This window comes from Variovorax sp. PDC80 (assembly GCF_900115375.1).
Lineage (GTDB): Bacteria > Pseudomonadota > Gammaproteobacteria > Burkholderiales > Burkholderiaceae_C > Variovorax.
Window position 1 is genome coordinate 618,944 of the sequence record NZ_FOWG01000001.1, and the last position, 112,214, is coordinate 731,157.

At 70.4% G+C, this 112,214-nt stretch carries 103 protein-coding genes (2 of these 103 running past the window's edge); 45 read left to right on the forward strand and 58 right to left on the reverse strand.

From position 1 onward, the window contains the following. A protein-coding gene (locus BM109_RS02740) for a DUF1295 domain-containing protein (RefSeq protein ID WP_093340339.1) crosses the window boundary here: on the reverse strand, positions 1 to 303 show its 5' portion. It extends 504 nt beyond the left edge of the window; only the first 303 of its 807 coding nucleotides appear in the window; the start codon lies at positions 301 to 303; its stop codon lies beyond the left edge, outside the window. Between the two features lie 10 nt (positions 304 to 313). Continuing rightward, entirely contained in the window at positions 314 to 1,357 is a 1,044-nt protein-coding gene (locus BM109_RS02745; protein WP_093341227.1) for an SAM-dependent methyltransferase, read from the reverse strand. A gap of 182 nt (positions 1,358 to 1,539) precedes the next feature. On the opposite strand from BM109_RS02745, the gene BM109_RS02750 reads away from it, so the two are divergent. Then, positions 1,540 to 2,565, forward strand: coding sequence for a LysR family transcriptional regulator (locus tag BM109_RS02750; RefSeq protein ID WP_093340340.1), 1,026 nt, complete (start codon positions 1,540 to 1,542; stop codon positions 2,563 to 2,565). On the opposite strand, the gene BM109_RS02755 is transcribed toward BM109_RS02750, so the two are convergent. The 7 genes from BM109_RS02755 to BM109_RS02790 all read right to left on the reverse strand — a co-directional run bounded on the left by BM109_RS02755 (position 2,483) and on the right by BM109_RS02790 (position 10,496). Then, positions 2,483 to 3,361, reverse strand: a complete 879-nt coding sequence (locus BM109_RS02755) for an ABC transporter permease subunit (protein ID WP_093340342.1) — start codon at positions 3,359 to 3,361, stop codon at positions 2,483 to 2,485. The two genes, BM109_RS02750 and BM109_RS02755, sit on opposite strands and share 83 nt — an antisense overlap. Continuing rightward, a complete protein-coding gene (locus BM109_RS02760) occupies positions 3,354 to 4,142 on the reverse strand; it encodes a taurine ABC transporter ATP-binding protein (RefSeq protein ID WP_093340343.1) in 789 nt (262 codons plus the stop codon). The genes BM109_RS02755 and BM109_RS02760 overlap by 8 nt, the downstream gene beginning before the upstream one ends. Positions 4,143 to 4,168: 26 nt before the next feature. Continuing rightward, positions 4,169 to 5,185: a taurine ABC transporter substrate-binding protein gene (tauA, locus tag BM109_RS02765; protein WP_093340345.1), complete on the reverse strand. Its 1,017-nt coding sequence runs from the start codon at positions 5,183 to 5,185 to the stop codon at positions 4,169 to 4,171. An 823-nt stretch (positions 5,186 to 6,008) separates the two neighbouring features. Continuing rightward, positions 6,009 to 7,658, reverse strand: coding sequence for a rhodanese-related sulfurtransferase (locus BM109_RS02775; protein ID WP_093340347.1), 1,650 nt, complete (start codon positions 7,656 to 7,658; stop codon positions 6,009 to 6,011). Continuing rightward, entirely contained in the window at positions 7,655 to 8,287 is a 633-nt protein-coding gene (locus tag BM109_RS02780; RefSeq protein WP_093340349.1) for a cysteine dioxygenase family protein, read from the reverse strand. Before BM109_RS02780 ends, BM109_RS02775 begins: the two co-directional genes overlap by 4 nt. Next, entirely contained in the window at positions 8,284 to 9,264 is a 981-nt protein-coding gene (locus tag BM109_RS02785; protein WP_093340350.1) for an ABC transporter substrate-binding protein, read from the reverse strand. The genes BM109_RS02780 and BM109_RS02785 overlap by 4 nt, the downstream gene beginning before the upstream one ends. Then, positions 9,261 to 10,496 carry an acyl-CoA dehydrogenase family protein gene (locus BM109_RS02790; protein ID WP_093340352.1) on the reverse strand — a complete coding sequence of 412 codons (1,236 nt, stop codon included), beginning with the start codon at positions 10,494 to 10,496 and terminating at the stop codon, positions 9,261 to 9,263. The genes BM109_RS02785 and BM109_RS02790 overlap by 4 nt, the downstream gene beginning before the upstream one ends. Before the next feature lie 134 nt (positions 10,497 to 10,630). Between BM109_RS02790 and BM109_RS02795 the strand changes: the two genes are divergently transcribed. The 5 genes from BM109_RS02795 (at position 10,631) to BM109_RS02815 (ending at position 15,806) form a co-directional block, all read left to right on the forward strand. Next, positions 10,631 to 11,644: an ABC transporter substrate-binding protein gene (locus BM109_RS02795; RefSeq protein ID WP_093340353.1), complete on the forward strand. Its 1,014-nt coding sequence runs from the start codon at positions 10,631 to 10,633 to the stop codon at positions 11,642 to 11,644. Between the two features lie 47 nt (positions 11,645 to 11,691). Beyond that, a complete protein-coding gene (locus BM109_RS02800; RefSeq protein ID WP_093340355.1) occupies positions 11,692 to 12,816 on the forward strand; it encodes an LLM class flavin-dependent oxidoreductase in 1,125 nt (374 codons plus the stop codon). A 150-nt stretch (positions 12,817 to 12,966) separates the two neighbouring features. After that, on the forward strand, positions 12,967 to 13,788 hold the full coding sequence (locus tag BM109_RS02805) for a class II aldolase/adducin family protein (RefSeq protein WP_093340357.1): 822 nt from the start codon (positions 12,967 to 12,969) through the stop codon (positions 13,786 to 13,788). Positions 13,789 to 13,813: 25 nt separating this feature from the next. Further along, positions 13,814 to 14,815 (forward strand): ABC transporter substrate-binding protein, encoded by a 1,002-nt coding sequence (locus tag BM109_RS02810; RefSeq protein WP_093340358.1) that lies wholly within the window; start codon positions 13,814 to 13,816, stop codon positions 14,813 to 14,815. A 13-nt stretch (positions 14,816 to 14,828) separates the two neighbouring features. Continuing rightward, a complete protein-coding gene (locus tag BM109_RS02815; protein WP_256222302.1) occupies positions 14,829 to 15,806 on the forward strand; it encodes an ABC transporter substrate-binding protein in 978 nt (325 codons plus the stop codon). Positions 15,807 to 15,816: 10 nt separating this feature from the next. Here the strand turns inward: BM109_RS02815 and BM109_RS02820 are convergent, their stop codons facing one another. Together BM109_RS02820 and BM109_RS02825 are read right to left on the reverse strand one after the other, a co-directional pair. After that, positions 15,817 to 17,550 (reverse strand): carboxylesterase/lipase family protein, encoded by a 1,734-nt coding sequence (locus BM109_RS02820; protein ID WP_093340359.1) that lies wholly within the window; start codon positions 17,548 to 17,550, stop codon positions 15,817 to 15,819. A gap of 131 nt (positions 17,551 to 17,681) precedes the next feature. Next, a complete protein-coding gene (locus tag BM109_RS02825; RefSeq protein ID WP_093340361.1) occupies positions 17,682 to 19,175 on the reverse strand; it encodes a MocR-like pyridoxine biosynthesis transcription factor PdxR in 1,494 nt (497 codons plus the stop codon). 103 nt (positions 19,176 to 19,278) lie between these two features. Here BM109_RS02825 and BM109_RS02830 point away from each other — a divergent pair, with 103 nt between their 5' ends. Then, positions 19,279 to 20,016 (forward strand): GNAT family N-acetyltransferase, encoded by a 738-nt coding sequence (locus BM109_RS02830; RefSeq protein ID WP_256222304.1) that lies wholly within the window; start codon positions 19,279 to 19,281, stop codon positions 20,014 to 20,016. 6 nt (positions 20,017 to 20,022) lie between these two features. Here BM109_RS02830 and BM109_RS02835 read toward each other — a convergent pair whose 3' ends face one another. Further along, entirely contained in the window at positions 20,023 to 20,940 is a 918-nt protein-coding gene (locus BM109_RS02835; RefSeq protein ID WP_093340364.1) for a LysR substrate-binding domain-containing protein, read from the reverse strand. Positions 20,941 to 21,081: 141 nt separating this feature from the next. Here BM109_RS02835 and BM109_RS02840 point away from each other — a divergent pair, with 141 nt between their 5' ends. Next, a complete protein-coding gene (locus tag BM109_RS02840; protein WP_093340366.1) occupies positions 21,082 to 22,644 on the forward strand; it encodes a M20/M25/M40 family metallo-hydrolase in 1,563 nt (520 codons plus the stop codon). A 13-nt stretch (positions 22,645 to 22,657) separates the two neighbouring features. Here the strand turns inward: BM109_RS02840 and BM109_RS02845 are convergent, their stop codons facing one another. Beyond that, on the reverse strand, positions 22,658 to 23,521 hold the full coding sequence (locus tag BM109_RS02845) for a symmetrical bis(5'-nucleosyl)-tetraphosphatase (protein ID WP_093340368.1): 864 nt from the start codon (positions 23,519 to 23,521) through the stop codon (positions 22,658 to 22,660). A 23-nt stretch (positions 23,522 to 23,544) separates the two neighbouring features. Between BM109_RS02845 and BM109_RS02850 the strand changes: the two genes are divergently transcribed. The 10 genes from BM109_RS02850 (at position 23,545) to BM109_RS02895 (ending at position 32,990) form a co-directional block, all read left to right on the forward strand. Continuing rightward, positions 23,545 to 24,861: a hemolysin family protein gene (locus BM109_RS02850; protein ID WP_093340370.1), complete on the forward strand. Its 1,317-nt coding sequence runs from the start codon at positions 23,545 to 23,547 to the stop codon at positions 24,859 to 24,861. Between the two features lie 18 nt (positions 24,862 to 24,879). Then, positions 24,880 to 25,851, forward strand: a complete 972-nt coding sequence (locus tag BM109_RS02855) for a serine/threonine-protein kinase (protein ID WP_093340372.1) — start codon at positions 24,880 to 24,882, stop codon at positions 25,849 to 25,851. 39 nt (positions 25,852 to 25,890) lie between these two features. Further along, a complete protein-coding gene (locus BM109_RS02860) occupies positions 25,891 to 26,868 on the forward strand; it encodes a hypothetical protein (RefSeq protein WP_093340374.1) in 978 nt (325 codons plus the stop codon). A gap of 16 nt (positions 26,869 to 26,884) precedes the next feature. After that, entirely contained in the window at positions 26,885 to 28,210 is a 1,326-nt protein-coding gene (locus tag BM109_RS02865; protein WP_256222306.1) for an adenylosuccinate synthetase, read from the forward strand. Positions 28,211 to 28,322: 112 nt separating this feature from the next. After that, entirely contained in the window at positions 28,323 to 29,324 is a 1,002-nt protein-coding gene (gene dctP, locus BM109_RS02870; RefSeq protein ID WP_093340377.1) for a TRAP transporter substrate-binding protein DctP, read from the forward strand. 127 nt (positions 29,325 to 29,451) lie between these two features. Beyond that, positions 29,452 to 30,192, forward strand: coding sequence for a TerC family protein (locus tag BM109_RS02875; protein WP_209544237.1), 741 nt, complete (start codon positions 29,452 to 29,454; stop codon positions 30,190 to 30,192). Positions 30,193 to 30,268: 76 nt separating this feature from the next. Then, positions 30,269 to 30,829, forward strand: coding sequence for a gamma carbonic anhydrase family protein (locus tag BM109_RS02880; protein ID WP_093340380.1), 561 nt, complete (start codon positions 30,269 to 30,271; stop codon positions 30,827 to 30,829). A 108-nt stretch (positions 30,830 to 30,937) separates the two neighbouring features. Next, on the forward strand, positions 30,938 to 31,354 hold the full coding sequence (locus tag BM109_RS02885; protein WP_093340381.1) for an SEL1-like repeat protein: 417 nt from the start codon (positions 30,938 to 30,940) through the stop codon (positions 31,352 to 31,354). Beyond that, positions 31,338 to 31,544: a hypothetical protein gene (locus tag BM109_RS02890; RefSeq protein ID WP_093340383.1), complete on the forward strand. Its 207-nt coding sequence runs from the start codon at positions 31,338 to 31,340 to the stop codon at positions 31,542 to 31,544. Before BM109_RS02885 ends, BM109_RS02890 begins: the two co-directional genes overlap by 17 nt. 57 nt (positions 31,545 to 31,601) lie before the next feature. Continuing rightward, positions 31,602 to 32,990, forward strand: a complete 1,389-nt coding sequence (locus tag BM109_RS02895; protein ID WP_093340385.1) for a glycosyltransferase family protein — start codon at positions 31,602 to 31,604, stop codon at positions 32,988 to 32,990. A 4-nt stretch (positions 32,991 to 32,994) separates the two neighbouring features. Here BM109_RS02895 and BM109_RS02900 read toward each other — a convergent pair whose 3' ends face one another. The 10 genes from BM109_RS02900 to BM109_RS02945 all read right to left on the reverse strand — a co-directional run bounded on the left by BM109_RS02900 (position 32,995) and on the right by BM109_RS02945 (position 43,938). Beyond that, positions 32,995 to 33,456 (reverse strand): GNAT family N-acetyltransferase, encoded by a 462-nt coding sequence (locus tag BM109_RS02900; protein ID WP_093340387.1) that lies wholly within the window; start codon positions 33,454 to 33,456, stop codon positions 32,995 to 32,997. 70 nt (positions 33,457 to 33,526) lie between these two features. Next, entirely contained in the window at positions 33,527 to 34,516 is a 990-nt protein-coding gene (locus tag BM109_RS02905; RefSeq protein ID WP_093340388.1) for a CobW family GTP-binding protein, read from the reverse strand. A gap of 7 nt (positions 34,517 to 34,523) precedes the next feature. Then, complete coding sequence (locus BM109_RS02910; RefSeq protein ID WP_093340390.1) at positions 34,524 to 36,194, reverse strand: amidohydrolase; 1,671 nt, start codon at positions 36,192 to 36,194, stop codon at positions 34,524 to 34,526. Between the two features lie 48 nt (positions 36,195 to 36,242). After that, complete coding sequence (locus tag BM109_RS02915) at positions 36,243 to 37,277, reverse strand: ABC transporter ATP-binding protein (protein WP_093340391.1); 1,035 nt, start codon at positions 37,275 to 37,277, stop codon at positions 36,243 to 36,245. Beyond that, positions 37,274 to 38,305: an ABC transporter ATP-binding protein gene (locus BM109_RS02920; RefSeq protein WP_093340393.1), complete on the reverse strand. Its 1,032-nt coding sequence runs from the start codon at positions 38,303 to 38,305 to the stop codon at positions 37,274 to 37,276. The genes BM109_RS02915 and BM109_RS02920 overlap by 4 nt, the downstream gene beginning before the upstream one ends. A gap of 1 nt (position 38,306) precedes the next feature. Beyond that, on the reverse strand, positions 38,307 to 39,227 hold the full coding sequence (locus BM109_RS02925) for an ABC transporter permease (RefSeq protein WP_093341230.1): 921 nt from the start codon (positions 39,225 to 39,227) through the stop codon (positions 38,307 to 38,309). Positions 39,228 to 39,256: 29 nt separating this feature from the next. Further along, the gene (locus BM109_RS02930) at positions 39,257 to 40,231 is read right to left on the reverse strand and encodes an ABC transporter permease (protein ID WP_093340395.1); all 975 of its coding nucleotides are present in this window, start codon (positions 40,229 to 40,231) and stop codon (positions 39,257 to 39,259) included. Between the two features lie 12 nt (positions 40,232 to 40,243). Then, complete coding sequence (locus BM109_RS02935) at positions 40,244 to 41,845, reverse strand: ABC transporter substrate-binding protein (RefSeq protein WP_093340396.1); 1,602 nt, start codon at positions 41,843 to 41,845, stop codon at positions 40,244 to 40,246. Between the two features lie 211 nt (positions 41,846 to 42,056). Further along, positions 42,057 to 43,508 carry an NAD(P)/FAD-dependent oxidoreductase gene (locus BM109_RS02940; protein WP_093340398.1) on the reverse strand — a complete coding sequence of 484 codons (1,452 nt, stop codon included), beginning with the start codon at positions 43,506 to 43,508 and terminating at the stop codon, positions 42,057 to 42,059. Positions 43,509 to 43,536: 28 nt separating this feature from the next. Next, positions 43,537 to 43,938 (reverse strand): nuclear transport factor 2 family protein, encoded by a 402-nt coding sequence (locus tag BM109_RS02945; RefSeq protein ID WP_057591954.1) that lies wholly within the window; start codon positions 43,936 to 43,938, stop codon positions 43,537 to 43,539. A gap of 149 nt (positions 43,939 to 44,087) precedes the next feature. On the opposite strand from BM109_RS02945, the gene BM109_RS02950 reads away from it, so the two are divergent. Further along, positions 44,088 to 45,626 (forward strand): MocR-like pyridoxine biosynthesis transcription factor PdxR, encoded by a 1,539-nt coding sequence (locus tag BM109_RS02950; protein ID WP_093340400.1) that lies wholly within the window; start codon positions 44,088 to 44,090, stop codon positions 45,624 to 45,626. 63 nt (positions 45,627 to 45,689) lie between these two features. On the opposite strand, the gene BM109_RS02955 is transcribed toward BM109_RS02950, so the two are convergent. The 7 genes from BM109_RS02955 to BM109_RS02985 form a co-directional block, all read right to left on the reverse strand. After that, entirely contained in the window at positions 45,690 to 47,153 is a 1,464-nt protein-coding gene (locus BM109_RS02955; RefSeq protein ID WP_093340402.1) for a DEAD/DEAH box helicase, read from the reverse strand. A 153-nt stretch (positions 47,154 to 47,306) separates the two neighbouring features. After that, positions 47,307 to 48,194 (reverse strand): KPN_02809 family neutral zinc metallopeptidase, encoded by an 888-nt coding sequence (locus BM109_RS02960; protein WP_093340404.1) that lies wholly within the window; start codon positions 48,192 to 48,194, stop codon positions 47,307 to 47,309. Positions 48,195 to 48,329: 135 nt separating this feature from the next. Further along, on the reverse strand, positions 48,330 to 48,896 hold the full coding sequence (gene dcd / locus BM109_RS02965) for a dCTP deaminase (protein ID WP_057591958.1): 567 nt from the start codon (positions 48,894 to 48,896) through the stop codon (positions 48,330 to 48,332). A 68-nt stretch (positions 48,897 to 48,964) separates the two neighbouring features. Further along, complete coding sequence (gene guaD, locus BM109_RS02970) at positions 48,965 to 50,251, reverse strand: guanine deaminase (RefSeq protein ID WP_093340405.1); 1,287 nt, start codon at positions 50,249 to 50,251, stop codon at positions 48,965 to 48,967. Positions 50,252 to 50,416: 165 nt separating this feature from the next. Beyond that, entirely contained in the window at positions 50,417 to 50,953 is a 537-nt protein-coding gene (locus tag BM109_RS02975) for an Rrf2 family transcriptional regulator (RefSeq protein ID WP_093340407.1), read from the reverse strand. 264 nt (positions 50,954 to 51,217) lie between these two features. Continuing rightward, a complete protein-coding gene (locus BM109_RS02980; protein WP_093340409.1) occupies positions 51,218 to 52,327 on the reverse strand; it encodes a BMP family ABC transporter substrate-binding protein in 1,110 nt (369 codons plus the stop codon). A gap of 74 nt (positions 52,328 to 52,401) precedes the next feature. Next, positions 52,402 to 52,794 (reverse strand): carboxymuconolactone decarboxylase family protein, encoded by a 393-nt coding sequence (locus BM109_RS02985; RefSeq protein ID WP_057591963.1) that lies wholly within the window; start codon positions 52,792 to 52,794, stop codon positions 52,402 to 52,404. A 155-nt stretch (positions 52,795 to 52,949) separates the two neighbouring features. Between BM109_RS02985 and BM109_RS02990 the strand changes: the two genes are divergently transcribed. Continuing rightward, positions 52,950 to 54,176: an MFS transporter gene (locus BM109_RS02990; RefSeq protein ID WP_177239229.1), complete on the forward strand. Its 1,227-nt coding sequence runs from the start codon at positions 52,950 to 52,952 to the stop codon at positions 54,174 to 54,176. Positions 54,177 to 54,326: 150 nt separating this feature from the next. Here BM109_RS02990 and BM109_RS02995 read toward each other — a convergent pair whose 3' ends face one another. The 3 genes from BM109_RS02995 to BM109_RS03005 form a co-directional block, all read right to left on the reverse strand. Beyond that, positions 54,327 to 56,876, reverse strand: coding sequence for a penicillin acylase family protein (locus BM109_RS02995; RefSeq protein ID WP_093340410.1), 2,550 nt, complete (start codon positions 56,874 to 56,876; stop codon positions 54,327 to 54,329). A 130-nt stretch (positions 56,877 to 57,006) separates the two neighbouring features. Further along, positions 57,007 to 57,822 (reverse strand): helix-turn-helix domain-containing protein, encoded by an 816-nt coding sequence (locus BM109_RS03000; protein ID WP_093340412.1) that lies wholly within the window; start codon positions 57,820 to 57,822, stop codon positions 57,007 to 57,009. Positions 57,823 to 57,941: 119 nt separating this feature from the next. Next, positions 57,942 to 58,892 carry a LysR substrate-binding domain-containing protein gene (locus BM109_RS03005; RefSeq protein WP_093340414.1) on the reverse strand — a complete coding sequence of 317 codons (951 nt, stop codon included), beginning with the start codon at positions 58,890 to 58,892 and terminating at the stop codon, positions 57,942 to 57,944. Positions 58,893 to 58,976: 84 nt separating this feature from the next. Here BM109_RS03005 and BM109_RS03010 point away from each other — a divergent pair, with 84 nt between their 5' ends. Beyond that, the gene (locus BM109_RS03010; RefSeq protein WP_093340416.1) at positions 58,977 to 60,296 is read left to right on the forward strand and encodes an MFS transporter; all 1,320 of its coding nucleotides are present in this window, start codon (positions 58,977 to 58,979) and stop codon (positions 60,294 to 60,296) included. Here the strand turns inward: BM109_RS03010 and BM109_RS03015 are convergent. After that, entirely contained in the window at positions 60,251 to 61,321 is a 1,071-nt protein-coding gene (locus BM109_RS03015; protein ID WP_093340417.1) for an adenosine deaminase, read from the reverse strand. The two genes, BM109_RS03010 and BM109_RS03015, sit on opposite strands and share 46 nt — an antisense overlap. Before the next feature lie 95 nt (positions 61,322 to 61,416). Further along, positions 61,417 to 62,241, reverse strand: a complete 825-nt coding sequence (locus BM109_RS03020; protein ID WP_093340419.1) for an IclR family transcriptional regulator — start codon at positions 62,239 to 62,241, stop codon at positions 61,417 to 61,419. A gap of 177 nt (positions 62,242 to 62,418) precedes the next feature. Here BM109_RS03020 and BM109_RS03025 point away from each other — a divergent pair, with 177 nt between their 5' ends. The 6 genes from BM109_RS03025 to BM109_RS03050 all read left to right on the forward strand — a co-directional run bounded on the left by BM109_RS03025 (position 62,419) and on the right by BM109_RS03050 (position 66,752). Further along, positions 62,419 to 63,198, forward strand: a complete 780-nt coding sequence (locus BM109_RS03025; RefSeq protein WP_093340421.1) for an ABC transporter substrate-binding protein — start codon at positions 62,419 to 62,421, stop codon at positions 63,196 to 63,198. Between the two features lie 14 nt (positions 63,199 to 63,212). After that, positions 63,213 to 63,881 carry an ectoine/hydroxyectoine ABC transporter permease subunit EhuD gene (gene ehuD / locus BM109_RS03030; RefSeq protein WP_057591978.1) on the forward strand — a complete coding sequence of 223 codons (669 nt, stop codon included), beginning with the start codon at positions 63,213 to 63,215 and terminating at the stop codon, positions 63,879 to 63,881. Continuing rightward, positions 63,878 to 64,624: an amino acid ABC transporter ATP-binding protein gene (locus BM109_RS03035; protein ID WP_093340422.1), complete on the forward strand. Its 747-nt coding sequence runs from the start codon at positions 63,878 to 63,880 to the stop codon at positions 64,622 to 64,624. The genes ehuD and BM109_RS03035 overlap by 4 nt, the downstream gene beginning before the upstream one ends. Next, positions 64,621 to 65,913 carry an NAD(P)/FAD-dependent oxidoreductase gene (locus BM109_RS03040; RefSeq protein WP_093340424.1) on the forward strand — a complete coding sequence of 431 codons (1,293 nt, stop codon included), beginning with the start codon at positions 64,621 to 64,623 and terminating at the stop codon, positions 65,911 to 65,913. Before BM109_RS03035 ends, BM109_RS03040 begins: the two co-directional genes overlap by 4 nt. A 30-nt stretch (positions 65,914 to 65,943) precedes the next feature. Continuing rightward, on the forward strand, positions 65,944 to 66,282 hold the full coding sequence (locus tag BM109_RS03045; protein WP_093340425.1) for a hypothetical protein: 339 nt from the start codon (positions 65,944 to 65,946) through the stop codon (positions 66,280 to 66,282). Positions 66,283 to 66,347: 65 nt separating this feature from the next. Further along, positions 66,348 to 66,752 (forward strand): nuclear transport factor 2 family protein, encoded by a 405-nt coding sequence (locus BM109_RS03050; RefSeq protein WP_093340427.1) that lies wholly within the window; start codon positions 66,348 to 66,350, stop codon positions 66,750 to 66,752. A 4-nt stretch (positions 66,753 to 66,756) separates the two neighbouring features. Here the strand turns inward: BM109_RS03050 and BM109_RS03055 are convergent, their stop codons facing one another. The 19 genes from BM109_RS03055 to BM109_RS03145 form a co-directional block, all read right to left on the reverse strand. Continuing rightward, complete coding sequence (locus BM109_RS03055; protein WP_093340429.1) at positions 66,757 to 67,674, reverse strand: protein NO VEIN domain-containing protein; 918 nt, start codon at positions 67,672 to 67,674, stop codon at positions 66,757 to 66,759. An 86-nt stretch (positions 67,675 to 67,760) separates the two neighbouring features. Continuing rightward, positions 67,761 to 68,951 carry a glycoside hydrolase 100 family protein gene (locus BM109_RS03060; protein ID WP_093340431.1) on the reverse strand — a complete coding sequence of 397 codons (1,191 nt, stop codon included), beginning with the start codon at positions 68,949 to 68,951 and terminating at the stop codon, positions 67,761 to 67,763. Positions 68,952 to 68,988: 37 nt separating this feature from the next. Further along, positions 68,989 to 69,510, reverse strand: a complete 522-nt coding sequence (locus BM109_RS03065) for an SMI1/KNR4 family protein (RefSeq protein WP_093340433.1) — start codon at positions 69,508 to 69,510, stop codon at positions 68,989 to 68,991. A 47-nt stretch (positions 69,511 to 69,557) separates the two neighbouring features. After that, positions 69,558 to 70,313 (reverse strand): hypothetical protein, encoded by a 756-nt coding sequence (locus tag BM109_RS41145; RefSeq protein WP_093340435.1) that lies wholly within the window; start codon positions 70,311 to 70,313, stop codon positions 69,558 to 69,560. 114 nt (positions 70,314 to 70,427) lie between these two features. Further along, the gene (locus tag BM109_RS03075) at positions 70,428 to 71,177 is read right to left on the reverse strand and encodes a 2-phosphosulfolactate phosphatase (protein ID WP_218159343.1); all 750 of its coding nucleotides are present in this window, start codon (positions 71,175 to 71,177) and stop codon (positions 70,428 to 70,430) included. Further along, complete coding sequence (locus BM109_RS03080; RefSeq protein ID WP_093340437.1) at positions 71,168 to 71,560, reverse strand: hypothetical protein; 393 nt, start codon at positions 71,558 to 71,560, stop codon at positions 71,168 to 71,170. Before BM109_RS03080 ends, BM109_RS03075 begins: the two co-directional genes overlap by 10 nt. Before the next feature lie 76 nt (positions 71,561 to 71,636). Beyond that, positions 71,637 to 72,809, reverse strand: coding sequence for a BMP family ABC transporter substrate-binding protein (locus BM109_RS03085; protein WP_057591996.1), 1,173 nt, complete (start codon positions 72,807 to 72,809; stop codon positions 71,637 to 71,639). 50 nt (positions 72,810 to 72,859) lie between these two features. Continuing rightward, positions 72,860 to 73,780 carry an ABC transporter permease gene (locus tag BM109_RS03090; protein ID WP_093340438.1) on the reverse strand — a complete coding sequence of 307 codons (921 nt, stop codon included), beginning with the start codon at positions 73,778 to 73,780 and terminating at the stop codon, positions 72,860 to 72,862. Positions 73,781 to 74,115: 335 nt separating this feature from the next. Continuing rightward, complete coding sequence (locus tag BM109_RS03095; protein WP_057591999.1) at positions 74,116 to 75,261, reverse strand: ABC transporter permease; 1,146 nt, start codon at positions 75,259 to 75,261, stop codon at positions 74,116 to 74,118. Then, on the reverse strand, positions 75,254 to 76,795 hold the full coding sequence (locus BM109_RS03100) for an ABC transporter ATP-binding protein (RefSeq protein ID WP_093340440.1): 1,542 nt from the start codon (positions 76,793 to 76,795) through the stop codon (positions 75,254 to 75,256). The genes BM109_RS03095 and BM109_RS03100 overlap by 8 nt, the downstream gene beginning before the upstream one ends. A gap of 148 nt (positions 76,796 to 76,943) precedes the next feature. Then, positions 76,944 to 78,245 carry an NCS2 family permease gene (locus BM109_RS03105; RefSeq protein ID WP_093340442.1) on the reverse strand — a complete coding sequence of 434 codons (1,302 nt, stop codon included), beginning with the start codon at positions 78,243 to 78,245 and terminating at the stop codon, positions 76,944 to 76,946. A gap of 141 nt (positions 78,246 to 78,386) precedes the next feature. Continuing rightward, a complete protein-coding gene (locus BM109_RS03110; RefSeq protein ID WP_057592004.1) occupies positions 78,387 to 79,364 on the reverse strand; it encodes a LysR family transcriptional regulator in 978 nt (325 codons plus the stop codon). A 193-nt stretch (positions 79,365 to 79,557) separates the two neighbouring features. Beyond that, a complete protein-coding gene (xdhB, locus tag BM109_RS03115) occupies positions 79,558 to 82,008 on the reverse strand; it encodes a xanthine dehydrogenase molybdopterin binding subunit (RefSeq protein WP_093340444.1) in 2,451 nt (816 codons plus the stop codon). Positions 82,009 to 82,012: 4 nt separating this feature from the next. Further along, positions 82,013 to 83,665, reverse strand: coding sequence for a xanthine dehydrogenase small subunit (gene xdhA / locus BM109_RS03120; RefSeq protein WP_093340446.1), 1,653 nt, complete (start codon positions 83,663 to 83,665; stop codon positions 82,013 to 82,015). 202 nt (positions 83,666 to 83,867) lie between these two features. Continuing rightward, positions 83,868 to 85,166, reverse strand: a complete 1,299-nt coding sequence (locus BM109_RS03125) for a four-carbon acid sugar kinase family protein (protein ID WP_093340447.1) — start codon at positions 85,164 to 85,166, stop codon at positions 83,868 to 83,870. Then, positions 85,163 to 86,446: a ribulose-bisphosphate carboxylase large subunit family protein gene (locus tag BM109_RS03130; protein ID WP_371268770.1), complete on the reverse strand. Its 1,284-nt coding sequence runs from the start codon at positions 86,444 to 86,446 to the stop codon at positions 85,163 to 85,165. Before BM109_RS03130 ends, BM109_RS03125 begins: the two co-directional genes overlap by 4 nt. Positions 86,447 to 86,451: 5 nt before the next feature. Then, positions 86,452 to 86,991, reverse strand: coding sequence for a VOC family protein (locus BM109_RS03135; protein WP_093340450.1), 540 nt, complete (start codon positions 86,989 to 86,991; stop codon positions 86,452 to 86,454). A 31-nt stretch (positions 86,992 to 87,022) separates the two neighbouring features. Next, on the reverse strand, positions 87,023 to 88,924 hold the full coding sequence (locus BM109_RS03140) for a TRAP transporter large permease (RefSeq protein WP_093340452.1): 1,902 nt from the start codon (positions 88,922 to 88,924) through the stop codon (positions 87,023 to 87,025). Positions 88,925 to 88,933: 9 nt separating this feature from the next. Continuing rightward, positions 88,934 to 89,971, reverse strand: a complete 1,038-nt coding sequence (locus tag BM109_RS03145; protein ID WP_093340453.1) for a TRAP transporter substrate-binding protein — start codon at positions 89,969 to 89,971, stop codon at positions 88,934 to 88,936. Positions 89,972 to 90,083: 112 nt separating this feature from the next. On the opposite strand from BM109_RS03145, the gene BM109_RS03150 reads away from it, so the two are divergent. Both BM109_RS03150 and BM109_RS03155 read left to right on the forward strand, forming a co-directional pair. Continuing rightward, positions 90,084 to 91,157 (forward strand): LacI family DNA-binding transcriptional regulator, encoded by a 1,074-nt coding sequence (locus BM109_RS03150; RefSeq protein ID WP_093340455.1) that lies wholly within the window; start codon positions 90,084 to 90,086, stop codon positions 91,155 to 91,157. A gap of 38 nt (positions 91,158 to 91,195) precedes the next feature. Continuing rightward, positions 91,196 to 91,633, forward strand: a complete 438-nt coding sequence (locus tag BM109_RS03155; RefSeq protein WP_093340457.1) for a hypothetical protein — start codon at positions 91,196 to 91,198, stop codon at positions 91,631 to 91,633. A gap of 6 nt (positions 91,634 to 91,639) precedes the next feature. On the opposite strand, the gene BM109_RS03160 is transcribed toward BM109_RS03155, so the two are convergent. Continuing rightward, the gene (locus tag BM109_RS03160) at positions 91,640 to 92,569 is read right to left on the reverse strand and encodes a LysR family transcriptional regulator (protein ID WP_093340459.1); all 930 of its coding nucleotides are present in this window, start codon (positions 92,567 to 92,569) and stop codon (positions 91,640 to 91,642) included. 114 nt (positions 92,570 to 92,683) lie between these two features. On the opposite strand from BM109_RS03160, the gene BM109_RS03165 reads away from it, so the two are divergent. From BM109_RS03165 to BM109_RS03210, 10 genes are all read left to right on the forward strand, one after another. After that, a complete protein-coding gene (locus BM109_RS03165) occupies positions 92,684 to 93,901 on the forward strand; it encodes a PQQ-dependent sugar dehydrogenase (RefSeq protein WP_177239230.1) in 1,218 nt (405 codons plus the stop codon). Between the two features lie 10 nt (positions 93,902 to 93,911). Further along, positions 93,912 to 94,580, forward strand: coding sequence for a c-type cytochrome (locus tag BM109_RS03170; RefSeq protein WP_093340460.1), 669 nt, complete (start codon positions 93,912 to 93,914; stop codon positions 94,578 to 94,580). A 105-nt stretch (positions 94,581 to 94,685) separates the two neighbouring features. Next, a complete protein-coding gene (locus tag BM109_RS03175; protein ID WP_093340462.1) occupies positions 94,686 to 96,854 on the forward strand; it encodes a thiamine pyrophosphate-dependent enzyme in 2,169 nt (722 codons plus the stop codon). A 13-nt stretch (positions 96,855 to 96,867) separates the two neighbouring features. Next, entirely contained in the window at positions 96,868 to 98,511 is a 1,644-nt protein-coding gene (locus tag BM109_RS03180) for an indolepyruvate oxidoreductase subunit beta family protein (protein WP_093341236.1), read from the forward strand. A gap of 38 nt (positions 98,512 to 98,549) precedes the next feature. Then, the gene (locus BM109_RS03185; RefSeq protein ID WP_093340464.1) at positions 98,550 to 99,542 is read left to right on the forward strand and encodes a Bug family tripartite tricarboxylate transporter substrate binding protein; all 993 of its coding nucleotides are present in this window, start codon (positions 98,550 to 98,552) and stop codon (positions 99,540 to 99,542) included. A gap of 87 nt (positions 99,543 to 99,629) precedes the next feature. Further along, complete coding sequence (locus BM109_RS03190; RefSeq protein ID WP_093340466.1) at positions 99,630 to 100,667, forward strand: TRAP transporter substrate-binding protein; 1,038 nt, start codon at positions 99,630 to 99,632, stop codon at positions 100,665 to 100,667. Between the two features lie 5 nt (positions 100,668 to 100,672). Further along, a complete protein-coding gene (locus BM109_RS03195) occupies positions 100,673 to 101,197 on the forward strand; it encodes a TRAP transporter small permease (RefSeq protein ID WP_256222312.1) in 525 nt (174 codons plus the stop codon). After that, entirely contained in the window at positions 101,194 to 102,495 is a 1,302-nt protein-coding gene (locus tag BM109_RS03200) for a TRAP transporter large permease (RefSeq protein WP_057592022.1), read from the forward strand. The genes BM109_RS03195 and BM109_RS03200 overlap by 4 nt, the downstream gene beginning before the upstream one ends. Positions 102,496 to 102,518: 23 nt before the next feature. Beyond that, positions 102,519 to 102,935: an acyl-CoA thioesterase gene (locus BM109_RS03205; RefSeq protein WP_093340470.1), complete on the forward strand. Its 417-nt coding sequence runs from the start codon at positions 102,519 to 102,521 to the stop codon at positions 102,933 to 102,935. Positions 102,936 to 103,047: 112 nt separating this feature from the next. Then, on the forward strand, positions 103,048 to 104,898 hold the full coding sequence (locus BM109_RS03210; RefSeq protein WP_093340472.1) for an alkaline phosphatase D family protein: 1,851 nt from the start codon (positions 103,048 to 103,050) through the stop codon (positions 104,896 to 104,898). A 147-nt stretch (positions 104,899 to 105,045) separates the two neighbouring features. Here the strand turns inward: BM109_RS03210 and BM109_RS03215 are convergent, their stop codons facing one another. Both BM109_RS03215 and BM109_RS03220 read right to left on the reverse strand, forming a co-directional pair. After that, positions 105,046 to 105,396 (reverse strand): hypothetical protein, encoded by a 351-nt coding sequence (locus BM109_RS03215; RefSeq protein ID WP_093340474.1) that lies wholly within the window; start codon positions 105,394 to 105,396, stop codon positions 105,046 to 105,048. A 107-nt stretch (positions 105,397 to 105,503) separates the two neighbouring features. Next, positions 105,504 to 105,977, reverse strand: coding sequence for a low molecular weight protein-tyrosine-phosphatase (locus BM109_RS03220; RefSeq protein ID WP_093340476.1), 474 nt, complete (start codon positions 105,975 to 105,977; stop codon positions 105,504 to 105,506). 229 nt (positions 105,978 to 106,206) lie between these two features. Between BM109_RS03220 and BM109_RS03225 the strand changes: the two genes are divergently transcribed. The 6 genes from BM109_RS03225 to BM109_RS03245 all read left to right on the forward strand — a co-directional run bounded on the left by BM109_RS03225 (position 106,207) and on the right by BM109_RS03245 (position 111,794). Then, entirely contained in the window at positions 106,207 to 106,500 is a 294-nt protein-coding gene (locus BM109_RS03225) for a HigA family addiction module antitoxin (RefSeq protein WP_093340478.1), read from the forward strand. 411 nt (positions 106,501 to 106,911) lie between these two features. Next, positions 106,912 to 107,130, forward strand: coding sequence for a hypothetical protein (locus BM109_RS03230; protein WP_093340480.1), 219 nt, complete (start codon positions 106,912 to 106,914; stop codon positions 107,128 to 107,130). 84 nt (positions 107,131 to 107,214) lie between these two features. Next, positions 107,215 to 107,343 carry a hypothetical protein gene (locus tag BM109_RS41565; RefSeq protein ID WP_256222313.1) on the forward strand — a complete coding sequence of 43 codons (129 nt, stop codon included), beginning with the start codon at positions 107,215 to 107,217 and terminating at the stop codon, positions 107,341 to 107,343. A gap of 57 nt (positions 107,344 to 107,400) precedes the next feature. Next, the gene (locus BM109_RS03235) at positions 107,401 to 108,177 is read left to right on the forward strand and encodes a transporter family protein (protein WP_093340482.1); all 777 of its coding nucleotides are present in this window, start codon (positions 107,401 to 107,403) and stop codon (positions 108,175 to 108,177) included. Between the two features lie 89 nt (positions 108,178 to 108,266). After that, the gene (gene mgtA, locus BM109_RS03240; RefSeq protein WP_093340484.1) at positions 108,267 to 110,999 is read left to right on the forward strand and encodes a magnesium-translocating P-type ATPase; all 2,733 of its coding nucleotides are present in this window, start codon (positions 108,267 to 108,269) and stop codon (positions 110,997 to 110,999) included. 78 nt (positions 111,000 to 111,077) lie between these two features. Further along, positions 111,078 to 111,794: an MgtC/SapB family protein gene (locus tag BM109_RS03245; protein ID WP_093340486.1), complete on the forward strand. Its 717-nt coding sequence runs from the start codon at positions 111,078 to 111,080 to the stop codon at positions 111,792 to 111,794. A 79-nt stretch (positions 111,795 to 111,873) separates the two neighbouring features. On the opposite strand, the gene BM109_RS03250 is transcribed toward BM109_RS03245, so the two are convergent. Continuing rightward, a protein-coding gene (locus BM109_RS03250) for an NAD-dependent succinate-semialdehyde dehydrogenase (RefSeq protein ID WP_093340488.1) crosses the window boundary here: on the reverse strand, positions 111,874 to 112,214 show its final stretch. It continues 1,105 nt past the right edge of the window; the window shows 341 of its 1,446 coding nt (coding positions 1,106–1,446); its start codon lies off the right edge, out of view; its stop codon occupies positions 111,874 to 111,876.

Sequence of the window (112,214 nt, forward strand, 5' to 3'; positions counted from 1 at the left end):
CGCGCGGATCGCCTCGTAGCGCCGGTCCTCGCCGTGGCCCCAGTTGCGCGACGCCACATAGAGCGCCAGCCGCAGCCCCCACAGCAGCGCGAGCACGGCCATGGCCAGGCCGCGCGGTTCGTGCAGCGGCGCGTTCGGCAGCAGCACCAGGTAGACCAGGCCCGCGCCCGCGATCAGCACCGGCCAGAAGCGGTCGATCAGGCTCGCGTCGCGCCGTGCCAGGCTCTCGAGCCAGACCACCAGCGCGACCGCGGCGGTGAAGGCGAGGCCGGCGAAGGCGGCTTCCGGGGCGCTGAATCTCATCGTGCCGGCTTCAGGCGCGCCGCTCGAACAGGTAGTGGCTGACCCACCAGCGCTGCCCGTGCTCGTAGCCGAACAGCTCGGCCACCGACATGAAGAACAGGCGCCAGCGCGTCCACCAGACATGGGCCTGGTCGCCGTAGGTGGCCTGGAACAGCGGGCGCAGCGCCTCGCGGCGCTGGTCCATGTTGCGCAGCCAGGCCTCGGCGGTGCGCTGGTAGTGGCGGCCTTCCCAGCGCCAGCGGCGCAGCAGCCGCAGGTCGTCCTGGCAGTGCAGCGCGAGGTCGTCGCTGGGCATCATGCCGCCCGAGAAGAAGTGCTCGCTCATCCAGTCGCTGGCGTCGCGCACCTCGAAGGGATAGGGCGCCTCGCGGTGCACGAACACGTGCATGAAGAAGCGCCCGCCGGGCCGCAGCCAGCGCGCCACGTTGGCGAAGGCCTGCGGCCAGTTGCGCAGGTGCTCGAACATCTCGACCGAGACCACGCGGTCGAAGCGCTCCTCGGTGTCGAACACGTTGATGTCGCGCGTGAGCACCCGCACATTGGCCAGCCCGCGCCGCGCGGCCTCGGCCTCGATGTATTCGCGCTGCGAGGCCGAGTTCGACAGCGCCGTGATCCGGCTGCCCGGGTAGTGGGCGGCCATCCACAGCGTGAGCGAGCCCCAGCCGCAGCCCAGTTCGAGGATGTCCTGCCCGTTGTCCAGCCCGGCGCGCTCGCAGGTGCTGGCCAGCGCGGCCGATTCGGCCTCCTCGAGCGTGCGCGTGCCCTCGGGCCAGTAGCAGCTGCTGTACTTGCGGTGGTTGCCGAGCACCTGGCCGAAGAAGGCGGCCGGCACCTCGTAGTGCTGGGCATTGGCCTTCTCGGGCAGCGGCGCCAGGCTGGCCGAGCGCATGCGCCCGACGAACTCCTGCGTCAGCTCGGCCACGGCCGGGGTGTTGCCGGCATACAACTCCGACAGCCGGTCCTTGAGCAGGCGCCGGATGCCGCGGCGCACCACGGTATCGGGCACCAGGCCCTTCTCGACCCAGCGGATGGCGAACGCGATGTCCTGCGGCATGGCTTCTTCTTCCTTCTCGTGCATGTTGGCGGGCCCCGCCGTCCGGGACCGATCACCCCCTGTACGCAGCCGGCGGCGATCCGGATGCAACCGGATGCGTCCGGCGGGCGCAAACCAAAGTTACGTCATGCCCCTGCGCCGGCGCGGGCCTCTGGCCGAACTGGAACAATGCGCCCACTCTCATGGACGGACTCGATCTCATCAAGACATTTCGCGAAGTCGCGTTCCGGCGCAGCTTCTCGCGCGCGGCCCTGTCGCTGGGCATGTCGAAGGCCACCGTCAGCCGCTACGTGGCCGAGCTCGAGGAGCGCAGCGGCGTGCGGCTGCTCAACCGCTCCACCCGCTCGCTGAGCCTGACCGACGCCGGCGAGGTGCTGCTCGAGCGCAGCACCCAGCTGGTCGACATGGCCGAGAACACCCTCAACGACCTGCAGGCCCACGGCGCCCACCCGCGCGGCCGGCTGCGCATGAGCGCGCCGCACGGGCTGATCGCCGGCTGGCTCTCGGACGTGATCGCCGAGTTCATCAAGCGCTATCCCGACGTCTACGTGAGCCTGGTCTTCACCAACAGCGCCGTCGACCTGATCGGCGAGGGCATCGACATCCACCTGACGGGCGGGCGCATCGACGACATGAACCTGATCGTGCGGCGGCTGGTGCAGTTCGACATGGTGGTCTGCGCCACCCCGGCCTACTGGGCGCTGCGCGGCATGCCGCGCGTGCCGGCCGACCTGAGCCGGCACGACGTGCTCAGCTATTCGGCCGCCTCGACCACCCACCTGCCCTTCGAGACCGAAGGCGAGGCCTACGAGGTGCCGGTGCACAGCCGCATGGAGGCCAACGACGCGGTCGCGCTGATCGAGCTGGCGCTGCGCAGCGTGGGCGTGGCCTACGTGCCCGAGCCGCTGGCCCAGTCGCACCTGGAGCGCGGCGCGCTGGTGCCGGTGCTGCGCGAGCACATGCCGCACGACCACTGGCTCTATGCCGCCTATTCGCAGCGGCGCCACAACAGCGCGGCGATGCGCGCGATGCTCGATTTCCTCGAGCAGTCGATGGGGCCGGGCGGCGCCCTGCCCTCGCCCATGCCGCCGGCGGTGCCGGTCTCGCCGCCCGCCGCGCCTTCCGCTACATGCGCCCTTTCCAGGGAACCAGACGCCGCTCGAGCCAGCGCATCAGCAGGTCGAACAGATATGCCACCACCCCGATGACCACGATCCCCATGATCACGATGTCGGTGCGCAGGAAGTTCGACGCGTTGAGCACCATCTGACCCAGCCCCATGTTGGCCGCCACCATCTCGGCGGCCACCAGCGTGGTCCAGCCGAAGCCGATCGCGATGCGCATGCCGACCAGGATGTCGGGCAGCGCCGAGGGCAGGATCACGTGGCGGATCACCTGCAGGTAGCTCGCGCCCATCGAGTAGGCCGCGTTGATCTGCTCCTGCGAGGCGCTGCGCATGCCCGAGCGCGCGGCCAGCGCCAGCGGCGCGAAGCAGCTCAGGAAGATCAGCAGCACCTTGGGCAGCTCGTCGATGCCGAACCAGATGATGATCAGCGGCAGGTAGGCCAGCGGCGGCAGCGGCCGGTAGAACTCCAGCGGCGGATCGAAGATGCCGCGCCAGAAGCGGCTCATGCCCATCGCGATGCCCACCGGGATGGCCGTGACGCAGGCCAGCAGGAAGGCCGAGAACACACGGAACATGCTCGCGAGGAAGTGCTGCCACAGCGGCTTGTCGTTGGCCTGGCCGGTCAGGTATTCGTAGAACTGCTGGAACACCGCCTGCGGCGTCGGCAGGAACAGCGGCTTGACCCAGCCCATGTTGGTGACCAGGAACCACAGCGCGATCAGCGTCAGCACCGTGACCACGCTGATCGTGAAGCTCGAGCCCTCGCCCGGCACCTTGAAGGCGCTGGTCTTGAGCTTGGTGCCGGGCGCGGGCGGCGGGACGACTGCTGGCTTGGTGGGAGGCGTCATGGCGACCGATGCGATGCTGGCCTCAGGCATGAGTGGCCTCGCGGTGGTGGATGATGGAGAGCACTTCCTCGCGCATGCGGATGAATTCGGGTTCGGACTTCACCTTGCGCGAATCGCCGTGCGAGAGGTACTGGCGCGAGAACGGCACCTCGTCGTAGACGTGCGAGATGCGCCCCGGGCTCGGGCTCATCACGATCAGCCGGGTGGCGAGGAACAGCGCCTCCTCCACCGAGTGGGTGATGAAGAACACCATCTTGTTCGAGGTCGACCAGGCCTGCAGCAGGATCTCCTGCACCTGCTCGCGCGTGAAGGCGTCGAGCGCGCCCATCGGCTCGTCCATCAGCAGCACGGCCGGATCGCTGGCCAGCGCGCGCGCGATGCCCACGCGCTGCTGCATGCCGCCCGAGAGCTCGTACACCGCGCGGTCGGCGTACTTCTGCAGCCCGACCAGCGCGAGTTTCTCTTCCGCCACGCGGTCGCGCGTGGCGCGGTCGACGCCCGCGAGCCGCAGCCCCAGCGCCACGTTGTCGCGCACGTTGAGCCAGGGCATCAGCGCATGCTTCTGGAACACCACGCCGCGGTCGGCACCGGGGCCGGCCACGGGTTGGCCGTCGAGCAGGATCTCGCCGGTGGACGGCGGCAGGAAACCCGCGATGCAGTTCAAGAGCGTGGTCTTGCCGCAGCCCGAGGCGCCGAGCGCGACCACGAAGTCGCCGTCGTGCATGCGCAGGTTGACCGGCGCCAGCGCCTGCAGGGTGCCGCCCTTGACGGCGTAGTTGACCGTGAGGTCGCGGATGTCGAGCGTGGGCATGGGCTTTTTTGCTTACTGCGCCGCGCTCACTTGGCCGCCAGGGCCTTCTCGACGTACGTGGTGGTCACGTAGGCCGAGTAGTCGGGCTTGACTTCCTGCACCCGACCCTGTTCCTTGAGGAAGGCCGCCGTGTTCGCCATCGCCTTGGCCGCGCCGCCGCCGAGCCAGGTCGGCGAGAGCTGCTCGGACAGGGTCGGGAAGCTGTAGAGCGCCATCGCCGCGCCCACGTCCTTCGGATCGGCCTTGGTCCACTTGGCCATCGCCTTGGTCTGCGGCGAGTCGGGCGTCCAGCTCTTGCCCGAGGCCTTGTACTCGTCGTTGGCGCGGTTGAGCGCCTTCACGAACGCGACCATGAAGGCCTCGTTCTCGGCCGCCCACTTGGCGTTGACCACGATGCCCTCGAAGGTCGGCGCGCCGCGCTTGCCGATGCTGCCCGAGGTGGCGATCACCTTGCCGCTGGAGCGGATCTTGGAGAGCACCGGGTCCCAGATGAAGGTGGCGTCGATGTCGCCGCGCTCCCAGGCCGCCGCGATCTCGGGCGGCCGCATGTTCATCACGTTGACCTTCTTCGCGTCCACGCCTTCCATCTTCATCGCGGCCATGAGCTGGTAGTGGGCGGTCGAGACGAAGGGCGTGGCCACCTTCTTGCCCGCGAGGTCCTTGAGGCTCGCGATGCCCGAGGCATTGCGCGCCACCAGCGCCTCGGCGTCGGCGATGTCGGCCGAGATCCAGAACAGCTTGATGTCCTGCCCCTGGCTGGCCGCGGCCGTCAGCGGGCTCGAACCGGTCTCGCCCATCTGCACGTCGCCCGAGGCCATGGCGCGGATCACGTCGCCGCCGCCCGAGAACATGCGCCAGTTGATCTTGTAGCCGGTGGCCTTCTCGACCTCGCCCGACTCCATGACCAGGCGCAGGGGGACGAGCATGTCCTGGTGGGCGAAGGTGAGTTCCTTGGCCTTCTGGGCGAAGGCGGTGCCGGTGGTGGCCAGCACGAGCAGCGCTGTGGCTGCGATTGCACGGTGCAGGGATCGACGCGTGTTCATCCGGGTTCTCCTTGTCTGTTGCGGGCGGCGCTGGCCGAGGCTTCGGTGCGAGGGGTACTGTGCATGGTTGGGGGTGGGGTGCAAAGTGCCAGGGGTGGGAGGGGGGAGGTGCCAGTGGACTGGGACTTACCCTTGTTTGGTGCTTGGGGGCACGGGGGAGGTGCGTTTTTTGTTTTGTGGTTTGTGGTTTGTTTGGGAGGTTGGTTTGTTTGGTGAGGCTGTTGGCCGGGTCTCGCCCCGGCGGGCGACTTACTTTTCTTGTCTCGCCAAGAAAAGTAAGCAAAAGAAGGCGACCCCGCTGTCTGTGTCCCTCCGCTTCGCTACGGGCAACCTGCGGTGCTCGGGGAAAGCGGGGGTCCGCAGAACTCGCTGCACTTCGTTCCGCTCAGACAGCTGCGGCCCTTATCCCGCTTTCCCCTGCGCTCCTCGGCACAGCCAGAGGGGATTAGGGTCAACGCGCCATGGCGCGTCCTTGTGTGGTGAGTGCGTATGCATAGGCCCTGGATCTTTCATTGAGGCCGAGCAACGCGAAGGCCCGAAGGATCTTTGTGGCCGAGCGCAGCGATGGCCCGAACCACCCCCTCTGGCTGCGCCGAGGAGCGCAGCGTTTCGCGGATCAGGGCTCGCAGCTGTTTGAGCGAAGCGAGTTCTGCGAGACCCCGCGAAACGCGAGCACCGCAGGTTGCCCGCAGCGAAGCGGAGGGTCGCAGACAGTGGGGTCGCCTTTTCTTTGCCTACTTTCTTTTGGCGAAGCAAAAGAAAGTAGGTCCGCCGCCGGGCGGAATTCCCGGCCGACAGCCTTTGCAAAAAAACAAACCCAAATTCAGGCCACGACAAACCGATGCGTCCCATCCCGCCCCAACTGCTCAACGAGTCCAAACTCCCAATCCAGATACCCCTGCATAGCCTCCACAGAAGCCGAAGTCCCTTCATAAGGCCTCCGATACCGATCCGTCCTCTCGGTAGCCAGCCGAGTCTCACCAGACTCAGAAGGAAGCCCAGCAGAGAACCAGGCAGCATTCCCCCCAAGCAGCACGAGCACCTCCACATCCAGCTCCCCACGCGAATCGAGCCACTCCCGCAGATCCGAAGCCGCATACCGAGCCAACAAGCTGCTCCCACAAGTCAACACATAGCGCCGAGCCGAAGGAATGACCCCATCAACTGCCTCCAGGAGCTGCGCCCGAACAGCAAACCACGCCCCCGGCACATGCCGCTTCACGTAATTCGCACTGCCCGTCACATCGATCACCGCAGTCGACGAAGCATCCCCGTCGAGCAGCCGAGCCAAGTCCAGCGCCTCGATCTCCCCAACGGCCCGAGCCACCTCCGGATACACAGCGGCCAGAGCACCCCGTTCGCTCAACGCATCGGCAGCAGGCACAGGCTCCACCACATAAACCTCCCACCCCATCTGCGCCAGCCAGGAGCCAGACATCGAAGCCCGCACCCCATCGTCATCCGCCAGCACGATCCGCGCATGCCGCACCGGCACCTGGTGATCCGTCTCCTGCACGAGCTGCCCACCGGGCGCTCCCGCAAAGCCGGGAAGATGACCCGCCGCGTATTCCTCGGGTGTGCGCACATCGAAGCGATAGACCGTCCGCCCCGCCTCCTCGAGCGAGTCCACGGCATCGGCCGCCACCCACCGCACCCCGGCCTTCTCCGCCACGCGCCGCGCATCGGCACGCGCCTGCGAACGATGCGCGTCGCTCACCGCCTCGGGCGCACGCCGCACTGCCCCATGGTCGAGCACCTGCCCCGCGAGCTTCCAACCGATGGTGCCGTTGCGCAGCGCAGCCACGGGATTGGGAATGCCGGCATTCACCAGCGATTGCGTGCCGATGATGCTGCGCGTGCGCCCCGCGCAATTGACGATCACGCGCGTGGCCGGATCGGGCGCGAGCTCGCGCACGCGCAACACGAGTTCGGCACCCGGCACGCTGGTGGCGCCGGGGATGCTCATGGTCTGGTATTCGTCGAAGCGGCGCGCATCGAGCACGACCACGTTGGCGCGCTCGTCGATCAGCGCCTTCACCTCGGGCGCCGAGAGCGAGGGCGTGTGGCGCTCGTGCTCGACCAGTTCGCCGAACGACTTGCTCGGCACGTTGACGTCGCGGAACAGCTCGCCGCCGGCCGCGCGCCAGCCCTCGAGGCCGCCCTCGAGCAGATGCACCTGTGTGTAGCCGAGGCCGACGAGCCGCCGCGCGGCCAGCGGCGCGAGGTCGGTGCCTCGGTGCTCGCCGAACAGCACGATCAAGGTGTCGCGGCGCGGGATGCGGCGCCAGGCCTCGATCTCGATGCGCGACAGCGGCAGGTTCGCGGCCCACAGCGGATGGGCCTGGGCAAAGGGATCCTCCTCGCGCACGTCGAGCAGCGCGATCTCGGCGCCGGGCGTGAGCAGGCGTTCGCGCACGGCGGCGAACGAGAGGACGGGGAAGGCGGAGGTGGCTTGGAGCGTGGCGTCGGTCATGGCGTGGTGGCAGGCGGGACCGCCCGGCGTTCGGCGGACCGGTCCCAGAGATTGGGCAGCAGCGTGTTGGTGTAGCCCGAGACGAAGGGCTTGCGCCCGCCCTCGGCCGGGTAAGTATGCCGCCGCACCGCGCCGATGTTGGCGCCATAGACATGGATGCTGATCGACACGCGGTCCGCGTGCGCGTTGTGCACGCGGTGCAGGTCGCCGACGGTGGGCGAGACGGCCTCGACGTCGCCTTCGTCGAGCCGCACCGCCTGGCCCACGGGCCGCGCCTGGCCGTCGTCGCCGAAGGCATGGGGCTGGCTGTACTCGGCGCCGCGCAGCATGCCGATCAGGCCCCACACGGTGTGGTCGTGCACCGGCGTGGCCTGGCCCGGCCCCCAGACGAAGCTCACGACCGAGAAGCGCTCGGTGCTGTCGGCATGCAGCAGGAACTGCTGGTAGCGCGCGGGGTCGGGCTGCGCGAAGGCCTCGGGCAGCCAGTCGTCGCGCGCCACCAGCCGGCGCAGCAGCGCGCCGCCCTCGGCGAGGATGGCGCGCTCGTCGGGCCGGCCTTCGAGCAGGCGGCCGAAGTCGACCACGAACTCGCGCAGCGGCGCGATCGATGCGGGAACGGCGGCGCTCACGCCGCGCGCCTCCAGAGCTGGGTGTCGGAGATCGCGCGCACGTCGACGCGCACCGGCAGGATGCCGTCGCGCGCGGAGCGGTCGGCCACGGCCTGCAGCGCCACGATGTCGGCCTCGCTCACCGGCCGCGCGGCCACCGAGGCGCGCGCGGTGATGAGCCGCGCCGACTCGATCGGCAGCCGCGTGAGCTGGCTGTAGGCCTGCGCATAGGCCTCGGGATTGGCCAGCGCCCAGTCGCCCGCGCGGCCCAGCCGGTCGAGGAACTGCACGATGGCGGCGCGCTTGGCGGGGTCGGCCAGCGAGGGCTCGCTGGCGGTGATGAAGCCCAGCGCGGTGTTGATGCCGCGGCCGTCGCGCAGGATGCGCCCGCCCTGCTGCAGCGCGATCGTGTAGTAGGGATCGAAGATGGCCCAGGCGTCGATCTGGCGCGAGGCGAAGGCTGCCGCCGCGTCGGTCGGCAGCACGAACTTCACCGTGACTTCGTCGCGCCGCACGCCGGCTTCCTCGAGCGCGCCATAGAGCTGGTACTGCGAGATGCTGCCGCGCGCCGACGAGACGACCACGGTCTGGCCGCGCAGCTCGGCCACGCTGCGCAGCTTCGAATCGGGCTGCACCACGATGCCGAGCGAGTCGGCCTTGCCGACGCGCGTGGCGACGATCTTCAGCGGCGTCCTGCCGACGGCCGCGGCGAGCACCGGCAGGTCGCCGGCCATCGCGGTGTCGACCGCCGCGCTGCGCTGCGCCTCGAACAGCGGCGCGGCGCCCTGGAAGTTGGCCCAGCGGTAGGCGAAGGGCGCGCCCTCGAGTGCCTTCGAGGCCTCGAACAGCGAGCGCAGGCCACCGGCCTGGTCGCCGAGCACGAGCGAGGTCTGCGGCTGCGCCCAGCCGCGCAGCGAGGCCGTGGCCGCGATGGAGAGCGCCGCGCCCTGCTGGAGCCAGCGGCGGCGCGATGCCTTGGAAAACAGCAGGTCGGTCATGCGGCGACTCCCGTCGACAGCAGCGCGCGCTTGCCTGCGCCGACCAGGATCGCATCGTTCTGCGGCGTGTGGATGCGGCTGCACAGCACGTCGCGGTAATGGCGCTCGAGCGGGTTCTGGCGCGCGAGGCCGTGGTTGCCCGTGAGCTGCAACGCGAGCTCAACGGCGCGCACCGCGTTGCCGGTGACGGTGTGCTTGAGCAGCCCGCTGTCGACCGCCGACGGCGTGCGGCCGCCGTCGACGGCCTCGCTGGCCGCGTCGAGCAGCACGCGGTTGGTGCGCAGCAGCGCCTCGATCTCGCCCACCGTCTCCTGCACGCGCGACAGGCTCGAAAGCGGCGCGCCCAGGCTGCCGGGCGCGCGCTGGTTCAGGAAGCCCACGAGCCAGTCGCGTGCCGAACGCGCGACCGCGTCGTAGAGGCTGCCGAGCAGCACCACCATCCAGGCCTGCTGCGAGGCCTGGGCATCGATGTCGGTCTGGCTGCCGGCATCGGGCGCCCAGTCGGCCGGCGCGCGCAGGTCCACCGCATGGTCGAGCGGGATCGCGACGTTCTCGAACACCACCTCGTGGCTGCCCGAGGCGCGCAGGCCCAGGTGGTCCCAGCTCGCGATCACGCGCACGCCCTCGGCATGGCGCGGCACCAGGAACACGCCGGTGCGCGGCGCGGGCTCATCGGTGCGGGCCCACACGGCGAGCCAGCCCAGGCCCTCGATGCCGGTGGTGTAGAGCTTGTGGCCGTCGATGCGCCAGCCCTCGCCGTCGCGGCGCGCCACGGTGGCGGGCAGGCCGCCGCGCGCGGGCGAGCCGAGCGCGGGCTCGACGCGCAGCGCATTGATCAGCGCGCCGTGCTCGACCGCGTCGCGCACCACGCGCTCGCGCAGGTGCGGCGGCCAGCGGCTGTCGCCGCGCGCCAGCCCATGGTGCTGCAGGTAGGTCATGGTGAGGATCAGCGCGGTGGCGGGCTCGCCGCGCGCCACCGCGGCGATCACCTGCCGCGCCGACTCCAGCGTGGCGCCGCCGCCGCCGAAGGCGCTCGGCGCGACCAGGCCGATGAGGCCGTGCGATTGCAGCGCCTCGAAGTTCTGCGCGGGAAAGGCGCCGCTGCGGTCGTGGTCGGCGGCGGTGCTCGCGAAGCGCGCCGTGAGGCTGGCCAGCAGCGCGGCGTCGGGCAGGCCGGAGGAATCGCGGGAATTCGGGCCGGCCGCGGGCCGGCGCAGGGGGATGGCGCTCATGGTCCCGGCACGTTAGCGAGCCGCCGTGCGCGCGAAAACGACGCATCGCGCATATCCAAACTCGTTTTTCTGCGTTCGCATCGGCGGCGCGGCTGGTTACGTTCGCCGTTTCTCCCCGCCCCGCCGACGACCGCATGAGCCCCTTCTTCTCCATGGACCGCCGCCAGGCGCTGCACGCCCTGGCCGCGCTCGGCGCGACGGCCGCCGCCGGCGGCATCGCGCGGGCGGCACCGAGCGCCCCGGCGCGCGACCTCGCGGGCGTGACCCTGCGCGTGGGCACCTACAAGGGCCTGTGGCGGCCGCTGATCCAGGCCTCGGGCCAGGGCAACACGCCCTACCGCATCGACTGGCGCGAGCTCAACAACGGCGTGCTGCACATCGAGGCGATCAACGGCGACGCGCTCGACCTGGGCTCGGGCAGCGAGATCCCGCCGGTGTTCGCGGCGCGGCAGAAGTCGAGCGTGAAGCTGGTGGCGGTGACGCACGAGGACCTCAACAACCAGGCCACGCTGGCACGCAAGGATGCACCGATCCGCGGCATCGCCGACTTCAAGGGCAAGCGCGTGGGCTACGTGCGCGCCACCACCTCGCACTACTACCTCGCCAAGCAGCTGGCCGAGGCCGGCCTGGGCTTCAACGACATCCAGGCCGTGAGCCTGACGCCGGCCGACGGGCTGTCGGCCTTCGCGCGCGGCGACCTCGATGCCTGGGCCATCTACGGCTACAACGGCCAGCTCGCGCGCATCCAGTACGGCGCGCGCACCATCAAGACCGGCGTCGGCTATTTGTCGGGCAACTTCCCGATCTACGCCAACCCGCGCACGCTCGACGACCCGCTGCGCCGCGCCGCGATCGCCGACCTGCTGCAGCGACTGCAGCGCGCCTTCGCCTGGATCAACGGCAACTTCCTCGCCTATGCGCGCGCCCAGTCGGCCGAGACCCGGGTGCCGGTGGGCGACATCGTCGAGCTGTTCAACGGCCGCAGCGGCGACTACAGCCTGGGCCCGGTCAGCGACGCGGTGGTGCGCAGCCACCAGGACGTGGCCGACACCTTCCTGCGCATCGGCGTGCTCGACGGCCCGGCCGACGTGCGACCGCTGTGGGACCGCGGCTTCGACGGCGTGCTGCGCCAGCCGCCCGCGGCCTGATCCCTTCTTCATCCGTTTCCGACAGACACCCACCGAGAGGACACACCATGAGCCAGAACCACAACGACAACAGCGGCGTCGAATTCATCGGCATGATCCAGGGCCAGAAGGTCTCGGAGATCCATGCCGCCCAGGGCCCGGCGATCGACCGCGACTACGTGCGCGCCTTCGCCCAGGCGCACGAGCAGGCCGGCTTCGACCGCGTGCTGGTGCCGCACCACTCGACCGGCCCCGATGCCACGCTGACCGTGGCCTACGCGGCCTCGGTCACCGAGCGCATCCACTTCATGCTCGCGCACCGCCCGGGCTTCGTGGCGCCCACGCTGGCGGCGCGCCAGTTCGCCTCGCTCGACCAGTTCAGCGGCGGGCGGCTCGCGGTGCACTACATCTCGGGCGGCTCCGACGACGAGCAGAAGCGCGACGGCGACTGGCTCGACCACGACCAGCGCTATGCGCGCACCGACGAATACCTCGATGTGCTGCACAAGGTCTGGCAGGCCGACAAGCCCTTCGACCACGAGGGCGCGCACTACCGCGCGCTCAACGCCTTCTCGGAGGTCAAGCCGCTGCAGACGCGCAACGGCCGCCCGCACGTGCCGGTGTATTTCGGCGGCGCCTCGGAAGCCGCGATCCCCGTGGCCGGCAAGTACGCCGACGTCTACGCGCTGTGGGGCGAGTCGCTCGAGCAGGCGCGCGAGCTCACGACCCGCGTGCGCGCCGAAGCCGCCAAGCATGGCCGCGGCGTGCGCTTCTCGGTCTCGTTCCGCCCGATCCTGGCCGAGACCGAAGAGCAGGCCTGGGCCCGCGCCGACCATATCCTGGCCGAGACCAGGCGGCTGCGCGTGGTGCAGGGCTACAACCGCGGCGGCCCGCAGCAGAGCGAGGGCGCCAAGCGCCTGCTGGCCGCGGCCGGGCAGGGCACGCGGCTCGACAAGCGGCTGTGGACCGCGGTCGCGCAGGAGATCGGCGGGCGCTCCAACAGCACCGCGCTGGTCGGCACGCCCGAGCAGGTCGCCGATGCGCTGCTCGACTACTACGACCTCGGCGTCACCACCTTCCTGATCCGCGGCTTCGATCCGCTGGAGGACGCGGCCGACTACGGGCGCGAACTGATCCCGCGCACGCGAGAACTGGTGGCGCAGCGCGCGGCCTCGATCCGCAAGGCGGCCTGATCCCCCTGCCTTCCTCCCTCCCCCGCTGGGGGAGGGCCGGGGTGGGGGCACGCGGCGCATCCACCGCCCCACCCTGCCGCCACCGCCGCGTGCCCCCATCCCGACCTTCCCCCAGAGGCGGAAGGAGCCCATACCCAAGAGGACATCCCCATGAGCGCCGTTCTTTCCATCGACCGCAACGCCTCGGCCCTGAAGCTCAACCCGGTGCCGACGCAGAAGTACTGGTTCGACCCGATCCCGCCGCGCACCAGCGTGCAGGCCGAGCGCCGCCACCGCCAGGAGCGCCTGGCGGGCGCCTTCCGCCTGTTCGCGCGCTTCGGCTTCGCGCAGGGCCTGGCCGGCCACATCACCGCGCGCGATCCCGAGCTGACCGACCACTTCTGGGTCAATCCGCTGGGCATCCACTTCTCGCGCATCAAGGTCTCCGACCTGCTGCTGGTCAATGCCAGGGGCGAGACCGTGATCGGCGACCGCCCGCTCAACAAGGCGGCCTTCGCGATCCACGCGGCGATCCACGAGCACAACCCCAGGATCGTCGCGGCCGCCCACACCCACTCGACCTACGGCAAGGCCTGGTCGACCTTGGGCCGCAAGCTCGACACTCTGACGCAGGACAGCTGCGTGTTCCACGACGACGTGGCGCTGTTCGACGACTTCACCGGCATGGTGGTCGACACCAGCGAAGGCGAGCGCATCGCGCAGGCACTCGGCGACAGGAAGGGCGCGATCCTCAAGAACCACGGCATCCTGACCGCGGGCCCGACGGTGGAGGCCGCGGCCTGGTGGTACATCGCGCTCGACAACGCCTGCCACACGCAGCTGCTGGCCGAGGCCGCCGGCACGCCGCAACCGATCGACGAAGCCACGGCGCGCCACACCCACGGCCAGATCGGCGGGCCCGAGGGCGCGATCCATTCCTTCGACAGCCTCTACCAGGGGCTGGTCGAGGCCGAGCCCGAGCTGCTGGACTGACTCCTTCTTTCTCCTGGAACCGCCGATGAACGCATCCCTCTCCCGCCGCCGCCTCCTGCGCGCCGGCGGCGCCGCCGCCGTGGTCGCCTCGGGCGGCCTGATCGCCTCGCAGGCCTTCTCGCAGTCGACGCGCAAGCTGACCTTCGCCTGGAACGCCGCGGCCTTCTGCCTCTCGCCGGTGGTGGTGGCGCAGGAGCGCGGCTACTTCGAGCGCAACGGCCTGCAGGTCGAGCTGATCAACTACACCGGCTCGACCGACCAGCTGCTCGAATCGCTGGCCACGGCCAAGGCCGACGCGGCGGTGGGCATGATCCACCGCTGGCTCAAGCCGCTGGAGTCGGGCTTCGACGTGAAGATCGTCGGCAGTTCGCACGGCGGCTGCGTGCGCCTGGTGGGCGCGAAGGCCGCGGGCGCCACCAGCCTCGCGAGCCTCAAGGGCAAGATCATCGGCGTGTCGGACATCACGAGCCCGGGCAAGAACTTCTTCTCGATCCTGCTCGCCAAGAACGGCATCGACGCCGAGCGCGACGTGACCTGGCGCCAGTACCCGGCCGACCTGCTCGACCTCGCGGTGCAGAAGGGCGAGATCCACGCCATCGCCGACGGCGACCCGAACGTCTACCTGATCGAGAAGCGCAACAAGGGTGCGTTCGTCGAGATCGCGAGCAACCTCACGGGCGAGTACAAGGACAAGGTCTGCTGCATCGTCGGCGCGCGCGGCGAGCTGGTGCGCAAGGAAAAGGCCACCGTGGCGGGCCTGGTGCGCGCCATCGCGCAGGCCTCCGACTACGTGGCCGAGAACCCGAACGAATCGGCCAAACTGTTCGCCAAGTATTCGCCCAAGGTGCCGGTGGAGGACCTGCGCGCGCTGCTGGGCACGCTCACGCATGCGCACCACCCGCTGGGCCGCAGCCTGCGCGACGAGGTCGCGTTCTATGCGGCCGACTTCCGCAACGTGGGCGTGCTCAAGAAGAGCACCGACCCGGCGCGCTTCGCGGACCACGTGTCGTACGACCCGCTGGCCTGAGGCCAGGCCGCAGATGACGAACCGCATGCCGTCCGCCAGCCGCCGCCGCTTCATCGCCCAGGGTGGCGCCGCCGCGACCATTGCTGCCCTGCCCGCCTTCGCGCTGCAGGCCCGTGCCCAGGCGCGCCCGCTGCTCAAGGCCGGCGACCAGAAGGGCGGCCTGCGCGCGCTGCTCGAGGCCGCGGGCGGGCTCGAGGGCCTCTCGTACGACATCCAGTGGTCGGAATTCCCGGCCGCCGCGCCGCTGGCCGAGGCCTTGAACGCGGGCGCCGTCGATTCGGGCCCGATCGGCGATGCGCCGCTGATCTTCGCGCTCGCGGCCGGCACGCGCGTGAAGGCGATCGGCGCCAACCGCTCCGACTCCTACGGCACGGCCGTGCTGGTGCGGCCCGATTCGCCGCTCAAGAGCGCGGCCGAGCTCAAGGGGAAAAGCGTGGCCACCAACCGCGGCTCCATCGGCCACTACGTGACGCTCAAGGCCATCGTCGCGGCCGGGCTGAAGCCCGAGGACATCAACCTGCGCTTCCTCGCGCCGGCCGACGCCAAGCTCGCGCTCACGCAGGGCTCGGTCGATGCCTGGGCCACCTGGGAGCCCTACACCGCGCTGGCCGAGACCAGCGGCCATGCACGCGTGCTCGCGAGCGGCCGCGGCCTGCTGCCGGGCCTGAGCTACCTCGCTGCCACCGACGCGGCGATCGCGGCCAAGCGGCCGGTGCTGCAGGACTTCCTGCAGCGCGTGGTGCGCGCGCAGCAATGGTCCTATCGCAACGTCGATGCCTTTTCCGCCACGCTCGCGCGCATCATCGGCATCCCGCCCGAGGCCGCCAGGCTGCAGTTCGAGCGGCGGCAGCAGAAGTGGGTGCCGATCGACGCGCAGGTGGTCGCCGACCAGCAGGGGACGGCGGACTTCTACCGGCAGGTGGGGCTGATCAAGCAGGGGCTCGATGTGAAGACCACCTTCGACACCGGCTTCGGCATCGCGGCCGGCTGAAGTCCTCCGCTCACTCCAGCACGATCCGCTTCTCGCTGGCCGTCGCGTCGAACAGCAACCGTCGCGGCGTACCCGCGGGCGTCCAGCGCACCCACTCCACGCCCAGGCCGGCATGGTTGGGATTGCCGGTCTTCATGAACGCGCCCACGCTGCCCATCATCGCGGCCGACAGCGCCTCGCGGCCCGGCCGGTTGGCATCGGTGTAGTTCATCGAGAACATGCCCTTGCCGAAGTTGCCGAACATGAACGGGATGTCGGTGGAATGGCCCGCGCCGTACAGCGTGTTCCACGGCTCGGGGCCCTGCGACCAGTCGAAGCGGTAGGCATAGACCTCGGGCTGGTGCGCCTGGAACAAGGTGAGCGCCGAGGTGATGCTGGCCGCGAAGCTCGCGGCCGTGACCGCCTTGCCGGCCGCGTTGTAGGCATCGACCGTGACACCGGGCTTGAGCACGCTCGCGAGCGTGGCCGAACCCGGCGCGGTGGGCCGGTTCGGATCGAAGTCGTACATCATCAGGAAGCGCGTGGCGTCGTCGACCTGGTAGTAGGACTGCAGGAACATCTTGCCCTCGTCGCGCGTGGTGCCCGCGAGCAGCGGCACCTTGCGGTACTCGCCCGCCTCGACCGCGGTGCGCGCGACGGCGGGCAGCACGGTGCCGTCGCCGATGTTGTCGGCCTGGCCCGAGGACAGCAGCGCGAGCTGCGAGGCCGGTGCGTTGCGCAGCAGGCTCGCGACCTGCGCCTCGCTCATGCCCGCGATGGTGGCGTCCACGGTGGCCTCGGTGGCCGCGCCGGTCATCACGAGCAGCTTGCGCACCACGCCCTTGGCATAGGTGTCGGCCTGCGCGGTGCTCGATATCTTCACGCCCATGCTCATCGGCACGGCCTTCTGGAACCAGTCCTTGCCCTTGCTCAGCGGCGTCAGGATCATCGCGTAGGTGTTCCAGGCGCCGGCCGACTGGCCCATCAGCGTGACGTTGCGCGGATCGCCGCCGAAGGCCGCGACATTGGCATGCACGAACTCGAGGGCCTTGGCCAGGTCGAGCGTGCCGTAGTTGCCCGAATCGGTGACCGCATCGCCGCTCCTGAGCGCCGGATGGCGGAACCAGCCGAACACGCCGAGCCGGTAGTTGACGGTGACGACGATGGCGTTGTTGCTGCGCGCGAAGTTGACGCCGTCGTAGGTCGGGTTGTGGGTGTAGCCCACGGTGTTGGCGCCGCCGTGCACCCACACCACCACGGGCAGGTTCTTCTCCTGCGTGGCGGGCCGCCAGACGTTGAGCGTGAGGCAGTCCTCGGCGCCGACGAGCTGGCCGAACGAGGTGCCGATCTCGCGCGTGAAACCGTCGTCGGCCAGCGGCGGCGCATAGAAGCTGCCGGCCTGCGCGCACGAGCGGCCGAAGTCCTTGGCGCTGCGCACGCCGCTCCAGGCGTTCGGCGAGACCGGCGGTTTCCAGCGCCGCTCGCCGACCGGCGGCTGCGCGTAGGGAATGCCGAGCCAGGCGTAGGCCGCGCCATCCGCCTGCGCGGCGCCCTCGACCTCGCCGTAGGTGGTGGCGACCTGGAGCGGGTGGGCCGCGGGCGGCGGCGCGGCGGGCGGCGGCGGTGGCGGTGCCACCGACACCGGCGGGAAGGCGACGACCGCGCCGCCGTCCCCGCCACCGCAGGCAGCGAGGGCGGCCACCGCCGCCACCGCGCCCGCGATCCCGAACCGCCGCAGCGGGAATGTCTTCTTCTTCATGCTCATGCGCTCTGTCTCCGTCGTCGTTGTGGGTGCGGCGAGGCTATCGAGGCAGGGCGGGCGCGCCTTGTACCGAGTTGCTATCGCCGCGGGCGCGAACGCCCCACCTTGACGCCTGCGCGACAGGCGCGAGGACTTCAGCGGCCGGCCGCGCGCGCCAGCTGCGCCAGCCGCTTCGCCATCGGCTCGAACAGCTCGGCCGAGGTGTTGCCGTAGCCCAGCACCAGCCCGTTGCAGTCCGGCCCGGGCCGGATCGCGGCGGCCGACAGCGGCATCGGCGCCATGCGGTGGCGTCGCGCCTCGGCGGCGATGCGGCGGTCGTCGAAGCGCGCGGGCAGGCGCACGGTGAGATGCATGCCGCAGTGGCCGCCGTCGATGGTGTGCGGCAGCCTGAAGTGGCGCTCGAGCGCGGCGCGCAGGGCCTGCTGGCGCTCGCGGTACAGGCGCCGCATGCGGCCCAGGTGGCGGCTGAACTGGCCGCTCTCGATGAAGTCGGCCAGCGCGAGCTGCTCGTGGCGATGGCCGCCGCGCAGCATCTCCTCGAGCGGGGCGCGCACGGTGGCCAGCAGGTCCTCGGGCAGCACCAGGAAGCCCAGCCGCAGCGAAGGGAACATGGTCTTGCTGAAGGTGCCCACGTAGAGCACCGGCGCCTGCGGCACCAGCCCCTGCATGGCGGCGATGGGATCGCCGGTGTGGCGGAACTCGCTGTCGTAGTCGTCCTCGATGATCCAGGCGCCGTGGGCGCGCGCCTGCGCGATCAGCGCGAGCCGCCGCGCGATGCCGAGCACCACGCCCGAGGGGTACTGGTGCGAAGGCGTGGCATAGACCAGCCGCGGCGTTTGCAGCCGCCAGTCCTCCTCGCTCGCGCGCAGGCCGCCGGCATCGACCGGCATCGGCACGATGCGCAGGTCGCCCGCGTGCATCGCGGACTTGGCGCCGCGGTAGCCGGGGTCCTCGACCCAGGCGGTGTCGCCCGGGTCGGTGAGCAGGCGCACGCACAGCGCGATGGCTTCCTGCGCGCCCTCGGCGATCACCACCTGCTCGGCCGTGCAGCGCACGCCGCGCGCCAGGCCCAGGTGCTGTGCGATGGCGGCGCGCAGCGCGGGCTCGCCGAAGGGGTTGCCATAGCCGAGCGCGGCATGGCCGGCACCGCGCAGCGCGCGGTCGAGCGCGCCGCGCCAGGCCGCGATCGGGAAGTGCGACAGCGCGGGCACGCCGGGGCGCAGCGCGAGCTCGGGCTCGGCGCGGCTTCCCATGGGATGGATGCGCGCGAGCCGTCCCGCGGTGGCCGGCACGGCCGGCGTGCGCGGGCCGCGCCGCGGCGGCGCCGGCGCGGCCAGCTCCATCACGCGCGTGCCCTGGCGGTCGGGCCGCAGGTAGCCCTCGGCCGCGAGGTGCTCGTAGGTGGCCGTGACGGTGTTGCGCGACACCGCGAGCGCTTCGGCCAGCGCGCGCGAACCGGGCAGCCGCGTGCCGGGCGCGAGGCGGCCGTCGAGGATGGCGCGCTTCAGGCGCTCGTGGAGCTGGCGTTGCATCGAGCCGGCCTCGCGCTCGCGCGCCAGCGGTGCCTCGAGCAGCGCGCGGCGCACGGGGTCGGACAGGGCGGCGGAGGGGTCGGCGGCATCGGTCATCGGGCGTTTCTCGTGGCACCATGAAATTCGCATGGCGTGGCGCTTTTCGTGGCGCCACGACGGGCGTACTGTAGCGCCTGTCGTCATCGAAAGAGAGTCCCCCATGCCCGCCTCCCACCCCCCGCTCACGCCGCGCACCAACCAGTTCGGCCAGACCATCGGCGCCGCCCTGCCCGGCTGGTCGCCGCGCCCGAAGCCGCCGCGCACGCCGATCGAAGGCCGCCTGTGCCGGCTCGAACCCTTGTCGGCCGAGCGCCACGCGGCCGACCTGCATGCCGCCCATGCGCTGGCACCCGACGGCCGCGACTGGACCTACCTCGCGGTGGAGCGCGCGCCCGACGCCGCGAGCGCGCGCGCCTATGTGGAGCTGATCGCGCAGAGCGTGGACCCGATGCATTTCGCGGTGATCGACAAGGCCACGGGCCGCGCCGTGGGCAGCCTCGCGCTGATGCGCATCGAGCCCAACCATGGCGTGATGGAGGTCGGCCACGTGACCTTCTCGCCGCTGCTCAAGCGCACGCCGCTGTCGACCGAGGCCCAGTACCTGCTGATGCAGCTGGCCTTCGACGAGCTCGGCTACCGGCGCTACGAATGGAAGTGCGACAACTTCAACGCGCCCTCGAAGAAGGCGGCGCAGCGCCTGGGCTTCCAGTTCGAGGGCGTGTTCCGCCAGCCGCTGGTCTACAAGGGCCGCACGCGCGACACGGCCTGGTTCTCGGTCATCGACAGCGAATGGCCGGCGCTGCGCGCGGGCTTCGAGCAGTGGCTCGCGCCCGCCAACTTCGATGCCGACGGCAAGCAGCAGCAGTCGCTGGAACAACTGCGCGCGGCCGCGGCCTGAAGCACTTCAGGCCGCGGCGGGCGCGGGCAGCTGCTCGCCGAGGAAGGCCAGGAAGGTCTTCACCACCTCGGGCAGGGTGCGGCCCGCCAGGGTCTGCAACTCGACCGCGCGGCCGCGCATGCCGCGCTCGCGGATCTCCGCCGCGTGCAGTTCGCCGCGCCGCACGCGGTCGCGCACCGTGATCTCGCCCGCGATCGTGAGGCCGCCGCCGTGCAGCACGAAGCTGGCCAGCGACTCGAAGCGGTTGCTGGTCATCACCGGCTCGAACACCAATCCGCGCTGGCTGCAGCCCACGTCGAACAGCTGGCGCACCGTGTTGTCGGCGCCCGAGAGCGCGATCGGGTACGGATGCATCTGCGCCAGGGTCACGGTGCGCAGCTTCGCGAGCGGATGGTCGGGCCGCATCACGGCGAACACCGAGGCCGGCTGGCGCCGCTCGACGCGGATGCCGTCGACCGCGGCGCGACTGTAGGTCAGGCCGATGTCGGCCTCGCCGAGCAGCACGGCCTCCGTCACCTCGGCCGGCCGCGCGGCGCGCAGCTGGAACTGGATGCCCGGGTGTTCGGCGCGAAAGTCCGCGATGGCGCGCGGCAGGAACTCGTTGGCGAAACCCGAGGAACAGGCGAGGCGCACCCGGCCGCGCTTGAGCCCCTGCAGCCCGCGGATGTCGGACACCACGCGCTCGGCCTCGAGCGCGCCGTGCAGCGCATGCGCGGCCAGCAGCTCGCCCGCGGGACTCGCGACCATGCCGCGCGGATGGCGCTCGAACAGCGGCACGCCGAGCAGGTCCTCGAGCATCGCCACCTGGCGGCTGATGGCCGAGGGGCTGACGCTGAGCCGCTCGGCCGCCACCGTGAGCGAGCCGCTGCGGGCCACCTCGAGGAAGTAGCGCAGGGCGGTGTCCTGCAGGCGGTGGGCGGTCATGGCGGGCTTCCGCTTTGAGAAAAACGCAAAGATATCGCCAAAAAACGGCAATTGTTCAAAAGCGGGCGGCTGCCTAAGCTGCACGGTGGCGGCCCCGGCCAGCCCCTTCCCCCTTCCCTCCCCCCACCGAACGATCCGCGCATGCACCTCCCGCTCCTCCACCGCCCCGCGCCCCGCCCACGGACCCTGCTCGCCCTGCTGGCCGCCGCCCTGATCGCCGGCACCGGCTTGGCCCAGGCGGCCGACCTGCCGCAGGCCGAGGCCGAACGCCACGCGCAGGCCAGCTACCGCGAGTACTTCGAGCTGCTCTCGCTGCCCAACGACGCGATCGTTCCCGAGGACATCCGCAAGAACGTGGACTGGCTCGCCAAGGCCTTCGAGAAGCGCGGCTTCTCGACGCGCCAGCTCGACAACGACGGCAAGCCGATGCTCTACGCCGAGCTGCCCGGGCACGACGCGGCGCGCAAGACCGTGCTGTTCTACATGCACCTCGACGGCCAGCCCGTGATCCCCGCGCAGTGGGCCCAGAAGAGCCCGTGGACGCCGGTGCTCAAGCGCCGCGCGGCCGACGGCGGCTGGGAGGAGATCGATGCCGCGCCGCTGTTCGACGGCCCGGTCGATCCCGAGTGGCGCGTGTTCGGCCGTGCCTCGGCCGACGACAAGGGCCCGATCATGATGATGCTGGCCGCGATCGACGCGCTGAAGGCGGCCGGCGGCACGCCCGCGGTCAACGTCAAGGTGATCCTCGACAGCGAGGAGGAGAAGGGCTCGCCCTCGATCGCCAAGGTGATGCAGGCGCACCGCGAACTGCTGGCCTGCGACGCCATCGTGATCCACGACGGCCCGATGCACGCCACCAACCGGCCCACGCTGGTGTTCGGCAACCGCGGCGCGGCCGAGGCCCGGCTCACGGTCTACGGCGCCAAGGTGCCGCTGCACAGCGGCCACTACGGCAACTACGCGCCCAACCCGGCGCAGCGGCTCGCGAGCCTGCTGGCCTCGATGAAGAACGAGCAGGGCCGCGTGACCGTGGCCGGCTACTACGACCGGGTGCGCATCAGCGCGGCCGACCGCCAGGTGATGGCGGCGGTGCCCGACGACGAGACCGCGCTGCGCCGCCGCCTGGGCATCGCGCGCACCGACAAGGTGGGCGCCAACTACCAGGAGGCGATGCAGTACCCCTCGCTCAACGTGCGCGGCATGGCCTCGGCCGCGGTCGGCGACAAGGTCGCGAACATCGTGCCCGACCGCGCGGTGGCCGAGCTCGACCTGCGCACCACGCCCGATTCCGACGCTGCCTACCTGGGCGCGCAGATCGAGAAGCACATCCTCAGGCAGGGCTACCACCTGGTGAAGGGCGTGCCCAGCGACGAGGACCGCGTGCGCTACGACAAGCTCGCGACCTTCAGCTACCAGAGCGAGGGCGCCGACGCGGCCGGCGCGCCGATCGATTCGGCGATCGGGCGCTGGGCCTACAAGTCGCTGACCGACAGCTTCGGCGCCACGCCGGCGCCAGTGCGCATCCGCATGATGGGCGGCACGGTGCCGACCGCGGAGATCGTCAAGGTGCTGCAGGTGCCGTTCGCGATCGTCCCGCTGGTGAATGCCGACAACAACCAGCACGCGGCCAACGAGAACCTGCGGCTGGGCAACTACGTGAGCGGCGTGCGCACCATCTACAGCCTGATGACGCACCCGCTCTGAACGAAGGGCGGGCTCAGCCTCCCTTGCCGGGCTTCTGCGCCTGCTCGCACTTCACCTGGATCCGCTCGCGCTCGTCGAGCGTGGCGCCGATGCGCACTGCGCTGAGGCAGCCGCCCCAGACGCAGCCGGTGTCGGTCGACAGCAGGTCGGGCCGCGACACCCAGCCCAGCGTGGACCAGTGGCCGAAGGCGACCGTGGCTTCGGCCGTGCGCCGGCCCGGCACGTCGAACCAGGGCATGTAGCCCGCGGGCGCGTCGGCCGCGCCGTCGGTGGTCTCGAACTCCATCGTGCCGTCGGCGGTGCACAGCCGCAGCCGCGTGAGCGCATTGACGATCACGCGCAGCCGCTCGCTGCCTTCGAGCGTGTCGCTCCAGCGATCGGGCTGGTTGCCGTACATGGTGGCGAGGAAGGCGCCGAGGTTGGGGCCGCGCAGCACCGCCTCGAGCTCGCCCGCATGGGCGCGCACGTCGGCCACGCTCCATTGCGGCAGCACGCCCGCGTGCACCATCAGCAGGTCGCGCGCGGCCTCGCCCGAGCCGATGCGCCGGTGCAGCGCCATGTGCTGGTGGCGCAGCCAGTCGAGCATCGCCTCGCGGTCGGGCGCGGCCAGCAGCTCGGCCACCGTGTCCTTGCGGCCGGACTTGCGCACGCCGTGCGCCACGCCCAGCAGATGCAGGTCGTGGTTGCCCAGCACGCTGAGCGCCGCGCCGCCCAGGCGCTGCGCGCGCCGCAGCACCTGGGCCGATTCGGGACCGCGGTTGACCAGGTCGCCGAGCAGCACCACGGTGTCGCGGCTGGGGGAAAAATCGATCTCGTCGAGGAGCCGGCCGAGGGCGCTGTCGCAGCCCTGGATGTCGCCAATCAAGTAAAGTGCCATCTCCTCATTCTCTCCCCCCGTACATGGATGTCTTCCTGCTGGCCTTGCTGACCACGCTCAACGCGTTGTTCGCAATGTCCGAAATGGCCCTTTCCACCAGCCGCCGCGCACGCCTCGCGGCATTGGTCGAAACCGGGGATACGGGCGCCGCCGCGGCGCTCAAGCTGATGGAGTCGCCGACCCAGTTCCTCTCGACGGTGCAGATCGGCATCACCTCGATCGGCATGCTGAGCGGCATCGTGGGCGAGGCCGCCTTCGCGGCGCCGCTGGCGGTATGGATGGAGAACGCGGGCATGGGCGCGGGCACCGCCAGCGTGGTGTCGACCGCGGTGGTCGTCACCTGCATCACCTTCTTCACGATCATCTTCGGCGAGCTGGTGCCCAAGCGCATCGGCCAGCTCTATCCCGAGCCGGTGGCGCGCTGGGTCTCGCGCCCGATGCACGGCCTGGCCAAGGCCGCCAAGCCCTTCGTCTGGCTGCTCGCGGGCGCCACCGCCACCATGCTGAAGTTGCTGCGCATCGATGCCAACGCGGCCCGCTCGGTGACCGAGGAAGAAATTTCCGCCAGCCTCGAGGAAGGCGTGGACGCCGGCGTGATCGAGCAGCACGAGCACCAGATGGTGCGCAACGTGTTCCATCTCGACGACCGGCGCCTGTCCTCGCTGATGATCCCGCGCGCCGACATCGAATGGCTCGAAGCCTCGTTCAGCGTGGCCGAGGCGCTGCAGAAGGTGGCGGCCGCGGGCGCGCTCAACCTGGTGCATTCCTGGTACCCGGTGTGCCGCAACTCGCTCGACGACGTGGTCGGCGTGATCAGCGTGGCGCACCTGCTGCGCCTGGGCCCGGCCCACGTGGGCTCGCTGGGCCAGGAGGCCACGGCCGCGGTCTTCGTGCCCGAAACGCTGACCGGCATGGAGCTGCTCGAGCAGTTCCGCGCACGCGCCGGCCGGCTGGTGTTCGTGGTCGACGAGTACGGCGTGGTGCAGGGCCTGATGACCCCGCGCGACCTGCTCGAGGCCATCACCGGCGAACTGCAGCCCGGCATGCAGACCGACGCCTGGGCCCACGAGCAGCCCGACGGCACCTGGGAGCTCGACGGCCTGATGCCGGTGTCGGAGCTGCGCGCCCGCCTGGGCATCCGCGAGCTGCCCGACGAGGAGCGCGGCCGCTACAACACGGTGGCCGGCCTGCTGATGTCGGTGTCGGGCCACCTGCCCTCGGTGGGCGAACACATCGATTGCGCCGGCTGGTGCTTCGAGGTGACCGCGCTCGAGGGCCGGCGCATCGACCGCGTGCGCGCCTCGCGCGATCCCTCGCTGCCGAACGGCAGCGACGACTGAGGCCGCGAGGGCGCGCCGATGCTGTCGCTGCTCGCGCTCAGTTGTCCCCAGTGCTCGGCGCCGCTGCCGCGCGCGGCGCGCTGGCGCACCGTCACCTGCAGCTACTGCGGCGCGACCATCTCGCGCGGCGAGGAAACGGTGGAGCGCGAGAGCTTCCGCGCCGCGTTGCAACGCGCCAATGCACAGGGCGCCGACGGTGCGCGCGTGTTGCGCTGGCGCGGCGCGCGCTACCGCGTGCTGGCGCCGCTGGCCACCGGCGAGCACAGCGAGGTGCTGCTGGCCGAACGGCTCGGCGCCCTGTCCGAGCGCGTGACCTTCAAGCTCGCGCGCGACACGAACGGCGCCGAGGCGCTGGCGCGCGAGCATGCCGCGCTGCAGGCCCTGCAGTCGCTCTCCATGCCGGGCGCCGCCTATTTCACGCGCCGGCTGCCGCAGCCCGTGGGCCTGGGCGCGACCGGCGCCGACGACGGATCGGAAGACGGCCGCCAGGCGCTGGTGCTGCGCCATCCGACCGGCTACTGGGGCAGCCTGCTCGACGTGCAGCGCGCCAACCCGCGGGGCATCGATGCGCGCCACGCGGTCTGGCTCTGGCGCCGCATGCTCGAGGTGCTGGCCTTCGTGCACGACGCGGGCTGGACGCACGGCGATCTTTCGCCCGCCCATGCGCTGGTGCATCCGCGCGACCATGGCGTGCTGCTGATCGGCTGGTCGCGCGCGCGGCACGACGTGACACGGGCCGCGGACGACCTCGCGCAGAGCGCCTGGGCGGTGCGTGCCGTGCTGCATGGCCACGAAGGACTCGGCGAACCGGGCACCGGCTCCGCCACGCCCGCGCCGCTGGCCGCGCTGCTGCGCCGCTGCAGCGAGGACCCCGGCGAATGCCGCCGCCTCGGCGCGCGCGGCATCGAGCAGGCGCTGTCGGCGGCCTCGCGCGAAGCCTTCGGCGCGCCGCAGTTCATTGCTTTCGATCCCGCGCCGCACGGCGGCTGACGGCTTTTTCTTCTTCTCTCTTCACGACGAGGAACATCCATGGGTTACGGAAACTATTCGCACGCCGCCCACGCGGCCCTGGTCGCGGACCGCGCCGCCAAGTCGGGCGCCGAGGTCTTCGCCCAGACCGCCACCCATCCGCTGATGGACCCGCGCGGCCTCAAGGTGCGCGAGGCGCGCGACAACGCCGACCATCCGAACTCGCTGGGCATCGTGTTCGCGCTCGATGTCACGGGCTCGATGGGCGACATCCCGCAGACGCTGGCGCGCCGCGAGCTGCCGACCTTCATGAAGCTCTTGACCGACTGCGGCGTGGCCGATCCGCAGCTGATGTTCATGGCGATCGGCGATGCCACCTCCGACCGCGCGCCGCTGCAGGTGGGCCAGTTCGAATCGACCGCCAACCTGATGGACCAGTGGCTCACCTGGAGCTACCTCGAGGGCGGCGGCGGCGGCACCGGCGAGGAGAGCTACGAGCTGGCGTTCTACGTGATCGCCCAGCACACCGACATGGACTGCTGGGTCAAGCGCAAGAAGCGCGGCTACCTGTTCGTGACCGGCGACGAGCTGCCCTACCCCGCCGTCTCGCGCCACCAGATCGAGGGCCTGGTCGGCGAGAAGCTCGACGAGGACATCCCGATCGAGGAGGCCATCGCGGCTGCGGCCGAGACCTGCCACCTGTTCTTCCTGATTCCCGACGCGCAGCGCCGCCGCCGCTGCGAGCCGCGCTGGCGCGAGCTGCTCGGCGACCACGTGATCTGCATGGACTCGCCCGACGACGCCTGCGCGGTGGCCGCGGGCATCGTCGCGCTGACCGAGAAGGCCGTGCCCAGCCTCGACGAGCTCGGCCGCGTGATGGCCGCGACCGGCAGCGCGGACAAGGCGCGCATCAACGGCGTGCTGCATGCGCTCGACGGCTATGCGGCGCTGCTCGACCCGAACAAGCCGCGCCATGCGCCGCCGAGCGCCGCCGCGTCGGCACCGCGCTCGTCGTGGTGGAAGCGCCTGTTCGGCTGACCCCGCCGCGCGCGTCGTGAGCACCGGCGCCACGCGCTATCTCTCGCTGCTGGGCCTGGGCTTCGGCGACTGCGGCAAGGGCCTCTACACCGACCACTTCTGCGCCGCGCTGCGCGCCCACACCGTGGTGCGCTTCAACGGCGGCGCGCAGGCCGGCCACAACGTGGTGCGGGCCGACGGGCGCCATCACACCTTCTCGCAATTCGGCGCCGGCAGCTTCGAGCCCGGCGTCGCCACGCTGCTCGCGAGCGCGGTGGTGGTGCATCCCACGGCGCTGCTCGTCGAGGCCGCCGTGCTGCGCGACAAGGGCGTGCCCGACGCGCTCGCGCGCCTGCGCATCGATGCGCGCTGCCGCGTGACCACGCCCTTCCACCAGGCCGCGGGCCGGCTGCGCGAATGGGCGCGCGGCGACGCGGCCCATGGCAGCTGCGGCGTGGGCGTGGGCGAGACGGTGCGCCAGGCACTGGCCGCGCCCGAGCTCGCGCTGCGCTACGGCGACCTGCTGCGGCCGGCGCTCGCGTTCGAGAAGCTCGAGGCGCTGCGCCTCGCATTGCTGCGCGAATTCGCGCCACGGCCCGATCCCGATTGGCAGCGCGAACAGGCGCTGCTGGCCGATGCCAGCCTGTCGCAGCGCTGGCTCGCGGCCGTCGAGCCCTGCCTGCGCGCCGCGCCGCCCACGAGCGTCGATGCGGTCGCCGAGCAACTGGCGCGGCCCGGTGCCGTGGTGTTCGAGGGCGCGCAGGGCGTGCTGCTCGACGAATGGCGCGGCTTCCATCCGCACACGAGCTGGAGCACGGTCTCGACCGCTGCGGTCGAGGCCGTGCTGCGCGACGCCGGCCTGGACGCGCCGCCCGTGCGGCACCTGGGCGTGCTGCGCAGCTACCTCACGCGCCATGGCGCCGGGCCGCTGCCCACGCACGACCCCGCGCTCGCCGCGCGGCTGCCCGAGCCACACAACGCCGACGCCGGTTGGCAGGGCGCGTTCCGCCGCGGGCATCCCGATGCCGTGCTGCTGCGCTATGCCATCGCCGCGGCCGGACCGCTCGACGGCCTGGTCGCGAGCCATCTCGATGCGATCGGGCACGCGGGCCTGCGCTGGTGCGAGGGCTACCGCGATACGGATGGCGAGACCGTCGCGCAGCTGGCCTTGGGGCCCGAGGCGGACCTCGACCATCAGCAGCGCCTGACGCGCCTGCTCGAACGCGTGCGGCCGATCTACTCGGAGGCCGGCGTCGCGAACACGCGCGACTGGCTCGAACGCGTGGAGGCCGCGAGCGGCCTGCGCGTGCAATGGGGCTCCCACGGGCCCACGCGCCAGGACGTCGCGGAGTACGCGAGGTAGCCCCTCGGCCACGGCGGCGGCCGCACGAGGCCGGACAAATCCCTATCGCGCCCGCGCGCGCGATGCCTACCATGCGGCACCGGGCCGATGCCCCGCACCGCTGGGAGACACCATGACGATTTCGACGCCGCGGCAGCGCGCCCGTGGCTGGCTGTTGGCACTCGCTTGCGCCGCGCCCGCCGCCGGCGTGGCGCCCGCCCATGCGCAGGTGCTGCAGCTCAAGTGGGGCCATGTCTACGAGGCCTCGAGCATCTTCCACCAGCAGGCCGAGCTCGCGGCGCGCAAGATCGCCGAGCAGTCCGAGGGAAAGATCAGGATCGAGGTGGTGCCCGCCTCGAAGCTCGGGCAGGAAGGCGACTACCCGCTGATGCTGGCCAACGACTCGGTGCAGATCGCCTACGTCACGGCCGCCACGCTGGCCGAGGGCTATGCGCCGCTGCGCCTGGGCAGCTATCCCTTCGCCTTCAAGGACCTCGACCACGTGCGCAAGTACCTCGCGAGCCCGCTGCTGGGCCAGCTCATGAAGGGCTACGACGAGCGCAGCGGCAACCACCTGGTCGCTTCGGTCTACTACGGCGCGCGCCAGGTCACCTCGAACCGGCCGCTCGCGCGGCCCGAGGACTTCCGCGACCTGCGGCTGCACGTGCCCGATGCCTCGGCCTACCAGCTGTTCGCCACCGCGCTCGATGCCAAGCCCGTGACCCTGCCCTACGTCGGCCTCTATGACGCGCTGAAGAAAAACGAGGTCGAGGCGCAGGAATATCCGCTGAGCACGGTGAAGGCCAAGAAGCTCTACGAGGTGCAGAAGTACGTGCAGCTCACGGCCCATGTCTACGACACGCTGGGCATCGTGATCGGCAAGGCCGCCTGGGCCAAGCTCTCGGCGCCGCAGCAGGCCATGGTCGAGAAGGTGCTGGTCGACGGCGCGAAGTGGACCAATGTGGGCGTGATCGCCGGCGAACTGGAAGACGAGCAGTTCCTGCGCGGCAAGGGCATGACGGTCTCGCAGGTCAACCGGCAGCCCTTCCTCGAGCGCATCGCGCGGCGTTCCACGCCCGAGCAGCTCGGCGCGCGGCCCGGCGACTGGGCCAAGCTGCAGGCGCTCGCGAACTGATCCTTCGTTTCCTGTTGGCGAACCGGCCGCGCTGCTGCACACTGGCGAGCGGCATGCGCCGTGACCGCATTGCCGGGAGCACACCGTGGAATTCCTCCTGGACCCGAATGTCTGGATCGCCTTCGCGATGCTGACCGCCCTCGAGATCGTCCTGGGCATCGACAACATCATCTTCATCTCGATCCTGGTCGGCCGGCTGCCGCCCGAGCAGCGCGACAAGGCGCGGCGCCTCGGGCTGGGCTTCGCGATGATCTCGCGGCTGCTGCTGCTGCTCTCGCTGAGCTGGGTGATGGGCCTCACGGCCGACCTGTTCCACGTCTTCGGCCAGGGCATCAGCGGGCGCGACATCGTGCTGCTGCTGGGCGGCCTGTTCCTGCTCTACAAGGCCTCGCACGAGATCTTCCTCGAGGTCGAGGCCGGCGAGGAGCACGGCCCCGATGCCGACGAGGACGGCGGCGCGCGCAAGGCCGCGTTCTGGAGCGTGATCGGCCAGATCGGCATCATCGACATCGTGTTCTCGCTCGACTCGGTGATCACCGCCGTCGGCATGGTCGACCAGATCGCCGTGATGATGGCCGCGGTGATCGCCTCGGTCGGCGTGATGCTGGTGGCCGCCAAGCCGATCGGCGACTTCGTCGACAAGCACCCCTCGGTCAAGGTGCTGGCGCTGGCCTTCCTCGTGATGGTGGGCATGGTGCTCACGGCCGAGGCCTTCGACAAGCACGTGCCCAAGGGCTACATCTACGCGGCGATGGCCTTCTCGCTCGCGGTCGAGGCGCTGAACATTCGCGCGCGCGGCAAGCGCACCGCGGCGCGGGCGCTGAAGGCGCAGGCCAGGGCGAACGCGAAGGCGGGCGAGGCGCCCTGAGCGTCGGCCGCCACTAACGCATCACTGTGGCATTATTGGATCGACCCCAGTTCATCGACCAGCGACGAGACTCCCCATGATCCGCAAGAACCCGCGCGGCGACCTGCCGCAGATCCACCCGAGCGCCTTCGTCGACCCGACCGCGATCCTCTGCGGCCTGGTCGTGGTGGAGGAGAACGTGTTCATCGGTCCCTATGCCGTCATCCGCGCCGACGAGACCGACGCGAACGGCCACATCGACCCGATCGTCATCGGCGCGCACTCGAACATCCAGGACGGCGTGGTGATCCATTCGAAGTCGGGCGCGCCGGTCACGATCGGCGAGCGCACCTCGATCGCGCACCGCGCCATCGTCCACGGCCCGTGCCGGGTGGGCCGCGGCGTGTTCATCGGCTTCAACAGCGTGCTGTTCAACTGCGTCGTCGGCGATGGCAGCGTGGTGCGCTACAACGCGGTGGTCGACGGCTGCGAGCTGCCGCCGAACTTCTACGTGCGCTCCACCGAGCGCATCGGCCCCGAGACCGCCCTGGACGGACGACCGACCGTCTCGGTGGATGCGAGCGAATTCTCCGAAGACGTGGTGCGCACCAACAACGCGCTGGTGCAGGGCTACAAGAACATCCAGAACCAGTTCTAAGCTAGCGCCCTCAGCCTGCGCCATAGGCCGGCTGCGGAAATTCCAGTTCGACGCGCCGGCACGCGCGCGGGAAGATCGTGGCCACCGAACGCCACGAAGGAGCCCGCGATGCACCTCTCCCCGCCATTCCACCACCGCGCCCTGCGCGCGATGCTCCTCGCGGCCGCGTTCGCCGCGACCGGCGGCGCCTCGGCGCGCGACACGGCCGTGGCGGTCACGCCCGAGCAGCGCTTCCAGCTCGCGCTCGAGGCCCAGTCCGCGCGCGACTACCGTTCGATGATGTCGCTGCTGCGCGAGGCCGGCGCCTCGGGCCACCGCGAGGCGCAGGAGATGCTCGGCGTGGTGCTGCTGGCCGGGCCGCTGCTGTACGGCAACGGCGTGCCCGCCGATCGCTGCGAGGCCCGTCACTGGGCGCGCGAGGCGGCGCGCCAGGGCAGCGAGGTCGGCCAGCACCAGTTGCACCTGCTCAACCGCGCGCGCAACGCGCCCATGGGCAGGGAGGCCTGCGATGCGCAGCGTTCCTGAGTTCGCGCGCGGGCTGCTCGCGCGGCACGGCGCGCTGGGCCTGCTGCAGGCCTGGCGCATGCTGCTCGCGGCGGTCGCGGTGGCGGCCTTCGCGGCATCGGTCGATGCGGGCAGCGACGAGGCACCGGCCGCGGCCTGCACGACCGGCGACTGCGTTCGGGCCGCGGCCTGCGAGCATCCGTCGCGCTAGCGATCCGCGTCGAGGCACGGGGACGACAATGGGGCACGCCCCACTCGCCGCCCCCGCATGCCCTCCCCCACCACGATCCTCTCCGTCTTCGCCCACCGGCCGATCGACGGCCTGCTCGAGAACCACGCGTCCTATGCGGCGCGCTGGGGCTACGCGCACGAGGCCAGGGACAGCCTGCACGTGTTCGGCGACCGGCAGGCCGAGCTCTACAAGTACCACGCGATCTACGGCGCCTTGCTCGCGCTGGCCGACGGCGGGCTGCTGCTGGTGCTCGACGAGTTCTCGGTCGTCTACGGCCGGCAGAAGCTCGAGGACGTGGCACAGGGCCATGACTTCGTGGTGGTGTCGCAGGAGCCCGGCGCCAGCCTGCCCACATCGAGCGGGATGATCCTGCGCAACACCGCCGAGGTCCGCGAGCGGCTGCGGCTGCTGGTGTTCCATCTGTCGGTGAGCGTGGCGGGCGATCCGGACACGCTGGGCAAGTCCGCCGGCGAACACCTGGGCGAGGCCTTTGCCGTGCATCCGCTCGAGAACCGCCTGGCCAACGGCTACTACAGCAGCATCCAGGCCGTCTGGGACGGCGGCGGCCGCGTCGCCATCGACCAGTTGCCGAAGGTGGTGCCGCTGGTCGCGCATGCGGCGCCGCGCTGGGAACGCCAGCATGGCGTGTGGCTGCCGACCTATGGCTACGACTTCCGTTACGTCAGCGTGCTGCTCGAGCAGGCGCGCGCCTTCGAGGAGGAACGGCCGCTCGACCTGCCGGCGCAGTGGGAGCAGGCCGCGCAGGAGGCACAGGGAGGAGCCCGGCACCTGAACCCGCAGGCAAAGATCGCCTTCGTCTCGTTCTACGACGCCAAGGTGGCGGGCTACGGCCGCATCCACGAAGACAACCTCGCACGCTACTGCCAGCGCCATGGCTATGCCCACCACCTCTACCGCGAGCTGCCGGCCTTCGTGCCGGCGGGCGTGCAGGCCAACTGGGCCAAGATGCATCTGGTGCGCGAGCATCTGGCGCAGCACGAGCAGCTGTTCTGGATCGATGCCGACATCCTCGCGATCAACCAGCGCCTGGGCGTGGAAGAGGTGCTCGGCGCGCGCGACTTCGTGATCGGCATGGACCACAGTGCCTGGCCCGCGAACTCGGGGCTGATGGGCTTTAGGCCCGGGCCGCGCATGCAGCAGTTCGTCGACCATGTCTGCGCGGCGATCGAGGCCGTGCCCGACAAGTCGAACGTCTACGCGGGCGGTGGCGACCAGGCCAGCGTGCTCGCGGGCATGCGCCGGTTCGGGCTCGAGAACGCCGAGCACGTGGTCGACGCGATCTCGCTCGCGCCGGCGCCGATCTATGCGACCCGCGACAGCCGCTTCGTGCACTTTCCATCGCAGATCAATGCCTACCGGGCCGAGGCGATGCGGGCCTGGGACCGGTGGAGCCACGAACAGTGAAGCGTCAGACGTTCTTCGCGAAGATGATGAAGCCCGTGCGGTCCGCGACCTTGTCGTAAAGCCGCTGCCCCGCGAGGTTGGTCTCGTGGGTCTGCCAGTAGACGCGCTTCACGCCGGCCTGCGCGGCGCGTTCGTACACGCCCTCGATCAGCCGCCGGCCCACGCCCTGGCCGCGCAGCGAAGGCAGCGTGAACAGGTCCTGCAGATAGCAGGTCGGCTCGATGCGCGTGGTGCTGCGGTGGAACAGGTAGTGCGTGAGGCCGACCAGCCGGCCCTCGTGCTCGGCCACGAGCGCGTGCACGGGCTCGTAGGCGTCGAAGAAGCGCTGCCAGGTGGCCTGCGTGATCGCGTCGGGCAAGGCCGTCGGGCCCTCGCGCTCGTAGAAGGCGTTGTAGCCGTCCCACAGCGGCTTCCAGTCGGCGTAGTCGTTGCGCGTGGGCGGGCGGATCACGAGGGTCGGGTTCATGGCGTGTGCAATGGCGCGGGTGCGCGGCGGGCGAAAAGCCCGCATTGCAACACGAACCGACGCGACGCGGCTAAGGATTCGCTGAAGCGGCCGTGGCCCCGAAGAAGGCCTCGAGCGCCTGCATCGGCAACTGGCCGCGCAGGCCGATCGCGACCACCGCGGCACCTTCGGCATCGAGCGGCGCGGTGGCCCGCCGCAGCATGCCGTGGCGGCCCGCATACTGGAGCTCGGACCAGGCCTCGCCGCCGCCCTCGGCCTCGACCTTCAGCAGGCCCTTGAGCCGCAGCACGCCGGGCGGCATCGCGCGCATCCAGGCGCGCAAGGCCTCGGGCGCGAACACGGCCGCGGGCCGCGCGCTCCAGGTCGCGAACTGCGCGCCATGGTCGGCGTGGTGCGCATGGTCGTGATCGTGATCGCAGCCCGGCACATCGCAATGCGCGTGCGGCCTGGCCTGGCCCTGCAGCCCCGAAGCCAGCGCGAGCGGCAGCTCGGACTGCGTGGTCGCGACCCGCGGCGTGCCCGGCACGGTCGCGTCGAGCCAGGCCGTGGCGGCCGCCAGCGCGGCATCGTCGGCGATGTCGGTCTTGTTGAGCACCACGAGGTCGGCCGACTTTGCCTGCCGCGCGAGCGTGTCGGCCAGCAGCGGATCGCGCGACTGCGCGGCGACCGCGCTCGCATCGACCAGCACCAGCACGGCCTGCAGGCTCAGCTCGGGCGCGGCCATGCCGATCTGCGCGATGCGCCAGGGGTCGGAGACGCCGCTGGCCTCGATCACCACGGCGTCGAACGGCGGCTCGGCGTCGATCGTGCCCTGCAGCGCGCGCCCGAGGTCGTCGCCGATCTGGCAGCAGACGCAGCCGTTGGTGAGCGCGACGGTGTCGCCATGGCGCGCGGCGATCAGGCCGGCGTCGATGTTGAGCGCGCCGAAGTCGTTGACCAGCACCGCCATGCGCAGGCCCTCGGCCTCGGCCAGCCAGCGGTTGAGCAGCGTGGTCTTGCCGGCGCCGAGGAAGCCGCCGACGACCGTGAGCGGCAGGCGCCGCGCCGTCTTCGCGGTCATCGCGCCCTCATGCCTCGAACACGCGGCCCGACAGCACCGTGCCCCAGACGCGCAGGTCCTTGAGCCGCATCGGGTCGACGGCCAGCGGGTCCTCCTCGAGCACACAGAAGTCGGCGCGCTTGCCGCACTCGATGCTGCCGATCTCGCCGTCGAGCTTGAGGGTCCAGGCCGCGCCCAGCGTGACGGCGCGCAGTGCCTGCTCGACCGTGATGCGCTCGGCCGCGCCGAGCACGCGGCCCTTGGGCGTGACGCGGTTGACCGCGCACCAGGCGGTGAACAGCGGGCCCAGCGGCGTGACCGGCGCGTCGGAATGGATCGCCAGCGGCACGCCCGCGGCGAGCGCGCTGCCGCAGGCATCGAGTCGGTTGGCGCGGTCGGGGCCCATGGTCATCTCGTAGTGCTGGTCGCCCCAGTACCAGATGTGGTTGGCGAACAGGTTGGCGCACAGGCCCAGCGCGGCCATGCGGCGGAACAGCGGCGCGTCGATCATCTGGCCGTGCTGCAGCGTGTGGCGGTGGTCGGGTCGCGGCGCGCGCGCGAGCACGCGGCCGATGGCGTCGATCGCGACCTCGCTGGCCTCGTCGCCGTTGGTGTGGGTGTGGATGGTGAGGCCGGCGCGGTGGTAGGTCTCGAAGTCGGCTTCGTACTGTGCGGGCGCGGTCACCCAGATGCCGTTGGGCGCGCCGTTGAAATGGCCGGGCCAGCGCAGCCGCGCCGAGAAGCCCTGGATCGAGCCGTCGAGCATCATCTTCACGAGGCCGTAGCGCAGCCGGTCGGTGTTGCGCGGCATCAGAGAGCGCACATGCTCCGCGCCCTGCGCCGCGCCATGCGTGCCGTGGAAGGCCTGGAACGCGGGCAGGATGCGCACCGCGAAATCCTCGGCGCCGGTGGCGCGCTCGAGCACGCCGCAATCCTCCTCGGTGAGCTTGTTGACCAGGTCGGTGGCGGTGGTCACGCCCTGCATGCAGGCCAGCCGCGCGAAGGAGCGCACGCCGGCCTCGGTCATCGGCGCCAGCAGGCCGGCATTGCCGATCCTGCGCAGCACCAGGAACATCGCGGCCGGCTCCTGCAGCTCGCCCGTGGGCTCGCCCGCGGCCGGCCCGGCGGCGAACTTGACCACGCCCTCGACCTCGTTGTCGCGCGTGATGTCGGCGATGCGCAGCATCGCGCTGTTGACGTTCATCAGGTGGCCGTTGGCATGGCCGATGACGATCGGCCGCGTGGCGCTCGCGCGGTCGACGTGTTCCACCGTCATGCGTTCGCCGCCGAAGTAGATCGGATCGAAGCCCCAGGCCACCAGCGGCTCGGACTCGGGCCGGCCCTCGGCCTGCATGCGCGCGGCGATCTCGGCCAGGCGCGCGACCACGGCCTCCATCGAGCGCAGGCCGCTCCAGACCTTGCCCTGCGGATCGCGCCGGTCGAACCAGCCGAGATATGCCCAGTCCCACATGCTGCCTTCCTTGAGGTGGCAGTGGCCCTCGACCAGTCCTGGCATCAGCACCTTGGCGGCGAAGCGCTCGTCGAGCGCGAAGTCGCCCCAGGCGCGCATCTCGTCGAGCGAGCCGACCGCGAGCACGCGCCCGTCGCGCACCGCGACATGGGTGGCCTCGGGCTGCATCGGGTTCATCGTGAGGATCTTGCGGGCGCTGTAGACGGTGGTGGCGGTGGTGGCGGTCATGGATTCGGGAAGGAGGATGGACGGGCGCGACGCGATGTTCGCGCGGATTCAATCGGCCTGCAGGCGCAGGGGCGGCAGCGGTAGGCCGTCGGCCAGCCCGACACGGCGGCAGCGCACCCAGTGGCCGGGCACCACCTCGCGCAGCGGCGGCGGCTCGGCCGCGCAGGCCGGCTCGGCCACCGGGCAGCGGCCGGCGAAGCGGCAGCCGTGCGGCGGATCGATCGGGCTCGGCGGATCGCCCGTGAGCTTGATGCGGCCCGCGGCGCGGCGCCGGCCGCCGCCCACGGTGGGCACGGCCGACATCAGCGCCACGCTGTAGGGATGCAGCGGCTGCGCGAAGAAGGCGCGCCGCGGCGCGCGCTCCACGATCTGGCCGAGGTACATCACGGCAATGTCGTCGCAGATGTGCTCGACCACCGCCATGTCGTGCGAGATGAACAGGTAGGTCAGGCCCAGTTCGCGCTGCAGCCGCGCGAGCAGGTTGAGGATCTGGGCGCGGATCGCGATGTCGAGCGCCGACACCGGCTCGTCGCAGACCACGAGCTCGGGGTTGGTGGCGAGCGCGCGCGCGATGTTGATGCGCTGGCGCTGGCCGCCCGAGAACTGGTGCGGAAACAGCTGCTGCTGCTCGGGCCGCAGGCCCACGGCCTCGAACAGCTCGGCCACGCGGCGCGTGCGCTGCTCGGGCGTGCCCACCTGCATCAGGTCGAGCGGCGCGCGCACCGCGGCACCGGCGCGCTCGCGCGGGTTGAGCGAGGAGAACGGGTCCTGGAAGATAATCTGCATGCGCGTGCGCGAACGGCGCAGCGCCTCGCCCTCGAGCGCGCCCAGGTCGGTGTCGCCGAGCCGGATGCGGCCACCGGTCAGCGGCGACAGCCGCATCACGGCGAGCGCGGTGGTGGTCTTGCCCGAGCCCGATTCGCCGACCACCGCGAGCGTGCGGCCGCGGCGGATCTCGAAGGACACGCCGTCCACCGCCTTCACCACCTCGGGCTTGCGGCCCCAGCCGGCCCTGGCGCGCGGGAAGTGCACCTGCAGGTCGTCGACCGCGAGCAGCGTGTCGGTCGGTTCGATCAGGCTCATGCCGCCTCCTCCGCCAGCGCCTCGGCATGCAGCCAGCAGGCCGCGCCGTGCGAGCTGCCGCCATCGCCCTCGCCGGCCAGCGCGAACATCGGTGGCACCTCGTGCGCGCAGCGCGGCATGGCATGGCGGCAGCGCTCGCGGAAGGCGCAGCCGCTGCCCAGTTCCCAGATCGAGGGCACCACGCCGGGGATCTCGGCCAGGTCCTCGCGGGTGTCGTCGTCGAAGGCCGCGCTGCTACCGAGTTCGGGCAGGCAGTCGATCAGGCCGCGCGTGTAGGGATGGCCGGGCGCGGACAGCACCTGGTCGGCGCTGCCCTGCTCGATCACGCGGCCCGCGTACATCACCATCACGCGGTCGGCCATCTCGGCCACCGCGCCCATGTCGTGCGTGATCAGCAGGATCGCCGTGCCCTTCTCGCGCTGCAGTTCGCGCAGCAGGTCGAAGATCTGCGCCTGCACCGTCACGTCGAGCGCGGTGGTGGGTTCGTCGGCGATCAGGATGTCGGGCCGGCAGGCCAGCGCCATCGCGATCATCACGCGCTGGCGCATGCCGCCCGAGAGCTGGTGCGGGTACTCGTCCACGCGCCGCTCGGGCGCCGGGATGCCGACCTGGCGCAGCATCTCGATGGCGCGTTCGCGCGCGGCCTGTGCATCGAGGCCCGCATGCAGCCGCAGCGATTCGCCGATCTGGTCGCCCACGCTGAACACCGGGTTCAGCGAGGTCATCGGTTCCTGGAAGATCATCGAGATGCGGTTGCCGCGCACCTCGCGCATGCGTGCGTCGGTGGCGCGCACCAGGTCCTCGCCCTGGAACAGCACGCGGCCGTCTCGGATGCGCCCCGGCGGCGAGGGAATGAGCCGCAGCAGCGCGAGCGCGGTCATGCTCTTGCCGCAGCCCGACTCGCCGACCACGCACAGCGTCTCGCCGGCGCGCAGCTCGAAGTCCACGCCGTTGAGCACCAGCGCCTGGCCGCGGCGGGTCCGGAATTCGACGTGCAGGTCCTGCACGCGCAGCAGTGCCTCGCTCATCTCAGCGCTCCCTCAGCTTGGGGTTGAGGGCATCGTTGAGGCCGTCGCCGATCAGGCTGACCGCGAGCACGGTGACGAAGATGGCGGCGCCCGGAAAGGCCACGGCCCACCAGCACGACAGCACGTACTGGCGGCTCGAGCCGATCATCAGGCCCCAGCTCATCTGGTTCGGGTCGCCCAGGCCGAGGAAGGACAGGCCGGCCTCGAACAGGATCGCCGCGCCGATCGCCAAGGTGGCCGACACCACCAGCGGCGGCAGCGCATTGGGCAGGATCACCTTCCAGATGATGCGGGCGTCGCGCGCGCCGATGGCGCGCTCGGCGCGCACGAACTCCAGCCCGCGGTACTTGAGGAACTCGGCGCGCGTGAGCCGCGCGGTGCCGGTCCAGCTCACGACGCCGATGGCCAGCGTGACCGTGACCAGCGTGGGCGAGAACAGCGTCACCACCACCATCGCGAACAGCAGCGCGGGCAGCACCTGGAAGAACTCGGTGATCTTCATCAGCACCGCGTCGACCTTGCCGCCGTAGTAGCCGGCGAAGGCGCCGAGCGTGATGCCGATCAGCACCGACAGCAGCGCCGCCACCGCGCCCACCAGCAGGGTGGCGCGGCCGCCGTAGATCAACGCGGTGAGCACGTCGCGCCCGAGGTAGTCGCTGCCGAGCCAGGCCTCCTCGCTGAACGGCGGCGTGAGCGGCGCGGCCTTGATCTCGAAGGGATCGGCCGGATAGAGCCAGGGGCCGGCGATCGCGACCGCGAGCACGATCAAGAGCAGCACCATGCCGGCGATGGCCGCGGGGTTGCGCAGGAACATGCGCGCGGCCTCGATGCCGGGGTGTTCGGCGCGCGGGCCGGCGGTGGCGCTCGTGCGCGCGGGCGCCGCCGGCTTCGCGGCCGGCGCCGGGTCTGGGTCGAGGGTCATCGTGGAGGTCGCATTCATCGGGGGAGGCGTCACGCGGTCTTGATGCGCGGATCGATCAGGCGGTAGCAGAGGTCCGTGAGCTGGTTCATCACCACCACCACGATGGAGGAGAACAGCAGCACGCCGAGGATGGTCGGGTAGTCGCGCCGCAGCACCGAGTCGAAGGCCAGGCGGCCGAGCCCCGGCCAGTTGAAGACGGTCTCGACCAGGATCGCGCCCGCGAGCACGTTGCCGAACTGCAGCCCGAGCACCGTCACCACCGGCAGCAGCGCGTTGCGCAGCGCATGCTTGTAGAGCACCACGCGCTCGGCCAGGCCCTTGGCGCGCGCGGTGCGGATGAAGTCGGAGCCGAGCACGTCGAGCATCGACGAACGCGCGAGCCGGCTGTACTGCGCGAGGTAGACCAGGCTCAGCGTGATCGTGGGCAGCACCAGGTGGTGCGCGACGTCGAGCACGTCGGCCAGGCCGCCGCCGGTGGAATCGATGGAGCGCATGCCGGCCACCGGCAGGATCGGGAACACCGAGGCCAGCAGGATCACCAGCATGATGCCGATCCAGAACACCGGCGCCGCGAAGCCCACCAGCGACAGCACGGTGATGAACTGCGACAGCAGCCCGTTGGGCCGGCGCGAGGACAGCACGCCGAGCGCCGTGCCGACCACGAAGGCCAGCAGCACCGAACTCAGCACCAGCAGCAAGGTGGCGGGCACGCGCTCGGCGATCATCTGCGTGACCGGCAGGTTGAAGAAGTACGAATAGCCGAGGTCGCCGCGCAGCACCTTGCCGAGGTAGACGCCGAGTTGCACCGGCAGCGGCCGGTCGAGGCCGTACTGCGTGCGCAGCTCGGCCATGAGCTCGCTCGACATGCCGCCGCTGGCGCCCGCGATGGTCTCGACCGGGTCGCCCGGTGCCGCGTGCACCAGCACGAAGTTCAGCACCACCACCGCGAGCACCAGGGCGAGGCCCTGCAGCAGGCGCGAGGCGGCGTAGCGAAGCATGCCCATGTGCGCCCCGCCTTACTTGAGGTAGACCTCGTCGAGCGGCGACAGCGGTCCCCAGATGGTGGTGGGCACATTGCCGACCTTCTTGCTGGTGATCGTGTGGTAGGGCACCTGGTTGATGAACTCGATCGGCAGCTCGTCGGTCACGATCTTCTGGAAGGTGGCGTAGTAGGCCTTGCGCTGCGTCGGGTCGGTCAGGCCGCCGGCGGTGTTGAGCAGCTCGTCGACCTTCGGATTGGCATAGGACTGGGTGTTGGTCCAGACGATGGGTTTGATGTTGGTCGACAGGTAGGTGCGGTGCACGCCGATGATCGGATCGCCCCAGTTGAAGACCGCGTCCATCGACATGTCGAAGTCGTGCGTGGCCAGGCGCTTGGCCCAGGCCGGGAAGTCGGCCGAGGCGCGCACCTCCACCGTGATGCCCACCTTCTTGAGCTGGCCGCGCACGTACTCGGCCACGTTCTTCTGCTGGTCGTCGCCGCCGGGCAGGTAGTCGATGGTGAGCTTGAAGCGCTCGCCGTTGGCGCCGGCCTTGTAGCCCGCGGCATCGAGCATCTCGCCGGCCTTCTTGAGGTCGAGCGGATAGCGCACCAGGTCGTTGACCGCGAACGGGCTGCTGGCCACCAGCGGGCCGTCGGACACGGTGGCGAAGCCGCCCATCAGCGCCTTGGTGATGAAGTTCTTGTCGATCGAGTGCGCGATGGCCTTGCGCACCTGCAGGTCGGACAGCGGCTTCTTCGCGGTGTTGAAAGCCAGCCAGTTGAGCGGGCCGATGCCGTCGTAGCCCTTGGGCGTGAGCGACACGCGCGGGTCGTTGGCGAAGCGCTTGAGGTCGGTGGGCAGGGTCGCGAAGGGCAGCATCTGGATGTCGCCGCGCTCCACGCCGAGCACCAGGCTCGCCATGTCGGGCGTGATGCTCACGATGACCTTGTCGAGATACGGCTTGTTGGGCAGGAAGAACTTGTCGAAGCGCTCCATCACGATGCGCTGCGAGGGCTTGAACTCGGTGACGCGGAACGGGCCCGAGCCGACCACGTCGGTGCTGTTGCGCGGATGGTTCTTGAGGTCGGTGCCGTCGCCGTAGATGTGCTTGGGCAGGATCGGGCACAGCGCGGGCGACATCGCGAGCACGATCGCCGGATGCGGCGCGCTCATGCGGATGATGGCGGTGTAGGGATCGGGCGTGTCGACCTTCTCGACCGGGCCCAGCATGGTGGTGAAGGGATGGTTGGCCTTGATGGCCATGATCGAGAACGCGACGTCGGCCGAGGTGATGGGCTTGCCGTCGTGGAACACGGCGTTCTTGCGCAGGTTGAGCGTGAGCGACTTCGCGTCGTCGGAGAGCTTCCACGATTCGGCCAGGTAGGGCTGCGGATTCCACTTGTCGTCGAAGCGCAGCGGGCTCGCGAAGATCTGCGCCGAGGGCAATGCGGTGGCGATGCCCGACTGCACGGCGCCGTTGAGGTGGCGCGGCGTCTGCGTGCTGCCGATCACCAGCGTGCCGCCACGCTTGGGTTCTTGCGCGGCGGCCGGCAGGGAGCACAGCGCGAGCGCGGCCAGCGAGGCCGCCGACAACAGGGTGACACGGCGCGTGAAGCGGGAAAGCGGAAACGGCATGCGGGACCTCTGGATGGCTACTCGAAGAAGAAGCGGCGCGCGGTGCGGCGCCGACGAGATCGACGATAGGCCCCCGAGCAGGTGCCACGAAGAGCCACGTGGCACCGATCCGCAGGGCCAGACGCTGCGGGTTTGCCCCGTTGTGCGGCGTGCGATGCGCCGTTTGCGGGAAGGCGCACCGGATGCGGGAGCGCGATGGTGCCGGCGCGCGCTACTTCTCGTCCTTGAGCCAGTACCACTTGTAGAGCATGCGCTGGCCCATGCGGCGGAACGGCGCGAAGGCCTGCGACTCGACCAGGCCCATCACGTTGGGGAAGGGCAGCGGCGAGTCGTAGATCGGCAGCTCGAACACCTCGCGGCCCGCATCGCGGCCCGCGATGCGCTCGGCCAGGCGCTTACCGGCCCAGGTCGAGAACGAGACGCCGTTGCCGCCATAGCCCACCGCGTACCAGATCTTCTTCGACGCATCGGGCTGCGTGATGCGCGGCATCATGTCGTGGCTCATGTCGACCCAGCCCCACCACGAGTGGTCGATGCGGATGTTGGCGAGCGGCGGGAACTTGCGCGCGATCGCGTCGGTGAGCAGCTTCAGGTGCACCGGTGCCTCGGCATCGGCGCCGCTGACCGAGCTGCGGCTGCCGATCTGCAGCCGGTTGCCCTCGAGCAGCCGGTAGTAGAAGCGCAGCGTGCGCGTGTCGGTGAGGAAGGTCTTCGAGCGGAAGTTGGTGGCCTTGAGCTCGGCCTCGGTGAGCTCGCGCGTGACCACCGAGTTCGAGAGGATCGGCATCACGCGGTTCTTCAACAGCGGGCTCAGCGCCTGGCCCGTGTAGCCGCCGGTGCACACCGCCACGCGGCGCGCGCGCACCGTGCCGCCGGGCGTGCGCAGGTGGTGCACGCCGTCGATGGTCTGCCAGCCCTGCACCGGGCTCGAGGTGTGGACCTTCACGCCGAGCGCGCGTGCGCGCCGCAGCAGGCCGAAGGTGAACTTCAGCGGATGGATGCCCACGCCCTCGGCCTCGAACATCGCGCCCACGGTCTCGCGCTCGTCGCAGTAGTCGCTGCGCACCTCCTCGGCGCTCATCATGCGCGTGGCATAGCCGAAGGTGTCGCGCATCAGCGCGGCCTCGGCGGCGAGCACCGGCAGCTTCTCGCGGCGGTGCGCGAGGTAGAGGTGGCCGCCGTCGAAGGCATCGCAGTCGATCTGCTTCGTGAGCGCCTTGAAGTTCTCGAAGCCCGCGCGGATCTCGGCGTCGAGCTTCTTCGCGGTATCGAGGCCCCAGCGCGCGATCCACTGCGAGCGCTTGAGGCGGCCGCTGGCGTTCTGGCCCTGGCCGCCGCTGCGGCTCGAGCAGCCCCAGGCCGCCTGGTTGGCCTCGAGCACGGTGGCGCGGATGCCGTGCTCCTGCGCGAGGTAGAGCGCGGTCGACATGCCGGTGGCGCCCGAGCCCACGATCGCCACGTCGACGTCGATGTCCTGCACCAGCGGGCCGTCGTCCTCGGGCGGCGTGCCCGCGCTCGCGACCCACCAGGTGGGCGCATAGGCGCGGCCGGCGCCGGGGTCGGGCGCGAGCAGCGGGTCGTAGCGCGGGTCGTAGGGCCGCGAGGGCGTGGCGGGCACGGCCTCGGGGGCGGTGAAGGACGTGGCGGTGCCGGTCATCGTCATGGGCGCTCCGAAGAAGGCGTGGCGCGGACTACTTCGCCGCGGGCAGGTTCGGGCGTGCCTTGCGGAACACGTTCTTGAGCTGGATCTTCCCGTCCTTGAAGGTGAAGACGTCGATGCCGTCGGTCTCGATGCGGCTGCCGTCGGCGGCGGTGCCGGTGAAGGTCCACTGCGAGGTGCCGAAGTCGCCGTGCACGAAATGCACGCCGTCGATCCACTGCGCGTCGGGCACGGCCTGCCAGGCGGCCGCGAAGGCCTTGCGCACGGCCTCGGTGCCCGTGTGGCGGGTGCCGCAGGCATCGGGGCCGGCGGCGGTCTGGAACACGCAGTCGTCGCTCATGAAGCTCATCAGCGCATCGATGTCGTGGCGGTTCCAGGCCGCGCTGAAGGCGGCAAGGGTGTCGGTGGTCACGGGCGGGAAGGAAGAGGACATGGCGCTCGGATGAAAGTCTTTGGGGAATGAATGGAGCCGAGGGTAGGCAGCGGGCGGGGTGCGCGATAGGGCCAGATGCGGGGATTCGACCGAGCCAGAGCGCACGGACATGCGCGCCGGCGAAGGGCCTGCCCTAAACTGCGGCGACCATGGCGAGCCATCCCCGAGCCACCCAGTGGGCACAGCTCTTCGCGCTGCCCAACCAGCCCGCGCTGCCGCTGCAGGCGCGGCTGCGCGCCGCGGTGGTGCAGGCCATCCTCGAGGACCACCTGAGCGCGGGCGCGTCGCTGCCCTCCTCGCGCGAACTCGCGGTGCTGCTGGGCCTGAGCCGCAACACCGTGACCTCGGCCTACCTGCAGCTGATCGACGAAGGCTTTCTCGAGGCGCGTCCGCGCAGCGGCGTGTTCGTGGCGCGCAATGCGCGTCCGCCCGCGGCGGCGCCGGCCGAACCGCTGGTGGGACGCAGCGGGCAGTCGGGCCAGCCGCCCGACTGGTCGCAGCGCGTGCTGCGCTCGCTGGTGGACCAGCCCACGCTGTCCAAGCCCGAGCGCTGGCGCGACTATCCCTATCCCTTCGTCTACGGCCAGCACGACCCGCTGCTGTTTCCGACCGAGGACTTCCGCGAGTGCTGCGCGCGCAGCCTGGCACGCTCGCAGCTGCAACACTGGACGCCCGACTTCGAGACCGATGACGTGCCCGACCTGATCGAGCAGATCCGCACGCGCCTGCTGCCCAAGCGCGGCGTGTTCGCGCTCAAGGAGGAGATCATCGTCACGCTCGGCGCGCAGCATGCCTACTACCTGCTGGCCGACACGCTGTTCGACACCCACACGCGCGTGGGCCTCGAGGAGCCCGGCCATCCGCACGCGCGCAACAGCTTCTCGCTGCGCCAGCCCAAGTGGGTGGAGGTGGCGGTGGATGAAGACGGACTGGTGGTCGATGCGCTGCCTGCGGCCGACTACCTGTTCGTCACGCCCTCGCACCAGAGCCCGACCACCGCCACCCTGAGCCTGGAGCGCCGCCAGTGGCTGCTGCGCAAGGCCGAGCTGCAGGACTTCGTGATCATCGAGGACGACTACGAGGCCGAGAACCTCTACGAGGGCACGCCGATGCCGGCGCTCAAGAGCCTGGACAAGACCGGGCGCGTGATCTACGTGGGCTCGGTGTCGAAGAGCCTGTCGCCCGCGCTGCGGCTGGGCTTCATCGTGGCGCCGCGCGCGCTGATCAAGGAGCTGCGCGCCATCCGCCATGCGATGGTGCGGCATCCGAGCGCCTTCCTGCAGCATGCCTATGCGCTGTTCCTCTCGCTGGGCCACCACGAGTCGCATGCGCGGCGCGTGAACCACGCGATGCAGGAACGGCTCGCGCTGGCGGCGCAGGCGCTGCGCGACCACTTGCCCGATTTCGAGTTCAGGCTGCCGCAGGGCGGCGCGTCGCTGTGGGTGCGCGCGCCGGCCTGGGTCGACGCGGGCGAGCTGTCGCTGATGGCGCGCAGCCACGGCGTGCTGATCGAGGCCGGCGACGTGTTCTTCGCGAAGCCGCCCTATCCGTGCCCGTTCTTCCGGCTGCGGCTGTCGTCGATACCGGCGGCGCAGATCTCGGCCGGCATCCGCGCGCTGGGGCTGGCGGTGGAAGAGCTCGCGGCCGCGCGCGGCGAGCGGCGCCCGGCGGGCGGGCGCACGCACTGAACGAGCGCCCATGAAAAAGGCCGCGACATGCGCGGCCTCGTTGCTTAGTGATCGGCAAGCCGATCAGCTCGGCTCGGGCGTCTTGAACAGCGCCGCGATCTTGCGCTTGCTCTTGATGTTGCTCGACACGCCGGTGCGCGCGGGCGCCTTGGCAGCGGCTTCCCAGGCCGGTGCGGCCTCGCTGTTGCCGGCCTCGTAGGGCTGGTCGAAGAAGGGATCGCGCGGCGCCGAGGGCGCGCGGTGCGGACGTCCGCCGCCGCGCCGTGCATCGCTGCCGTAGCCGCGTTCGCGCGGCTGGTCGAGCACGTCGCGCGCGTCGCCGGCCTCGCCCTCTTCGCGCCAGTGGCGGCGGCCGTCGTTGATGCGGCCGCGCGGGCGGTCTTCCTCGAACTCGACCGGCTCGAGCTCGATCTTCTTCTTGATCAGCTTCTCGATGTCGGCCACCAGGCGCGCGTCGTTGCCGCCGCTCGCGAAGCTCACGGCCAGGCCCGAGGCGCCGGCACGGCCGGTACGACCGATGCGGTGCACGTAGTCCTCGGCATTGAACGGGATGTCGAAGTTGAAGACCGCGGGCACGTCCTTGATGTCGAGGCCGCGGGCCGCGACGTCGGTGCACACCAGCAGGTCGACCTCGCCGGCCTTGAAGGCGGCGAGCGCCTTCAGGCGTTCGTCCTGGCTCTTGTCGCCATGCAGCGCCGAGGTGCGCAGGCCGTCGCGCTCGAGCGTGCGCGCGAGCCGCGCGCAACCCAGCTTGCTGTTGACGAACACGAAGGCCTGGGTGATGCCGCGCTGGCGCACGATCTGCTTGAGCGCGCGGCGCTTGTCGTCGTCGGACACGCTGTAGAAGTGCTGCTCGACGGTGGAGGCGGTCTCGTTGGGACGCGCCACCTCGATGGTCACCGGGTTCTGCAGGTAGCTGCCGGCCAGGCGCTTGATCTCGGGCGAGAAGGTGGCCGAGAACAGCAGCGTGGTGCGCTGCTTGGGCAGGTAGCTGAGGATGCGCTGCAGGTCGGGCAGGAAGCCGATGTCGAGCATGCGGTCGGCCTCGTCGAGCACCACGTACTCGACCTGGTTGAGCACCGCGTTCTTGGCCTCGATGTGATCGAGCAGCCGGCCCGGCGTGGCCACCAGCACCTCTACGCCCTTCTTCAACTCCAGCGTCTGAGGCTTCATGTCGATGCCGCCGAACACCACCGTGCTGCGCAGGTTGGTGTACTTGGCATAGAGCTTGATCTGCTGCGCCACCTGGTCGGCGAGTTCGCGCGTGGGCAGCAGCACGAGGGCCCGCACCGGATGCCGCGCGGGCGAGGTGGAGGCGTTCTCGTGCTTGAGCATGCGCTGCAGCAGGGGCAGCGAGAACGCCGCGGTCTTGCCGGTGCCGGTCTGCGCTGCGCCCATCACGTCCTGGCCCGAAAGCACGACCGGAATGGCCTGCTCCTGGATCGGCGTCATGGTCTCGTAGCCCATTTCGGCCACGGCACGCGCCAGCGGAGCCGCCAGCGATAAGTTGGAGAAGGAACTTGTCATTGAGCCCGCTATTGTCGCACTGCCGCAAAAAACGGCAGTGACCGCGCGATGACAACGCCCGCTTTCGCGGCATTGCTATTTATTAGATAGCAAACAATGGAGCACTGGCGCGCGGTCCAAGACGCCACGCTGTCAGGCAATCGTGTGCAACTCTTAGAGGTTGCGCGCGTTGAAGGTGTCGCAGGCCTGCACGCTGCCCGTTTGGTAGCCGGTTCCGAACCAGCGCTGGCGCTGCGCGCTGGTGCCGTGTGTGAAGCTGTCGGGCACCACCGCGCGCCCCGCGGAGCGCTGCAAGGCGTCGTCGCCGATCTTCTGCGCGGCATTCATCGCGGCCTCGATGTCGCCCGGGTCGAGCCACTTCTTCGACTCCTGCGAGTGATGCGCCCAGATGCCCGCGAAGCAGTCGGCCTGGAGCTCGACGCGCACGCTCATGGCGTTGTTCTGGCTCTGGCTCAGACGGCGGCGCATGCCGTCGACCTTGGCCGTGATGCCGAGCTCGTCCTGCACATGGTGGCCGACCTCGTGCGCGATCACGTAGGCCTGCGCGAACTCGCCCGGCGCGCCGAGCTGGTTCTTGAGCGTGTCGTAGAAGCCGAGGTCGATGTAGACCTTCTTGTCGCCCGGGCAGTAGAACGGTCCCATGGCCGATTCGCCGGTGCCGCAGGCCGTGGGCGTGGCGCCGCGGAACAGCACGAGGCGCGGCGCATGGTAGGTGCCGCCGTTCTTCTGGAAGATGTCGCTCCAGACCACCTCGGTGTTGCGCAGCACGGTGCTGACGAAGGCGGCCTCGCGGTCGTTGGCCGGCGGCTTGGGCGCCGGGCCCTGTTGCTGCTGCTGCACCGGTGCCGGGCCGCCGCCACCGCTGAGCAGGCTCAGCACGGTGAGCGGATTGATGCCGAAGACCCAGCCCGCGATCAGCGCGACGGCGATGGTGCCGATGCCGATCCCGCGGCCGCCGATGAAGCCGCCGCCACCACCACCGCCACCCTCGCCGCGGCGGTCTTCCACGTTGTCGGATTGCTCGTTGCCTTCCCATCTCATCGCATGCTCCTTGCCGGCCTCTTGCTGGGGTTTTGGCCGGTGATCGCCGGATGGTAGCGGCCCCGGGAGGCGCCGGGGTAACCGGGCGTCAGCGCAGGCCGCGCGCGCTCGAGGGAGACGCGCTCGACAACGCGATCAGGTCTTGGGCAGCGTCACGCCGCGCTGGCCCTGGTACTTGCCGCCGCGGTCCTTGTAGCTGGTCTCGCAGACCTCGTCGCTCTCGAAGAACAGCACCTGGGCGCAACCCTCGCCCGCGTAGATCTTGGCCGGCAGCGGCGTGGTGTTGCTGAACTCCAGCGTCACGTAGCCTTCCCATTCGGGCTCGAAGGGCGTGACGTTGACGATGATGCCGCAGCGCGCATAGGTGCTCTTGCCCAGGCAGATGGTCAGCACGTTGCGCGGGATGCGGAAGTACTCGACGGTGCGCGCCAGCGCGAAGCTGTTGGGCGGGATGATGCAGTAGTCGCCGTGCATGTCGACGAAGCTCTTCTCGTCGAAGTTCTTCGGGTCGACCACCGTGCTGTGGATGTTGGTGAAGACCTTGAATTCGGGCGCGCAGCGGATGTCGTAGCCGTAGCTCGAGGTGCCGTAGCTGATGATCTTGTGGCCGTCGGACTCGCGCACCTGGCCGGGCTCGAAGGGCTCGATCATGCCGTGCTGCTCGGCCATGCGCCGGATCCATTTGTCGCTCTTGATGCTCATATGCGGTCGCTGCTGCGGGGGGAACGGGCGCGAATTGTGGCATGGCGGGCAGCGCCGCCCTGCCCCGCCTATCCGGCCTGCGAGATCACCGTGCGCTCGACCAGGCGGTCGTCGCCCAGCACGATCAGCGCGAACAGCAGCTCCTCGAGGCCGTTCGCCCGCGCGGTCTTGCGCTCCAGCAGCGGCGTGGCCTTGGGGTTCAGCACCAGGAAGTCGGCCTCGCAGCCCGGCTGCAGGTTGCCGACCACGCCGTCGAGCCCCAGCGCGCGCGCCGCGCCGCCGGTGTGGCGCCACCAGAGCTCCGAGGGCGCGATGCTCAGGCCGGCCTTGGTCTGGCCCTCGCGGCCCACGTAGTAGGCGGCCATCATGGTGTGGAAGGGGCTGAAGCTGGTGCCGCCGCCCACGTCGCTGGCCAGGCCGTAGGGGTGGCCCACGTGGTCGGCCTTGCCGAAGTCGAAGAAGCCGCTGCCCAGGAACAGGTTGCTGGTCGGGCTCACGGCCGCGGCGGTCTTCGTCTCGCGCAGCAGCGCGCGGTCGGTGTCGTCGAGGTAGATGCAGTGCGCGTAGACGGCGCGCTCGCGCATCAGGCCGAAGCCGGCGTAGACGTCGAGGTAGGAACGCGCCCGCGGATACAGCTCGCGCACCCAGGCCACCTCGTCGCGGTTCTCGGCCACGTGCGACTGGATCCAGGTGTCGGCGTACTTCGCGGCCAGCTCGCCGGCGCCGCGCATCTGCGCGTCGGTGCTCGCGGGCGCGAAGCGCGGCGTGATCGCGTAGCCGAGTCGGTCGACGCCGTGCCACTTGCGGATCAGCGCCTCGGAATCGATCAGGCTCTGCTCGGTCCGGTCGCGCACGCCGTCGGGCGAATTCCGGTCCTGCAGCACCTTGCCGGTGATCATGCGCAGGCCGCGGCGCCGGGCGTCCTCGAAGAAGGCATCGACCGAGGCCACGTGCGAGGTCGCGAAGGTCAGCGAGGTGGTGACGCCGTTGCGCAGCAGCTCGTCGAGAAAGAAGCCGGCCACTTCCTTCGAATGGGCCGGGTCGGCGAAGCGGCTCTCGGCCGGGAAGGTGTAGTTCTCGAGCCAGGGCAGGAGGCCCGGCGAGGGCGAACCGATGATGTCGGTCTGCGGGAAATGGATGTGCATGTCCACGAAGCCCGGCGCGAGGATGCGCCCCGGCAGGTGCGTGGTGTGGACCTCGGGATGGCGCGGCGCCACGGCGGCATGGCTGCCTGCATCGAGCACGCGCTGGCGGCCGGCGGCATCGGGGCCGACGACCAGCAGGCCGTCTTCGTCGAACTGGGGGAGACCGGCGGCGTCGAAGCGCAGCAGGGAGGCGCGGTAGGCTTTTTTCATCGTGGAGGCCGAGCGTAATGCAGCCTCGCGCCGCCGCAATTTCCATGCGCGTATGAGCGCTATATGGCGCGCGGCCTGCGGGTTATCCCGAGGGCAGGGCCGGAAACGGCAACGCCGGACCGTCGCGGCCCGGCGGGAAATTCAGACGCTCCAGACCTCGGAAGCTCAGGGCTTCGCGAGCATCTTGCCCAGCGCGAACACCGAATTCGGCACGTTCGTCGGGCGGGCCACGCTGGGCGCGGCCTGGCGCGAGGTCGCGTGGCGGACCACCGCCGGCGCCTTGGCCTGGGTCGCGTTGCGCGCGAGCTGCTCGTCCATCAGATGCTGCAGCGTGACCGAGTCGAGGAACTCCACCATGCGGCTGTTGAGCGATGCCCAGAGTTCGTGCGCGGTGCAGCGCACGCCTTCTTCCTCGCTCGCGGAGGCCGAGGACGGCGCCGCTTCGGCGGCATCGACCGCGAACACGATGTCGGCCACCGTGATGCGCGCAGCCTTGCGGCCCAGCGAGTAGCCGCCGCCCGGGCCGCGCGTGGAGGCGACCAGTTCGTGCCGGCGCAGCTTGCTGAACATCTGCTCCAGATAGGACATCGAAATCTTCTGCCGCAGGCTGATGGCAGCCAACGTGACCGGACCGGTGGTCTGGTGCAGGGCCAGGTCGATCATGGCGGTGACCGCAAAGCGGCCCTTGGTGGTGAGACGCATCTCATCTCTCCTTCGTGCTTCTTGTAGACGTGAGGCCATTGCGGCCCCGTGGCGAAGCTTCCTTTGTTGTTATACGTTCTTCCAGAAACTCGACGCCGGAGTATCGGGCCTCGCGGACCGACTACCGGCAGATCCCGCCATTGTCGGCGAAAGATCTGCCTTTTTGGCACCGGAAAAGCACTGAAGCCTTCCCGAAAACCGGCATAGACCACTTCGACACGGAAATCGGCATTCGGTTCCCCGCGCCGTCGATCGCCGTGGTGCTCAGCGCGCGATCCGCCCCTGCACGCCCTCGGCCAGCCAGTTCATCCGCAGGATCTGCTCGTCGGACAGCTGGCTGCCCTTGGCAATCACGGTGCGGCCCTCGTTGTCGCGCACCTCGGCCGCCACGGCGCGGAACGGCTGCAGCCGGCCGGCCGCGATGTCCTGCTGGCGCGCCAGCACCTCCTGCTGCACGGCCTGGGGTACCTTGGTGCCGAAATCGCCGACTCGGATCATTCCTTCCTTCACGCCGCCCCAGAGGTTGGCGCTCTTCCAGCTGCCGTCGAGCACCGCGCGGGCGCGCTGCGTGTAGTAGCCGCCCCACTGGTGCGTGACCGCGACCACCTGGGCGTCGGGCGCGATCTTGCGCATGTCGGAGTGGTAGGCGATCGCCAGCTTGCCGCGCTCCTGGGCCGCCGCCATCACCGCGGTCGAGCCGGTGTGGAAGGCGATCACGTCCACCGACTGGTTGAACAGGGTCATGGCCGCGTCGCGCTCCTTCGGCGGATCGAACCACTCGTTGAGCCAGACCACGCGCACGGTCGCCTTCGGGTTCACCGAGCGCATGCCGAGCGTGAAGGCGTTGATGCCCTGCAGCACCTCGGGGATCGGGAAGCCGGCCACGTAGCCCGCGACGTTGCTCTTCGTCATGCGCCCGGCCGCCACGCCGGCCAGGTAGCGGCCCTCGTAGTAGCGCGCGTTGGCGGTCGCCACGTTGGGCGCGGTCTTGTAGCCGGTGATCGACTCGAACTTCACCTCGGGGAAGTCGCGCGCCACCTTGAGCGTGGGCTCCATGTAGCCGAAGCTAGGCGTGAAGATCAGCCGGTGGCCCTGCTGCGCGAGGTCGCGGATCACGCGTTCGGCATCGGCGCCCTCGGCCACGTTCTCGACATAGGTGGTCTTGACGCGGGCGCCGAGCGCCGTTTCCACGGCCTTGCGTCCCTCGTCGTGCTGGCGCGCCCAGCCGGCCTCGGTCAGCGGCGTGACGTAGACGAAGCCGATCTTCAGCGGCGGCGCGGGTTGGGGTTGGGAGTGGGCCCGGGAGTGGGCGGACAACAGAAAACAAGCGGTCACCCACGCCACCAAGGCGCGGCCCGCGAGGTTTTTGTACATGGTGTTCCTCTACATGGCCCCGGTAAAAAGAAATCCCTGCACCGGCCGGGACGCCCGGTGCAGGGGCGGGCATTTTACTTGTCGAAGGCCGGGTCGACCGGCACCCGGTAGCCGTTGACCAGCCGGTTGGTCTCGTTGGCCATGCCGACCACGGCCATCAGCTCGGCGAACATGGCCGGCGTCATGCCGGCCTTCTCGGCACCCGCGTGGTGGCTCGCGATGCAGTAGTTGCAGCCGTTGCTGACGCTCACGGCCAGGTAGACCATCTCCTTGACCACCGGGTCGAGCGCGCCGGGCGCCATCACCTCCTTGAGGCTGGACCAGGTGCGCCGCAAGGTGGCGGGGTCGTTCGCGAGGTACTTCCAGAAGTTGTTGACGTCGGGCACGTTGCGCGTGGCCTTGATGTCGTCGAACACAGCGCGGACCTCGTCCGGGGCGTTCGCGTACTCGATGGGCTGGGGTTTCATGCGGTGTTCTCCTGGGTGTCTGGGTGTCTGTGACCGGACGCCCATTAGAGCGAAAGCCGCGCGGCCGCGCTGCCACCCGTGCACAGCCGCGATGGCGGCCGCCGCCAATCGGCAGGCGCCAGGGCGCGCGGGCGGCGGGACAATTCCGCCACCCCATGACGACCGACGCACAGCCCTCCTCCACCGCCGCGTTCACGCATTCCACCCACTGGCGACGCAACCTGGTCGTCTGCATGTTCGGCTCCTTCACCACCATCGTGGCGATGACGCTGCTGCTGCCCTTCCTGCCGCTGTACGTGGAGCAGCTCGGCGTGAAGGACCATGCGGCGATCGTGCAGTGGTCGGGCGCGGCCTATGGCGCGACCTTTCTCAGCGCGGCGCTGGTGGCGCCGCTGTGGGGCTGGCTGGCCGACCGCTACGGGCGCAAGCCGATGCTGATCCGCGCCAGCCTCGGCATGGCGGTGGCGATGGCGCTAATCGGCGTGGCCGGCAACGTCTGGCAGCTGGTCGGGCTGCGGCTGCTCGCGGGCCTGCTCGGCGGCTACGCCTCGGGCTCGATGGTGCTGGTCGCCACGCAGACGCCCAAGGACCGCACCGGCTGGGCGCTGGGCACGATGTCCTCGGCGATCATGGCCGGCAACCTCGTGGGGCCGCTGGTCGGCGGCGCGCTGCCGCCGCTGATCGGCATCCGCGCCACCTTCTTCGCGGCCGGCGCGATCATCTTCGTGGCCTTCCTCGCCACGGCCTTCCTGATCCGCGAGGAGAAGAAGCCGCGCGCCGCCGCGGCCAAGGGTGCCGATGCCGGCGCCGGCTGGGCCGCCGTGCCCGACAAGGGACCGCTGGTCGCGATGCTGTTCACCGGCATGCTGCTGATGCTCGCCAACATGTCGATCGAGCCGATCATCACGGTCTACGTGGCGACGCTGGTCGAGGACCCGGCGCGCGTGACCATGATGGCCGGCTTCGTGATGTCGGCCGCCGCGCTCGGCAGCATCCTGTCGGCCTCGCGGCTGGGCAAGCTGGCCGACCGCGTGGGCCACTGGAACGTGATCGTGGGCTGCCTCGCGGTGTCGGCGCTGCTGCTGATCCCGCAGGCCTTCGTGACCTCGGGCTGGCAGCTCGTCGTGCTGCGCTTCCTGATGGGGCTGTCGCTCGGCGGTCTCCTGCCTTGCATCGCGAGCGTGATCCGCCACAACGTGCCCGAGCGCGTGGCCGGCAACATGCTCGGCTATTCGACCTCGGCCCAGTACACCGGCCAGGTCGCGGGGCCGCTGCTCGGCGGCTTCGTGGGCGGCCACATCGGCATGCGCGCGGTGTTCCTCGGCACCTGCGTGCTGATGGCGGCGGGCGCGGCCTGGAACTGGGCCGCCAAGCGGCGCTGAGCGGGCGCCGATCGCGCGCCCATAAAAAAACCGAGGCGGGGCTTTGGGGCCCGCACCTCGGCAACGCAGTGAAGGATGGGAGCGGGCCCGTTCGCCGAAGTTCAACCTTTCGTGGCTGCTCCGACGAACGGTGTTCCGCGCCTCACTCGCTCATTCGCTGATCGAACTGGTCTTCAGCGCCGCATCGCCCTGGATCTCGGCTTCGGAGAACGGCACCTTGAGCCACTGCCCGGCGCTGTAGGCGCGGGTGTAGTCGGCGTTGTGCGCCGAGGCCGGATCGTCCGACAGCGAGAAGGTCAGGAAGGTATGGGCTTCCACGCCGCCGGCCGGGAAACGCACGATCTGCATGTAGCTGTTGCCGTTCGGGTCGTTGTCCATGGTGTAGCCGCCCTTGTCGAGCGGGTTGTCCGAGCACGAGATCGTGAAATAGCCCGGACCGCCGCAGCCGCCGTACAACGGGATCTTCTGGCCGCCGCGGGTGGCGAACAGCACCTCGCCGCGCGTCGCGTCGACCGCGAAGCCGCTGGCCTGCACCTTCGCGACGGCGGCGCCGAAAGCCGTCGACAGCGCCGCGGCGGCACCGGGCTTGAGGTCGCGCGGCGTGTGGATCGGATCGGCCGGATCGAAGGGCACGGCATAGAGCGAGGCCGCGGGCAGGCGCTCGGCGCGATCCCAGAACTCGTCCCACACGTGGGCGCCGCGCGCATCGCGGGTGCCGGCGTTGTTCCAGGCGCGCAGCGTGGCGCAGGCGCCGCTCACGTCGATGTCGCGCCCGATGGCCGCGTTGTCCAGCGGGTCGGCCGCGACGTTGATGGTCGCCTTCGCGCACACCATCGCCAGCGCCTGGTCCTTGAACAGCTCGGCCGTCAGCGCGCGGCTGTCGAGCACCATGCGCTTGACCGTATCGGCGGTCGCACCCTTGGCGCCGTAGCTGTCGCTGCCATCGATGCGCCCCTGCGCCAGCAGGTTGCCCATGCGGGTGCGGAAGCTCACCTCCTGCGTGCCGGCCGGGCCCATGATGGGCGGGTAGCCCGTCATCGGCGCCTTCGGGTTGGCGAGCCAGTAGCTGTCGTTCATGTTGGCCACGTAGTCGTCTCGCTGCAGGCTGGGCAGGCGAGAGGCACCGATGATGCCCTTCTGCGGCGAGTCGGCATCGCTTTGCCAGTCGCAGGCGCTGCGCGAACCGTCGAACACGGGCACGCCCGGCAGCGCGTCCGCGAGCGCCAGGCCGACCGGCGTGGTGCACTGCGCCGTCTGCTCGGCCGACACGTTGGGGATGGCGCCGATGTCGGCATACCAGGCCTTCGCGGCGCCGCGGCCCACGGCCACGGTGTTGACCCACGGGATCGCGACCTCCTCCTTCTGAATCGCGATGAACTCGTCGAGCGACTTGGCCTGGTTCCAGCGCTGCCAGTTGCGGAACAGGCGGAAGTTGTCGGCGTTGACGTCGCGGATCGCGAAGGCGCTGGTCTGGCTCCAGCCCAGCGCCGCGTTCATGCTCGCGAGGTTCGCGATCGGGCCGTACTCCGACTTGTACAGCGTGCGCGTCACCGGCACCACGCCGCCGCCCGACTGCTTGACCTGCACCGTGATGCTCGCGGCCTGCATCTTCACCGCCGCGCCGTCGCGCATGTAGCTGGTCGGGTCGCCCGAGGCGAGCGTGAGCTGGTAGAGGCCGAAGCGGTTCGCGGTCGACACCGTGTGGCTCCAGGCGATGTTGTCGTTGAAGCCGATCAGGATCACCGGGATGCCGAGGAACGAGGTGCCGCTGATGTTGAGCTGGCCCGGGATGGTGAGCTGCGCCTGGTAGAAGCGGTCCGGGCCGCGCCAGTACCAGTGCGGGTTGCCGAACAGCAGCGGGCTCGCATCGCCGGTGGCGCTGGTGCCGAAGCCGATCATGTTGCTGCCCACGCCCTCGTGGCCGCCGACCTGGAAGTCGGGTCGGCGCAGCTCCGCCGCGGCCAGCTGCGTGATGCCGCCGGTGGCGGTGCCGCGCCCGCCGGCCTTCGCCATCTTCGCCGCGGCCGGCGCGGTGGCGTTCGCGATCGCCGGCAGGAAGTTGCTGAGGCCGGCCGCGAGGTTGGCCGAGTACATGCGCCGGAAGATGTCCTCGCGCGTGACCTGCTGCACCCAGGGCTCGTTGCGGCAGGCCGCGTTGGCACCGGCGCTGCCACCGGCCTTGATCTCGCGCACGTAGCGGTTGTAGCCCGCGGCGAAGCCGTCCACCAGCTTGAGCAGCGTGTCGGGCTGCTGCTTGAGCATCGCCGCCACCACGTCGTCCGAGATCACGTGCTTGTGGAAGAAGTCGGAATCGATGTTCTTCGGCCGGCCGATGGTGCTGCTGAACGGGATCTGCGCGTCGGCGCCGAAGTAGCGCGAGCGCTCGCCGCGGTAGGTGAGGAAGGAGTTGGCCATGGTGCACAGGTCGTCCTGCGCCTGCGCATAGCCATAGCCGTAGCCCGCGCCGGCCCAGTTGTCGGCCTTGATGTGCGGCACGCCCATGGCGGTGCGGCGGATCTCGGCCTTGTAGGTGGCGTTCTCGGCCGGCGGCGGGTTGATCGGTCCGATCGGGAAGAAGCCGCTGCCGCCTCCTCCACCGCCGCCACAGGCGACCAGCAGCGTGGCTGCCGCGGCCAGCGCGGTGGCCGTGAATGCGAGGGCGAGCGGCCGCCTCCGGCCGCGCGGATTGTCTTGTCTCATGTCGGATGTCTCCTGTGAATGCTCGGTCATGCTCTCTTGATGGAGCCTTGCCAGCTTAGGCAGCGCGCGGGGGGCTGGCTTGAACGAAGCCGCTGTATTGCGGCCGCGCGCGCGCCGCTTCAGCAGGCGCTCAGGAATGCATCGGGGCCGCGCCGTGGCCCCAGGCCTGCGAGGCCTGCTCGTCGGCCCTGACCTCGACCTTGCCCGCGAGGAACGAGGGCGCGAGGCCGAAGTAGCTTTTGAAGGTGCGGCTCATGTGGGCCGCGTCGGTGAAGCCGCTGGTCAGCGCGACGTCGGTCAGCGGACGCTGGCCGGTGAACTGCTGGACCGTGCGCCGCACCTTGGTCCACAGCGCATAGCGCTTGATCGACACGCCCACCTGCTGCGCGAACAGGTGGGTGAGCCGGTCGGGCGAGAGGCAGGCCACGGCCGACAGCTCGCGCAGCGACACCGCGCCCGCGCGATGGCGGATCGCGTCGAGCACGCGCTCGATGCGCGGATCGTTGGGCATGCGGCGCTCGGGGCTGCCGGTGATGGTCTCCACCAGGCCGCGGCTCAGCGCCTGCAGCGCGGCATCGTCGAGCGCGCCGGCCTGCGCGGGCTCGAAGCCCTCGCGCAGGCGGCCGAAGCGGCGTGCATCGAGCACCTGGATGCCGTGCCCGCCGAGCTGGCGCGAGAGCATGCGGTAGGCGACCGAGGCCGGATCGATGTTGAGCGACAGCAGCCCGCAGCCCTCGACCGCGAGCCGGCGTGCCACGTGCGGCGCCACCACGGCGGCGGTGCAGTACGTGCGCGTGCCGTCGGCCGCCTCGAGCATGAACGGATGCCCGCTCACCGAGGCCAGCACCGTGGCCGAGGAGCGCGCGGTCAGGCCCGACTGGATCGCCGGCGTGATGTAGAGGAACCTGTCGTCCCACAGGTGCAGGAAGTTCTTCGGGGTGGCCATGGACCGGCTTGTCTCGTCTTGTCTCTTGTCTTCTGCGCCCCATTCTGGGGCGATCCACGAGCAGGCGGTATGAGGCATTGCCCTCACTGCGCCGAAGAACGGTCGGCCCGGCCCCGGGCTCAGTGCAGCACGCTCCCCTCGCCCTGCACATGCTCGCGCACCGCCTCCAGCAGCAAGGTGCCCAGCCGCGCGGCCGGCGCTTCCGCCTGCGCCTGCGCGCGGTAGAGCGACAGCGACATCTGCGGCAGCGCGGGCAGGCCGAGCAGCGTGCGGTCGATGGCCCGCACCTGGCGCGGCAGGCCGAAGGGCGTGCGCACCGAGAGGCCCAGGCCGGCCGAACTCGCGGCCCACAGCGCGGCCAGGCTGCTGCTCGCGAAGGCATGGCGCCAGGGCACGCCCGCGCGGTCGAGGGCGTCGGTGACGATGGCGCGCAGCGGACAGGGCGCGTCGAGCAGCACCAGCGGCAGCGGCTCCTGCGTCCTGCGCGCGCCCGCCGCGCCGCGCTCGCGCTCCTTCCACCACGGCGCATCGCACATCGCCGGATCGACCGGGCCGATCCACTGCAGCGGCAGCCGCGCCACGCGCTGCGCATGGGCGGAGATCGGCTGCTCGCCCGCGTCCCAGGCCAGCGCGAGGTCGAGCTTGCCGAGCTCGAGCCGCTCGCGCAGGTCGCCGCTGCGCGCCACGCAGGCCTCGATGCGCACCTTGGGATGGGCGCGCGCGAAGCGGCCCAGCACCGCGGGCAGCAGCGTCTCGCCGAAGTCCTCCTGCAGCCCGAGCCGCACCCAGCCCTCGAGGTCGACGCCGCGCATCGCGGCGCCCGCCTCCTCGTTGAGCGCCAGCAGCCGGTGCGCGTAGGCCAGCAGGGTCTCGCCCGCGTCGGTCAGCTCCAGGCCGCGGCCGGCCTTGCGGAACAGCACCGTGCCGGCCTGCGACTCGAGCTTCTTGAGCTGGGCGCTGACCGCCGAGGTCGAGCGGCCGAGCCGGTCGGCCGCGCGCGCATAGCTGCCGAGCGCCACGCCGGTCGAGAAGCTGCGCAGCACGTCGAGATCGAACATCACCTGGGACATCGCAACCATCCTGCTTTTTCGAACGATGCGACGATTATTTTCTGATTTTCAAAACCTTCGCAAGCGCGGAGACTGCGGCCGCATATGACCCATTCCGCCCCTTCCCCCACCCCGCTCCCGCCGCGCCACCGCTGGAAAGTGCTGAGCGCGGGTGTCGCGGCCAACGCCGCCTTCTCGGTCGCCTTCAGCGGCATCCCGATGACCGCCGTGCTGATGCGCTCGGGCTACCAGCTCGACAACGCCACGCTCGGCCTGGTGCTCGGCCTCATGGGCCTGGGCATCGCGGTCAGCGAACTGCCCTGGGGCCTGCTCACCGACCGCTGGGGCGACCGCCCGGTGCTGCTGTTGGGCCTGGGCGCCACCGCGCTGGCCCTGGCGGCGATGGCGCTGTGGGCCGCGCCCGCGGCCGGCCACATCCCGGGCCTGGGCCTGCTCGGCGGCGGGCTGCTGCTGGTCGGGCTGCTCGGCGGCAGCGTCAACGGCGCCAGCGGCCGCGCGGTGATGACCTGGTTCGCGGCCGGCGAGCGCGGCCTCGCGATGAGCATCCGCCAGACCGCCGTGCCGCTGGGCGGCGCGGTCGGCGCGCTGGTGCTGCCGTGGCTGGCGCTGCACCTCGGCTTCGCGGCGCTCTACGGCGTGCTCGCGCTGCTGTGCGCGCTCAGCGCCTGGATGGCCTGGGCCTGGGTGCACGAGCCGCCGCCCGAGCGCGCCGCACGGCCCTCGGCCGCGCCGGCCGCTTCAGGCACCGGCCCGCTGCGCGATGCGCGCGTGTGGCGCATCGTCGCGGGCATCGGCATCCTCTGCGCGCCGCAGTTCGCGGTGCTGTCCTTCGGCACGGTGTTCCTGCACGACTTTGGCCATGCGGGCCTGGCGACCATCACCGCCGCCATGGTCACGCTGCAGGCCGGCGCGATGGCGATGCGCGTGTGGAGCGGGCGCTGGACCGACCGGCGCGGCAACCGGCCGGCCTACCTGCGCGCCTGCGCCAGCCTCAGCGTGGCGCTGTTCGCGCTGCTCGCGCTGCTGGTGTTTTGCACCGGCGCGCAGGTCGCGGCCGAATCGCAGGCGCTGCGCATCGCGCTGGTCGTGCTGCTGGGCGTGAGCGGCATCTGCGTCTCGGCCTGGCACGGCGTGGCCTACACCGAGCTCGCCACGCTGGCCGGCGCCGCGCGCGCCGGCACGGCGCTGGGCATGGCGAACACCAGCGTGTTCCTGGTCTGCTTCGTCACGCCGTTCTCGATCCCGCACCTGATGGCGGCGCGGGGCTGGCCGCTGGTGTGGCTGGCGGCGGCGGGCTGCGCGCTGGTCGCGGTGCCGCTGCTGGCGCCGCGCGCGCCTTCGACCTCCGCCGGTGCCTGTCAGGCGCCGAAGTCGGCGAAGACGGCGTTGAGCCGCTCCACGTAGGCGCGCTTGGCGGCCTCGTCGATGAAGCTGCCCTCGAAGCTGTTGGCCGCGAGCTGCCAGGCGTGGCGCGCGCCCAGGCCGGTGGCCTCGAAGGTCTGCGTGAAGTTCTGGTTCATGTAGCCGCCGAAGTAGGCCGGGTCGTCGGAGTTCACCGTGGCGACCAGGCCCGCGTCGAGCAGGGTGCCGAGGTTGTGCTGCGCGAGGTCGGGGAACACGCACAGCTTGAGGTTCGACAGCGGGCACACGGTCAGCGGGATGCGGTCCTGCGCCAGCCGCTGCATCAGCGCCGGGTCCTTCGCGCTCTGCACGCCATGGTCGACGCGCTCCACCTTCAGCACGTCGAGCGCGCTCCACACGTATTCGGGCGGGCCCTCCTCGCCCGCATGGGCCACGAGGTGCAGGCCCAACTCGCGGCAGCGTGCGAATACGCGCGCGAACTTCTCGGGCGGATGGCCGACCTCGCTCGAGTCGAGCCCCACGCCGATGAACTTGTCGCGATGGGGCAGCGCCTGCTCCAGGGTCTCGAAGGCCTCCTCCTCGCTCAGGTGGCGCAGGAAGCACAGGATCAGCGAGGCGCTCACGCCCAGCTTGGCCTTCGCCTCGACGCAGGCGCGGTGCAGGCCGTCGACCACGGTCTGCATCGCCACGCCGCGCGCGGTGTGGGTCTGCGGGTCGAAGAACATCTCGGTGTGGACCACGTGGTCGGCCGCGGCGCGCTCGAGGTAGGCCCACGCCATGTCGTAGAAGTCCTGCTCCTTGAGCAGCACGCTCGCGCCCGCGTAGTAGATGTCGAGGAAGCTCTGCAGGTTGGTGAAGGCGTAGGCCTGGCGCAGCTCCTCGACGCTGGCGTAGGGAATGGCCACGCCGTTGCGCTGCGCGAGCGCGAAGATCAGCTCGGGCTCGAGCGAGCCCTCGATGTGCATGTGCAGCTCGGCCTTGGGCATGGCGCGCAGCAGCTCGGGCAGGCGCTCGGCGGGAATGGCGTCGAAACGCAGGTGGTCGGCGGCGGGACGGAAGTCGGTCATGGTGGGGTCTGGCGCATGGGGGGCGCCGTGGGGCGTTGCGTTCGCGCGAGCATAAAGGCTGCCCGCGGCCGCGCAATGCGCGAAACCGTATGGCCTCAATCGAGGCTGCGCGCCGAGCTCGTGAGCGAGCGCGCGCACAAGAGCAAGGTCGGCGCCAGCTTGCGCACCGCCTCCTCCAGCGTCCAGCGGCTGGTGGGCGCGACCACGTGCACCGAGGCCACGGGCCGGCCCTGGCTGCCGAGCACCGGCGCGGCGATGGTCATGTCGCCGAGGAACAGCTCCTCGGCATTGGTCGCGAAGCCCTGCAGCCGCGCCTGGCGCAAGGTGGCCAGGATCGCCTCGACCTCGGTCAGCGTGTGGGTGGTGTGGGCCACCCGGTCCGAGGCCTCGATCAGCGCGCGCGCCTCGTCCTCGGGCAGCGCGCTCAGGAAGGCGCGGCCCGAGGCGGTGCAGTACATCGGGATGCGGCTGCCGATCGGCATGTGCACCGGCACGAACTGCGCGCTCACGAAGCGCGCCACGTAGACCATGTCCAGCCCGTCGGGCTCGGTGAGGCAGGAGGTCTCGGTCGTCACCTTGGTGAGCTCCGACAGGTAGGGATTGGCCACGTCGATCAGCGCATTGGCCGCGAGGTAGTTGAAGCCGATCTCCATCACGCGCGGCGTGAGCTGGTAGCGCCGCGTCTTCGGATGCTTGCGCAGGTAGCCGAGCTTCTCGAGCGTGAAGACCATGCGCTGGGCCGAGCTCTTGGTGATGTCGGTGGCCGCGGCCACGTCGGCCAGCGTCATGGTGCGCCGGCGCGCGCTGAAGGCGCGCAGCACGGCCAGGCCCTTCTCGAGCGATTGGTTGAAGAGAAGGCTCTGGCTGTCCTCGGGCGCCGCGTCGTCGGCGGTCCCGGTGGGGGCGGTCGTGGGGTCCATGGGGTCGAAGTATAGCCAGCGCCCGATGAAATATCGAATATCGATACGATCAATTCGACTAGTGGTTTTCATTTATTGATTAAAGAGTCGATCGAATCGATTATTGGCATGCATGTTGCGTCGACCCTGCTTCCTTCGTTTCCTTCCTTTCTCTCTCTTGTCCTGAGGAGTGCTTCCATGAATCGCATCGTTCGCCACCTCCGCCCGCTGCGCCGCCTCGCGCTCGGCCTCTGCATCGCCGGCGCGGCCTCGCTCGCGGCGGCCCAGGGCGCGGCCCCGGCCAGCTTCAACGTGGGCGCCACCGCCACCGGCGTGCCCTTCACCTTCCTCGACGTGAAGAGCAACAGCATCCAGGGAATGATGGTCGACACCGTCACCGCGGTCGGCAAGGCCGGCGGCTTCACGGTCAACGTGCAGCAGACCGTGTTCTCGGCGCTGATCCCCTCGCTCACGGCGCGCAAGATCGACATCGTCTCGGCCGCCATGCTCAAGACGCCCGCGCGCCAGGAAGTGGTCGACTTCAGCGACCCGGTCTATTCGTACGGCGAGGGCCTGATCGTCAAGGCCGACGACACCCGCGCCTACGCCACGCTCGACGAGCTCAAGGGCGAGGTGGTGGGCGCGCAGGTCGGCACCGTGTTCCTCGACATGCTCAACAAGAAGGGCATCTTCAAGGAGGTGCGCAGCTACGACTCGGTGGCCGACATGACGCGCGACCTCTCGCTCGGCCGCATCAAGGCCGGCCTCGGCGACCAGCCCATCATGGCCTACCAGATCCGGCAGAACACCTTCCCGGGCGTGAAGCTGGTCGACAGCTACAAGCCGGTGAACGTGGGCGACGTCTGCCTGGTGGTGCGCAAGGGCGACACCGAGACGCTGGCGCGGCTGAACAAGGCCATCGCCGCGATCAAGGCCGACGGCACGCTGGCGAAGATCGTCCAGAAATGGGGCATCTGAGCGCGCGCTGAGCCATGGCCTCCTCGTTTCTCCAACACGCGCAGGACTTCCTGCCGATCCTGCTGCAGGGCGCGGTGGTCACGGTGCAGGTCACCGTGCTGTCGTTCCTGCTGAGCAGCGTGCTCGGCCTCGCGCTGGCGCTGATGAAGCTGTCGCCGGTGCGCGCCGTCTCGTGGACCGGCGCGGTGATCGTCAACGTGATCCGCGGGCTGCCGATCATCGTGCAGCTGTTCTACATCTACTTCGTGCTGCCCGAGTTCGGCGTTCAGCTCACGGCCTTCCAGGCCGGCGTGATCGGCCTGGGCATCGCCTACTCGGCCTACCAGGCCGAGAACTTCCGCGCCGGCATCGAGGCCGTCGACCCGGGCCAGCGCGAGGCCGCGCAGGCCATGGGCATGCGCTCGGCGCTGATCATGCGGCGCGTGATCCTGCCGCAGGCCTTCCGCATCGCGCTGCCGCCCTACGGCAACACGCTGGTGATGATGCTCAAGGACTCCTCGCTGGTCTCGACCATCACGGTGGCCGAGATGACGCGCGCGGGCCAGCTGATCGCCTCCTCCACCTTCCAGAACATGACGGTCTACACGCTGGTCGCGCTGCTCTACCTCTTGATGAGCCTGCCGCTGGTCTGGGGCCTGCGCCGGCTCGAGGCGCGCTTCGGCGCCGGAAGGAGAAAGCCATGATCCACGTCGAAGGCCTCGAGAAGCGCTTCGGCGCGCACCGCGTGCTGCAGGGCGTGAGCCTGCGCGTGGACAAGGGCGAGGTGGTGTGCCTGATCGGCCCCTCGGGTTCGGGCAAGTCGACGGTGCTGCGCTGCATCAACGGCCTCGAGTCGTACGAGGGCGGCGAGGTGCGCGCCTTCGGCGAGCGCGTGGACCGCAACGCGCCCGCCATCCACCGGCTGCGCAGCCGCATGGGCATGGTGTTCCAGCGCTTCAACCTGTTCCCGCACCGCACCGTGATCGAGAACGTGATGGAGGGCCCGGTGCACGTGCTGCGCCAGAACCCGGCGCAGGCGCGCGAGGAAGCGCTCGCGCTGCTCGCCAAGGTCGGGCTGGCCGAGAAGGCGCAGGCCTGGCCGGCGCAGCTCTCGGGCGGCCAGCAGCAGCGCGTGGCGATCGCGCGCGCGCTCGCGATGAAGCCCGAGGCCATGCTGTTCGACGAACCCACCTCGGCGCTCGACCCCGAGCTCGTGGGCGACGTGCTCGGCGTGATGCGCGCGCTGGCCGACGAGGGCATGACCATGATCGTGGTCACGCACGAGATGGGCTTCGCGCGCGAGGTGGCCGACCGCGTGTGCTTCCTGCACAGCGGCAGCATCGTCGAGGAGGGCCCGGCCGCGCAGGTGCTGGGGGCGCCGCGCCAGGCGCGCACGCAGGACTTCCTGCGCCGCGTGCTGCATCCGTCGGCGGAGGTGCGCGCGTGAGCATCGCCACATCGCCATCGACGCTGCCTCCTTCGCTGTGGGCCGCCACCGCGCCAGCGGCACCGCCGACGCCAGCGCTGGCGGGTTCGCGGCGCGCCGACGTGCTGATCGTCGGCGCCGGCTTCACGGGCCTGTCGGCCGCGCTGCACCTGGCCGAGGCCGGCACCAAGGTCTGCGTGCTCGAGGCGCACGAGCCGGGCTGGGGCGCCTCGGGGCGCAACGGCGGCCAGGTCAATCCCACGCTCAAGCAGGACCCCGACGAACTGGTGCGGACCTACGGCGCCGCGCGCGCCGAGCCGCTGATCGACGCGGTCTCGCGCTCGGCCGACCTGGTGTTCGAGCTGATCGAGCGCCACGGCATCGACTGCCAGCCGGTGCGCAAGGGCTGGTTGCAGGTGGCCTATTCGCCCCAGCACATCGCCGCCATGCATGCGCGCGCCGAGCAATGGGCGCGGCGCGGCGTCGCCACGCAGATGCTCGACCGCGCCGACGTGGCGGCGCGCCTGGGCACCGAGGCCTTCGCGGGCGGCTGGCTCGACGGCCGCGCCGGCGGCATCCAGCCGCTGGCCTACACGCGCGGGCTGGTGCGCGCCGCGCAGGCGGCGGGCGCATCGGTGCACGGCGGCAGCGCGGTCACCGCGCTCGAGCGCCGCGGTACGCAGTGGCACGCGGCCACGGCCAGCGGCGCGAGCGTGGTCGCCGACCAGGTGCTGATCGCGACCAACGGCTACACCGGCGGCCTGTGGCCCGGCCTCTCGCGCACGGTGCTCGCGGCCAACAGCTTCATCGTCGCGACCGCGCCGCTGCAGGGCGCGGCGGCACACGCCATCCTGCCGGGCGGCGAGACCGCCTCGACCTCGCAGCGCCTGTTGCTGTACTTCCGCAAGGACGCGCAGGGCCGGCTGCTGATGGGCGGGCGCGGCCACTTCGCCGACCCGGCGGGGCCGGCCGATTTCGCGCACCTCGAGCGCTCGCTCGAACTGCTGTTTCCGCAGCTCGGGCCGCTCGAGTACGAGTACCGCTGGGCCGGCCGCATCGCCGTCACGCGCGACTTCATGCCGCATGTGCACACGCCCGCGCCGGGCCTCACGATCGCGCTGGGCTACAACGGGCGCGGCATCGCGCTGGCCACCAGCATGGGCCGGCACGTGGCGGCGCGGCTGTTGCAGCCGGGAGCGGATTTCCCGTACCCGGTGACACCGCTCCAGCCGATCCCGCTGCATGGCTTGCAGCGCTTCTACATCGCGGCGGGCGTGGCCTGGTACAGCCTGCTCGATCGATTCTCCTGAGCCGGCGCCCCGCTTGATAAGCTGGGCCGCATGCACACCCTGATCGGCATCGCGGCGTATCTCCTGATCGGCATTGCCGTGGCGCCGTTGCTGCTGCTCGGGCTCTATGTGCTGGCCGACAGGCTCGGACTGAAGGTGGCCGACCGCATGCTGTCGCTGACGGCGCGGCTGCTCCAGTGGCAGTGGCTCAGTGGCGGCGTGGTGAACATCGTCGGTGGCCTGTTCATCGCCGCGCTCGGGGTCTGGGGCGCGCTGTCCCTGGCGCCGCCGCTGCATCGGCTGGCCAGCGCGCTGCTGGTGCCCTTCGGGCTCTGGCGGGCCTTCAGGGGCGTGGCCGTGCTCAAGGCGCTTTCGCGCATCGACGAATAGCACGCCCAGGGCCGCCAGCCGATACCATGGCGTGCTCCATCCACCCACAGCATCGGACACACGACATGTCGATCGACACCCTTTCCACCTGGCACCAGCTCGTGAAGACGCGCGACGCGGCGGGGCTCGACGTGCTGCTCGACGAGAGCGCCGTCTTCCATTCGCCGGTGGTGCACAAGCCGCAGGTCGGCAAGGAGATCACGCGCCGCTACCTGGCGGCGGCCTTCGAGGTCTTCTTCAACCCGAGCTTCCGCTACGTGCGCGAAGTGAAGGCCGAGCACGACGCGGTGCTCGAGTTCGAGGTGGAGCTCGACGGCATCGTGGTCAACGGCGTCGACATGATCCGCTGGAACGACGCGGGCAAGATCACCGAGTTCAAGGTGATGCTGCGCCCGCTCAAGGCCGTGAACCTGATCCACCAGAAGATGGCGGCGCAGCTGCAGGCCGCGCAGCAGCAGCCTCAGGCCTGACGGATCAGAGCGGCTCGAAGCCCGGCGCCTGCGTCATCTCGGTGGGCTTGTAGATCTTGTGCGCGGCCGTGGGGGTCGCCACGTCGGACACCACCAGCAGGCGCCACAGCGGCTCGCCGACCGAGCTCAGCTGCTCCTCGCGCGTGAGGCGGAAGGTCGGGAAGCCCGAGGCCGTGCCCTTGACCGTGACCTTGAGCAGGGTCGCGCCCTTCGAATTCGACACCACGATGTCGTAGCCGGTCTTCTGGCTGCGCACATCCTCGGCGTTGTAGCCGTAGCCCTTGAAGTGGCGCATCACGTAGTCCATGGCGGCCTCCTGCACGGCCTCGGCCGAGCCCAGCTTCGCCGCGCCATCGGCACCGGCCACGGCCTCGTCGGGCACGTTGCCCTTGGCGCGGGCGGCCTGGATCGCGGCCTCGTCGGGGGCCCAGTCGCGCGGGCCGCGCACCAGCACCGCGAACTTGCGCTCGGGTTCCCAGCTCGCGACATGCCATTCGGCGTCGTCGCGCACGCGTGTCGAGACCTTGGCGCTGCGGTTGGTCTCGATCTCGCCGATGGCGATGCGGTTGGTCTGCACCACGGCGCGGAAATTCTGGCCGGCGTCGAAGGTGCGCTTGAGCAGCGCGAGGCGGTCGGCGGCGCGCTGCGACTGGAACGCGGAGCGCGGGCCGCCGCCGGGGCGGAACTGCACGTCGAGCGACTCGAGGCAGAACCAGCGCCCGCCCTCGCCGAGGTTCACGTACTCGCCCCAGATGGTGGCGATCACGTTGTCGCCGGTGGCGAGCCAGGCGTGGTCCGAGGCCTTCTCGCGCGCGTCGAACACACCCATCTTGGCGACGATGTCGACCGGCGTGAGCCGGGGGCCGGAGAGGCGCATCTCATCGATGACGGCGAGTACTTTGGGGTCGACTTCCTTGTCCATGCGGGGGTCTTGTGCGAGAGGCAGATTGGAGATTGCGAGGGGTGGCGAGTATGCCGCAACCGGAAACCGGCCGCCCTCGCGCGCGCTCACCAGGCCGTGGCGTCGCCCTCGAGCGCGCGCCGCGCCAGCAGGAAGGTGGCGGCATTCCAGCTCTGGCCCGCCATGCCCATCGGCGCCAGCGTGCGGCCATGGAACCACTCGGTGAAGCGCCAGCCGTCGAGCTCGTTGGCGCGCGCCAGCTTCGCGAGCTCGGCCCAACCCTCGGCCGCGAGCCCCAGCCTGGCGAGCGCCATGGCCCAGAAGCCGCCCACGAAGGGCCAGATGCCGCCGTTGTGGTACTGGTGCACCAGGTTCTGCCGGTGCCGGCCCATGTAGGCGCGCCACAGCTCGTGCTGCGGCGACAGCGGATGCAACACCACGCGCACCGGGTAGGGATCGCTCGCGCGCGCGCCCTCGATGGTGTTGACGATGCTGTGCGCCATCGCCTTGTCGGCCAGCCCGGCCTGGATCGCCAGCACGTTGCCGAACACGTCGCCCTCGTCGCCCACCACCGCGAGGTTGACGAAGCTCAGGTACAGCCCCGGATCGCGCCGGCCGCGGCGCGCATAGTGCTGCAGCAGCCGCGCGCGGTGGTATTCGGGCAGGTCGCGCTGGAACGGGTTGAACAGGTGGTTGAAGTGGTGCCGGGTCTCGTCGGCCTGCGCGATCCCGAAGCGGCGCTTGACGTCGAACCACAGCGCGTTGGTGTAGAGCACGTAGCCCGAGCGCGGCATGATGTCGGCCCAGTCGCTGGCCTCGTTCTGCTGCAGCAGCCGGAAGTGCTGGTGCTCCTGCGCCAGCAGCCAGCCGATCGCGCGCTGCACGCCATCGACCCAGTGCGTGGCGCCCACCTTGCCGTGGCGGCGCACGTGGTCCACCGCGATCAGCCACCACAGCGTGGCGTCGATGCAGCCCAGGTACCAGAAGTCGGCGTCCTGGCCCTCGGGGTCGACGTACTTAGGGATCTGCCCGTTGGCCGCCTGCTGCGCCGCGAGCGCGTCGAGGCTCGCGACCGCGCCCTGCTCGAGCGCCGGCACGCCGCTGCCGCACATCGCCATCACGCAGATCGCCGCGTCGCGCCCGAAGATGCGCGTGTAGCGCCGCGCCACCGCGGCCTCGGTGCGGCTCGCGGCCAGGATGCCGTGCGGCGTGAGGTTGGCTTCGAGCAGCGCGAGCGAGGCCTGGCTGCAGGCATCGACGAGCGCGAGCGAGGGGGCGTCGAGGGAATCGTGGGTCATGGGCGTCGGCGCGGTGCGCGAATCGATGAATCCTCGCTCATTCCTCGTCTTCGTCGGCGAATTCCTCGTAGCGCAGGAAGGCCTCCATGAACTCGGCGAACGAGCGCGCGAGCACGCGCACCGAGGCCGGCGACGCGGCATGCGCGTAGTAGACGACCGGGTACTCGCCATCGACCAGCCCCCGGCTCACGTCGAACAGCACCTGGTCGCCGTCGGCCTCCATGAAGAACTCCGCGAAGCACAGCATGCCGTTCGACGGCGGCGGCCAGCTGCCGCCGCGGCGCTTGACCACGGCGCGCTGCGCCTCGCCGAGCCGATCGAGCGGTTCGAACTCGTGGAAGAACGGATGCTGGTCGCCGAACTGAACGACACCGCCCATCAGCATGAAGCCGCGGCTGCAGCGCAGCAGTTGCTTGTAGGACTCCGGCAGCGGCACGCCCAGCGATTGCTCGAGCGCCGCGATCTCGGCCTCGGAGGCCGGCGGCTGCACGTCCTCGAGATCGAAGTCCGGTGCGAGGCGGGAGAACTGGGGGAAGTGGGCTGCGCTGCGTTCGAGCATGGGAATGACTGTGGACGTGGGAAGTGTCTGTTCGATGGCGATGCGCTTCAGGGATCGGTCTCGCGCGGCAGGCCTAGCGATGGCGGCAGCGCTTCGGCCTCGGACGCACCATGGTGCTGAAGGCCCACGCCGGCTCCGAGGCCCGCGCCCATGCCGGCGCCCATGCCACCGCCGCCCATGCCGCCGCCTCCGCCCTTGCCACCGGCACCACCGCCGGCATTGCCGCCGCCACCGCCCGCGCGCTCGCCGCGCGTGGCCGTGCCCTTGAGCCGCAGCGGCCCCTGCTTCGGGATGCCGAGCGTCGGCGGCACCGGATCGAGGTCGAGCACCGCGCGGATGAAGGTGCGCAGCGAGACCACGAGCTCGGCCGTCTCCACGCTGCGGCCCGCGACCATGTCGGCGGCGGCCTTCGCGGCCAGCCGCACCTGCTCCTCGGTGCCGAGCAGGATCACGTCGGACAGCGCGGTCTCGACCGCATCGCGGATGCGGCGGCGCCGGTCCGAGGCGGGCAGTCCGGCGTCGGCGCCGCCTTCGGCCTCGGCCTGCAGGCCACGCGTGCGCAGCTCGCGCAGATGGCTGGGGTCGACCGCGAGCTCGCCGGTGAACGAGCCGCCGAGCACCTTGTAGGCCGCGATCAGGGTCTTGAGCCGCTCGTTGATCTGCCGGTTCTGCCGCTCGCGCCGCTGCTGCACGCTGAGCATCACGACGATGCGGATGCCGACCGCGACCAGCGACACGAGCACCAGGCCGAGCAGGGTCGAGAGCAGGCCTTGCCAGGATGTGAAGTCGATCGAGTTGCGCATCGGTGAGCCCAGGGAGGCGACAGGGAACGGCCGGCGCTCGCGACGCCGGCCCTGTGCCGAGTATCCCCGGGAGGCCGGAACGAAGCTGTAGGCCCAGGACGCAGGCGCGGCCGCTCAGCCCTGTGGCTGCGGCTCGGCGACGAAGCGATCGCCTTCGAGCCGGCAGGCGATGCGGCTCGCGTCCTCCTGCAGGCACAGCGCGACGTCGTCGGCGAAGCCGCGTTCGCGCAGCTCCACGGCCGAGCCGCATTCGGCCAGCACGCGCGTCCGCTGCGCGCCGAGCCCCTCGTAGGCCAGCGCGGCGGCGCGCGCCTCGGGCGAGGCGTCCGCGCGCCCCAACGCCAAGACGATGCCGCCGGCCGCGACGTGGTCCTCGAGGCTGGGGCGCAAACCCGCGTCGCCGGGCCAGCGTTCGCCGCAGGGCACCACGAGCACGCGCGCATGCGGCGCGCAGGCGGCCGCGGTCGCGCGCAGGTTGCGCAGGCCGGCGCAGTAGACGGCCTTGCCCAGGGCCTTCGCACGGTAGGCGCAGGCGGACCCGTTGGGCGACGGCAGCACGAGGCGCAGCCCCTGATGCGCCGCCAGCATCGACTGCGGCGACAGCGACCAGCCCTGCGCGAAGCGCTGCCTGCCGCTGGCCACCTCGGCGCCGCGCGCCTCGGCGTAGCGCTGCGCGCTCTCGTCCTTCCAGGGATAGGGATGGACGATGGCGCCCTGGTCCACGGCGATGCTGACGCAGGTGGAGAAGGACATGACGTCGACGACGACGATGCAGTCCGCGTCGGGCCCGAGCCGCTCGATGGCCGCCAGGCCCCATTCGAGGCGCACCGAGAAGCCGTGCTGCGCGAACGGGCTCAGGGACACACCAGCTCCGTCTTCGCCACCGCGCACAGCCGCGCCTTCTCGGCCTCGGTCAGCGCCGGCCCCTTGACCATTCCGTCGAGCATCAGCACCGCGGGATAGAGCCGCCGGTCGCGCGGGTTCTTGCGGTAGGCCTGCATCACGCGCTGCTGGCTCTCGTCCTTGCAGACCTTGGTCATCTCCCGCTTCACCTCGCGGTCGCGCGCCGAGCCGTCGCCGCCGAATTCACCGGCGAAGTGGAAGCACATCGCGGCATCCTCGACGGCCTGGCGCAGCGGCTGCTCGTCCTTCGAGAAACGTGGCGGCGTCTCGCCGGCCGCGGCGGCGGGCAGCGAGACCAGCGCCGCGAGGACGGCGGCAACGAAGGGGCGAAGACTGCGCGGCATCGAACGGATCCTCCATGAAAAAAGGCCGCCCCGAAGGCGGCCTTGCCTGCATCGCGACGCGAAGCAGCCTGCTTGTTTACTTCTTGTCGCCGCCCGGCACCTTGCCTTCGACGCCCTTGACGTAGAAGTTGATGCCGGTCAGGAACTTGTCGTCGGCGACCGCGTCCTTGGCGACCACTTCCTTGCCGTCCTGGCCGAGGATCGGGCCCTTCCAGATCGAGAAGCTGCCGTCCTTCAGGCCCTTCTTGACTTCGTCGACCTTGGCCTTGGCTTCGGCCGGCACGTCCTCGGCGATCGACACGAGGTCGATGGCGCCTTCCTTGACGCCCCACCAGGCCTGGCCGGTGGCCCACTTGCCGTCGAGCGCGTCCTGCGTGGCCTTGATGTAGTACGGCGCCCAGTTGATGGTGGCCGAGCCCAGGTGGGCCTTGGGACCGTAGGCGGTCATGTCGGAGTCCCAGCCGAAGGCGCGCTTGCCCTTTTCCTGCGCGGTCTTGAGCACGGCCGGCGAGTCGGTGTTCTGGAACAGGATGTCGGCGCCGCCGTTGATCAGGGCGGTGGCGGCCTCGGTTTCCTTCGGCGGGCTGAACCACTCGTTGACCCACACGACCTTGGTCGTGATCTTCGGGTTGACCGACTGGGCGCCGAGCGTGAAGCTGTTGATGTTGCGCAGCACCTCGGGGATCGGCACCGAGCCGACGACGCCGAGCGTGTTCGACTTGGTCATGGCGCCCGCGATGATGCCGGCCATGTACGCGCCTTCGTAGGTGCGGCTGTCGTAGGTGCGCATGTTCTCGGCGGTCTTGTAGCCGGTGGCATGCTCGAACTTGACGTCCTTGCTGTCGTTGGCGACCTTGAGCATGGGCTCCATGTAGCCGAAGGTGGTGCCGAAGATCAGCTTGTTGCCCTGGCCGACCATGTCGCGGAACACGCGCTCGGCGTCGGCGCCCTCGGGCACGCTTTCCACGAAGGTGGTCTTGATCTTGTCGCCGAATTCCTTCTCGAGCGCCTTGCGGCCGTTGTCGTGCGCGAAGGTCCAGCCGCCGTCGCCCACGGGTCCGATGTATGCGAATGCGATGTTGAGTGGCGCTGCCGGGGCCGGCGCGGCGGCGGCGGGTGCCGGAGCCGGTGCGGGCGCGGCGGCCGGTGCTGCCGCTTCTTCTTTCTTGCCGCAGCCGATCAAGGCTGCCGAAGCGACCGCCGTGAGGGCGGCGAGCTTGAGCAGGGAGCGCTTGTTCAGATCATTCATTGTCGGAAATCCTCAAAAAGGACGGGTTGGCGGAAAAACGAAAACCGCGATTATGAGCCGGGGTAGAACGGTTTCCCGATCGAAGCCGGCATGTTGACGCGAATGAATGCGGGGTTGCGCGAGATCAGGGCCAGCACCACGATGGGCGCGATGTACTGCAACATGCTGAGGAACTGCGAGGGCACATCGACGCCGCTGCTCTGCAGGTGGAAGCCCAGCATCGAGACGCCGCCGAACAGGTAGGCGCCCAGCAGCACGCGCATCGGCCGCCAGGTGGCGAAGGTGGTGAGCGCCAGCGCGATCCAGCCGCGGCCCGCGACCATGCCCTCGACCCACAGCGGGGTGTAGACGGTCGAGAGGTACGCGCCCGAGAGGCCGCACAGCGCCCCGCCCGCGATCACGGCCAAGAGGCGGATGCGCCGCACCGGATAGCCCAGCGCATGCGCCGATTCGGGCGACTCGCCGACCGAGCGCAGCACGAGGCCGGCGCGCGTGCGGTAGAGAAACCAGATCAGGCCTACCGTCAGCAACACGGCGACGTAGACCATCGGGTGATGGCGGAACAGCGCGGGGCCGAGCAGCGGAATGTCGGCCAGCACGGGAATCGCATAGCTCGCGCTCTCGGGCAGCTTGGCCTGCACGAAGTTGATGCCGGCGAAGGCCGAGAAGCCGACACCGAACAGGCTCAGCGCGAGGCCGGTGGCGTACTGGTTGGTGTTGAGCCAGATGACGAGCACGCCGAAGAAGGCGGCCAGCAAGGCCCCGGCGGCCATGCCGGCGAGCAGGCCGAGCCAGGGGTTGTGGGTGGTCACCACGGTCGCGAAACCGGCGATGGCGGCGCACAGCATCATGCCCTCGGCACCGAGGTTGACGATGCCGGCTTTCTCGTTGATGAGAAGGCCGAGCGCGGCGATGGCGAGGACGGTGCCGGCGCTCAGGGTGGAGCCGAGCAGGAGTGCGTAGCTGTCCATTTTTTAGTGGCTCTCGTTGCTTGGGTTGCTCGGGGTGCAGAGGGGACGGTCGGGGCGCGTGCACAGGACAGCGGGTACTTCCCTCCGCGAATGTCCCCCGCCCTTCGGGCTCCTCCTTGATTTCGCTGCGGGAAGCACCCACTGCCCTGTGCACGTGGGCGCAGTCGTTGTGCAGCCGGTTCTACGGCCGCGTCCAGGCTCACGTCGATGGGGTACTCCCCGCAGCGAAATCAAGGAGGAGGCCGCAGGCCGGGGGACATTCGCGGAGGGGAGTACCCCGTCGGCGTGAGCCCACCCCGATCGGTCGATCTGCACAAACAATGAACAGGACGTCATCACAGCGCCCCCTCGGTCGTACGCGCAACAGGCGCAGTCAAAGGCGTACTCGCCTGCAAAGAACTCGTCGTGAGAACGGCAGCCTTCGCAGCGGCCTTGCGACGAACCCGATAGGCAATCAAGGTATCGCAAGCCAGCAGCGTGAACAGCAGCAGCCCCTGGAACACCCCCGTCAGCGACTTCGGCAGCCCGAGCCGCGACTGCGCGAGCTCGCCGCCGATGTAGAACATGCTCATCAGGATCGCCGAGAACACCATCCCCACCGGATGCAGGCGGCCGACGAAGGCCACGATGATGGCCGCGAAGCCGTAGCCGGCCGGCACGTAGGGCGTGAGCTGGCCGAGCGGGCCGGCCACCTCGAGCGCACCGGCCAGGCCGGCCGCGCCGCCCGAGGTCAGCAGCGCGATCCACACCGCGCGACGTGCCGAGAAGCCCGCATAGCGCGCCGCCGCGGGCGCGAGGCCGCCGACCTGCTGCGCGAAGCCCGCGCGCGTGCGGAACAGGAACACCCACAGCGCCCCCACCCCCACCAGCGCGATGATCACCCCGATCGTCACGCGCGAGCCCTTGAACAGGCGCGGGATCTGCGTCACCGCCTCGAAGGTCTTCGACTGCGGGAAGTTGTAGCCGTTGGGGTCCTTCCAGGGGCCGAACACCATGTAGCTCAACAGCAGCGTCGCCACGTACACCAGCATCAGGCTCACCAGGATCTCGTTCGCGTTGAAGCGGTCGCGCAGCCAGGCCACGATGCCGGCCCAGACCATGCCGCCCAGCGTGCCCGCCACCAGGATCGCCAGCACGATCCAGCCGCCGGTGGTCTTGTCGGCCATCAGCGCCACGCCGCCCGCGGCGATCGCGCCGAACACGAACTGGCCTTCGGCGCCGATGTTCCACACGTTGGAGCGGAAGCACACCGCCAGGCCCAGCGCGATGATCAGAAGCGGCGTGGCCTTCACCGTCAGCTCGCCCAGCGCATAGCCGTTCTTGATCGGCTCGTAGAAGAACACCAGCAGCCCCTTGACCGGGTCCTTGCCGAGCGCGGCGAACAGCGCCACGCCGATCAGCACCGTGATCAGCAGCGCCAGGATCGGCGAGGCGAAGGTCCAGAAGCGCGAGAGCTCCGGACGGGGTTCGAGCTTAAGCATGGGCCGCCTCCTGATTCTTGTGGCTCTTGCCGGGTTGGCCCGGCCACAGCCCGCTCATCCATTCGCCGATCTGCGCCAGCGTGGCGGCCGCGCGGTCGATCGAGGGCGACAGCCGCCCCTTGGCGATCACGTGCAACCGGTCGCTGATGCTGAAGAGCTCGTCGAGCTCCTCGCTGATCACCAGCACCGCGCAGCCCGCGTCGCGCAGCGCGAGGATCTCGGCATGGATCAGCGCGGCCGCGCCCACGTCCACGCCCCAGGTCGGCTGCGAGACGATGAACAGCTTCGGGTTGGCGTCGATCTCGCGGCCGACGATGAACTTCTGCAGGTTGCCGCCCGACAGCGAGCGCGCCGCCGCCTTCGGGCCGCCGGCCTTGACCTTGAAGCGCTCGATGATGGACTTTGCCTGGCGCTCGAGCGCGCCGGTGCGGATCCAGCCGCCGCGGCCCACTGCGTCGCCGCGCGTCAGCAGCAGGTTGTGCGCGAGCCCCAGCGTGGGCACCGCGCCGCGGCCCAGCCGTTCCTCGGGCACGAAGTGCAGGCCCAGCGCACGGCGCGCGCGCGGGCGCAGCCGGCCGGCCGGCTGGTCGAACACCCGCACCATCGCCGCCTCGGCGCGCACGTCCTCACCCGACAGCGTGTAGAGCAGTTCCTTCTGGCCATTGCCCGACACGCCCGCAATGCCCACCACCTCGCCCGCGCGCACCTCGAAGGACACGCCCTCGAGGTCCACGCCGAACTGGTCCTCGCGCGCCAGCGTCAGGCCCTGCACGCGCAGCGCCACCGCGCCCGCATGCACCGGCCGGTGCTCGAGCGGCGGCGGCTCGCTGCCGATCATCAGCCGCGACAGCGACTCGTTGCTCTCGTTCTTCGGGTTGCACACCCCCGTGACCTTGCCGCCGCGCAGCACCGTGCAGGCGGTGCACAGCTCGCGGATCTCGTGCAGCTTGTGGCTGATGTAGAGGATGCTGCAGCCCTCGGAGGCCAGCTTGTTGAGCACGCCGAACAGCTTGATCACCGCCTGCGGCGTGAGCACCGAGGTCGGCTCGTCGAGGATCAGCAGCTTGGGGTCGGTCAGCAGCGCGCGGATGATCTCCACGCGCTGCATCTCGCCCACCGACAGCGTGTGGACCGGCCGCGCGGGATCGATGTCGAGGCCGTATTCGCTCGCCTTGGCCGTGATGCTGCGCGCCACGTCGGCCAGCGCCAGCGACTTGTCGAGGCCGAGCCAGACGTTCTCGGCCACCGTGAGGGTGTCGAACAGGCTGAAGTGCTGGAACACCATGCTGATGCCCAGCGCGCGCGCCTGCTGCGGGTTGCGCAGGTTCACCGGCTGGCCGTCGAAGGCGACGCTGCCCTCGTCGGGCTTGACCGAGCCGTAGATGATCTTCATCAGCGTCGACTTGCCGGCGCCGTTCTCGCCGAGCACGGCGTGGATCTCGCCCGGTTGCACCGCCAGCGAGATGTCGCTGTTGGCGACCACCGCCGGGTAGCGCTTGGTGATGTGCGCGAGCTGGAGTCTGGGTGTTGTCATGCCGGTTCCGTGGGTTGTCTCGTTCGGTACAGGAATGGGCCTCGTCTCGCGGGTTCCGATGTACGTCGATAGCTATAAGTTTAATAGCGTGCCCACGGAATCCGGGCGATGGAAGACCCCGACTCCGGGGCTTCGACTGATTTCGGGTTCAGTGGCCCGTCACGTAGACGAACTTGAACAGGAAGATGGCGGCGATGACCCACACCATGGCATGCACTTCCCGTGCCCGGCCGGTGAACAGCTTGAGCACGGCGTAGGTGATGAAGCCGAAGGCCAGGCCGTTGGCGATCGAGTAGGTGAAGGGCATGGCCAGCGCGGTCACGGCCGCGGGGATGACCTCGGTGGTGTCCTCCCAGTCGAGCTCGACCAGGTCGCGCAGCATCAGGCAGCCCACGAACAGCAGCGCCGGCGCGGTGGCATAGGCCGGCACCGAGCCCGCGAGCGGCGAGATCATCAGGCAGGCCAGGAACAGCACCGCCACCACCACGGCCGTGAGGCCGGTGCGCCCGCCGGCCTGCACGCCGGCCGCGCTCTCCACGTAGGCCGTGGTGCTCGAGGTGCCGAGCAGCGAGCCCGCGAAGATCGCGCCGCTGTCGGCCAAGAGCGCCTTGTTCATGCGCTCCATCTTGCCGGGCACCAGCAGGCCGGCGCGCTTGGCCACGCCCATCAGCGTACCGGTGGCGTCGAACATCTCGACCAGGAAGAACACCAGCACCACGTTGAGGATGCCGCCCTTGAGCGCGCTCAGGATGTCGAGCTGCATGAAGGTGGGCGCGATCGACGGCGGCGGCGCGAACACGCCGTGGAACTTGTTGCCGCCGAAGAAGAAGGACAGCACCGTGACCGTGACGATGCCGATCAGGATCGCGCCGCGCACCTTGAGCTTGTCGAGCACCACGATGATCAAAAATCCCAGCGTGGCCAGCACCACCGGCGCCGAGTGCAGGTCGCCCAGCGTCACGAAGGTGGCCGGGGAGGCCGCGACCACGCCCGCGCTCTTGAGCGCGATCAGCGCGAGGAACATGCCGATGCCCACCGTGATCGCCGTTCGCAGCGACTGCGGTATGCCCTGGATGAACAGCTCGCGCAGCCCGGTGACCGTGACGATCAGGAACAGGCAGCCCGAGATGAAGACCGCGCCCAGCGCGGTCTGCCACGTGTAGCCCATGCCGAGCACCACCACGTAGGCGAAGTAGGCGTTCAGGCCCATGCCCGGCGCCATGGCGATCGGGTAGTTGGCGTACAGGCCCATGATCAGCGTGCCCAGCGCCGCGATCAGGCAGGTGGCGACGAAGACCGCGCCCTTGGGCATGCCCGCGTCGCCGAGGATCGATGGGTTGACGAAGATGATGTAGGCCATCGTCAGGAAGGTGGTGAGCCCCGCGATGACCTCGGTGCGCACGGTGGTGTTGTGTTCGTTGAGCTTGAACACCTTGTCGATCCAGTTCATGGGTTTCTTGTCTCCGGGATGTGTTGTCTCGTGTCGCGTCGTGCGGCGTTGTTCTGAAGAAAAAGCGGGCCGAGCCCGTCCCTGGCGCGAGCTCGGTCGCGCCTCGAGGTCCTTGGGGTTCTGGTGGGGGAGCCGGCGCCGTCAGGCGCCCAGGGGCGGCGGATCGCGCGCATCGCGCGCGGGCGGGGTGGGCGGACGCAGCGAGGCCGCCACGTCCTTGATGCATTCGCGCAGCCAGCGCGCCGAGCTCGACGAGTGGGTGCGCTCGTGCCAGAGCTGGTAGTACATGAGCCGCGGCAGCGCCACCGGGCAGTCGAGGATCTTCAGCGGCAGCCGCGCGGCGAAGCGCTCGCAGTACTGGCGGCCGGTGGTCAGCACCAGCAGGCTCGAGGCCACCATGTCGGGGATCAGCCCGAAGTGCGCGCAGCGCGCCGTGATGTTGCGCTGGCGCCCGAGCTCGTCGAGCATCTGGTCGATGATGCCGCGCCCGCCCGGGTGCATGGGCGTGGGCGCGATGTGCTCGGCCTGCAGCCAGGTCTCCAGGTCCCAGCCGCGGCGCACCGCCGGATGGTCCTGGTTCACCAGCGACACCACCTCGTCACCGAACAGGCGTGCCATGTGCAGGTCCTCCGGTGGCTTGAGCCAGTTGCCGATCACCACGTCGACCTGCCCCAGCGACAGGTGGCCGTGGTAGTCGGAGTCGGGCGACAGCGGATGGATCTCGATGTGGCACAGCGGCGCCTCGCGCTTGACCTGCGCCACCAGCATGGGCAGGAAGATCGGGTCCATGTAGTCGCTGGCCGCGATGCGGAAGGTGGTGCTGGCCGATTGCGGGTCGAAGCCGCGCGCATCGGAGAACAGCATCTCGGCCGCGCGCAGGATGCTCGCGGCCGGCTCGATCATGCGCAGCCCGGCATCGGTGGGCACCATGCCCGAGCCCGAGCGCACCAGCAGCGGATCGCCCGAGAGCTCGCGCAGCCGCTTGAGCGCGGCCGACACCGCCGGCTGGTACATCCCGAGCCGGATCGCGGCGCGCGAGACGCTGCGATCGGTCAGCACGGTGTGCAGCACCCGGATCAGGTGAAGGTCGATCTTGTCGAAAAGCGCCTGGTCTCTCATGGCCGCCCGCAAGGAAGTGGTCGATGCGGACCGTTATACCGCCGGACCTCGCGATCGGACAGCCGGACGTGCAGGGCGCGAAGCTTGCGCAGAAATCGCAAAAGGAAGACATGACGATGTTCCCCGGGTTCCTTGCTGCGGCTTCCGCGTGTTCTTCGCGTCTTCTGCGTTCGGCTGTCCGCTTTGGCGGCGCTCATCCCACCTGCACGGCCGTCACGGCGCGCAGGATCGATTCGCTCGTGGCGGGCGCGCGTAGCGGCGGGTCGACGCGGTGGCCGCCCGCGGCCGACACGGCGTCGCGGATCGCGAAGAAGACCGAGAACGGCAGCAGCAGCGGCGGCTCGCCCACGGCCTTGCTGCGGTGGATCGAGTCCTCGAAGTTCTGGCCCTCGAACAGCCGCACGTTGAACACCGGCGGGCAGTCGTTGGCGGTCGGTATCTTGTAGGTGCTGGGCGCGTGGGTCGTGAGCTTGCCGCTCTGCGGATGCCACACCAGCTCCTCGGTCGTGAGCCAGCCCATGCCCTGGATGAAGGCGCCCTCGACCTGGCCGATGTCGACCGCCGGGTTCAGCGACTTGCCCGCGTCGTGCAGGATGTCGGCGCGCAGCAGCTTCCATTCGCCGGTCAGCGTGTCGACGATCACCTCGCTGACCGCCGCGCCGTAGGCGTAGTAGTAGAACGGGCGGCCCTGCATCTTGTCCTTGTCCCAGCTCAGGCCGGGCGTGGCGTAGAAGCCGTCGGACCACAGCTGCTTGCGGTCGAGATAGGCCTCGCCCACGACGGTGCTGAAGGCCAGCGTGCGGCCGTTGACCTCGACCTTGTCGTTGGCGAAGCGCACCGCGCCGGGCTCGCCGCCATGGCGCTCGGCCGCGCTCTGGGCCAGCCGCTCGCGGATCTGGCGCGCGGCGTCCTGCGCGGCCTTGCCGTTGAGGTCGGCGCCGGTCGAGGCCGCCGTGGCCGAGGTGTTCGCGACCTTGGTCGTGTCGGTGGCCGTGACGCGCACGCGCTCGAAGCTCACGCCGAGCTCGTGCGCCACCACCTGCGCCACCTTGGTGTTCAGGCCCTGGCCCATCTCGGTGCCGCCGTGGTTCACCAGGATCGAGCCGTCGGTGTAGACGTGCACCAGCGCGCCGGCCTGGTTGAAGTGCTTGACGTTGAACGAGATGCCGAACTTCAGCGGCGCCAGCGCCAGCCCGCGCTTGAGCACCGGGCTCGCGGCGTTGAAGCCGGCGATCTCCTCGCGCCGCGCGCGGTAGTCGCTCGTGGCCTCGAGCTCGGCCACCAGCTCGTGCACGATGTTGTCGGTCACGGTCTGGCGGTAGGGCGTCACGTTGTTCTCGCCCTTGCCGTAGAAGTTGACGCGCCGCACGTCGAGCGGATCGCGGCCCAGCGCGCGCGCCACCGAGTCCATGATGTTCTCGATCGCGATCGCGCCCTGCGGGCCGCCGAAACCGCGGAAGGCCGTGTTGCTCTGCGTGTTGGTCTTGCCCGAGTAGCCGTGCATGCTGACGTTGGGCAGCCAGTAGGCGTTGTCGAAGTGGCACAGCGCGCGCGTCATCACCGGGCCCGACAGGTCGGCCGAGTGGCCGGCGCGCGAGACCATGGTGATCTCGGCGCCGAGGATGCGGCCCTCGTCGTCGTAGCCCACCTCGTACTCGTACCAGAAGCAGTGGCGCCGGCCCGTGACCATGAAGTCGTCGTCGCGGTCCAGCCGTAGCTTGACCGGGCGGCGCAGCTTGCTCGCGGCCACCGCGGCCACGCAGGCGAACAGCGCCGACTGCGATTCCTTGCCGCCGAAGCCTCCGCCCATGCGCCGGCACTCCACATGCACCTCGTTCGACTGCAGGTGCATCGCGTGCGCGACCAGGTGCTGCATCTCGCTCGGATGCTGGGTCGAGCAGTGGATGTGCAGCGCCCCGCCCTCCTTCGGAATGGCGTAGCTGATCTGGCCCTCGAGGTAGAACTGCTCCTGCCCACCGACGTCGAGCGTGGCCTTGTGGCGATGCGGCGCGGCCGCGATGGCGGCGCGCACCGCGGCCTCGTCGCCGCCGTTGGCGGCACCGCCGCTGCGCACGATGTGCATCGGCGGCACCACGTACTGGCCGCGCGCATGCGCGTCCTGCGGCGTCAGCACCGGCGGCTGCGCCTCGATGGTCAGCGCGTCCTTGGCGCGCGCGGCGGCGCGGCGCGCGGCGTCGCGGGTGCGCGCGATCACGGCGAACACCGGCTGGCCCAGGTAGCGGATCTCGCCGCCGTCCTTCACCGACAGCAGGATCGGGTCGTCGTGGATGATCGAGCCGCAGTCGTTGGTGCCCGGGATGTCGTCGGCCGTGAGCACCGACACCACGCCCGGCATGGCACGAATGGCGTCGAGCGACAGCGCCGTGACGCGCCCGTTGGCCGCGGGCGACAGGCCCAGCGCGCAATGCAGGGTGCCGGCGATCTCGGGAATGTCGTCGATGTAGGTGGCCTCGCCGGCCACGTGCAGGTGCGCCGATTCGTGCGGGCGGCTGATGCCCACGCGCGCGCCCTGGTCGTGGGCGAGCGCCTCGGCGCCCTGGTCGATGCGGGCGGCGGTGTTCTTCAGGTAGTCGGCAAAGGCTTCTGCGGGTTGCAGCAGGCGGGCATCGAGGGGCTTGTTCATGGTCTCAGACTCCTTGCGCGGCCGGCTTGGCGATGGCGGCGTGCGGCATCACGCTCCAGACGCTGGTGGCGCTGCCGGGCAGCGCATCCTCGGCCCGGGTCTCGAGCCACAGGCGCTGGATCAGGTTCTGCGCCACCTGCATCCGGTAGTCGGCCGAGGCGCGCATGTCGGACAGCGGCTTGAAGTCCTGCGCCAGCGCCAGCTTGGCGGCGTTCACGCTGGACTGGGTCCAGGGCTTGCCGACCAGCGCGGCCTCGGCCTGCGCCGCGCGCTTCACGGTGGCGGCCATGCCGCCGAAGGCCAGGCGCACGGCCTTCACCTTGTTGCCGCCGGGCTCGAGCTCGAGCGCGAAGCCCGCGCACAGCGCCGAGATGTCGCAGTCGAAGCGCTTGCTGATCTTGTAGGCGCGCACCTGGCGGCGCATCGCGGCCAGCGGCAGCCACAGGCCCTGCACGAATTCGCCGCTCTGCAGCTGGTTCTTCATGTAGTCGACGTAGAAGTCGGGCAGCGGCAAGCGGCGCACCTCGGCACCGCGGCGCAGCTCGATCTCGGCGTCGAGCGACATCAGCACCGGCGGCGAGTCGCCGATCGGCGAGCCGTTGGCCACGTTGCCGCCCATGGTGCCCGCATGGCGGATCGGCGGCGAGGCGAAGCGCAGCCACACGTCGGACAGGCTGGGCACGCGCTCGACCAGCGCCGCGAAGGCGGATTCGAGCGAGGCGCCGGCGCCGATGTAGAGGTGGTCGCCGCGGACCTCGACGGTCTTGAGCTCGGGCACGTCGCCCAGGTAGATGATGTCGCCGAGGTCGCGGAACTGCTTGTTGACCCACAGGCCCACGTCGGTCGAGCCCGACAGCAGTTGCGCGCGCGGTTTCTGCTCGCGCAGCGCGGCCAGCTGCTCGAGCGAGCGCGGCGCATGGAAGCGGTCGATGCGCGCGCCCAGCGGGGCCGCGTACTCGAAGCCCGCGGCGCCGGCGGGCGGGTTCAGCGCGGTGAGCGCGGCCACCACCGCGCGGCTGTCCAGCCGCACCGGCGGCAGGTCGAACATGCGCTGGCCCGCGTCGAGGATCGGGCGGTAGCCGGTGCAGCGGCACAGGTTGCCCGAGAGGTCATCGGCCAGCTGCTGGCGCGAGGGCTGCGTGCCGCGCGCCTGGTGATGCTCGTAGGCCGACCACAGCGACATCACGAAGCCCGGCGTGCAGAAGCCGCATTGCGAGCCGTGGCAGTCGACCAGCGCCTGCTGCACCGGGTGCAGGCAGTGCACGGGGTGCGGGCGCTTGTCGCCCTCTTGAAGCGCGGGGGCCGGGGTTGCCTGCGCAGCCTGGGACGACAGGCACTGGTCCTTGAGGTCCTCGACCGTGAACAGCGCCTTGCCATTGAGCGTGGGCAGGAACTGGATGCAGGCATTGACCGTCTGCAGCCGCAGGCCGCCGACCGCGTCGGGCGCGCCGGCCTCGGCCAGTTCACCGATCACCACGGTGCACGCACCGCAGTCGCCCTCGTTGCAACCCTCCTTGGTGCCGGTGCAGCGCGCGTCCTCGCGCAGCCAGTCGAGCACCGAGCGGGTCGGGTGGACGCCACTGACGTCGACGACCTGTCCGCGATGGAAGAATCGGATGGGCTGGCTGGGGCTGTGGCTGCTGCTCTCGGTACTCATGCTGTCGTGCTCGTGGGGTGGCGCGTGGTGGCCAGGCCTGGACGTTAGCGGCTTGCGCCGCCGCACGCATACCGTGGTGCCCATATTGCGTATGCAGGGCCCGGTATGCGACGTACGGGGAAACCCTGGATTCCGGGGCAATTCTCGTGCCATGGCGGCGCGGGCGCCATGGCCGCGCCGAAAAAACGGGCCTGGCGCCCGCTCAGCCGCCGGTGCCGTGCACCAGGCGCTCGAACACGTCCTGCGACCCCATCTGCCCGCCCTTGAGCATGATCTCGACCCCGTCGAGCCCCGGCGCCTCGCTGTGCAGCCGGCACAGCGCGGTGCCGGGCGCGAGCTGCGCGAGGTAGGACAGGCCCCAGGCGTCGAGCGCGCCCACGGCGAGGCTGGAGGTGTCGCCGCCGGCCACGCCCACGCGCGACAGCGGCACGGCCGCGAGCACGCGCGCCAGCAGTTCGCCGCCGGCCTCGGCCAGCGCGCGCGCGGGCACGCGGGTATGGCCGGCGCGCGCGGCCTCGGTGGCGGTGCAGGCCAGCACATGGGCGCCGGTCGAGAGCCGGTCGGCCAGCTCGCGCGCGGACTGCGCAAGGTGATCGGAATGGGGGTCGGCCAGCCGCGCCGCGTCGAGCCAGACGATCTCGAAGGACCGCGCGGCCGCCACCTGCCGCGCCGTGACCGGCGAGAGGCTGCCGGCCAGCACGAACACCGGGCCGCGCGCGGGTGCCACGGCGGCCGGCGTCGCGGGCGCCTGCGCCAGCCGCGGCGCGAAGGCCTGCACCACGCTGCTCGGGCCGACGGCCAGCAGCGGCGCCTCGGGGCTGGCGAGCGGCCACAGCGCCGCGCCGATGGCCTCCAGGTCCTCGGGCCGCGCGACGTCGAACAGCACGGCCTCGGGCCGCTGGTCCAGCACGGCGGCCAGCGCCTCGCCCGTGACCGCATGGCGCGGGTATGGCAGCAGCGCGGTCTCGCCCAGGCCCTGCGCCTGAAGGTGCAGCCGCAGGTCCGACTCGCGCATCGGCGTGACCGGATGGCGGCTCATGGTCGGATGGCGGTCGATGCGATGCACCGTGCCGCCGCTGCCGGCCGCGGCGAACAGATGGCCGAACAGGCAGTAGCGCTCGAGGTTCGGCTGGCCACCGACGATCGCGGTCCAGGGCTGACCGGCGGCGGGGCGCAGCGCCTCGATCGCGACGGCGATGTTGCCGACGCCGGGCGCGCTGTCGAAGGTGGAGCAGGTCTTGTAGTGCAGCACGCGCGCGCCGAGCCCGGCCATCAGCCGCGCGACCGGCGCGAGTTCGGCGCGCATCGCGTCCGGCGCCATCGAGCGCGCCGCGCCCGCGATGCCGAGGCAGTCGAGCGGGCCGGCGCGCGCGAGCAGCGCCTCATCGGGCACGCGCAAAAACAGCAGTGTGCGCAGCCCGGCACGCGCCGCGGTGGCGAGCGTGTCGGTGGCACCGGTGAAGTCGTCGCCGTAGTAGGCGAGCGGCACCGGCGTGCTCATTTGGCGCCGAAGAAGGCCAGCGCCTGCGCCAGCTCCGGCGCCTCGCGCGCGGCCTCGGCCACCGGCACGCCCGCGCGCGCCGCGGCCCAGGCCTGGCGGATGCTCGCCACGCCCGCGGCCGCGCCACCCGGATGGGCCAGGATGCCGCCGCCCGACATGAACAGCAAGTCGTCGCTGCCGACCGCGGCCCAGGTCGGCGCCACGGTGCCGGCCCACTGGCCCGAGGAGAAGGCGGGCATCACGCGGTCATCGAGGGCGCCCTCGCCCGCCACCAGCGGCGCCAGGCAATCGCGCGCCGACTCGATCACCTCCTCGTCGGGCTGCGAGAACTTGCCCTGCAGCCCGTGCACGTGCATGTGGTCGACGCCGGCCAGCCGCCACAGCGCCTGGTAGGCCTGGAACGAGATGCCCAGCAGCGGATGGCGCGACAGCGCGCCGTAGCCGTTGCGGTGGCCGTGCAGCGCCAGCGGCGTGTGGCGCCGCAGCGTCTGGATGCCCGAATGGCCGCACCAGTTGAGGCTGGCCATCACGCAGCTGCCGCCCTCGCGCTCGACCAGGTCGGCATGGCGCTTCATGGCGTCGGTCTCGTCGGTGATGTTGAAGGCCACCATCACCTGCTTGCCGGTGCGCTGCGCATGGTCGCGCACCACTGCCATCACGGCCGGCACGCGCTCGGCCAGCGGTGCGTGCAGCGGATCGGCCGAGACCTCGTCGTCCTTGATGAAGTTCACGCCGGCGGCGCACAGCCGCGCCACCAGCTCGGCGGTCTGCGCGGCCGAGAAGCCGACGTTGGGCTTGATGATGGTGCCCACCAGCGCGCCGGTTTCCACGCCGGTGGCGCGGCGGGTGCCGGCCACGCCGTGGCTCGGCCGCTCGAACTGCGCGCGGTAGGCCGGGGGCAGCTGCAGCGATTCGAGCCGCAGTCCCGTGACCTCGCCGAGGTCGTAGAGGTTGCCCGCGACCGTGGCCGCCAGCGTCGGCAGGTTGGCGCCGATGTTGGCGACGGGAAAGGAGATGTCGACCAGCGCGCGCCGCCACGGCCCGCGCCGGCCCTGGCGCTCGAGCAGCGCATTGGGCAGGCTGGGCGCCGCGGCCGGCTCGAGCTCGGCGATGGCCTCGACGGTGGCGCGCGCCCGCGCGCGCAGGTCGTCGGTCTCGCCCTCGACGCGCGTGAAGGTGCCGCACGACTGCTCGCCCGCCATGACCTCGGCCACCGCGGCCGGCTCGAGCGGCGTCTCGATGCGGTAGCGCGCGCGGATGCGCTGTTCTGCCTGCGCCATCGTCATCAGAGCTTCGACAGGTCGGGGAAGGGCCGCACCGGCTCGCTGCCGTCCCAGTCTTCGGAGGCCGCGCGGATCAGGTCGAACATCTTCCCCTTCGGACCGGCCACTTCCGACAGCTCGATCACGGTGCCCGGGTGGTATTCGGTGTCGAAGTAGATGAAGCGGCCGCGCTCGCCCACCTCGCCGCTCATCACCGGCTTGAAGCCCTGCGCCGTGAGGCGCGCGAGGTCGGCGTCGTAGTCGGCGGTCCAGTAGGCCACGTGCTGCAGGCCGGTGCGGCCGGCGCGCAGGAAGTCGCGGTACATCGAGGGCACGTCGTTGCGGGTCTGGATCAGCTCGACCTGCACATAGCCCGAGTTGGCCAGCGCCACCGAGTTGTGCGGCTCGTGCGCCTCGCCGTGGTAGCGGTAGTTGCGGATCGGCACCTTGGGGTTGTAGAACCAGGGCCCGACGCCGAGCTCGCGGCTCCAGTAGTCCATGGCGGCCTCGATGTCGGGCACCACGTAGCCCAGTTGGCGGATCTCGCCGAGGAATCGACTCATTTTCTTGCGCGCTCCGTTGTGCGTGTTGTTGTCAGACTTTGAGAAAACCGGTGGAGAACCACGGGATCGCGGCGACCAGCACCAGCCCCGCGAGCAGCGCGGCCATGTAGCCCCAGATGTGGCGGATGCCCTCGTCGGGATCGACCTTGCTGACGGCGCAGGCGCCGTAGTAGCCGACGCCGAAGGGCGGCGCGAACAGGCCGATGCCCATCGCGAAGATCACGACCATGGCGTAGTGCACCTCGTGCACGCCGGCCGCCTTGGCGATCGGGAACAGCAGCGGCCCGAACAGCACGATGGCCGGGATGCCCTCGAGCACGCTGCCCAGCACGATGAAGGCCACGATCGAGACCGCGAGGAAGCCGTAGGCACCGCCCGGGATGCCGGCCATGAGCTTCGCGAGGTCCTGCGAGAAGCCCGACTGCGTGAGCCCCCAGGCCATGGCGGTGGCGCAGCCGACGATGAAGATGATGGCGCCCGAGAGCGAGGCGGTCTCGACCAGCATCGGGCGCAGCCGGCGCCAGTCGAACTGGCGGTAGATCAAGAGGCCGACCAGCGCCGAATAGACGATGCCGATGGTCGAGACCTCGGTGGCCGTGGCCACGCCCTCGACCACCGCGGCGCGGATCACGAAGGGCAGCAGCACCGCGGGCAGCGCGACGAGCAGCAGCTTGCCGATCTCGCGCGCGCCGTGGCGCTTCACCCGGCTCAGGTCCTCGCGGCGGTAGCGCCACCAGACCACCACGCAGAGCATGGCGCCGAGCACCACCGCGGGCATCAGGCCGCCGGTGAACAGCGCCGCGATTGAGATGCCGGTGACCGAGCCGATGGTGATCAGCACGATCGAGGGCGGGATGGTCTCGGTCTGCGCGCCGGTGGCCGACAGCAGCGCCACCAGGTCGCCGGGCTTGGCGCCGCGCTGGGTCATCTCGGGGAACAGCACCGGCGCGATGGCCGCCATGTCGGCGATCTTCGAGCCCGAGATGCCCGAGATCAGGTACATGGCGCCGATCAGCACGTACGACAGGCCGCCGCGCACATGGCCCAGCAGGCTCGCGAGGAACTGGATCATGGCGCGCGCCATGCCGGTCATCTCGATCAGTGCGCCGAGGAAGATGAACAGCGGCACCGCCAGCAGGATCAGGTGCGACATGCCTTCGTCGAGCCGTCCCACCATCACCAGCATCGGCGTGCGCGTGGTCAGCGCCAGGTAGCCGAAGGTGGCGAGCGCGAACGAGAAGGCGATCGGCACGCCGGCGAACACGGTGAAGGCCACCACGCCGACGAAGAAGATCAGCAGGTTGAGCTTGCCCAGCGGCGCCAGCACCGGCCCCGCGAGCCAGAAGGCGGCCACCAGCGCCACGGTGCCGAGCGCGGCCACGGCGATCTGCCGCAAGGTGCACACACGCAGCAGGCGCAGCAGCGCCACCACCCCCATCAGCGCGATGCCCGCGGGGATGGCCGAGGCGCGCCAGGCATTGCTGATCTCGAGCGCGGGCGTGACGACGAAGGACTCCTCGTGCGCGTAGTCGATGGCCGGCCAGGCCACCAGCGCGAGGAAGGCCACCGAGGCGGTGATGGCGAAGGTGTCGAACAGCGCGCGCGTGTCGGGCCGCAGCCGCGCCACGAAGGCGGTCATGCGCATGTGCTCGCCGCGGCGCAGCGCCACCACGGCGCCGAGCATCGACAGCCACAGGAACAGGATCGAGGCCAGCTCGTCGGACCACACCAGCGGCGCATGGAAGGCATAGCGCGCCGTGACGCCCGCGAACAGCACCACGATCTCGGCCAGCACCAGCAGCGCGGCCAGCGATTCCACCGTGCCGCCGAGCCAGCGGTCGAGGCGGCCGGCCAGCGGCGCCAGCGCGTTCGGATGGGCCACGGCGGCGCCACCGGGGGCGAGCGCGTCGGCGGGAAGCACGTGCGAGGACATGGGTGACGCTCAGGCCAGCTTGCCCACGGCCTCTTCGAGCAGCGCCCAGGCCTCGGGGCCGAAGCGGCCCTTCCATTCGCCGTAGAAGCCCGAGTCGCGCAGCTTGGCGCGGAAGCTGTCGGCCGCCGGGCGGTTGATGGTCAGGCCCTTGGCCTGCAGGTCGCCGACCACCGACTCGTTGAGCTTGCGGATGTCCTCGCGCTGCTGCAGGCCGGCCTCGTTGATGGCGCGCGCGACGACGGTCCTGAGGTCGGCCGGCAACGCGTCCCAGGCGCGGCCGTTGGCGATGAACCAGTAGCCGTCCCAGATGTGGTTGGTGAGCGAGCAGAACTTCTGCACCTCGAACAGCTTGGCGACCTGGATGATCGGCAGCGGGTTCTCCTGCGCGTCGACGATCTTCGTCTGCAGCGCCGAGTAGACCTCGCTGAACTGCAGGCTCGCGGGCGCGGCGCCCAGGCCCTTGAACATCGAGATCGACAGCGGGCTCACGGGCACGCGGATCTTCAGGCCGTCCATGTCCTTGGCGGTGGCGACCGCGGCCTTGCTGCTGGTGGTCTGGCGGAAGCCGTTGTCCCACATCTTCTCGAAGGCATAGAGGCGCGACTTGGCGATCGCGCCGCGCACGTGGGCGCCGAGCTTGCCGTCCATCGCGGCCCAGACCTGCTTGTAGTCGGCGAAGGCGAAGCCCACCGCATTGATCGCGGCCACCGGCACCAGGGTGGCGATCACCAGCGCCGAGGGCGTGAAGAACTCGATGCCGCCCGAGCGCACCTGGGCCAGCATGTCGGTGTCGCCGCCGAGCTGGTTGTTCGGAAAGATCTTGATCTCGACCCGGCCGTTGGTCTCCTTGGCGATGCGGTCGGCCGCTTCCTGCGCGCGGATGTTCAGCGGATGGCTCAGCGGCAGGTTGTTGCCGTACTTGTACGAGAACTCCGCGGCGCGGGCCGTGCGCGGCAGGGCCGAGAACACGCCGGCGGCCGGAACGGCCGCGATGGCGGGAAGGGCGGACAGGGTGCGAATCGCGCTGCGGCGGGTGACCGGTGCCATGCTGTGTCTCCGTTGTGTGGATGATGCGAATTGATGCATCATTGATTGAATTTCCTCGAAGATATAGGCCTCACCCTGTACCGTCAAACCACGGTTTGATGGTTTTTGATGTATGCGGGTTAACCCTTCAAACCAATCCTCCGCGCCGGCCGACGGCACCGCGGCGCGCGCCACCGTGGCCGACATCGCGCGCACCGCGCAGGTCTCGACCGCCACCGTCGACCGCGTGCTCAACAAGCGCCCCGGCGTGCGCGACGCCACCGTGCAGCGCGTGCTCAAGGCCGCCGCCGAGCTCGGCTACCTGCCCGAGCGCGACCTCTACGCGGCGCTGGCGCCGCGGCCGCTGCGGCTGGTGTTCCTGCTGCCCAGCGGCACCAACCGCTTCATCCGCATGCTCGGCGACATGGTCGGCTACGCGCAGGAGCACTGGGCGCCGTTCAACGTGGTGTGCCGCACCGAACTCACCGAGAGCTTCAACCCCGAGGCGCTGGCCGCCGCGCTGCTGCGCCTGGGAGGGCGCTGCGACGGCATCGCGATGATGGCGCTCGAGCATCCGGCCGTGCGCGAGGCCGTGGCCGCGCTGGCCGCGCGCGGCGTGCCGGTGGTGACGCTGATCTCGGACCTCGCGAACTCGCAGCGCGCGGCCTACATCGGGCTGGACAACCGCGCCGCCGGCCGCACCGCGGGCTACCTCATCGGCCGCTTCATCGGCCCACGCGCCGCCAAGGTCGCGCTGATCGCGGGCAGCCTGCGCTACAGCGCGCACCAGGAGCGCGAGGCCGGCTTCCTGCAGGTGATCGACGAGATGTTCGAGCCGCTGCAGGTGGTGGGCCTGCGCGAGGGCCAGGACGATGCCGACAAGAACTACCGCCAGACCCGCGCGCTGCTCGAGCAGCATCCCGAGCTCGCGGGCATCTACAACATCGGCGGCGCCTCCGACGGCGTGGCGCGCGCGCTCAAGGAAGCGCAGCGCGACCAGAAGGTGGCCTTCATCGGCCACGGCCTCACGCCCGACACGCGCGCGCTGCTGATCGACGGCAGCATGGACGCGGTGATCACGCAGAGCCCGCATGCGACCCTGATGAGCTGCGTGCGCATCTTCACCAACCTGCGCGAGGGGCGCGACGTGCTCAGCGGGGTGGAGACGACGCGCAGCGTGGTGATCTTCAGGGAGAACCTGCCTTGAGGCGCGGGGGTATTCGCGGCTGATGGAAACTAGCATCGATGCCGCAAACCCCGCCCCCACGCCCCTGCTACGCGATCAAGACCGAGGTCGCCGACCCGCGCGCCACGCGCTTCGAATTCGCGGCCCGGAAGACCATGTACGGCGGCAAGCAGATCGCGCCCGGTGACACGGTGTTCGTGTTCGCGAGCGAGAACGCGGGCGGCGCCGGCCTGGTCGCGATGGGCATCGTGACCGCGGCCGAGGCGCTGCCGCTGCTGCCCGATGTCGAGCGGCAGACGCCGCGCGTGAGCATCGCGGTGCGGCGCACCGCGCTTGCCAAGGCCCCGCTCGGGCGGCGCGAACTCAAGCCCCATGCCGACTGGAACGACGGCCGGCCCGAGACCGAGCTCAACTTCAAGTTCTACCGCCAGGCCACCGACAAGATCGTCGGCATCTCCGACGCCGCGGCGGACTACCTGCGCGCGTTCTTTCGCTGAGCCGGCTCAGCGCTCGGCGCGGCCCGCGCGCTCGGCGAACAGCTCCGCGATCACCTGCCGCAGCCAGCGGTTCGCGGGATCGGCCTCGAAGCGCTTGCTCCAGTGCAGCGACACCGTGAAGTCGCGCAGCGGAAACGCCGGCTCGACGATCGCGTAGCCGCCCTCCTGCGCGAAGCCGCGCGCGATGTTGCGCGGCATCACCACCGCGAGGTCGGTGGCGCGCACGATCGCCGGCAGCACCATGAAGTGCTCGGTGGTCAGGCGCACGCGGTCCTCGAGGTTCAGCAGCTGCAGGATGCGCAGGGTCTCGGCATGGGTGCGCACCGCCACGTACTCGAGCGTCTGCAGCGCCTCGATCAGCGCCTGGCTGGTACGCCGGCCGCGCGCGAACGGATGGCCCTTGCGCAGCAGCACGATGTAGCGGTCCTTCAGCAGGTGCAGCCGCTGCGTGTCGCGCACCTTGGGCAGGAAGCCGAAGGCGAAGTCGACGCGGCCGCTGTCGAGCGCGGGCGCGATCTCACCGGGCGCGAGCGGCAGCGTCTCCATGCGCACGCCGGGCGCGAGCTCGCCGAGCCGCGCCATCAGCGCGGGCAGGAAGCGGCCCTCGCCGATGTCGCTCATGTGAATGCGAAAGACCTTGCGCGAGGCCTGCGGCTCGAAGCGCGCGGGCTCGTGCAGCGCCTCCTCGAGCAGCGCGAGCGCGGCCTGCACGGCGGCCGCGAGGCGCTCGGCGCGCGGCGTGGGCGCCACGCCGCCGGGGGCGCGCGTGAACAGCGCGTCCTTCAGCAGCAGCCGCAGCCGGCCCAGGCCGTGGCTGGCCGCGGGCTGGGTCAGGCCCAGCGACTCGGCGGCACGGCTCACGCTGCGCGCGCGGTAGACGGCATCGAAGAGACGCAGCAGGTTGAGGTCTATGGTTTCAATATGCATGCCGTTCATATCGCTTAGCTCGCTTATTTTATTGAAGCCGGGCCGCAAGCTCCGCACACTGGCGCCCGGCGTGAATTCGCCGCCCCCGACGAAAGCGCCACCACAACGAGAAGGAGACACGACATGGCCAGACTGCGCCCGCATTCGATGTCAGCGGTGCTCGCGACCCTTGCAACCTCCCTGCTCCTCGCGGCCGGCGCCGCCTGGGCCCAGCAGCCGCCCACCGAGGAACCCGGCTGGGCCAAGGGCCGGCCCAAGAACGACGCGGCCACGCGGCTGGCGCCCGTGCCTTCGTTTCCGATCCCCACCGCGGCCGACCAGTTGCCCACCGCCAAGTTCAAGCTGCCGCCGGGCTTCAAGGTCGAGACCTGGGCCTCGGGCGTGCTCGATGCGCGCTCGCTGCGCCAGGGCGCCAAGGGCACCGTGTTCGTGAGCACGCTGTTCGTCGGCAACAAGGTCTATGCGATCGCCGAGAAGGGCGACCGCAAGCCGAAGACCATCGTCGACAAGACCGAGTTCGCCACCGGCATCGAATTCCACAAGGGCGCGCTCTACCTCGCGACGCACAAACAGATCCAGCGCTACGACGACATCGAGGACAAGCTCGACAACCCCGGCCAGCCGGTGGTGCTCTACGACAAGCTGCCCGGCGGCCAGGACCACAGCTGGCGCTACCTGCGCATCCGCGACGAGAAGCTCTACTACGCGGTCGGCGCGCCCTGCAACCTCTGCGAGCCCGACGACGCGCATGCGCGCATCTTCCGCATGAACCTCGACGGCAGCGGCATCGAGACCATCGCGCGCGGCGTGCGCAACACGGTGGGCTTCGACTTCGATCCGAAGACCGGCAACCTCTGGTTCACCGACAACGGGCGCGACTGGCTCTCCGAGGACCTGCCCAACGACGAGCTCAACGTGGTGACCAAGGCCGACCAGCACTTCGGCTACCCGTACTGCCACCAGGGCAACATCCTCGATTCGGAATTCGGCTGGGGCAAGAGCTGCGCCGACTACGCCAAGCCCGCCGCGCTGCTGGGCCCGCACGCCGCGGCGCTGGGCATGACCTTCTATCAAGGAAAGATGTTCCCGGCCAAATACCGCGGCGCCATGTTCATCGCACGCCACGGCCCCTGGAACCGCACCACTAAGTACGCCGACATCGCGGTGGCCTGGCCCGACGGCAAGGGCGGCGCGAAGGTCGAGCCCTTCATGACCGGCTTCGTCGAGAACAACACCTACCTGGGCCGGCCGGTGGACTTCCTGGTGCTCAAGGACGGCTCGATGCTGGTGAGCGACGACCACGCGGGTGCGATATACCGCATCAGCTACGGCGGCAAGTGAGGCGCGCCGGATGACGAGGCACACGGCGATGGCGGCGACGGTGGCGATGCTGTGGGCGCTGGCCCTGCCCGCGTTCGCGCAGGCGACCAAGGGCGCGCAGCCCAAGGCCGCGCCGGCGGCGGCATCGGGCGCCAAGGTCTATGCCGAGCGCTACGCCGCGCTGTGCGCCGCCTGCCATGGTGCCGACGGCCGCAGCGAGATGCAGGGCGTGCCCTCGCTCGCGGGCCAGCATTCGTTCTACGCGATCACGCAGTTGTTCCTGTTCCGCGAGGGCCGGCGCGCCAACGAGGCCATGACCGCGGTCGCCAAGACGATGAAGGACGAGGACCTGCGCGGCTTCTCCGACTTCATCGCGACGCTGCCCGCGCTGGCGCCGGCCGCCGTCGCCACGCCACCCGACGCGGCACGCATGGCGCGCGGCCAGGCGCTCGCGCAGGAGAACCGCTGCGTGATCTGCCACGGCGCCGACTTGAGCGGCGGCCAGCAGGTGCCGCGCATCGCGCACCAGCGCGAGGAATACCTCGCGCTCACGCTGCAGGAGTTCCGCAGCGGCAAGCGCCCGGGCTATACGCAGGCGATGGGCGAGGCCGTGGGCCGCATGGCGCCAGAAGACCTCGACACCCTCGCCTACTACGTGGCGCGATTGCCCACCGCACCACCCAAGCCCGGCGGCAAGTAGCGCCGCCTCCAGCAACGAACAACGCCGGCCCGCACCCGGCGCGGGGACGCCTGCGTCCGCGCTTTCCTTCATCACCCACGCATCAACTTATCGGAGCCGATTCTTTTGGAAGTCTCATTCAGCAAGGAAGTCGAGGCGCTGCGCCTCGGCGAGGGCGACACCTTTCACGGCGAGGGCATCCTCGCGATCACCAAGGGCCTGCTGCAGTCGGGCGTGGCCTATGTCGGCGGCTACCAGGGCGCGCCGGTCTCGCACCTGCTCGACGTGATGGTGCAGGCCAAGGGCTACATGGACGAGCTCGGCGTGCACGTGGAGGCCTGCTCGAACGAGGCCTCGGCCGCGGCCATGCTCGGCGCCTCGATCCACTATCCGCTGCGCGGTGCCGTGACCTGGAAGTCCATCGTCGGCACCAACGTGGCGGCCGACGCGCTGTCGAACCTGTCCTCGCCCGGCGTGACCGGCGGCGTGCTGATCGTGGTCGGCGAGGACTACGGCGAAGGCGCCAGCGTGATCCAGGAGCGCACCCATGCCTATGCGCTCAAGTCGAGCATGTGCCTGCTCGACCCGCGGCCCGACTTGGCCGTGATGGTGCGCATGGTCGAGCAGGGCTTCCAGCTCTCGGAGACCTCGAACATGCCCTGCCTGATGGAGCTGCGCATTCGCACCTGCCACGTGCGCGGCAGCTTCGCGTGCAAGGACAACCGCGCGCCCGCCGTGTCGACGCGCGCGCTCATGACCGACCCCGCGGGCTTCGACTACATGCGGCTCGCGCATCCGCCCGTGACCTTCCGCCACGAGAAGCTCAAGGGCGACGAGCGCATTCCGGCCGCGCGCCGCCACATCGTGGCCCAGGGCCTCAACGAGCTGATGCCCGGCGGGCGCCATGCCGAGCTCGGCATCGTGGTGCAGGGCGGCCTGTACAACGCGCTGATCCGCGGCCTGCAGCAGCAGGGGCTGGCCGATGCCTTCGGCGAGAGCGAGATCCCGATCCTGGTGCTCAACGTCACCTATCCGCTGGTGCCCGAGCAGCTGGCCGACTTCTGCCTCGGCAAACGCGCGGTGCTCGTGGTGGAGGAAGGCCAGCCCGAGTACATCGAGCAGGACATCGCGACCCTGCTGCGCCGCCGCGACATCCAGACGCCGCTGCACGGCAAGGACCTGCTGCCCTCGGCCGGCGAGTACGGTGTGGAAGTGCTCTCGGGCGGGCTCGCCGCCTTCGTCGCGAAGTACGTCGGCGAGGGCGAGACGGCCGCATCGGCGCTGTCGGCCCAGGCCTGGCTGGCCGGCAACCGCGAGCGCCGCGAGGCGGTGGCGCGCCGGCTCGACGTGCCGCTGCCGAACCGGCCGCCGAGCTTCTGCGTGGGCTGTCCCGAGCGGCCGGTGTTCTCGGCCCTCAAGCTCGCGCAGCAGACCACGGGGCCGGTGCACATCGCGGCCGACATCGGCTGCCATGCCTTCGGCACCTTCGAGCCCTTCTCGATGGGCCACTCGATCCTCGGCTACGGCATGAGCCTCGCGAGCCGCGCGGGCGTGTCGCCGATGATGAACCGGCGCACGCTGTCGATCATGGGCGACGGCGGCTTCTGGCACAACGGCCTGCTGACCGGCGTGCAGAGCGCGCTGTTCAACGGCGACGACGCGGTGCTGCTGATCTTCAAGAACGGCTACACCTCGGCCACCGGCACGCAGGACATCATCTCCACGCCCGACGACGAGGTGAAGGAGCGCGCCGTCGACAAGCAGCAGAGCCTGGTCGACAAGAACCAGACCATCGAATCCACGCTCAAGGGCCTGGGCGTGCAATGGATGCGCACCGTGACCACCTACGACGTGGAGCGCATGCGCCGCACCCTGACCGAGGCGCTGACCAGCGACTTCGACGGCCTCAAGGTGGTGATCGCCGAGGGCGAATGCCAGCTCGAGCGGCAGCGCCGCATCAAGCCCTGGATCGCGAGCCTGCTGCAGCGCGGCGAGCGCGTGGTGCGCGTGAAGTACGGCGTGGACGAGGACGTGTGCAACGGCGACCATGCCTGCATCCGGCTCTCGGGCTGCCCCACGCTCACCTTGAAGGACAACCCCGATCCGCTCAAGCTCGACCCGGTGGCGACCGTGATCGACGGCTGCGTGGGCTGCGGCCTGTGCGGCGCCAACGCGCACGCCGCCACGCTGTGCCCGAGCTTCTACCGCGCCGAGGTGGTGCAGAACCCGAAGTGGCACGAGCGGCTGCTGCATGGCCTGCGCGGCGCGGTGGTGCGCGCGCTGCGCCCGGCCTGAGGAGGAACAGACGATGGAACGACATTCCTCCCCGGCGTCCACGCAGCGCCCGATCACGCTGCTCGTCTGCGCCCTCGGCGGCGAAGGCGGCGGCGTGCTCACCGAATGGCTGGTGGAGACCGCGCGCCACGCGGGCTTCGCGGCGCAGAGCACCTCGATCCCCGGCGTGGCGCAGCGCACCGGCGCCACCACCTACTACATCGAGGTGTTCCCGGTGCCGCTCGAGCAACTCGGCGGGCGCCGGCCCGTCTTCAGCCTGAGCCCGGTGCCGGGCGCGCTCGATGCGATCGTGTCGTCGGAGCTGCTCGAGACCACGCGCCAGATCGGCAACGGCATGAGCGCGCCGCCGCGCACGCTGGTCATCAGCTCGTCGGCGCGCGTGCTCACCACCGCCGAGCGCATGGTGCCCGGCGACGGACGCGCCGACGCGCAGCGCTTGATCGACGTGGTCAAGGCCTTCAGCCGCGAGCACCATGTGCTCGACATGGGCGCGATGGCGCGCGAGGCCGGCACCGTGGTCAGCGCCGTGATGCTCGGCGCGATCGCGGGCAGCGGGCTGTTCCCGTTCGAGCGCGCGGCCTACGAGCACGCGGTGCGCGGCGGCGTCGCGCACGACAAGGTCGGCAAGGCGGCCGCGGCCAGCCTGCGCGGCTTCGCGGCCGCCTTCGAGGCCGTGAGCGCGCCGCGCGCGCAGGCCGCCTTCGTGCGCGGCGTGCTGGCCGAGGAAGGCCGCGATGCGCCGCCGCCCGCGCGCGCGCTGCCCGCCGAGCTGGCGCAGCGCTTTCCGCCGGCCGTGCACGACCTGCTGGCGCTCGGCCATGCGCGCGTGCTCGACTACCAGGACGCGGCCTATGCCGCGCTCTATGCGCAGCGGCTGGCGCGCGTGCTCGATGCCGAGCGCGCGGCCGATCCGGCCGGCGCGCGCGGCTTCGCCATCGTGCGCGAGACCGCGCGCTGGCTCGCGCGGTGGATGGCCTTCGACGACATCGTGCGCGTGGCCGCGCTCAAGGGCCGCGCCAGCCGCGCGCAGCGCGTGCGCCGGGAAGTGCGCGCGGGCGAGGCCGACATCGTGAAGGTCTACGACCACTTCAAGCCCGGCGCGGCCGAGTTCGCGGCGCTGCTGCCACCCGCGCTCGCGCGCCGCGTGACGGCCTGGGACCGCGCGCGCCAGGCGCGCGGCCGCGAGCCCTGGGCGCTGCCGCTGCAGGTGGGCAGCCATGCCGTCTGGGGCATGGCCTCGCTGCGCCTGCTGGCCTCGCTGCGCTGGCTGCGCCGCCGCGGCAGCCGCTTCGCGGAGGAACAGGCGCTGATCGAGCGCTGGCTCGCGGCCATCGAGGCCGGCGCGCGCGAGAACTGGGTGCTGGGCCGCGAGCTCGCGCAGTGCGGCCGGCTCATCAAGGGCTATGGCAGCACCAACGAGCGCGGCAAGCACACGCTGCTGCACCTGGTCGGCGAACTCGCGGGCCGCACGGCGATGCCCGCGCCGGCACGCGCCGAAGCCATCGCCGCCGCGCGCGAGGCCGCGCTGGCCGACGAAGGCGGCAAGGCGCTCGATGCCGCGCTCGCGCAGCACGGCGCGGCGCCGCGGCCGGTGCAGGCGCAGCCCATCCGCTGGATGAAGCGGCCGCCGGCCGCCACGCCCTCGCGCCCCGCCTGAGCCTCATCGCATCCCCAAAAAGAAACCGGAGACACACCATGACCCTCGACGCTTTCCCCTGGCGACGCCGGCTGCTGCTGGCCACCGCCCTCGCCTCCCTCGCCGGCGCCCCGGCATGGGCCAACACCGCCACCGCCTGGCCCGCCAAGCCGGTCAAGGTGATCGTCAACTTCCCGCCCGGCGGCGCGGCCGACCAGATCGCGCGCGCCGTCGCGCAGCCGCTGCAGGAGGCGCTCAGGCAGCCGGTGGTGATCGAGAACCGCGGCGGCGCCAACGGCAACCTCGGCGGCGAGGCCGTGGCGCGCGCACCGGCCGACGGCTACACGCTGCTCATGAGCTCGGGCGGCATGGTGTCGGTGAACCCGCACCTCTATGCGCGCATGAGCTTCGACCCGGCCAAGGACCTGGTGCCGGTGGCGGCCGCGGCACGGGTGCTGGTGTTCCTGGTCGCCAAGCCCTCGCTGCCGCCGGCCAACGTGCGCGACTTCATCGCCTATGCCAAGGCCAACCCCGGCAAGCTCTCGTATGCCTCGCCGGGCAGCGGCAGCTCGCCGCACCTCGCGGGCGAGATGTTCAAGAGCCAGGCCGGCCTGTTCGCGCTGCACGTGCCCTACCGCGGCGCCGCGCCCGCGCTGCAGGACCTGCTGGCGGGCCAGGTCGACTACGCCTTCGATCCCGGCATCGGCCTGCAGCAGGTGCGCGCGGGCAAGCTGCGCCTGCTGGCCGTGGGCAGCCCGCAGCGCTCGCCGCTGTTCCCCGACGTGCCCACGCTCGACGAGGCCGGCCTGCGCGGCTTCGACGCCGACACCGTGTTCGGCTTCTATGCGCCGGCCGGCACGCCGCCCGAGGTGGTGGCGCAGCTCAATGCGCAGATCAACCGCGCGCTCGCGTTGCCGGCCGTGAAGGAACGCATCGCCTCGCTGGGCGGCGAGGCCGTGCCCGGCACGCCGGCCGAGTTCCAGCAGCGCGCCGCGGCCGATTCGCAGCGCTTCGGCGCGCTGATCCGCGAACGCCGCATCGCGGCGGATTGAACCGGGAGCACGCACGCAGACCTCGAGACCTTGCCCTATCCCTTGCTCACTGAATCCACAACACGCAGAACGAAAGAGAGACAAGCCATGCAGACTTCCTTCCATCGCCGCCCCGGCACCTTCGCGCTCACGCTGGCACTCGCGGCCTCGGCCATGGTCCCCGCGCTCGCGCAGGACAAGCCGGTGCAGATCAAGCTGTCGAGCTGGGTGCCCGCGCAGCATCCGCTGAACCCGGCCCTTCAGGCCTGGGCCGACGACATCAAGAAGGCCTCGAACGGCTCGATCACCGCGATCCTCTTTCCCTCGGAGCAGTTGGGCAAGGCCTTCGACCACTACGACATGGCGCGCGACGGCATCGCCGACTTCTCGTACGTGAATCCCGGCTACCAGCCGGGCCGCTTCCCGGTGATGGCCGGTGCCTCGCTGCCCTTCCTGTTCGCCAACGGCAAGGAGGGCTCGGCCGCCATCGACGACTGGTACCGCGCCTACGCCGCCAGGGAAATGAAGGACGTGAAGTACTGCTTCGCCTTCGTGCACGACCCCGGCACCTTCCATTCGCGCAAGAAGATCGTGCTGCCGACCGACGTGAAGGGCATGAAGGTGCGGCCCGCGACCAGCACCGTGGGCCAGCTCATCACCTCGCTGGGCGGCACCAACGTGCAGGCCTCTGCGCCCGAGTCGCGCGACATGCTCGAGCGCGGCGTGGCCGATGCCATCACCTTCCCCTGGGGATCGATCGGCCTCTTCGGCATCGACAAGGTGGTCAAGTACCACATGGACGTGCCGCTGTACGTCACGCCCTTCGTCTGGGTCATGAACAAGGGCAAGTACGACGCGATGTCGGCCGGCCAGAAGAAGGTGATCGACGACCACTGCACCAGCGAATGGGCGCAGAAGGTGGCCGCGCCCTGGGCCGACTTCGAGTTCGCGGGCCGCGCCAAGATCGCGGGCCAGTCGGGCCACGAGGTCTACAAGCTCACGGCCGAGCAGCTCGATGCCTGGCGCAAGGCAGCCGCGCCGTCGGAGGCGCAGTGGTCCGAGAGCGTGAAGAAGACGGGCGAGGATCCGAAGGCCGTGATGGATGCGCTGAAGGCGAGCCTGGCGAAGCACAAGTCGGCGCTGTGACCGCCATGAGCACGCGTCCGGCCAGTGCCATGGACCGCGTGATCAACACGATCGAATGGCTCGCCGCCATCTTCGTGGGGATCGTCGCGCTCAACATCTTCGTGGCCGTGGTGCTGCGCAAGTTCTTCGATACCTCGATCCCCGACGCCTACGACTTCGGCCGCATGCTGCTCGGGATCCTGATCTTCTGGGGCATCGCGGCCACCAGCTACCGCGGCGGCCACATCACGGTCGACCTGGTCTGGACCGCGGCCGGCCCGCGCATGCGCCGCGCGATCGACATCTTCGCCACGCTGGTGCTGCTGCTGGTGGTGGCGGTGCAGACCGCGATGCTGTTCGACAAGGTGCGGCTCACCTACACCGACAACGTGCTGACCTACGACATGAACATCCCGACCTGGCCGTTCTATGCCATGGCCTGGGCCGGCGACGTGTCGGCCGTGATCCTGATCGCGGTGCGCACCTGGCGGCTGATCTTCCATCCCGAGCTGCTGCACGACGAACACGTCGAAGAGAAGGTGGGCGAATGAGCACCGATGCCGTCGCCCTGCTGGGCTTCGTCGCCCTGTTCGTGCTGATGCTGCTGCGCGTGCCCGTGGGCATGGCGATGGGGCTGGTCGGCGTCACCGGCTACAGCTACCTCGTGGGGCCCGGCCCCGCGCTCAAGCTGGTGGGCCAGACCTCGATGCGCACCGTGACCGACTACACCTTCGGCGTGATCCCCATGTTCATGCTGATGGGCGCGCTGGTCTCGGTGTCGGGCGTGAGCCGCGAGCTGTTCCGCGCCGCCAACTCGATGATCGGCCACCTGCGCGGCGGCCTCGGCGTGGCCACGGTGGTGGCCTGCGGCGGCTTCGCGGCGATCTGCGGCTCCTCGGTCGCCACGGCCGCGACCTTCTCGTCGGTGGCCTATCCCGAGATGCGGCGCTTCGGCTATCCGCAGTCCTTCGCCACCGGCGTGATCGCCGCGGGCGGCACGCTGGGCGCGATGCTGCCGCCGTCGACCGTGCTCGCGGTCTACGCCATCCTCACGCAGCAGGACATCGGCAAGCTGTTCATGGCCGGCATCGTGCCCGGCCTGCTCGCGATGCTGATGTACGTGCTGACCATCGTGGTCATCGTGCGCGTCAAGCCCGGCTGGCTGCCGCGCGGCGAGGCGCGGGCCTGGAGCGAGCGCGCGGCCGAGCTCAAGAACGTGTGGGCGCCGATCGTGCTGTTCCTGTTCGTGATCGGCGGGCTGTACGGCGGCTTCTTCACGCCCACCGAGGCCGGCGGCGTGGGCGCGAGCGGTGCCTTCATCCTCGGCGTGCTGCGCGGCCGGCTCGACCGCGCGAAGATCCGCGAGGCCCTGCTGTCGGCCACGCGCACGGCGGCGGCGGTGTTCACCGTGCTGATCGGCGCGCTCTTGTTCGGCTACTTCCTCACCATCACGCAGAGCCCGCAGAAGCTCACCGAGTTCCTCACCGGTCTGGGCGTGGGCCGCTACGGCGTGCTCGCGCTGATCATGGTGATGTACCTGGTGCTGGGCTGCCTGATGGACGCGATGGCGATGATCATCCTCACGGTGCCGATCATCTACCCGGTGATCGTGCACCTGGGCTTCGACCCGATCTGGTTCGGCATCATCATCGTGATGACGGTGGAGCTCGGGCTGATCCATCCGCCCGTGGGCATGAACGTGTTCGTCATCAAGAGCGTGGTGAAGGACGTGAGCTTCACCACCATCTTCAAGGGCGTGCTGCCCTTCGTGGCGACCGACATCCTGCGGCTGGTGATCCTGATCGCGTTCCCCGCGATCGCGTTGTGGCTGCCCGGGCGCATGGGATGAAGGCAGCAAGCAGAATCGAGCACATGAGCACCAAGGAAATCGTCTACACCGTCCGCGTCGAATTCGGCGACTGCGACCCCGCCGGCATCGTCTGGTTCCCGAACTTCTTCCGCTGGATCGACGCGGCCTCGCGCCACTTCTTCCACCAGTGCGGCGTGCCGCGCTGGGAGGAGACCACGAAGACGCTCGGCGTGATCGGCACGCCGCTGGTCGACACGCACACGCGCTTCGTCAAGACCGCGAGCTACGGCGACACGCTCGAGATCGCGGTGCGCATCGCCGAGTGGCGCGAGAAGAGCTTCGTGCAGGCCTACCGCGTGACGCGCGGCGCGGACCCGATCCTCGAATGCGAGGAGGTGCGCATCTTCGGCGGCAAGCGCGAGGACGGCAGCCTGCGCGCGCTGCCGGTGCCGCCGTCGATCCGCGCGCTCTGCGAATAGCGCGGCGCCGGGGCCGCGAGGGGCGGCGGGCGGCTTTCATCGCTGTGTCATGGCGCTCGCGCAGATTCGTGCGCGCCCCGCCATCGACCCCACACGCGAAAAGAAATCCCCCATGGAAAGACGTTCCTTCCTGCGCCGCGGCCTGTTCTACACGGTCGTCGCCGCCACCCCTCCCGTGTTGAGCGCTTGCGGCGGCGGAGGCAGCGACGGGATCGTGTTCCCGCTCGTGCCACCGCCCGCTCCCGCGCCGGCCCCGCCGCCACCCGCGCCCGAACCCGCGGGCCGCTATGCCTTCGGCCAGGGCGTGGCCTCGGGCGACCCGAAGGACACCAGCATCGTCTTCTGGACCCGCTGCGTGCGCACCGGCACCGCCGCCGACAGCGCGGCCATCGCGCTGCGGCTCGAGGTGTCGGACACCTCGGGCTTCGGCAACCTGGTGGCGAAAGTCGCGCTCGAGGCCTCGGACCGTTTCGATCGCACCGTGCGCGCCAAGGTCACGGGCCTTGCGCCCGACACGCGCTACTTCTTCCGCTTCGTCGCGGGCAGCGACGTCAGCGCCACCGGCCGCACGCGCACCGCGCCGGCCGCCGACAGCCAGCGCCAGCAGCTGCGCTTCGCCTGGTTCACCTGCCAGGACTGGCTGATCAACCACTGGGGCGCGCTCGACCTGCTGGCGGCCGAGGACGACCTCGACTTCACGGTGCACGTGGGCGACTACGTCTACGAGACCGTGGGCGCGAAGTTCCAGGCCGGCGTGGCCGAGCCCGCTCACCAGGCGATCCAGCTGCCCAACGGCGTGGCGCTGGCCGACGGCAGCGTCTACGCCAACACGGTCGACGACTACCGCACGCTCTACCGCACCTACCGCGGCGATGCGCGGCTGCAGGCGGTGCATGCGAAGTTCCCGCTGATCGCGATCTGGGACGACCACGAGTTCTCGGACGACTGCTGGCAGGACCACCAGACCTACACCAACGCCAACACCCAGCAGACCGCGCGCCGCCGCGGCGCGAGCCAGGCCTGGGCCGAGTACATGCCGGTGGACTTCGGCGATGTCTCCTTCGACATGGGGAACCCGGCCTACGACAACATCAAGATCTACCGCGACTTCCACTTCGGCCCGCTGCTGCACCTGGTGATGACCGACGAGCGGCTGTACCGCGACGACCACGTGATCTCCGAGGCACTGGTCGCGCAGCAGACGGGCGGCGATCCGGTCGACGGCAACAGCTCGATCGGCTCGCGCTACTTCGCGCCACAGACGACGCTGCTGGCGCTCGAGGCGATGCGCACGCAGCAGCTCGGCCGGGCGCCGAGCATCCTCGGCCCGACGCAGACCGACTGGTGGAAGAACACGCTGAAGAACTCGAACGCCACCTGGAAGGTCTGGGGCAACGAGGTCTCGCTGAGCCGCATGTGGGTGGACCTGACGCAGATGGCGCCGCCACCCTTCAACCAGCGCTACGTCGTCAACTGCGACGCCTGGGACGGCTACCCGAGCCACAAGGCCGACCTGATGGGCTACCTGAAGGCGCAGAACATCCGCAACGTGGTGGCGATCACGGGCGACCTGCACGCCTTCCAGTGCGGCCTGATCCGCGACCTGCCCGATCCCGCGGCCGGCACGCCGGTGCTGGTCGACTTCGTCTGCGCGGGCGTCAGCAGTTCCTCGTTCTACAGCTACATCAAAGCCGGCTCGCAGGGCACGCCGCTCACCGCGCTGACCGCCACGCCCGCGGCCTTCGAGCAGGTCATGCGCGGCAACAACCCCGACCTGCTGTTCTCCGACCACGACGCGCAGGGCTATGCGAGCGCGACGGTCACGGCGCAGTCCTTCATGGTGGTCTTCAACAAGGTCAAGCCGCTCGATGCGGGCAAGGCACCCGCGAGCCCGCTGCTCAAGCGCACGCGGATCCGCGTGAATGCCGGCAGCACCACGCCGGTGATCGAGGACAACGTCTGAGCGAGGGGGCTAGGGCCCGTTCACACGATTCAAGGGGTCGCGTTGCCCCGCAAAGGGGCTGGATGCAAGGCGCCCGCGCTTGCAAGGCCGATGCCTTGCAAGCGCGGGCAACGCCGCAGACGGCCCCTTGAATAGTGTGAACAGGCCCTAACGCGCCCAGTAGTCGCCCACGCCGAGCACCGCGCCGTTGCGGTCGACGGTGCAGATCGCGCGGCGGCCGTCGCTGCCGCTCGTGAGCTCCACCTCGTAGACACCGCTGTCGACGCGGCGCGAGCCGCCGAGCACGATGGTCTGCCAGGGCCGAGCGAAGTGGACCGAGCCGGCCTGCACGCAGCCCATGTTCGAGATCGCCGGGGCCGTGCCGGCGCGGCCGGGCGGCGGCGCGCCGTAGGTGCCCGGCGGGCGGCTGTAGGGGGTTTCGCAGCCCGCGAGCAGCACGGCGATGCCGGCGCAGGCGACGAGCCAGCCGCGCGGGCGACGATGGGTCTGGTGATTCATGCCTCGACTCCTCTTGAACGGTTGCTCCGACCTCGGCCATTGTGCGGGCTGGGGCCCGGCCGTGGAACCATGCCGAGGATCGCCGCCGCGCGTGGCGCCCTGAAGACTCAGGCCCGGTCCGGGGCCGCCAGCTTCGCGAGCAGGCCGTCGACGCCGCGCTCGATCAGATCGAAGGCCTCGACGAAGGCCTGCCGGTCGCCGTACCAGGGGTCGGGCACGTCGCCCGAGAGCCCGTCGACGAAGTCGGTCAGCAGATGGATCTTGTGCGCCGTGCCCGCGGGCGCGAGACGGCGCAAGGCCGCGCAGTGCTGGCCGGTCATGCCGACGATGGTGTCGAAGCGCTCGAAGTCCGAGGTCCGCACCTGCCGCGCGCGATGCGCGGGCATCTCGATGCCGCGCCGCCGCGCCTCGGCCACCGAGCGCGGATCGGGCGGATTGCCGCGCTCTTCGTCGGAGATCGCGGCGCTGTCGACCTCGAGCGCGAGCTGCGCGGCGCGGGCCTTGTGGGCGAGCAGGGCGTGGGCTGTGGGGGAGCGGCAGATGTTGCCGGTGCAGATGAACAGAATGGCTGGCTTCTTCAACGGAGATCCCTACTTGGTAATTCTTCGAGGCGTAACTTTCGCAAGCCGCTGGCGGTTCAAAGCCTATACAAATCGACAGGGGATCATTTGGTCTTGACGCACCGCTCGCCGTTGGCCTTGCCCAAGACCAGTCACGCCGCTCGAGTCGTCGACTATCCCTGAATTCGCGGCCGGCCTCGCCGTTTGATGAGGCTCTGTTTCAACCTCATCTGCTACGCAGGAAGACACCATGACGCGCCAAGCTCCCTACCCGCACCCCGGCGAGATCCTCGCCGCGGAATTCCTGGAGCCGATGGGCATCACCGCCTACCGTCTCGCCAAGGCGATCCACGTGCCGCAGACCCGCGTGGCCGCCATCCTCGCCGGCACCCGCGGCATCACGGCCGATACCGGCCTGCGCCTGGCACGTGCATTCGGCGTGAGCGACGAGTTCTGGATGAACCTTCAGCGCGACTATGACGCCGCGCAGGCGCGCGATGCGCTCGGGGATGAGTTGAACGAGATCGAGCCCCTGACCGCTTGATGGAGCGTACCGACTTAACACAGCCTGACCACCGCGCGGGCCCGTGCCGCATCGAGGCGCCATCGCAACACTGTGGCCTTAAAACCCTGCATCGAACGCTGAAACGCGCATTTCGGGTTGCCCCCGCGATGACGCAGTGCAACAATCCCGCATCTTCACTTCGGAGCCTCGTGCGTGGACAGTGCCAGTTGGATCAGTGACCAGACGCGTGCCGTGGCATGCGCGGCACACCCGGCTCCGTAGCGCAGGCTTCTTGCGCGCCGCGGCCGACGTGCCCGCGGCGTGATGCCTGCCCTTCCCGGCAGGCTCTCCCTCCCCCGACATCCGTTTCGTCACTGGCGTCTCTTTGCCAGCCAGCGTGGTCCATGCCACGAGGTCCTCTCGCCCGTCACGGGTCGAAGGAGCCTTGTCATGCGTCAACTCGTTCTACATCGCCAGCCCCTGCATCGTGGCCACGCCGCCACGCATGACGCCGACCCGCGCGCCGCGTCGGCGCGCCAGCCCGCGGCCGACATGCTGCAGCCCGAGTCCGACCAGGAACTCGACAAGTCCGCTTCGTTCTGGAGCACGCGGCGCATCCGCTGCTTCCTGCTGCTGGTGCCGGGCCAACGCAAGCCGGAGCGTTCGTAGCGCCTGTCCACCGACGCGTCGCCCCGACCGTTGCATTCGAACGAAGCACCGCGCCTTCATCCACCCATCGCCAAGGAGGCCACCATGGACCCAGACCCTCGCTGGCGCCGCTGCGCGCCTCCCCTGCCTGACCGCGCCACGCGCCGGTCGGCCTTCATCGCCATGAACCATCCGCGGCACACCGAGCCGCGAAGGACCGTCACCTCCGGCTGACCCGCGGGAGGTTCTCCTTCGCGCGCCCCGTTGCGCGCCTCGCCAGGAGAACCTCGAATGAACCGCCAACGCCTGCGGCCCGCCACCCGGACCGCCCTCTTCGTCCGCCGCGCCCCGCGCCGCACACGCCCCTCGCTGCGCCAGCGCGCCGCACGCCTCCACGCCTGGACGGCGGCATACCTCTGCGGCCTCGCGGTCACGCAGACGCATGCCGCCGGCGGGCACCACGCGGTCGACGATGCCGCGATCCTCGATCCGGGCCAATGCCAGATCGAGACCTGGGCCGATCGCCGCGATGGCGAACGCAGCGGGTACGCGCCGATGCACCTCGGACCCGCCTGCCGCGTCGGCCCGGTCGAGCTGGGCCTGAACCTCGAGCGCGAACGCGGCAGCGAGGGCCGCACGGTGCGCGCGGGCCCGCAGCTCAAGTGGGCCCACGCACTGAGCGACGACCTCGGCGTGGGCCTGCTGGTGGCCGCGGCCTGGGAGCGTTCGCCCGAGCGCGGCGCGCTGCGCTACACGGGCGCCAGCGTGGTGGTCCCGCTGACCTGGCAGATCGCCGAGGACTGGCGCGCCCACTTCAACCTGGGCCGCGACCTGCATCGCGCACAGCCCAGTCGCAGCCACTCGGGCCTGGCGCTCGAATGGACGGCCTCGCAGCAACTCGGCTTCGTGGCCGAGCGCTTCCGCGAAGGCGGCGCCAGCGCCTGGCGCGCGGGCCTGCGCTGGACGCCGACCGACACGCTGAGCATCGACCTGAGCCGCGCCCACGGGCTGCGCGCCGACCGGCCCGGCTGGTGGACCCTGGGCATGACCTGGGCCTTCCGGCGCTGAACGGCACGCCACGCTCCCGCACACGAGAAAAGCCCAACGGCCTTCGAAGGCCACGCGCCGCGCCCGTCACGCGGCGAAGGAGAACAACAATGAAGAACGTCCTCAAGTCCTTTTTCGAAAGCTTCCTGCGCAGCCGCCGCATGCTGCATCACTTCGAGCGCTGGCAGACGCTGGTGGGCTCGAAGCCCGTGGGCATCGCCTCGGCCGCGATGCCGCCCGAGATCGCGAACGCGCTGAGCGCCGCCTCGCTGGCCGATGCCGGCGACATGCTGGCGCAACTCGACAGCTCGCCGCAGGGCCTGAGCGAGGAACAAGCCACCGCACTGCGCAAGCGCCTGGGCGGCAACGAGGTGAACCACGAGAAGCCGCTGCCGTGGTGGACCCACCTGTGGCAGTGCTACCGCAATCCCTTCAACCTGCTGCTGACCGTGCTCGCGCTGGTCTCCTACGTCACCGAGGACATGAAGGCCGCGGTGGTGATCGGCAGCATGGTGGTGCTGTCGACGGTGCTGCGCTTCCTGCAGGAGTCGCGCTCGAACAAGGCGGCCGACAAGCTCAAGGCGATGGTCAGCAACACCTCGACCGTGCTGCGGCCCGTGGAAGGCTCGGACGGCGCGCTGCGCATCGAGGTGCCGATGCGCGACCTGGTGCCCGGCGACCTGATCGCGCTGTCGGCCGGCGACATGATCCCGGCCGACTGCCGGCTGCTCTCGGCCAAGGACCTGTTCATCAGCCAGTCGGCGCTGACCGGCGAGGCGATGCCGGTCGAGAAGTTCGCCAGCGTGCCCGCCACCGGCAGCGCGAGCGGCGTGCTCGAGCGCGACAACCTGCTGTTCATGGGCACCAACGTGATCAGCGGCACCGCGACCGCGCTGATCGTGCACACCGGCGCGCGCACCTTCTTCGGCGCGCTGGCGCAGCGCGTGAGCGCGACCGACCGCGGCACCACGGCCTTCCAGGCCGGCATCAACCGCGTGAGCTGGGTGCTGATCCGCTTCATGCTGGTGATGGCGCCGCTGGTGCTGGTGATCAACGGCGTGACCAAGGGCGACTGGTGGGAGGCGGCGCTGTTCGCGCTGTCGATCGCGGTCGGCCTCACGCCCGAGATGCTGCCGATGATCGTGACCGCCACGCTCGCCAAGGGCGCGGTCGTGATGTCGCGCCAGAAGGTGATCGTCAAACGCCTCGAGGCGATCCACAACTTCGGCGCCATGGACGTGCTGTGCACCGACAAGACCGGCACGCTGACGCAGGACCGCATCGTGCTCGAGCGCCACACCAACGCCTGGGGCGAGGGCTCCGACCACGTGCTGCAGCTGGCCTACCTCAACAGCTTCCACCAGACCGGCCTGAAGAACCTGCTCGACAAGGCGGTGCTGAGCCATGCCCAGATGCAGCTCGACACCCGGCTGCAGACCGACTGGCGCAAGGTCGACGAGGTGCCCTTCGACTTCTCGCGCCGCCGCATGTCGGTGGTGGTGGCCGGCAGCGACGCGGCCGAGGAACACCTGCTGATCTGCAAGGGCGCGCTCGAGGAAGTGCTGGCCGTGTGCAGCGCGGTCGAGCGCGGTGCCGAGGTGCTCGCGCTCGACGCGGAAGTGCTCGCACGCATCCATGCCGTGGCCTCGGAGCTCAATGCCCAGGGCCTGCGCGTGGTGGCCGTGGCCAGCCGCGTGCTGCGCGGCGATGCGCGCCGCGCCGCCTACGGCGTGGCCGACGAGGCCGAGCTCACGCTGCTCGGCTACGTGGCCTTCCTCGATCCGCCGAAGGAATCGACCGCGCCCGCGCTGCGCGCGCTGGCCGAGCACGGCGTGGCGGTGAAGGTGCTGACCGGCGACAACGAGCTGGTGACGCGCAAGGTCTGCGGCGACGTCGGCATCGAGGCCGGCCGCATGGTGCTGGGCCACGAGGTCGAGCGCATGAACGAGGCCGAGCTGCGCCGGATCGTCGAGCAGCGCCAGGTCTTCGCCAAGCTCACGCCCGCGCACAAGGAACGCATCGTGCAGGCGCTGCATGCCAACGGCCACGTGGTGGGCTTCATGGGCGACGGCATCAACGACGCGCCCGCGCTGCGCGCCGCCGACATCGGCATCTCGGTCGACGGCGCGGTGGACGTGGCCAAGGAATCGGCCGACATCATCCTGCTCGAGAAGAGCCTGATGGTGCTCGAGCAGGGCGTGGTGGAGGGCCGCCGCACCTTCGCGAACATGCTCAAGTACATCAAGCTCACCGCGAGCTCGAACTTCGGCAACGTGTTCTCGGTGCTGGTGGCGAGCGCCTTCCTGCCCTTCCTGCCGATGCTGCCGCTGCACCTGCTGGTGCAGAACCTGCTGTACGACGTGTCGCAGATCGCGATCCCGTTCGACAACGTCGACGAGGAGTTCCTGCGCAAGCCGCAGAGCTGGAACCCGGGCGACCTGGGCCGCTTCATGGTGTTCTTCGGGCCGCTGAGCTCGGTGTTCGACATCCTGACCTATGTCGTGATGTGGTACGTGTTCGCCGCCAACTCGCCCGAGCACCAGACCCTGTTCCAGTCGGGCTGGTTCGTCGAGGGCCTGCTGTCGCAGACGCTGATCGTGCACCTGATCCGCACGCGCCGCATCCCGTTCCTGCAAAGCCGCGCGGCCTGGCCGCTGCTGATCATGGGCGCGGCGATTGCGGCCGTGGGCATCTGGCTGCCGATGGGCCCGGTGGCGCACTACTTCAAGCTCGAGGCGCTGCCGCTCGGCTACTTCCCGTGGCTGCTGCTGATGCTCGGCGGCTATGCGGCGCTGGTGCAGGCGGTCAAGGGCTGGTATGCGCGGCGCTACGGCTGGCAATGAGCAGGTGACGACAGGAGGGAGCGGCGGCTGTCACATGCCGCCGCTACCCTGGTTCACGACCGACAAGGAGGAGATCGCATGGAAGCGGTACAGAACTTCAACCTGCCCTCGCTGCTCGACACCCTGCTGAGCGTGTTCACGGCCTTCGTGCTGGGCTCGCTGATCGGCTTCGAGCGCCAGGTGCGACAGCGCACCGCCGGGCTGCGCACCAACACGCTGGTGGCCGTGGGCGCGGCCGTGTTCGTCGACATGGCCAACCGCCTGCACGGCCACGACGGCGCGGTGCACGTGGCGGCCTACGTGGTCTCGGGCATCGGCTTTCTCGGCGCGGGCGCGATCATGAAGGAAGGCGCCAACATCACGGGCCTCAATACGGCCGCCACGCTGTGGGGATCGGCCGCCGTGGGCGCCTGCGCGGGCGCCGACCTGATCGGCGAGGCCGTGATCGCGGCGCTGTTCGTGCTCGCGAGCAACACCCTGCTGCGGCCCGTGGTCAACCGCATCAACCGGCAGCCGGTGAAGGAGGAGTCGGGCGAGGCCAGCTACACGGTGCGCGTGATCTGCACGCGCGCCTCGCGGCCCGAGGTGATGGACCAGGTGCTGCTGCTGCTCGAAGCCGCCAACTACCCGGTGCGCGACGTCGACCAGCATGCCTTCGGCGCCACCGACACCGAGATCGAGGCCACGCTCTATGCGACCGCGGTCGAGGCCGAGGAGCTCGACCGGGTGGTCGCGGAGCTCGAGGCGCTGGAGGGCGTGCAGCAGGCGTTCTGGAACGCGAGCGCGGAGGACTGAGCCCGTTCGCCCATGAAAAAAGCGGCATCGCCTTCCAGCGATGCCGCCCTCTTCGAGACAGCGAATCGAAGCGTCGCGCTCAGACGCCGAGGATCGACACCGCCTTGGTGTTGAGGTAGGCCTCGAGCGCCTCCGGGCCGCCTTCCGAGCCGTAGCCCGAATCCTTGACGCCGCCGAACGGCATCTCGGGCGACGGGGTCGCGGGCTGGTTGACCCACAGCATGCCGAGTTCGAGCTTCTGGCTCAGCAGGTGCGCGTTCTTGATCGACTTGGTGAACGCATAGCCGGCCAGGCCGAAGGGCAGGCGGTTCGATTCGGCGATGGCCTCGTCCAGCGTGTCGAAGCCGCGGATGGCGGCGATCGGGCCGAAGGGCTCGTTGTTGAACACGTCGGCGTCCAGCGGCACGTCGGTCAGCACGG

Bases quoted from the DNA above. Each gene is read 5' to 3' on its own strand.
- BM109_RS02745 (WP_093341227.1), bottom strand. From the start codon at position 1,357: ATGCCGCAGGACATCGCGTTCGCCATCCGCTGGGTCGAGAAGGGCCTG.
- BM109_RS02750 (WP_093340340.1), top strand. From the start codon at position 1,540: ATGGACGGACTCGATCTCATCAAGACATTTCGCGAAGTCGCGTTCCGG.
- BM109_RS02755 (WP_093340342.1), bottom strand. From the start codon at position 3,361: ATGCCTGAGGCCAGCATCGCATCGGTCGCCATGACGCCTCCCACCAAG.
- BM109_RS02760 (WP_093340343.1), bottom strand. From the start codon at position 4,142: ATGCCCACGCTCGACATCCGCGACCTCACGGTCAACTACGCCGTCAAG.
- tauA (WP_093340345.1), bottom strand. From the start codon at position 5,185: ATGAACACGCGTCGATCCCTGCACCGTGCAATCGCAGCCACAGCGCTG.
- BM109_RS02775 (WP_093340347.1), bottom strand. From the start codon at position 7,658: ATGACCGACGCCACGCTCCAAGCCACCTCCGCCTTCCCCGTCCTCTCG.
- BM109_RS02785 (WP_093340350.1), bottom strand. From the start codon at position 9,264: ATGACCGACCTGCTGTTTTCCAAGGCATCGCGCCGCCGCTGGCTCCAG.
- BM109_RS02790 (WP_093340352.1), bottom strand. From the start codon at position 10,496: ATGAGCGCCATCCCCCTGCGCCGGCCCGCGGCCGGCCCGAATTCCCGC.
- BM109_RS02795 (WP_093340353.1), top strand. From the start codon at position 10,631: ATGAGCCCCTTCTTCTCCATGGACCGCCGCCAGGCGCTGCACGCCCTG.
- BM109_RS02800 (WP_093340355.1), top strand. From the start codon at position 11,692: ATGAGCCAGAACCACAACGACAACAGCGGCGTCGAATTCATCGGCATG.
- BM109_RS02805 (WP_093340357.1), top strand. From the start codon at position 12,967: ATGAGCGCCGTTCTTTCCATCGACCGCAACGCCTCGGCCCTGAAGCTC.
- BM109_RS02810 (WP_093340358.1), top strand. From the start codon at position 13,814: ATGAACGCATCCCTCTCCCGCCGCCGCCTCCTGCGCGCCGGCGGCGCC.
- BM109_RS02815 (WP_256222302.1), top strand. From the start codon at position 14,829: ATGACGAACCGCATGCCGTCCGCCAGCCGCCGCCGCTTCATCGCCCAG.
- BM109_RS02820 (WP_093340359.1), bottom strand. From the start codon at position 17,550: ATGAGCATGAAGAAGAAGACATTCCCGCTGCGGCGGTTCGGGATCGCG.
- BM109_RS02825 (WP_093340361.1), bottom strand. From the start codon at position 19,175: ATGACCGATGCCGCCGACCCCTCCGCCGCCCTGTCCGACCCCGTGCGC.
- BM109_RS02830 (WP_256222304.1), top strand. From the start codon at position 19,279: ATGCCCGCCTCCCACCCCCCGCTCACGCCGCGCACCAACCAGTTCGGC.
- BM109_RS02835 (WP_093340364.1), bottom strand. From the start codon at position 20,940: ATGACCGCCCACCGCCTGCAGGACACCGCCCTGCGCTACTTCCTCGAG.
- BM109_RS02840 (WP_093340366.1), top strand. From the start codon at position 21,082: ATGCACCTCCCGCTCCTCCACCGCCCCGCGCCCCGCCCACGGACCCTG.
- BM109_RS02845 (WP_093340368.1), bottom strand. From the start codon at position 23,521: ATGGCACTTTACTTGATTGGCGACATCCAGGGCTGCGACAGCGCCCTC.
- BM109_RS02850 (WP_093340370.1), top strand. From the start codon at position 23,545: ATGGATGTCTTCCTGCTGGCCTTGCTGACCACGCTCAACGCGTTGTTC.
- BM109_RS02855 (WP_093340372.1), top strand. From the start codon at position 24,880: ATGCTGTCGCTGCTCGCGCTCAGTTGTCCCCAGTGCTCGGCGCCGCTG.
- BM109_RS02860 (WP_093340374.1), top strand. From the start codon at position 25,891: ATGGGTTACGGAAACTATTCGCACGCCGCCCACGCGGCCCTGGTCGCG.
- dctP (WP_093340377.1), top strand. From the start codon at position 28,323: ATGACGATTTCGACGCCGCGGCAGCGCGCCCGTGGCTGGCTGTTGGCA.
- BM109_RS02875 (WP_209544237.1), top strand. From the start codon at position 29,452: ATGCTGACCGCCCTCGAGATCGTCCTGGGCATCGACAACATCATCTTC.
- BM109_RS02880 (WP_093340380.1), top strand. From the start codon at position 30,269: ATGATCCGCAAGAACCCGCGCGGCGACCTGCCGCAGATCCACCCGAGC.
- BM109_RS02885 (WP_093340381.1), top strand. From the start codon at position 30,938: ATGCACCTCTCCCCGCCATTCCACCACCGCGCCCTGCGCGCGATGCTC.
- BM109_RS02890 (WP_093340383.1), top strand. From the start codon at position 31,338: ATGCGCAGCGTTCCTGAGTTCGCGCGCGGGCTGCTCGCGCGGCACGGC.
- BM109_RS02895 (WP_093340385.1), top strand. From the start codon at position 31,602: ATGCCCTCCCCCACCACGATCCTCTCCGTCTTCGCCCACCGGCCGATC.
- BM109_RS02900 (WP_093340387.1), bottom strand. From the start codon at position 33,456: ATGAACCCGACCCTCGTGATCCGCCCGCCCACGCGCAACGACTACGCC.
- BM109_RS02905 (WP_093340388.1), bottom strand. From the start codon at position 34,516: ATGACCGCGAAGACGGCGCGGCGCCTGCCGCTCACGGTCGTCGGCGGC.
- BM109_RS02910 (WP_093340390.1), bottom strand. From the start codon at position 36,194: ATGACCGCCACCACCGCCACCACCGTCTACAGCGCCCGCAAGATCCTC.
- BM109_RS02915 (WP_093340391.1), bottom strand. From the start codon at position 37,277: ATGAGCCTGATCGAACCGACCGACACGCTGCTCGCGGTCGACGACCTG.
- BM109_RS02920 (WP_093340393.1), bottom strand. From the start codon at position 38,305: ATGAGCGAGGCACTGCTGCGCGTGCAGGACCTGCACGTCGAATTCCGG.
- BM109_RS02925 (WP_093341230.1), bottom strand. From the start codon at position 39,227: ATGACCCTCGACCCAGACCCGGCGCCGGCCGCGAAGCCGGCGGCGCCC.
- BM109_RS02930 (WP_093340395.1), bottom strand. From the start codon at position 40,231: ATGGGCATGCTTCGCTACGCCGCCTCGCGCCTGCTGCAGGGCCTCGCC.
- BM109_RS02935 (WP_093340396.1), bottom strand. From the start codon at position 41,845: ATGCCGTTTCCGCTTTCCCGCTTCACGCGCCGTGTCACCCTGTTGTCG.
- BM109_RS02940 (WP_093340398.1), bottom strand. From the start codon at position 43,508: ATGACGATGACCGGCACCGCCACGTCCTTCACCGCCCCCGAGGCCGTG.
- BM109_RS02945 (WP_057591954.1), bottom strand. From the start codon at position 43,938: ATGTCCTCTTCCTTCCCGCCCGTGACCACCGACACCCTTGCCGCCTTC.
- BM109_RS02950 (WP_093340400.1), top strand. From the start codon at position 44,088: ATGGCGAGCCATCCCCGAGCCACCCAGTGGGCACAGCTCTTCGCGCTG.
- BM109_RS02955 (WP_093340402.1), bottom strand. From the start codon at position 47,153: ATGACAAGTTCCTTCTCCAACTTATCGCTGGCGGCTCCGCTGGCGCGT.
- BM109_RS02960 (WP_093340404.1), bottom strand. From the start codon at position 48,194: ATGAGATGGGAAGGCAACGAGCAATCCGACAACGTGGAAGACCGCCGC.
- dcd (WP_057591958.1), bottom strand. From the start codon at position 48,896: ATGAGCATCAAGAGCGACAAATGGATCCGGCGCATGGCCGAGCAGCAC.
- guaD (WP_093340405.1), bottom strand. From the start codon at position 50,251: ATGAAAAAAGCCTACCGCGCCTCCCTGCTGCGCTTCGACGCCGCCGGT.
- BM109_RS02975 (WP_093340407.1), bottom strand. From the start codon at position 50,953: ATGCGTCTCACCACCAAGGGCCGCTTTGCGGTCACCGCCATGATCGAC.
- BM109_RS02980 (WP_093340409.1), bottom strand. From the start codon at position 52,327: ATGTACAAAAACCTCGCGGGCCGCGCCTTGGTGGCGTGGGTGACCGCT.
- BM109_RS02985 (WP_057591963.1), bottom strand. From the start codon at position 52,794: ATGAAACCCCAGCCCATCGAGTACGCGAACGCCCCGGACGAGGTCCGC.
- BM109_RS02990 (WP_177239229.1), top strand. From the start codon at position 52,950: ATGACGACCGACGCACAGCCCTCCTCCACCGCCGCGTTCACGCATTCC.
- BM109_RS02995 (WP_093340410.1), bottom strand. From the start codon at position 56,876: ATGAGACAAGACAATCCGCGCGGCCGGAGGCGGCCGCTCGCCCTCGCA.
- BM109_RS03000 (WP_093340412.1), bottom strand. From the start codon at position 57,822: ATGGCCACCCCGAAGAACTTCCTGCACCTGTGGGACGACAGGTTCCTC.
- BM109_RS03005 (WP_093340414.1), bottom strand. From the start codon at position 58,892: ATGTCCCAGGTGATGTTCGATCTCGACGTGCTGCGCAGCTTCTCGACC.
- BM109_RS03010 (WP_093340416.1), top strand. From the start codon at position 58,977: ATGACCCATTCCGCCCCTTCCCCCACCCCGCTCCCGCCGCGCCACCGC.
- BM109_RS03015 (WP_093340417.1), bottom strand. From the start codon at position 61,321: ATGACCGACTTCCGTCCCGCCGCCGACCACCTGCGTTTCGACGCCATT.
- BM109_RS03020 (WP_093340419.1), bottom strand. From the start codon at position 62,241: ATGGACCCCACGACCGCCCCCACCGGGACCGCCGACGACGCGGCGCCC.
- BM109_RS03025 (WP_093340421.1), top strand. From the start codon at position 62,419: ATGAATCGCATCGTTCGCCACCTCCGCCCGCTGCGCCGCCTCGCGCTC.
- ehuD (WP_057591978.1), top strand. From the start codon at position 63,213: ATGGCCTCCTCGTTTCTCCAACACGCGCAGGACTTCCTGCCGATCCTG.
- BM109_RS03035 (WP_093340422.1), top strand. From the start codon at position 63,878: ATGATCCACGTCGAAGGCCTCGAGAAGCGCTTCGGCGCGCACCGCGTG.
- BM109_RS03045 (WP_093340425.1), top strand. From the start codon at position 65,944: ATGCACACCCTGATCGGCATCGCGGCGTATCTCCTGATCGGCATTGCC.
- BM109_RS03050 (WP_093340427.1), top strand. From the start codon at position 66,348: ATGTCGATCGACACCCTTTCCACCTGGCACCAGCTCGTGAAGACGCGC.
- BM109_RS03055 (WP_093340429.1), bottom strand. From the start codon at position 67,674: ATGGACAAGGAAGTCGACCCCAAAGTACTCGCCGTCATCGATGAGATG.
- BM109_RS03060 (WP_093340431.1), bottom strand. From the start codon at position 68,951: ATGACCCACGATTCCCTCGACGCCCCCTCGCTCGCGCTCGTCGATGCC.
- BM109_RS03065 (WP_093340433.1), bottom strand. From the start codon at position 69,510: ATGCTCGAACGCAGCGCAGCCCACTTCCCCCAGTTCTCCCGCCTCGCA.
- BM109_RS41145 (WP_093340435.1), bottom strand. From the start codon at position 70,313: ATGCGCAACTCGATCGACTTCACATCCTGGCAAGGCCTGCTCTCGACC.
- BM109_RS03080 (WP_093340437.1), bottom strand. From the start codon at position 71,560: ATGCCGCGCAGTCTTCGCCCCTTCGTTGCCGCCGTCCTCGCGGCGCTG.
- BM109_RS03085 (WP_057591996.1), bottom strand. From the start codon at position 72,809: ATGAATGATCTGAACAAGCGCTCCCTGCTCAAGCTCGCCGCCCTCACG.
- BM109_RS03090 (WP_093340438.1), bottom strand. From the start codon at position 73,780: ATGGACAGCTACGCACTCCTGCTCGGCTCCACCCTGAGCGCCGGCACC.
- BM109_RS03095 (WP_057591999.1), bottom strand. From the start codon at position 75,261: ATGCTTAAGCTCGAACCCCGTCCGGAGCTCTCGCGCTTCTGGACCTTC.
- BM109_RS03100 (WP_093340440.1), bottom strand. From the start codon at position 76,795: ATGACAACACCCAGACTCCAGCTCGCGCACATCACCAAGCGCTACCCG.
- BM109_RS03105 (WP_093340442.1), bottom strand. From the start codon at position 78,245: ATGAACTGGATCGACAAGGTGTTCAAGCTCAACGAACACAACACCACC.
- BM109_RS03110 (WP_057592004.1), bottom strand. From the start codon at position 79,364: ATGAGAGACCAGGCGCTTTTCGACAAGATCGACCTTCACCTGATCCGG.
- xdhB (WP_093340444.1), bottom strand. From the start codon at position 82,008: ATGAACAAGCCCCTCGATGCCCGCCTGCTGCAACCCGCAGAAGCCTTT.
- xdhA (WP_093340446.1), bottom strand. From the start codon at position 83,665: ATGAGTACCGAGAGCAGCAGCCACAGCCCCAGCCAGCCCATCCGATTC.
- BM109_RS03125 (WP_093340447.1), bottom strand. From the start codon at position 85,166: ATGAGCACGCCGGTGCCGCTCGCCTACTACGGCGACGACTTCACCGGT.
- BM109_RS03130 (WP_371268770.1), bottom strand. From the start codon at position 86,446: ATGGCGCAGGCAGAACAGCGCATCCGCGCGCGCTACCGCATCGAGACG.
- BM109_RS03135 (WP_093340450.1), bottom strand. From the start codon at position 86,991: ATGAGTCGATTCCTCGGCGAGATCCGCCAACTGGGCTACGTGGTGCCC.
- BM109_RS03140 (WP_093340452.1), bottom strand. From the start codon at position 88,924: ATGTCCTCGCACGTGCTTCCCGCCGACGCGCTCGCCCCCGGTGGCGCC.
- BM109_RS03145 (WP_093340453.1), bottom strand. From the start codon at position 89,971: ATGGCACCGGTCACCCGCCGCAGCGCGATTCGCACCCTGTCCGCCCTT.
- BM109_RS03150 (WP_093340455.1), top strand. From the start codon at position 90,084: ATGCGGGTTAACCCTTCAAACCAATCCTCCGCGCCGGCCGACGGCACC.
- BM109_RS03155 (WP_093340457.1), top strand. From the start codon at position 91,196: ATGCCGCAAACCCCGCCCCCACGCCCCTGCTACGCGATCAAGACCGAG.
- BM109_RS03160 (WP_093340459.1), bottom strand. From the start codon at position 92,569: ATGAACGGCATGCATATTGAAACCATAGACCTCAACCTGCTGCGTCTC.
- BM109_RS03165 (WP_177239230.1), top strand. From the start codon at position 92,684: ATGGCCAGACTGCGCCCGCATTCGATGTCAGCGGTGCTCGCGACCCTT.
- BM109_RS03170 (WP_093340460.1), top strand. From the start codon at position 93,912: ATGACGAGGCACACGGCGATGGCGGCGACGGTGGCGATGCTGTGGGCG.
- BM109_RS03180 (WP_093341236.1), top strand. From the start codon at position 96,868: ATGGAACGACATTCCTCCCCGGCGTCCACGCAGCGCCCGATCACGCTG.
- BM109_RS03185 (WP_093340464.1), top strand. From the start codon at position 98,550: ATGACCCTCGACGCTTTCCCCTGGCGACGCCGGCTGCTGCTGGCCACC.
- BM109_RS03190 (WP_093340466.1), top strand. From the start codon at position 99,630: ATGCAGACTTCCTTCCATCGCCGCCCCGGCACCTTCGCGCTCACGCTG.
- BM109_RS03195 (WP_256222312.1), top strand. From the start codon at position 100,673: ATGAGCACGCGTCCGGCCAGTGCCATGGACCGCGTGATCAACACGATC.
- BM109_RS03200 (WP_057592022.1), top strand. From the start codon at position 101,194: ATGAGCACCGATGCCGTCGCCCTGCTGGGCTTCGTCGCCCTGTTCGTG.
- BM109_RS03205 (WP_093340470.1), top strand. From the start codon at position 102,519: ATGAGCACCAAGGAAATCGTCTACACCGTCCGCGTCGAATTCGGCGAC.
- BM109_RS03210 (WP_093340472.1), top strand. From the start codon at position 103,048: ATGGAAAGACGTTCCTTCCTGCGCCGCGGCCTGTTCTACACGGTCGTC.
- BM109_RS03215 (WP_093340474.1), bottom strand. From the start codon at position 105,396: ATGAATCACCAGACCCATCGTCGCCCGCGCGGCTGGCTCGTCGCCTGC.
- BM109_RS03225 (WP_093340478.1), top strand. From the start codon at position 106,207: ATGACGCGCCAAGCTCCCTACCCGCACCCCGGCGAGATCCTCGCCGCG.
- BM109_RS03230 (WP_093340480.1), top strand. From the start codon at position 106,912: ATGCGTCAACTCGTTCTACATCGCCAGCCCCTGCATCGTGGCCACGCC.
- BM109_RS41565 (WP_256222313.1), top strand. From the start codon at position 107,215: ATGGACCCAGACCCTCGCTGGCGCCGCTGCGCGCCTCCCCTGCCTGAC.
- BM109_RS03235 (WP_093340482.1), top strand. From the start codon at position 107,401: ATGAACCGCCAACGCCTGCGGCCCGCCACCCGGACCGCCCTCTTCGTC.
- mgtA (WP_093340484.1), top strand. From the start codon at position 108,267: ATGAAGAACGTCCTCAAGTCCTTTTTCGAAAGCTTCCTGCGCAGCCGC.
- BM109_RS03245 (WP_093340486.1), top strand. From the start codon at position 111,078: ATGGAAGCGGTACAGAACTTCAACCTGCCCTCGCTGCTCGACACCCTG.